The organism is Thalassospira sp. MBR-102, from assembly GCF_040549275.1.
Taxonomy (GTDB): Bacteria; Pseudomonadota; Alphaproteobacteria; order Rhodospirillales; family Thalassospiraceae; genus Thalassospira; species Thalassospira xiamenensis.
Genome location: NZ_JBEPTC010000014.1, coordinates 1 through 115,343, shown reverse-complemented (window position 1 = coordinate 115,343; position 115,343 = coordinate 1). Strand labels below are relative to the sequence as shown.

Sequence of the window (115,343 nt, the reverse complement as noted above, 5' to 3'; positions counted from 1 at the left end):
TGTTCAGCACGATCTCGCTTTGCATTGCCTTGGTCGGGATTTCTTGGCGGGCCGCCGAACTGGCGCGTGCTGATCTGCAAACCGAAATCCGCGAAAAGGCCGAAATCGAAGCCCGGGTTCTTGGCGAAAAAATCGAAAATGCCCTGCGGCTCGGCATTCCGCTCCGCGAGATTGTCGGCTTCGAAGCCGTCGTCTATCAGCTTCGCGATGGCGACCCCGATCTGGTTTTTGCCGCCATCACCGACATGGGGGGCGACATCCTGCATGCGGGCGGCCTGCCATCGGATGAAATCGCCACCGCCCTAACGGCCCCGTCGGGCAACGATACCACCTATATCGTGACCCGCCTCAACCTGCCCCGCGCCGAAGGGCATGACGATATAGAGGTGGTCCTTGGTCATGCCCGTGCCGCCCTGATGCGCCCGGTTACTGACAACCTTTATGACATTGCGATCATTTTCATCGTAACCCTCGCCCTGTCATTTGAACTGATGTTGCTGGTGTTAACCGTCAATGTCGCCCTGCCAGTAAGGGTTGCGCGCAAGGTTCTGGGCAATGTGCGCGACCGCAAATTCACCCTGCTGCATGGCCAAAGCACCCATGACGAAATCGGCCAGTTCATGGAACGCATCAATTCCCTGATCAACACCACCGCCAAAAAGGTCGGCACACATCCCCAACGCGAACGGGAGGTAAAGCTGATCGGGGTTCGCATGCTGGCCTTCATGTTTGTCCTGGCCGAAGAACTGGCCCGTCCGATCATGCCGGCCTTCTTTAGCCAGGTCACATCCCATAGCATCGACGGGCAGCTTGGCGCAGGCGTGGTCATGGCGGTGCATCTTCTGATGGTTGCCCTTGCCATGCCGATCTGCAGCCTGTTTCAGGAACAGGTCGGGTCACTGCGCATGTATCTGTGTGGTGCGTTTCTGGCGACACTTGGTCTGATCGGCACCGCCTTTGCCGTTGGCATCTGGGATCTTGTCCTGTGGCGCGCATTATCGGGGATCGGTTACGCCACCACCTTTGTCGCCTGTCAATCCTATGTCCTTGATGCCACCAATGACAGCAACCGCACACAGGGAACCGCCATGATGGTCAGCGGCATCATGCTGGCTGATATCTGCGGCCCGGCGATTGGCGGGATTGTTGCTGGCCATTTCGGCCCGGATATGACCTTTATCGCCGGTGCGACCATTGCGTTTCTGGCCGTCCTTCTGGCCTTCTTCCTGATGGATAATATGGTGCGTGGCAAAACCCCACCGCCGGTCCCGACCAGGGCCGCCCTTCGTGCCATGCTCGGCAATCGCCGTTTGCAGGTGCTGATCCTGTTTGCCGCCATTCCCGCCAAACTGATCCTTAGCGGCTTTTTATATTACCTGACCCCGATGATCTTGCTGCAATCGGGTGCGACCACGGCTGAAACCGGGCGGGTGATCATGCTTTACGGGCTGGTCGCGATCCTGACCGGCTGGGCGGCGGCAAAATGGACCGACAAAAGCCAGAACGAAACCCGCGCGGTCGGCATTGGCGGTGGTTTGACCGCCGCCGGATTGTTGCTGGCGGGCTGGCTTCCCGAATATGCCCTGTTTGCGGTTGCCGTCGCCTTGCTAGGCCTCGCACAGGCAACCTCAATCCCGGCACAGCTTTCCGCCAGCCTGAAACTCAGCAAGGATTTCACCAAGGATCACGGCACCGGCCCGGTCCTTGCGGTGCTGCGCCTGGCCGAACGTCTGGGTGGGGCGGCCGGTCCGTTGCTGGCCGCCGGTCTGACCCTTCTGGTCGGAACAACGCACGCGGTTCTGATTTTCGGGGTCTTTGCCGCCGTTTCGGTTCTGTGCTTTGAACTTCTGATCGGTCATGTTCCCCCAGAACAAAAGAGCGAACAAAAGAGCGAACAAAAAGCACAAGGAGGGACGAAATGACATTCCCTCGTCTCCCGGCTTTTCGTCTGCTTGGCATTCTTGCGGTCTTGATCGTCGCACTCAGCACGACGTTAATGCCAACGGCATATGCGCAATCATCAAAGGCCCCGCTTAAAATCGCCATGATCCTTTGGCGGGGTGAAACCAATGTCGAACAGGGATTTCGCGCCTATTTCGACGAAAACAACATCCCCGTCGATCTGACCATTCATGACGTTGCGCGTGATCTGTCGCGCGTGCCCGCCATCATCGATCAGATCCGCAAAGACCCGCCCGATCTGGTTTACACATGGGGCACCGGGATCACATCTTCTGTCGTCGGCAAATATGATGCCGTCGATCCGGCGAAAAACATCACCGATCTTCCGGTGGTCTATGTGATGGTTTCATCGCCTTGGAAAACCGGTATTGCCGCGCCTGCGGGCCAAAGCCGCCCCAATGTCACCGGGGCAACCCACATCGCCCCGCTTGCCGCCCAGATCAATGCCATCCGCGCCTATCGCCCGATGGATAAACTCGGCGTGGTCTATAACAGCCGCGAAGACAATTCCGTTTCCAACGTCGCCGATCTGACCGAACTGGGCCGCGAAATGGGGTTTGACGTTCTGGCCGCCCCCCTTGGCACTGACGGCGAACCATCCGCCGATGACATCGCCCCCGCCGTTGCCGAACTGGCGCGCAAGGGGGCCGATATCCTGTATATCGGGCCGGATAACTTCATCGGCAATTATCGCGATACCCTGACCGATGCCGGTTTTGCCAACAGGCTTGCCGCCTTTAGCGCGACCGAACTTGAAGTCCGCGACGGTCACGCCATGCTGGGCCTTGTCAGCCGCTATGAACTTGTCGGCCGTCTCGCCGCCAGCAAAGTCGAACAAATTCTGATCGGTGGCATATCACCCGCCGATATCCCGGTCGAAACGCTTGACCGGTTTTCCTATCTGATCCGGCTGTCATCGGCGCGCAAACTGAAACTCTATCCGCCGCTGTCGCTGCTGGATTACGCGGAGGTCATCGAATGACCCAACTGACCCGGCTTGGTCCATCCCATCTTCCCGCCATCATCGCCCTGCATCACAAGGTGATCTCGGACCTGCCGCCGGGCAATGCCGCCACCGAAACCGATCAGTTCTTTGCCGATCATCTGGATGCCTGCGGGCAAATCTTTGGGGCCTTTGACGGGGACCGTCTGATGGCCTATTGCGTGCTAGGGCTACCGCGCGAAACCGATCCGAATTTCGGCACCGACCATCACCTTCCCCCCGATCAGCTGGGCAAGGTCGCCCATATCGACGGGGTCGCGGTTGATCCGCAATGGCGCGGACAGGGGTGGCAACGCCGGATGGTCGAACACCGCATCGAAATCGCCCGGAAATGCGGGCGCACCATCGCACTCAGCACCGTCGCCCCAACCAATTTCCCAAGCCTGATCAGCACGGTCTCAACCGGCCTTGCCATTCATGGATTGATCGCGAAATTTGGCGGGAACCGTTTTCTGCTGCGCCGGGATATCGGCCCCGATCAGGATGCAAAATTCCCGTCCGCACCCGATCGCGCAATCTGGTGCGCCAGTGACGATCTTACGACCTGCCGGAAATTGCTCGATGACGGGTTGATCGGCCTGTTTTGCCAATCATCACCCCATGGCACGGCGCCGCGCATCGGCTGGGTTCCGGCCATACCCGCTTAATAACGCGGCTTATTGCTGATAACTGTAATTCCATTTGCTCGGCCCTTTCGGGTCGGCCTGCTGATAATAGGGTTGCCAGTCGCAGGCATGCGCATCGGTTTCCCAATAACATGCCGCCCCCTTATGGAACGGCAGGAAATTGCCCTTTTCATACATATCGTCGGCAACCACGCTTCGGAATGTCGGATACATTTCCTTCATCCGGTCGATATTTTCATGAACGATCCGCGTGATCCAGTACACCACATACGGATCGGCCGGTTCATAGGCGATAAGCGACGCCTTGAACCCATAGGATGCAATCGCTTCTTCCTGCGCACTATATGTCTTTGCTGGCAAAACCTGATTAAAGAAATACTGGTTTGCCCGCACCATCTCATCGGTCAAGGGGCCGCCCATGCCGACAACCCGCGCCCCGCAGCCAAGCGTATCTTCAATCAGCGTCGCCGGATGCCCGATCCACAGACCGAACGCATCAATATAATTCTCGCAGATGCCAAGTTCGTTATAATCCTGCGCAACATTGTAAACGGTATCAAGATCCTCAAGCGTGATATCGTACCGCGACAGAAGCTCAAGCCACAATTCCCGCGATGCCGACCCTTCCGGCCCGATATTGATCCGTTTGCCGCGCAGATCGCCAACCGATTCAATGCCGGAATCATTGCGCACCACCAGCAACCCCATTTCATCATGCAGCGACATCACCGACCGCGCACCGGGGATCGGCGCAATGCCTTTCTGCGCCTCCCAGTTATTGTTCGACTGCACAATGGCAAGCTGCACCCGTCCTTCCTTCATCAGACGGATATTGCTGCCGACACCCTGGGATCGCAACGGCACGCAATGCACGCGATGGCGCTCAAAGGTACGGCTCATCATCTCGCAAATCTGGGCTGCAACCTTGAAATAAACGCCACTCGTGCTGCCGCTGTAAATCGCCGCGTAATAGGATCGTTCTGTCTGGCCATCACCGGCGATAACATCGACATTGCTTAACGCCGCCAGACTTTCCGGATCGGTCGCCCGGCGGCGGTACTGCGACAACGGAATGGCATCGGGCTTGTAAATCAGGCCGTTGATCAGATCGGGATTGGATTTTGCCGGATCGATTATGGCATCGTCATATGTGTCGACATCGATACTCGGCAAAACATCAACCGGCGACATATCGGCATTTGCATCCTCGGCAACGGTACCGTTTCCCTGCGCATGGGCACCAATGGCACCCGCTGACAACAGCATCGCCAGCATACCGGTCGCAATCATTCTCATGCCGATCTCAAAACGCAAAACCGTCCACTCATCGTTTGTGATGAACCAATCCTCGCATCCCAACGGCCATCCTAAAGGATCGCCCGGAAGCCCGTCGAGAGCGAAGATGAATTAATACCCTTATTCTCAGCGATTTAACACAATCGTCTTCACCGCGATCCTCACCGATCGTCGATATTCAGATTGTGTTTGACGCAACATCATACGCCCCTCATAAACCAGAAGATCATATAACAGAAAACCGGACCACGGCCAGATTTCGGAGAAATCGATGACGTCCATCATCGCCCTTGATCCCGGGCGCAACGATATTTATCAGGCTTTCGACCTGATATCCTCCTGGCCGGAATACCGCCAAAGCCCCCTGATCCGCGCCACCGGTCTTGCCCGCGAACTCGGTCTTGGCACTGTATGGATCAAGGATGAAAGCAAACGGTTCGGTCTGGGCGGGGTCAAGGCACTTGGTGCCCCCTATGGCCTGAAACAGCAGCTTTTGAAACGCGGCCTGACACCCGGAAGCCCGCAGTGCGCGGGCTATACCGCCGTTGCTGCAACCGATGGCAATCACGGCCTTGCCGTGGCATGGGCGGCCCAAAAATTCGGCTGTCATGCGCGGATCTATGTCGGAACCGAGGTCGATCAGGCCCGCATTGCCCGCATCACCGATAACGGGGCTGAAATCGTCCGGATCGACGGCACCTATGACGATGCGGTCCTTGCCGCCGAAAATGCCGCACAATCGCCCGACGTGCTTCTGATCACCGATACCGATTATGGCCATGAACTCGACGTTACCCGCGATATCATGGCGGGTTATGCGGTTCTCGGCATCGAATGCGCCCGCCAGCTTCGGGCTGAAAACATCACCCCCGATCATGTCTTCCTGCAATGCGGGGTCGGCGGCATGGCGGCAGGTTGCGCCATCGGGATCTGGCATGAAAGCGGTCAAAAACCGAATGTCTGCACGGTGGAGGCCACAAACGCCGCCTGCATTCAGCAAAGCCTTGCAACCGGCGAACTGACATCGGTTCCGGGCAAGCTCCTGACCCGCATGATCGGACTGTCCTGTGGCAAACCGAGTCTCCCGGCGTTTGAAATCCTGCGCGAAGTATCCACCCACAGCATCGCGATTGATGATGACGTGGCGCTTCTGGTCCAAAACACGCTTTCCGCCGGGATCAATGGCGACGCCCCGCTTGAAACATGGGATACCGGCATTGCAGGCATCGCCGGGCTTTGGCATGTGGCAAAAAACAACGATCTTCGTGCCCGTTTTGGCCTGAATGCCCAAAGCAACGTGCTCGTGATCAACAGCGAAGGCCCCATTCCACTGCCATACCGCGCAAATATCTGAATTCTTTCGACGCGAAAAAGGCTTTCGGTTATGCCCCCAACTGGACAGCGACTGGACAGCCCTGCCGGGCATCGGTACAGTCGCGCCAGACCGTGCAAATGCCCACGTCGGGTTCTATGGGGACTGCAAACAGATGAAATTGCTCGAACTGTTGTCTTGGGGGGATAACAGACTGATGGCCCGGCTTGCCTTTGCCGGTGCGCTATCGGGTGCGGGCAGTGCGGTCCTGCTGGGTCTGGTCAATACCGCCGCCGAAGGCATTGCCGATAACGGTGTCGATCAGGTCGACTGGCTTCTGGCCGGCGGCTTCATCGCCCTTGCCGTGGTCTATTTCCTGGCCGAAGTTTTCCTTCTTGCCAACATCTCGACCCAGATCGAACAGGGCATCGACAAGGTCCGGCGAAAACTGCTGGGTCAGATCGCCCATGCCGACTTTGCCCGGCTTGAAACCTTTGGTCAGGCCCGCCTGTTTGACAGCATCACCCAAAGCACTCAGGTCATTTCGCAAAACTCGCACATGATCGGCATGTCGTTCCGATCCCTTCTGCTGGTGGTTGCGGTGATGATCTATGTCTTCTGGCTGTCCACGCTGGCCTTTTTCCTGATCGTGCTGGTGATCGGGGCCGGGATTGTCATTTATCTGCAGATGGGCAAACAGCTCGGCATGTGGTTTGGCAAACTCCATCTCGCCGAAACCAGCCTTTTTGGCAAGGTCGCCGATCTGTTTTCGGGCATCCGCGAAGTTCGCATGTGGTCATCGCGCAGCAGCACCCTTTTCAATGCCTTTTCGGAAAACTCGCTGACAAAGGAACAGATCACGGCGGAAACCCACAGCCTGATGTTCCGTCAGATGATCATGGGCATGACCGCCTTTTATGTCCTGCTGGCGGTGATCGTCTTTATCGTGCCGGTCTATACCGATAATTTCGGCTCCACGGTCTCCAAGGTCAGCACCGCAGTCCTGTTCATGATTGGCCCGATCAGCACCGTGGTGCAGGCAATGGCGGTTCTGGGGGCGGCCGAACAGGCCGCCGCGCGCATGGTAACCCTGTCACAGGATCTGGACGAAATTGCCGAACCGATTGACGAAAACGGCACAAAGCTGCCCGATACATTTTCAAACATCGCGTTTGATGATGTTTGCTTTACCTATCCCAACCGCGACCCGCGCCACGGCTTTGTTCTTGGCCCGATCAGCCTTTCGGTAAAAAAGGGCGAACTGATTTTCATCACCGGCGGCAACGGGGCGGGCAAATCCACCCTGATCAAGCTTCTGACAGCCCTTTATCGCCCGGTATCGGGTGCCATCCGGTTTGACGATATCCAGCTTGGCGCGCAAAATATCGCGTCCTTCCGCGATAAAATCGCCACCGTGTTTTCCGATTTCCACCTGTTTTCCGAACTGCACGGATCGGCCGAAATTGACCCCGAAGAAGCAAATTACTGGCTCAACCTGTTTGAACTGTCCCATGTGACGGGTATTCGCGACGGCAAATTTGTTTCCATCGCCCTGTCTGCCGGGCAACGCAAACGTCTTGGCCTGATCACCGCCATTCTCGAACATCGCCCGATCCTTGTTCTTGATGAATGGGCCGCTGATCAGGACCCCTATTTCCGTAAAAAATTCTATTACGAAATCCTGCCACAGATCAAAGCACGCGGCATAACCATCATCGCCGTCACCCATGACGATCATTATTTCGACGCTGCCGACCGCCGCCTGCATCTCGAAGCCGGCACCCTGCACGAACTTGACCGCAACGACCCGCGTGGAAGGATCTGATCATGCTGCTTATTGATCTTCTGCGATCCCGAACCCGCATCGATCTGCGCCATGCCGTGGGCCTGCTGTCGCTGGCATCAATTGCCACCACCATGGTGCTGATCATCGTCAATCTGGCCGCCGAACAGGCCGAAGATGGTGTAGCCAGCATGCGCTATCTCGGCATGATGGCTCTGTCGCTGATCGGCTATATCTGGGCCCAGAAAAAATCCAGCGACATGATCGCCGCCGAGGTGGAACACATCCTCCATCAACTCCGCCTCAGCCTGTTTGATCGCGTGCGAAAAGCCGCCCCCGATACGCTGGCCAAGGTCGGACAGGGTGCGGTTCAAACCGCCCTCACCCAGGAAATGCAAACCGTATCGGCCGCCCTGCCCCTGATGCTGAATGGTGTGCAGCAGGTGGTCCTGATCATCTGTGTCGCGGCCTATCTCGCATGGCTGTCGACCTTCGCCTTCGTGATGATTTCCGTTCTGGCCGTTGTGGTTTCAACCATCCATCTGCAACGCATGCGCAAAATCAACACCGCCACCCGTGACGCGATTGACGATGAAAACCTGCTTTTTGGCGGCCTGACCGATCTGTTGCATGGCTTCAAGGAAGTCAAAATGAACAGCCGGCGTCGCGACGCGCTGCTCGGCGCACTCAATGACCGCTCCATCCGGGCACGCGACACCAAATCCGTGGTCAAGGCCCAATGGTCGCGTGAATTCGCCCTGATCCAGTTGGCCTTCTACGGGATGATGGCGGCAATGGTATTCATCGTTCCGATCTTCACATCGGACTATCACGACGTTGCCGTGCAAACCACGACCGCGGCCCTGTTCATGATCGGCCCGATCGGGGCTGTGGTTGCCTCTGTCCCCAGCTTCACCGATTCCGATGTGGCGCTCCGCAAGATCAACGATATCGATCACCAGCTCGAAGACGCCCTTGACGCCCAACATGCGAACGAGGCCACAAACGGCACCTCATCGCCCGAAACTCTTGATAAATTGCGCGGTGCCCTTGGCAATATCGCCGAAATCAGCCTGCGCGACGTTCGTTTCGCCTATCCCGGCACGACGGATAGCCCCGGCTTTGCCGTCGGTCCGATCAATGCCACCTTCAAAAAGGGCGAAATCACCTTTATCACCGGCGGCAATGGCGCAGGCAAATCAACCATCATCGCCGTTCTGACCGGCCTTCGCCCGGCGGCAGGCGGTTCGATCATGGTCAATGATTGCCCGCTTCCGACCGACGCCTTGCAGCTTTATCGCGATCATTTCGCGACCGTGCTGTCGGACTATCATCTGTTTCGCGAACTTTACGGCATTGATGAGATCGACCCAAAACGGGTTGAAACGCTGCTCAAACAGATGGAAATCGATGACAAGGTCGAAATTGATGACAACGCCTTTTCAACGACGTCACTGTCACAGGGGCAACGCAAACGCCTTGCCCTGATCGCGGCCCTGCTTGAAGAAAAGCCTGTTCTTGTCCTTGATGAATGGGCCGCCGATCAGGACCCGCATTTCCGCTCGGTCTTCTATGAGAAAATCCTGCCATCCTTACGCAAACAGGGCAAGATCATCATCTGTGTCACCCATGATGACCGCTGGTTTGACGCGGCCGATACGATCTATCACGTCCGCGACGGCGAATTTGTCGACGGGCGCAAAACCATTACCGCCTGATCCGTCACACTACCGTCAGCGCATCCCTGACCACGCGAACGATCTCATCCCCGCCATCGCGCAGGAAAAAATGCCCGCCGGGCAAAACATGCTTGGCAAAATCACCCGTGGTCGCCGCCGCCCAGTCATCCAGTTCATCCGGTACCGGGTTCGGATCATCCGCCCCGCCAAAGGCGGTAATCGGGCAGGACAGTTTGGGCAATCCGGTCGAAACCGCGGTTTCCGACAATCTGAAATCCGCCCGAAGCCCCGGCTCGAACAGGGCGCGATATTCCGCATTTTCCAGAATTTCGGTGGGCGTCCCGCCATAATTGGCAATCCCCCGCCAGAACTCATCTGATGACAGATGATGTAACGGTGCGCGATGCCCCGCCACATTCGGCCCGCGCCGTGCCGCAACAAACAGATGAACCGGCACTGCCATCCCCGCCTGTTGCAGATGACACGCCAGATGATGGGAAATCAGCGCCCCCATCGAATACCCGAAAAACGCAAATGGCCGATCCATAACCGGCTTTAACCCATCGGCCACCGCCGCAACCATCGCCGAAAGATCATCAATCACCGGATCGCCAAACCGCTGTTCGCGCCCCGGCAGATTGACCGGCACCAAATCGATGTCATCGGGGAATTGTGTCAGCCACGGCCGATAGGACAACGCCCCGCCCCCAGCAAACGGAAAACAGAACAGCCGCATCCGAGCCCCCGCCGTGATATTCTGACCGACCCAGACATTTTGCGTCATGTTTCTTTCTGCCCCAATTGCCGACATGCTTTACCTGTCGCAATAATATCGCGCAAATTCAAGCAGCTAAAATCCGGCCCTGTCAAACCCGTGCCAGCGCGCCGGAGAATCCATCGATGGATTCAATCGCGATCAATGTGGCGCGTGCCTGCATCACCGGGTCGGTTTCGCCCGTCGCCTTGAAGGCTGCCTCGTAATCGCACCAGCCCTGATAAAAATCCCGGCCATCCGCATCCCCGTCAAACAGCCAGCGTGACAGGGCGTCGATATCACGGCTCGGGTCGCGATATTCGATATCGATGCCGATCATGGCATCCGGGTCTTTGGCAATCGCCACCGCCACAAGATCGCGGCTGTGGCTGATACTCGCACAATAGATCACACCATCGATGATTAAACCGGGCCGCCCCGAGCCTTGCCGCACGGTTTCATATGTCCCATCCCCGGCGATATCCGGCCAGATATAATGTCCAAGATCGCCCAGCATCTGCCACGCGCGGGCCGAACTTTGGCGGCGTTTTTCCGTGCGGTCGCCCTTCAGATCATCGACCTGCTGCCAGCACCATAAAACGTTGCCCCCAAACGCGGTCTTGACATCGATGATTGCGTTTTTTTTCATGTATCTGGCAAGTTTTGGTTGTTTTGTTGGCGACGGGTTCATTAAATCAGGGACGTCTGCCCGGCTCGGGCAATAAAAAACGCGATAATTGATCCGATCAACCGGATCAATCTGATAATATCAATAAAAGGCAGGTTGGATATGCGCAGTTTGAAATTTGCAGTCGTCGGTTTGCTGGCACTTGTTGTTGCCGCGTGCCGCACCGCCCCCGTTCAGAATGTCAGCAGTCAGCCCTTCCCGGCTGATGCGTCAAAACTCAGCATGGCACAGATCGAAGAAAGCATCATCAAGGCCGCAGGCGAACGTGAATGGATCGTTCAACGCAAGGCCGAAGGTGAACTGATCGCCACCTATTCCCCACGCAACCATCTGGCCAAGGTTGAAATCGATTTTGACCAGTCCGAATTTTCCATTTCCTATGTCGACAGCACCAATCTGAACTATGATGGCACGTCGATCCATTATAATTACAATCGCTGGGTCAATAATCTGCGACAGGATATCTTGCGCGAAGTCTCGGCAAAGGCCGTACTCGCGAACTAGGTTTGGATATGAGTTTGCTGCACGCCAGAATTTCGCACTGGGCTTTCTGGGAAGACCGCGATGATCGAGCGGTCCTGAAATCCGGAACAGCCGGGCATACCGAAATCCCGCATACCGCAATCCCGATTGACGATATGACCGGTGCCAATCTGGCGCGCAGCCTCAAACCCGCCTGGCGGCGGCGTCTGGACCTCTATGGTCGCGCCGCCGCCGAAGTGCTCGACCATACCATCCGTGATGGCGATAATCCGCATATCGTTTTTGCCTCCCGCCACGGCAATATTGATCGCACGCTGAAACTCCTCCATCAGGTCGCGACAAACGAAACCCTCTCCCCCGCCGATTTCAGCATGTCGGTGCATAACGCGCTGGTCGGGGTTGCCTCGATCAACTGGTCGATCACCCAAAGCCACACCGCGATTTCGGCTGGCAATGACAGCCTGATCGCGGCCCTGACCGAAACATTATGCCAGCTCACCAGCGAAGATGGCCCCGTCATCCTGTGCTATGTCGATCTGCCGCTGCCCGACATTTACCACGACGAAGACCCGGACGACATTTCCGGCACCGCCCTTGCCATCCGCTTTGACCAGCCAACGAAACCGGACGGCAAAATGTTCTGGTTCGATCCGATCCCCGATCATGATCCCGCCCCCATGCCACACCGCCAGGCACGCGCCATCGCCGCCTGCCTTGGCACCTCGTCAAAAACCGGGTTGAACCTGCCGGGGAAATCCGGCGGCTGGGCCATGCAACCGCATGACTGATAAACACAGCAGGCCGACACGGTCGTCAAAGGGCTTTAATTGGTATTGGCGGCTGCTGGCGACCGGCTTTGCCTTTTCATCCTTTGGGCTGGGCGGGCTTTTGCTGGCCATCACCATTTTCCCCGCCATGATGATCATCCTGCGCGACCGCGCCAAACGCCGCCGCTATGCGCAGTTTGTCATCTGCCGCGGTTTTCGCCTTTTCACATGGATGCTTGATGTCACCGGTGTGGCGGTTGCCGAAACCGAAAATATCGAACGCCTTCGATCCGCACGTGGTGCGCTGATCATCGCCAATCATCCGACATTGCTCGATGTCGTGATGATCCTGGCCCAGATGGATCGCTGCCAGTGTGTCGTCAAACACGAACTGTTTCGCAATCCGTTCATGGCCGGTGTGGTACGTGCGGCTGGTTTCATTCGCAATAATGACGATCCCGAAAACCTGATATCGCAGGCGCGCGATCATCTGGCAAACGGTGCCTGCATCCTGATTTTCCCCGAAGGAACCCGCACACCCAGCCGCCGCAAACTGGGCCAATTACAACGCGGGGTAGCGAATATCGCGATAGAAACACAAGTCGACTTGATTCCTGTGGTTGTGCACTGTAATCACGATACCCTGAAAAAGGGGGTACCGTGGTATCGCATTCCGCCGTCGAAAATCCGTTTTCGCCTCGTAGTCGATGCACCGCTATCATTTGGGGACATTGCTGATCCGACGTTAAGCCGCGCTAAACAGGCGCGTTTGCTGACCCGGATCATCAAGGATTATTATCTGGACAGACTGACGCATGACTTCGCTGGAAACTGAGCTTAAAGCCTTCATTATCGAGACGCTCAATCTCGAAGACATAAGTGTCGAGGATATCGACAGCGAAGAAGCCCTGTTTGTCGATGGGCTCGGCCTTGATTCCATCGATGCCCTTGAACTTGGCGTTGCGATCCAGAAAAAATATGATGTCCGGATCGATGCCAAGAACGAAGATGTGAAAACCCATTTTGCATCGGTACGCAATCTGGCGAAATTCATTCAGGCTTCGGGCAAGGAGGGGTAATCATGCACAGTCGCCAGGACGTCTATCAACAGCTTCACGATTACCTTGTCGAACTTTTCGAAGTCCCGTCCGAGGATATCACCCCTGACGCCCGCCTGTTCGAAGACCTTGACCTCGACAGCATCGATGCCGTCGACCTGATCGTCAAATTCCAGGAAATCACCGGCAAGAAAATCCCGGCCATGGAATTCCGGTCTGTGCGCACCGTCGATGACGTCGTCGAGAAGATCCATGACCTGGTCAGTTCCTAAACGGATCGCGGCCCTTCTGCTTGGCGTACTGGGTGTTACCTATCCGGTTCTGGTCTATTTCGGACTGTCGGCATTTTCGCCGCAATTCATCCTGATCGGCCTTTTGATCGTGGTGCTTTTGCGTGCCGTGACATTTGCGGTGCAAAAACGTTATGGGCCTGCCGGTCTTGCGGTTCTGGTCGCGGGTATCGTTGCCGCGGGTGGTCTGGCAAGCGAACTTCTCGCCATCCGCTTTTATCCGGTAATTGTCAGCCTGACGATGGGGGCGGTTTTTACCGTCACGCTCTTTACCGACCGACCGATGGTCGAACGCCTCGCCCGGCTGAAAATGCCCGATCTTGACGACTATTCGATTGCCTACACGCGCAAACTGACCAAAGTCTGGATCGGATTTTTCGCGGTCAACGCGATGATTGCCACATGGACGGCACTTTATGCGAGCATGGAAATATGGACGCTTTATAATGGGTTTCTGTCCTATCTGCTGATTGGCATTCTGTTTATCGGCGAATGGCCGGTCCGCCGCATTCTGCGCGCCCGCCATGACCGCAAGATCAAAGAGTCCTGATGACCGGCTTTATCGAAAAACTGCATGATCCGCAAAACGCCGATACCGCCCTTTGCATCGAAGGCGACCGGCTTTTTTGCGTTGGTGATCTGCGTTCCGATATCGACCGTCTTTGCCCCACCCTATCCGCATCTTCGCGCATCGCCATCCATTGCCAGTCGGCCCGTCTGTTCCTGATCGCGATCACCGCCGCATGGCGCGCGGGCGCCACCGTGATTTTCCCCGCGACGGATCGGCCAGCCTATCTTGATGGCATTGTCGATCAGTTCGATCTCTATCTCGACGATACTGCAATCCTTGCAAAGCTCGCCAAAGGCAACGACGCGACGCTGTCAACCACACTGCCCGCCGCATCCGATTGTCGGGCTGTGTTCTTTACCTCCGGCTCGACCGGGGATGCCAAACCCATCGCCAAGACCCTCGCCCTGATCGAAGCCGAAATAACCATACAGGAACCGCTGTGGCAGCCGCACATCCCCAAAGGCGCACGCATTGTCGGGCTGGTATCCCATCAACATATCTATGGCCTGATTTTCCGCATCGTCTGGCCGGTGATCACGAGCCGTGTCTTTACCGCCGATCCCGCCCCCTATTGGGAAATGATGCAGGGCGATATCGGGGCGGGCGATGTCCTGATCACAAGCCCCGCACATCTTAAAAACCTGCATCCCGATCTGGCAGATGTGCCGCGCCCGTCCCTGATCTTTTCATCGGGTGGCCCGCTTGACCTTGCCGCCGCATCCGAAACCACTGCGATGCTCGGCACCTGCCCGACAGAAATTTACGGAAGCACCGAAACCGGCGGTATCGCCCATCGCCAGCAGACCGGCGACAACTGTCCGTGGCATCCCTTGCCCGGTGTCGACATTGGTCTGAATGACGCCGGATGCCTTCGCGTGCGCGCCGCCCACATCGCGGGCGATGACTGGTATCAGACCGAAGACATCGCAAAGATCGATAACACAACCGGCACCTTTACCCTGCATGGCCGGGCCGACCGGGTGGTCAAGGTCGAAGGCAAACGCATTTCGCTGGGCGCTGTCGAACGCCATCTGCGTCAAAGCAATCTGGTCGAAGACGCCATTGCGCTGATCCCCGATGATAATGACCGTCGCCTTGGCGTGGTGGCCGTGCTGTCGCCTGCGGGCCGCGATATGCTGGCCGATATCGGGCGGTTTCGCATGGGGCGCCAACTCCGGCGTGAAATCGCCAAATTCGAAGACGACGCTGCTTTGCCGCAACGTTGGCGCTTTGTCGATCGGTTACCATCCGACAGTCAGGGCAAACGCCCGCTTCATTTGCTGCGTGCGCTTTTTGCCGATATGGAACCTGTGACACCTGAAATCGTTATACAAAATCGCGATGATGACCGCGTCAATCTGGCGCTGCACCTGCCCAAGGATCTGCTTTATTTCCGGGGCCATTTCCCCGGCATGCCGATCCTGCCCGGTGTGGTCCAATTGCATTGGGCGGCGGATCAGGCCGCAACGCTTTTTGATGTCCCGGTCACCATCGGCGAGGTGACACAACTGAAATATCGCAAACCGATTGCACCGGGGTCAAAACTGATGCTTGAACTTGATTGCGACCGGGAAAACAGAAAAATCAAATTCCGCTATCATTCCGACGCCGAAGGCGATCACAGCTCCGGTATTCTGAAATGGCGCGAGGCCCCCTCATGAAAATCTGTGCCGTCATACCGACCCATAATCACCATGACGTCCTGGCTGACGTTGTGGCGCGCATCCGCGCATATGATCTGCCGGTGATCATCATTGATGACGGGTCAAACACGCAAACACACGATGTTGTCGCCGCCCTGCACGATCCCGAAAACGGCATCACCTGCATGCATCTGGATGAAAATGGCGGCAAGGGTGTGGCGGTAATGACCGGCCTTGCCATGGCCGAACGCGCCGGTTTCACCCACGCCATTCAGGTCGATGCCGATGGGCAGCATAACCTTGACCGGATCAAGGAAATGATCCGCATCGCACAAGAAGACCCAACGGCGCTTGTCACCGGCCTTCCGGTCTATGATGACAGCATCCCGCAAAAACGCCGTATCGGGCGCTGGATTTCCCATGTCTGGGTCTGGATCGAAACATTGTCGACCCACATCCGCGACAGCATGTGCGGCTTTCGCGTCTATCCCGTCTCCGAAAGCCTCGCGGTCTGGCGCGAAGAAGGCTGCGGCCATAAAATGGATTTCGACACCGAACTGATGGTACGCCTGTACTGGCGCGGTGTTCCGGTCCATCACGTCCCGACCGAAGTCACCTACCCCGAAAACAACACGTCTAACTTCCGCATGTGGAAGGACAATGTCCTGATAAGCTGGATGCACACCCGGCTGTTCTTTGGCATGCTGGCCCGCCTGCCGGGATTTATTGCGCGTGGTGGCCATTTCGGGCAGAAACACCGCACTGGTATTGATCCCGAAAAACATCCCGAAACCATCGGAGCCCCCGCCAAACACTGGTCGGAAATTGACGAACGCGGCATTTACTGGGGCATCCGGTTCCTCGGCGCGGTTTATCGTTATGGCGGGCGTCGGCTGTGTCTGGTGGTGATGTTTCCGGTCATCACTTATTTCTTTGCCACCGGCCGGGTCGCGCGCCGCGCATCGCAGGATTTCCTGTCGCGCGTTGCCGCCATCACCGGCCAACCCAAACCGGGCCTGCGTGACAGTTTTCGCCATTTCATGAATTTCGGCGAAAGTGCACTGGATAAAATCGCCGCATGGTCGGGCGAAATGAAGATTGATGATCTTGATCTGCCCAACCACGCCGACAGCCTGTTTGCCTATATCCCGCGCGATCAGGCCGTCATCCTGTTCGTGTCCCATTTCGGCAATATCGAACTGGTGCGTGCGATTGCCAGCCGCGACCGCGATTTTCGCGTCAATGTGCTGCTGCATCAAAAAAACGCCGCCCGCTTTGGCCGCGTCTTGCAAAAATTCGCCCCGCAAAGCCAGGTCGATCTGATCGAAGTCACCGATATCGGCCCCGATACCGCGATGCTGCTGCGTGAAAAGGTCGAACGCGGCGAATGGGTCGTCATTGCAGCGGACCGCGTTGCCATTGGCGCACGCGATAAATCGGTGCGCGTCCCGTTTCTGGGTGATCCGGCTCCCTTCCCGCAGGGGCCGTTTGTTCTGGCCCATCTGCTGCAATGCCCGGTCTATATGGTTGCGGCATGGCGCAATGGGAAACGCTTTGAAATCGTCTGGGAAAAACTGGCCGATCAAATCACCCTGCCGCGCGCCAACCGGATCGGTAAAATCACCGAATATGCCGGGCAATATGCCAACTGGCTTGAAAAGCTTGTTGTTACAAAACCGCTGCAATGGTTCAATTTCTATGACTTCTGGGCGAAGAAAAAGGACGACAATGAATAACAGCCGCACCACTGTGCAGTTTGGCGATGAAAACCTGCGCATCGAAGATATCGTTGCCCTTGCCGAACAACGTGCCCTGCCCGTCCTGTCATCCGACCCGGAATTCACCACCCGCATTAAGGCCGGGGCCGATTTCCTTGATCGGGAATTGCGCGATCACGGCCATATTTACGGGGTCACCACCGGCTATGGTGATTCCGTTTCGCGCCGCGTCCCGCCCGAACTGGTCGCCGAACTCCCGCTTCATCTCAGCCGGTTTCACGGTTGCGGCCTTGGCGATATTCTCAAGCCCGATCAGGCGCGCGCTGTCCTTGCGGTCCGGCTTGCATCCCTTTGCACCGGCTATTCCGGTGTCAGCCTTGATCTTCTGCGCCAGCTTGCAGGTCTTCTCGAACACGACATCACACCCCTGATCCCCGAAGAAGGATCGGTCGGCGCCAGCGGCGATCTGACCCCGCTTTCCTACGTGGCCGCCGCCCTGATCGGCGAACGCGACGTGCTGTATCGCGGCCAGAAAATGACCGCATTGGATGCCCTTGCCACCTCCGGGTTAACGCCGTTAACGCTCCGCCCCAAGGAAGCCCTGGCGATCATGAATGGCACGTCGGTCATGACCGCCATGATGTGTCAGGCATTCGTGCGTGCGGATTACCTCTGCCGCCTGACCGCGCGCATCACAGCACTTGCCTCTATCGGGTTGCTGGGCAATCCCGCCCATTTTGACAAACGCCTGTTTGCCGCCAAACCCCATCCGGGGCAGGCCCGCATCGCCGCCTTTATCGAGGATGACCTTGCCGATCTCGGCACCAATTATGCCCCGGCCCGGTTGCAGGATCGTTATTCGCTGCGCTGTGCGCCGCATGTCATCGGCGTTCTGGCCGACATGATGCCGACCTTCCGCGCAACGCTTGAAACCGAACTCAATAGCGCCAATGACAACCCGCTGATCGATGTCGAAGGCGAAACCATCCTGCATGGCGGTCATTTTTATGGCGGGCATGTTGCCTTTGTCGCCGATGGCATGAAAACCCTGATCGCCAATCTCGCCGATCTGATGGATCGGCAAATGGCGCTTCTGGTCGATACCAAATTCAATCATGGTCTGCCATCGAACCTGTCGGGATCGGATGCGGATCGCGCCTCGATCAATCATGGGCTGAAGGCCGTGCAGATCGGCGTTTCCGCCTGGACGGCAGAGGCATTAAAAAACACCATGCCCGCCAGCGTCTTTTCGCGCTCGACCGAATGCCACAATCAGGACAAGGTCAGCATGGGAACGATTGCCGCGCGTGATTGCCTGCGCATCCTGCAACTGACCGAACAGGTCGCGGCTGCCAACCTTATCGCCGTCAAACAGGCGATCACGCTGCGCCTTAAAAACGGTGACATCAAACCCGAACAACTTGGCAGCGACATCACAACCTTCCTGGATGCGCTTGGCACCGACATCCCCTTCATCGCCGAAGATCAGCCGCTCGAAGCAACCCTTCGCCTTCTGATCGACCGCATTCAATCGCGCCACTGGGCGCTTTATGGCGGGGATCTGGCATCATGATCAGCGCATCGGTCAGTGAAACCATCCAGTTCTATCACCTTGATCCGATGAATGTCGTCTGGCACGGCAATTACGTGCAGTTCTTTGAAAATGCCCGCTGCGCGCTGCTGGATCAGATCGACTACAATTATCCGCAAATGGATGCGTCGGGCTATGTCTGGCCGGTGGTGGATATGCGGGTCAAATATGTCCGCCCCTGTACCTTCGGCCAAAACATTACGATCACCGCGACGCTCCGCGAATATGAAAACCGGCTTAAAATCGACTACCTCATCAGCGACACCAAAACCGGTCAAAAACTGACCAAGGGCTTCACCATTCAGGTCGCGGTCGAAAAATCCAGCGGCGAAATGCTCTATCGCAGCCCCGATTTCTTCATCGCAAAGATGGAGGCCCTTGTTTGATCCCGATCCGCCGCCTGATCGCATCCGTCGCCCTGCTGACTGCCAGCATGACCGGCACCGCACGGGCGGATGATATTCCGGCCCCGGCCAACATCGGCACCGAACAATATCTCGGCGGCTCCTTCACCATGGACCGCCATCTTGACGGCTTTGAAAAACCGCTCACCTCGAACGGCGATTTCGTCCTGTCCCCGGCACGCGGGCTGGTCTGGCGCACGTTGCAACCCTTCCCCGGCACCACGATCCTTGATGATCACGGCATCACCCGGATCGATGATCAGGGCAACCGCGATGAACTCGCCCGCGGCGATCAGTTCCGCCAGTTTGTCGAACTGATTTCAGCCGTTCTTGCCGGAAACTGGCAACCGCTGGAGCAGCGTTTTGACATCACCAGGGACACAACCGAACAGGGCGCATGGCAGGTCATCCTGACGCCCAAGGACGGAAGCAATATCGCCCAACAGATCAGTAAAATCACCGCCGCCGGTACTGATTTTGTCGAAGCCGTCCGACTGGAAAAACCGACCGGCGACCATGATGCCATCACTCTTGCCGATCAGGCATTGCAAAGCCTGCCGCTGCCGCCCGAATTTGCCGCCCTTCTGACCGGCGCGGATCAGTAATGGCATTGCGCGCAACCCTCTGGGCCCTGTGCCTGATCGCGATGGCGGTTTTTGCCACTTGGCAATTGCGCGGCGGCCATACCGGGATCGATGCCGATATCCTGTCCCTGATCGGGCAGGAAAATGCCGCCCCAAACGGCCCGCAAACTGACATCGCCACCGTCCGTCATCTGCTGGCAAATGATGGTCGGCAGGCGATCTTCATGCTCTCGCATTCTGACCGCGACACACTTGAAACCGCCGCCACTGATTTCGCAGGCCGGATCGCGGCCCTTGATGGCACGCAAACCATCACCCTTCCCGGTCACAACGACAATCGCTTCGCCGATCTGATGGCGCTTTATGGCCCTCATGCCAACAGCCTGCTATCCCCGTCTGATCGCGAAAAGCTGGCAAATGGCAACGCCGAAGCGCTCTATCGCCGTGCGCTTCAGAACCTCTATTCCCCGGCAACAACGCTCAGCAGCCAGTCGCTAAAACAGGACCCGTTCGCCCTTCTGCCCACCTTCCTGTCCGACCTTGCCGCAAAGCTCGGCACCGGTAACGAGATCATCACCCGCGACGGGCAATTTTACCTGCCGGTGATGGCAAGCCTGTCACCCGATCTGCGCAGCTCCGGCAATGATCAACGCTGGGTCACCGGGGCCAACACCGCCCTGCAATCCATCACCGATGCCACGCCCGGCCTGAGTACCGCCAAAACCGGCCAGATTTTCTTTGCCGTGGCAGAAGCCATCCGCGCCCAAGCTGATGTGCAACGCATCGCGATCATCGCGACCATCGGCATCCTTGTGATGATCGGGCTGGTGTTCTACTCGCCCATCCCGCTTTTCGGTGCCCTTCTGGTCGTCGGCAGCGGCCTTTTGGCAGGCCTTGCCGCCGTGGTGGTGATCTTCCCCGCCATCCATGCGATTGCGCTGGTGTTTGGCGCGACCATGATCGGCATTTCGGTCGATTATGCCCTGCATTACCTTGTGCTGCGCTCTGCCGCTGGATCACCCACGGACCGACTGCACAAAATCCGACCGGGGCTAAGCCTTGGCCTTCTGACATCCGTGATCGGCTTTGGCGCGCTGTCACTCAGCCCCACCCAATTGCTATCCCAGATCGCGGTTTATTCGGTTGCCGGTCTGGTCGCTGCCTATTGTTCGGTGCTGTTCCTGCTGCCCCTGATCCCGGCCCGCGATGTCCGGCCATCCTCGCCGATCCGCAAACTGCATGACGGGTTGCAAACCGTCCTTGGCAAAACATTTGCCCCGATCCGCGTGCGGCTGATCGCAAGTGCCGCGATCATCATCACCCTTGCCCTTGCGGCCTTCGTGATCCCCGGCAATAACGATATCCGCCAGTTCGGTCACGGCAATGACGCCCTGATAGCGGATGCCGGAAACATTGCAGATATCCTCGGCCTTGGCGGCAGCCCCGTCTTCATCCGCATTGATAGCGACGATCCCCAGGCCCGCCTTGAAACCGGCGAAGCAATCCGCGATGCCCTGACACCGCTGATCGCCGATAACCGCCTTGGCGGCATGATCGGCCTGTCCGATCTGATCCCGTCCATCACCCGGCAAACCGAAAACCGCGATCTGGTCGCGACCGGCCTTTATGATCGCTTTGGCGCGGCCCTGTCCAATCAGTTACCGGTCAACATCACCGCGCCGGACATGGATGCCGGTTACCTTGTCCCCGATGAAGACGCGGCAAAGACATTGCCCGAAATCGCCCGCCTGCATTCCGGCGGATCGGACATCATCCGGCTTCGCAACGCCACCGATATTGACGCCATCAGCACCGCCCTTGGCGATATCGAAAACGTCAGTCTGATCAACCCGCCCACCGCGATCAGCAACCAGTTTGCCACCTACCGCCTGTGGGCATGGATTGCCTTGGGCGGTGCGCTTTGTGTCGCCGCCATCCTTGCTGTTTTGCGTTACGGGCTTCGCACCGGCATCTGCGTTTTTGCCGCCCCCGCCGGGGCGATCCTGTTTGCGGTGCTGGGCGGTTATGCCTTTGGCATCGCCCAAAGCTTCTTTACCACCATGGCGCTGTTTCTGGTCTTTGCCATCGGGGCGGATTACGTTCTGTTTCTGGCCGAAAGCCGCAACGGCCCCCATGATGACGACACGCGCCTTGCGGTGTTGCTGTCGCTGATCAGCAGCGTGCTTGCCTTTGGCCTTCTCGCCACATCATCCGTGCCGCTGGTGCGTGATATCGGATCGGTGATTGCCATCGGCCTGATCGGGGCATGGTTCCTGGCCTTCTGGATGACCGCACCAACAAAAAACAATAACGCGCAAACCCAAAAACAGCGGGGGCAAAAACAGTGAGACCCGATTGCGATATCGCCGTCATCGGTGCCGGGCCTGCCGGATCGGTCATTGCCAAATTCCTGCATGATGCCGGCATGGCCGTTACCGTACTCGAAGCCGAAACCTTCCCGCGCTTCGTGATCGGCGAAAGCCTGTTGCCCAACTGCATGAATGTGCTGGAACGCGCCGGGCTTCTGGATGCTGTGACCGATGCCGGGTTCCAGTTTAAAAACGGTGCCGTCTTCGAATGCGGCCCCCAATATATGTCGATTGATTTCCGCCAGAATTTCGAACCATCCGATTGCTGGGGCACGACGTTTCAGGTCAAGCGCGCCCGCTTTGATCAGATTCTGGCAGGTGAGACCGCGCGCGCCGGGGTCGACATCCGCTTTGGCCACCGCGTCACATCCGCAACGCTTTCCGATGGCGATTGCCGCCTCGGCTTCACCGATGCCAATGGCAATCCGGGTGAACTACGGGCCGGGTTCGTGGTGGATGCCAGCGGCTATGGCCGGGTCCTTCCCCGGATGCTCGGCCTTGCCCGCCCCGGCAAGTCGATTGAACGCCGTGCCCTCTTCACCCATATGCGCGATCACATCACCGATCCCGGCTATGACCGTGAAAAAATCCTGATCACGGTGCATCCGACCCGTCATGAAATCTGGTACTGGCTGATCCCGTTTTCCGATGGCACCGCATCCATCGGCGCGATTTATCCCGATAATGATCCGGCCTTTGCCGGCATGTCGGATCAGGACATTTTCAATCAGCTGATCCATGATACACGCCTTGATTCGCTGCTTGCCAATGCAGAACCGATCCGTGACCTCAATTCCATCGCCGGGTATAGCGCGCAGTCGGAAAAACTTTTTGGCGATGGTTATGTCCTGCTTGGCAATTCGGCGGGCTTCCTTGATCCGGTGTTTTCATCGGGTGTCACCATTGCCATGCATTCCGCCGAACTGGCCGCCAAGGCACTGATCGCGCGCCATAATGGCAAGGCCGTTGACTGGACCATGGATTTCGCCGAACCACTGTCAAAGGGGGTCGATACGTTCCGATCCTATGTCGACGCATGGTATGATGGACGGTTACAGACGATTATTTTCAATCAGCCCGATGACGATTCACAACTGAAACGTATGGTCGTTTCGATCCTTGCAGGTTATGCATGGAATATGGAAAACCCGCTGGTCGCCAAAACCGAACGCTACATTGAGATGTTGCACGATCTATGCGCTCCGTCGTCGTAAAAACCCTTGTCGCTGGCATGCTTGCCACGGGCCTGAGCGCCTGTGAAACAATGAACATGCCCGATCTGACAATGCCCGACCTTTCCATGCCGGACGTCTTCACATCAACACCGGCGCAAACCGTGATGCTTGACGAGGGCTATGAATTCACCCTGCCCGAACAGCCATGGACCGATGATGACGCCATCGACGTCACCCAGCAGGTCACCGCAAACTGGAAAAACACCAGCAGCAACGAAACCGAAACCGGCACCTTTCAGGCCCGCATCACCCTTGAACGCGATCACGTCCGCATCGTCATGATCGATGATCTGGGCCGTCGCGCGATTGATATCGACTGGTCGACCGATGCCCTGTCGGTTCAAACCGCCGACTGGCTGCCCGCAACACTTGATGCACGCCGTATGCTGGCCGATATCGTCATGGTCTATTGGCCGCTCGATGTCGTGCGCGATGCCCTGCCCCGCGATCTGTCGATCCGCGAAACCATGGGGGAACGCACGCTTCGCATCGATAGCAACGGCCGCTTCTATGCCCGGATCGAACGCCCGGTACGCGATGTCTGGCAGGGTTTTGCCAAAATCCGCAACGAACGTTTCGGCTATGTCATCACGATCCAGTCAAAACACACAGGATCGTCATCATGACGCTGGGCTCGCTGTATCTCTCCGCCCTTGGCATCGTATCCGCCCTTGGCACCGGGATCGATGAAACCCGTGCAACCCTGTTTGGCGACCGCCCGGCGGATATGATCGCGCGCGACGGTTTCCTGCCCGACCGCGCCACGATCCTTGGCACTGTCGTCACCGATCCGGCCCCTCTGCCCGAAAACCTTGCCCGTCACGATACCCGCAACAACCGCCTGCTTTTGGCCGCAACCCGGCAGATCGAAACCGACATCACCGATCTGATTGCCGATATTGGTCGCGCCCGCATTGGCGTCATCATCGGCACCAGCACATCGGGCATCGAAGAAGGCACAACCGATTACGAAGCCGCCCTTGATGGCGGGGCCTTCCCCGAAACATTCCTGTATAGCCATCAGGAAATCGGATCACCCGCTGATTTCCTGCGCGACGCCTTTGATCTTGGCGGACCATCTTATGCGATTTCAACCGCCTGCTCGTCCAGTGCCAAGGGTTTTGCCGCCGGGGCGCGCCTGATCAATACCGGGCTGTGTGATGCGGTTCTGGTCGGCGGCGTCGATAGCCTCTGCCGTCTGACCGTGCGCGGCTTTGATGCCCTGCAATCGGTTTCAAACGGCCTTTGTAATCCCATGAGCCTTAACCGCGACGGCATCAATATCGGCGAAGGGGCCGCACTTTTCATCCTCCGTCGTGATGCGGGCGACATCGAATTGCTCGGCGTCGGTGAAAGCTCCGACGCCCATCACCCCAACGCCCCGCATCCCGATGGCCGGGGGGCCGCCATGGCAATGCAAAACGCGCTTTCCAATGCCAAACTCAAACCATCCGACATCGCCTATATCAATCTGCACGGCACCGCGACCCCGCTGAATGACGGCATGGAAGCCCGTGCCGTTTGTGATGTTCTGGGCGCCAACGTCCCGGCAAGCTCCACGAAGCCCATGACCGGTCATACGCTGGGTGCTGCGGGCGCCATCGAAGCCGCCATGCTCTGGCTTTCGCTTTGCGATGCCGCCCAAGGAGCACCCCTGCCGCGTCATATCTGGGACGGCGTAGCTGATCCCGACATCCCCGACATCAATCTGGTGGCCGCGCCGGCCACGAAATTGCCCCCTTCGGATCGCTTGGCGATGATGAGCAACTCGTTTGCCTTTGGCGGCAGCAACGTCTCGGTCATTCTGGGCCGGGGCTGGAACCGGGGGAACCGCACATGAATGCGTCTGTAAAACCCGCCTTCCCACCCGTCGAAACACTGGTGCCGCACGCGGCCCCGATGCTTCTGATCGACCGCATTCTCGCCGCCGATGCCGAAAGCCTGACGGCAGAGGTCCGCATCACCAAAAACAGCCTGTTCTTCACCCCCACGCATGGCGTCCCCGCCTATGTCGGGATCGAATATATCGCCCAGTCGGTGGCGGCCTATAGCGGCTGGCGCGCCCAGTCTGCCGCCCCCGGCACAGCACCCAAAATCGGCTACCTGCTCGGCACGCGCAAAATGACCATGGCATGCGATGGCTTTGCCGATGGCGATGTGCTTGTCATCCATGTGAAAAACATTTTCGAAGACGGCGAAATGGGTGTGTTTGACGGCGAAGTCCGCAAGGGCACCGAAACCCTTGTGACCGCGCGCATCAATGTCTATCAGCCAAATGACGCCGCATCCGAAACCCCAACCAGCAACCAAGAAACAACAAAGCCATGACAGAAACCATTCTGGTAACAGGTGCAAGCAAGGGGATCGGTGCCGCCACCGCGCGCCGTCTTGCAAGGGACGGTTTTGATATCGTCGTCCATTATCATTCCGATCAAACCGGTGCTGAAGCCGTCCGTGATGATATCATCGCCCTTGGCCGCACGGCCCGTCTGATCCGGTTCGATATCGCCGACCGCGACGCAACGCGCACCGCAATCGAGGCCGACATTGCCGATCATGGCGCGCCCTATGGCGTGATCCTCAATGCCGGGCTGACCCGCGATGGACCTTTCCCGGCGCTCGAAGACGACGATTGGGACAGCGTTCTGCACACCAATCTCGATGGCTTTTACAATGTGATCAAACCGCTGATCATGCCGATCATTCAACGGCGCAAGGGCGGGCGTATCGTGGCGCTCACCTCCATCGCCGGGATCGCTGGCAATCGCGGGCAGGTGAATTATGCCGCGTCAAAGGCCGGGATCATCGGCGCGGTCAAATCGCTTGCCCTTGAACTCGCCAAACGCAAAATCACCGTCAATGCCGTCGCCCCCGGTGTGATCGAAACCCAGATGACCGGCGACCTGCCCGCGGACGAGGTCAAGGCCATGATCCCGATGCGCCGCTATGGCACAACGGACGAGGTCGCGGGCACCATCGCGTTTCTGTGCAGTTCCGATGCGTCCTACATCACACGCCAGGTCATCAGTGTGAATGGGGGCATGTTATGAGCAACACATCCACCACCCGCCGCGTGGTCATCACCGGCATGGCGGGCATCACCGCCCTTGGTGATAACTGGGAAACCATTTCATCGCGCATGGCCGCGGGCGAAACCGGCATCCGGCGCATGGATGACTGGGATGGCAAATATGATCTGCGCACCCGCCTGGCAGCCCCCGTGCAGGATTTCACGCTCAAGGGCAAATTCAGCCGCAAACAGCTTCGCAGCATGGGCCGTGTTGCCCAGATGTCGGTCGATGCCACCGACAAGGCACTCGAAATGGCGGGGCTTCGTGATGATACCGCCATCCTCCAGGGCGGGCGTCTTGGCATTGCCTATGGCTCGTCATTTGGCAGCACCCCGCCCGTTCTCGGCTTTACCCGCCTGATGGAACATGGCGACAGCAACGCCATCACCGCCACCAGCTACATCCAGATGATGAGCCACACGGCGGCCGTCAATATCGGCGTGCTCTATGGCATTTCCGGGCGCATCATCCCGACCTCGACCGCCTGCACATCGGGCAGCATGGGGATCGGTTATGCCTACGAGGCAATCAAATTCGGCATGCAGGATCTGATGATCGCCGGCGGGGCGGAGGAACTCTGCCCCACCATGGTCGCCGTATTCGATACCCTGTTTGCCACCAGTACCAGTAACGACGCCCCGGAACTCTCCCCGCGTCCCTATGATGCAAGGCGCGATGGTCTGGTAATCGGCGAAGGGGCCGGAACACTTATTCTGGAAGAATACGAACACGCCAAGGCCCGCGGGGCGACCATCTATGGCGAAATCGTCGGCTTCGCCAGCAATTCGGACGGCGCACACATCACGCAGCCCGCGGCGGACAAAATGGAAGTCGCCCTTCGTAAATCGCTTGAAACTGCCGGGCTGTCATCATCGGATATCGATATCGTCAATGGCCACGGCACGGCGACCGATCACGGCGACCTTGCCGAAAGCAAGGCGACCCGTGCGGTGTTTGATCGCGCCATTCCGATGCACACGCTCAAGGGCCATTTCGGTCACAGCCTTGGCGCATGTGGTGCCATCGAGGCGTGGCTTGGCCTTGAAATGATGCGCGAAGGCAAATTTGTCGCCACCGCCAATCTTGAACAGGTCGATCCGGAATGCGCCGAACTTGATTACATCTATGGCGACGCCAGACGCCTTTCGGCGGAACATATGATGAGCAACAATTTCGCCTTTGGCGGCATCAACACATCCCTGATCTTCCGGCAAATCTGAAACTGCCTGCGTGAAAGCATAAGAATTTACTTTGATTACGCAATTGCAGCCACGACATGAATGTCGCCCACCTCATGCTCTACGGCATGAGGTTTGACAATGATCTCGATGTCCTGATTAAGGCTGGTGAGGCAATCAAGCATCTTTCCAACCGCAACGCTTCGAAAGTTACCTTTCAACATGCGGCTTACATCAGCCTGATTCATGCCAATGATATCACCTAGCTGAGCTTGGGTTAGGCTGCGGCTCTTCTGAATGGCAATTATTTTTCTTACCAGCTCAGCTTTGGTTGCCATCTCTTTTGCCGTCTTGGAATCATGGAGGCTGTTATAAACAGACCCTTTGGTAATTTCGATTTCCATGTAACGCCTCCTGATTACTGATTCTTCAACTTGCTCTTTAATATTTTAAGCCTGTCTTTTACGAGATTTATGTCCTTTTGCGGCGTTGCAATTCCAGATTTTGATTTCTTCTGAAAAGCATGGAGCACATAAACAACATCTCCAATCTGGACAGCATAAATTACTCTGTAAGTATCTGAGTTGTAATCATCAACCAACTCCCAAACACCACCACCAACACCTTTAAGCGGTTTGGCAATTTGTGGTGTTTCCCCGCACTGAACCGTATCAAGGGCAAATCCCATAACGTCCTGGACATCATCGGGGAATTTATCAAAATCCTTTTTGCTTGAACCAACCCAAGCCAAATCCGCTCGCCCAGACATTATGGTAAATATCCCATAAAACAACAAGAGAAAATTCGGAAGATCTGAATTTACCGCCCCAACAAAAACCCCGGCATCTGCCGGGGTTTTGCGTTTCAGGCCGCATTTCTATCCGCCGGGATCGATGCCGTCGCCTCGATCTCGATCAATGCTTCGTCTTCGACAAGGGCACTGACCACCACCATCGTCATCGCCGGGAAATTCTTGCCAAGCACGCGGCGATAGGCCTCGCCGACCTCGCGCTGTTTGGCAAGATATTCCTTCTTGTCGACCACATACCATGTCAGCCGCGTCAAATGCTCCGGCCCGCCACCGGCGGCCTCCAGCACATCGACAATATTGCGCAGCGCCTGTTCCATCTGACCGACGAAATCCTTGGCGACAAAGACCTGATCAGCGTTCCAGCCAATCTGCCCGCCGATATAAAGCGGCACCCCGTCGGCCAGCACGCCATTTGCGTAACCCTTGGGCGGTTTCCATCCGTCTGGCTGAATGATTTTATGCATCTTTTTCTACCATTTCATTGATTTCGTTGTCGATTTTGGCACGCAAATCATCGGGCCACGGCACCGATTTACCGGCACCCCTTCTGGTAAACACCAGCGTCGCTGTCATCGAAAGGCGTTGCTCATCGCCACAGACAGCCGTGATTTCAAGATCAAGGCTTGATCGCCCCAACCGTTTCGGCACCAGCCGAAATTCAAGCATCTCGCCAAGGCGGCTTGGCGCGGTAAAGCTGATCTGAAGCCCCGCGGTCGGCACCGCCACCTCGTCAACCCCATGCATCTGCGCAAAGCTGAACCTGATCCGGTCCTCGAACCATTCTTCGACCGTCGCATTGATCATTTCGAAATAGCGCGGATAAAAAACGATCCCCGCCGGGTCGCAATGCTGAAACAGGACTTTCTGGGCATAGGTGAACATTGTCATCTCACACCCCCAGATACCGGTCGGCAAGTTCATCACTCAGATCACCAACCGCCCCGGTCCACGCGGTAACGCCCTTTTCGACCACCACATAACGGTCCGCCACACCGGATAATTCCTTCAATGACTTATCGACGACAAGGATCGAAAGACCCGATTGCTTCAACCGGTTGATCGCAGCCCAGATTTCCTGCCGCACCACCGGCGCCAGTCCCTCGGTCGCCTCATCAAGGATCAAAAGCCGTGGGTTGGTCATCAATGCGCGCCCGATGGCTAGCATCTGCTGCTCCCCGCCCGAAAGCGTCATCGCCTTCTGATCGCGCCGCTCGGCAAGCCGTGGGAACAGGTCCGCCACCCGGTCAAAATCCCATTCACCGGCCCGCGCCGCCGCCATCAGGTTTTCCATCACGCTTAACCGGGCAAAGCACCGCCGCCCTTCGGGCACAAGCCCGATGCCAAGCCGGGCCGCCTTGTGCGATGGCAGTTTCGCAAGGTCGGTATCGGCAAAGCGGACCTCACCATCCCGGTGGCTCATCATCCGGCAGATGGTCTTGATCGTCGTGGTCTTGCCCATGCCGTTGCGCCCCATAAGCGCAACCGCCTCGCCCTCGTTCACGATCAGATCGACACCAAACAATGCCTGCGACGCACCATAAAAGGCGGTGATGCCAGATACTTCCAGAAGTGCGCTCATGATCAGGCTTCCTCCCCCAAGTACGCCCGCTTGACGTCCTCATTGCCACGAATATCGTCAACCGTGCCGGTCGCAATCACCCGCCCATAGACCAGAACCGAAATCCGGTCGGCCAGCGCAAAAACCGCGTCCATATCATGCTCCACCAGCAGGATCGGCGCTTCTGCCCGCAATCCGTCAAGGAACCCGGTCAACCGTTTGGACCCTTCCGGCCCCATGCCTGCCATCGGCTCGTCGAGCAAAAAGGCACGCGGCTTAAGTGCTAACGCAACCGCCATTTCAAGCTGCCTGCGTTCGCCGTGCGATATGTCGGCGGCCCGCATCTGCGCCCGGTCGGCAAGACCAACCCGCTCCAATTGCGCCATCGCCGGTTCCAGAAGCGACGCATCGCTTAAAACCGGCTTGAAAAACCGGAAGATTTTCCCGCTGACCGATTGCTGCGCCAGAACGACGTTCTGAAGCACAGAGAATTCCGGCATCAGGGACGACACCTGAAATGTCCGCGCCAACCCCATGCGGGACCGTTCCACCGCATCCAGATCGCCGATATCACGCCCGGCAAAGCGGATGTCGCCGCTGTCAGATTTGATCTCGCCCGCGATCTGCTTGATCAGGGTGGATTTCCCCGCCCCGTTCGGCCCGATCAGGGCATGGATTTCACCGGGCATAAGGTCCAGCGACACATTGTCACTGGCCAGCAACGCGCCGAACTGCTTGGTGACATTGGATAGTGAAAGAATGGCTTCAGGCATGTTTGCGCTCCCCCGCCAGAAGACCGATCAGGCCACCGCGTGCAAACAGCACCACCACCAGCAACAGAATACCCAGCGGCAATTGCCAGTATTCAAACATGCCGCCCAGAAGATGTTCCAGAATGATGTAAAGTGCCGCCCCCGCGACCGGACCAAACAGCCGCCCGACCCCGCCAAGAATGACAAACACCATGATTTCTCCCGACATATGCCATGACAGCATCGATGGGCTGACAAACCGGTTCAGATCGGCATAAAGCGCACCGGCCCATGCGGTAATCATCGCTGAAATCACAAACGCCACCAGACGCACGCGGAACGGCGCAATACCAATCGCCATCATGCGTTGGCTGTTTTGCCGCGCCCCATGCAGGGCCAAACCAAACCGCGACCGGATCAGCACGGCTGAAAACGCAATCGCAACACCCAGCATCGCCGCGCACAGCCCAAAGAAGCTGATCGGATCAAGCGTGTTCAAACCCGGAAAGCTGTTGCGCACATAGATCGAAAGCCCGTCTTCCCCACCATAGGCCGGCCAGGAAATCGCGAAATAATAGATCATCTGCGCAAAGGCCAGCGTGATCATGATGAAATAGACCCCGCTGGTCCGAAGCGTGATCGCCCCGATCAGAAGCGCCACCAAAGCCGATGCGATCAATGCCACGATCCAGATGACAATCATCTGTGTCGTACCGTTGATTTCAAAGGGTGCCGTCATGATCGGCTCGTAATTCAGCGCATGGCTGGCAAGGATCCCGGCGGCATAGCCCCCGATCCCGAAAAATGCCGCATGACCAAATGACACAAGCCCGCCAAAGCCAAGCGCGATATTAAGCCCGACCCCCGCCATGCCAAGGATCGCAACCTTGGTCGCAAGGGTAATGATAAACGGCTCCCCCATGATCTGTGCGATCACCGGCACCGCAATCAGCAACGCCGCCAGAACGATATTAAGGATGGTTTCGCGGTTCATGCTCATATCAGGCTTCCGTCCCGAACAAACCGCTTGGCCGCAGGAAAAGCACCAGCGCCATAACGATATAAATCAGCATCGATGCAAGTGCGGACCCAATCGCCGTCGCACTTGCCGGATCGAAAAACGCCTCGAACCCGATGGGCAGCAAAAACCGCCCCATCGTGTCGGTAAAGCCGACCAGTAACGACCCGACAAGCGCGCCTTTGATCGACCCGATCCCGCCAATCACGATCACAACGAATGCCAAAATCAAAACCGGTTCGCCCATGCCAACCTGTACCGATTGCGTCGTGCCGACAAACGCCCCCGCCAGCCCGGCCAACGCCGCGCCCAGCGCAAAAACAACCGTATAAAGCCGGTCGATATTGATCCCCAATGCGGCGATCATTTCACGGTCGGCTTCACCGGCACGAATGCGCGTGCCAAGTCGCGTCTTGCCAATCAGGGTAAAAAGACCCGCCGCCACGATCAGACCGGCGACAATAATCGCCAGCCGGAAAATCGGATATTCCGATCCACCGGGCATCGTTACCGTGCCCGAAAGGGCTTCGGGGACATTTAAAAACAGCGGGAAGGAGCCGAAAATCCACCGGGTTCCTTCGGAAAAAATAAGAATAAGCGCAAATGTCGCCAGCACCTGATCAAGGTGATCACGTTTATAAAGCCTGCGGATCACCAGCATTTCAACCAGCGCCCCCGCAAGGGCGGCCGCCATCAAACTCGCCACAAGCCCCAGCCAGAATGAACCGGTCCATGCCGCAACGGCCGCGCACGCAAACGCGCCCACCATATAAAGCGACCCGTGCGCCAGATTGATCAGCCCCATGACACCAAAAACAAGCGTCAGACCCGATGCCATCAGAAACAGCATGACCCCCGACTGAAGGCCGTTCAGAAGCTGTTCCAGAAATAAAGAAAACATAAAGGAAAACTCCGTCACAAGATGGCGGGCATCAGCCCCGGAAACCGGGCACCAATGCCCGCCGAACTTGCCAGTCTATGAAACAGACTTCGTCGTTACATCGCACATTCCGATGCATAGGCATCGGCATGATCGATAAGCGCTGTGCCAATGATCTTGTTGGTCAGAACGTCGCCTTCCTTCACCACTTCACGGACATAGATGTCCTGGATCGGATGCTGGTTCGGACCAAAGATGAATTTGCCACGGACGGAATTAAAGTCCGCTGCACGCAGCGCATCACGGAAGGCGTCGGCATCCTTGACGTCTGCCTTGCCCATTGCCGACAGCAACAGATTGGCGGTATCAAAGCCATATGACGCATAGATCGACGGCAGGCGGCCATATTCCGCCTGGAAGGTTTCGACAAACGCCTTGTTGGTGTCGTTGTCGATATCCTTGGACCAGTTGGCGGTGTTTTTGATGCCAATCGCCGCATCGCCAATCGCGCCAAGAATCCCCTGATCAAGCGAGAATGCCGGACCGATCAACGGAATATCCACACCCGACTGGGCATACTGTTTCATGAACGCAATGCCCATGCCGCCCGGCAGGAAGAAGAACACGCTATCCGCACCCGATGCACGGATCTGCGCGATTTCGGCGGCATAGTCGGTCTGGCCAAGCTTGGTGTAAACCTCGCCCGATACATCACCCAGATAGAAACGCTTGAAACCGGCGATGGAATCCTTGCCCGCCGGATAGTTCGGCGCCATCACAAAGGTTTTCTCGTAACCGGCACTGGTCGCATAACCGCCTGCGGCTTCATGCAGATTGTCGTTCTGATACGAAACGCTGAAATAATTCTTGTTGCAGCCCTTGCCCGCCAATTGCGACGGTGCGGCATTGACCGAAAGATAGAACTTGTCCTGTGCCACCGCCGACGGCACCACCGCCATTGCCAGGTTCGACCAGATAATACCGGTCAGGACATCGACCTTCTCGCTCTGGATCATTTTATCGGCCAGCTGAACCGCGATATCGGGTTTCTGCTGATCGTCTTCGATCACAACCGTCAGGTCCGGGTTATTGGCCTGTTTGACCGCCAGCATGAAACCATCGCGCGCATCGATGCCAAGCCCCGCACCGCCACCCGAAAGGGTCGTGATCATGCCAACCTTGACCGGCTCGGCCTGTGCCGCCCCCGCCATCAAAAGCGCAGCCAAAGCTGCGATTGTCGTCTTAGTGCCCTTCATCAAAGCCTCCGTGTTTATATGTTTTTATCTACTCAGCAACATCGGCATTCCGTGACTTTCTTGTTTTTTGTCACGGACTTATCGACCTGATGCCTGCCCCTGATTTTGCAGTGTTCCATCAGGCCCGTCCATCCTCAAAGCGTGGTTCGCACCCGCCAGAGTTCCGGAAACAGTTCAACTTCCAGCATTTTTTTAAGGTAACTCACCCCGCCGGTCCCCCCGGTCCCGCGTTTGAAGCCAATGACGCGCTCCACCGTGGTCACATGGTTGAACCGCCAACGCCGGAAATAATCCTCAAAATCCACCAGCTTCTCGGCCAGCTCATAAAGCGGCCAATGCTTTTCAGGCGCGCTGTAAACCCGATACCACGCCGCAATCACCTCGTCATGTGCCTCATATGGCGCGCTGACATCACGCGATAAAACCGCATCGGGCACCGCAATCCCCTCGCGCGCCAAAAGCGCCAGCGCCTCGTCATAAAGGCTGGGTGTTGCCAGTTCGGCGTTGAGCATTTCGGTAATGTCGTCGCGGTGCGCATGCGGGCGCAACATCGCATGGTTCCGATTGCCTAACATAAACTCGATCTGGCGATACTGGTATGACTGGAAGCCCGACGACGGACCCAGCGCATCGCGAAACGTCGTATAGTCGCTTGGCGTCATGGTCCGCAAAACGTCCCATGCATTGTTCAATTGCTCGAATATCCGTGATACCCGTGCGAGCATCTTGAATGCCGGTTGCAGACGCCCTTCGCGGATGGCATCACGTGCGGCGGTAATTTCCCGGATCGCAAGCTTCATCCACAATTCGGATGTTTGATGCTGAATGATAAACAGCAATTCATCCTGCGCATCGGTCAATGGATGCTGCGCTGTTAATACCGCATCAAGCGCCAGATAATCGCCATACGACATCTGATCGGAAAAATCGGTGCGCGCACCCTCGGTGCTGGGGTCATAGGGCTGGTTCATCGGGCAGCCGGTATTTTTGGCTTTATCGCTCATGTTACGGCATTCCTTTTGTGGAATTCCGGCTTGTCCCACGCGCGGGTTTCCATGATTTCGGCCAGAATTCTGACCGCGCCATCGACATCGTTGTTATCGATATAAAGCGGGGTAAAGCCGAACCGGATGATATCGGGTGCCCTGAAATCACCAATCACGCCGCGCGCGATAAGCGCCTGCATCACCGCATAACCATCATCAAACTTGAAAGATACCTGCGATCCGCGCTTGTTGGCATCCCGCGGGCTTGCCAGTTCCAGCATCGGGCAGCTTGCCTCGACCCCGGCAATGAACTGGTCGCAAAGCTCAATGCTGCGCGCCCGGATATCGGCCATCTCGACCCCGTCCCACGCCTTCATCGCCTCTTCCAGAACCGTCATCTGAATGACCGGCGGGGTGCCAACCCGCATCCGCGAAACATCCGGGGCCGGGCTGTATTCAAGGTCAAAGGCAAACGGGGCCGCATGGCCCAACCATCCCGACAATGCCGGGCGCACGGTCTTCGCATGATCGGGCCGGACATAAATAAATGCCGGCGCACCGGGGCCACCGTTAAGGTATTTATAGGTACAACCGACCGCAAAATCGGCCTCGCATCCCGCAAGATCGACCGGAACCGCCCCCGCCGAATGCGCCAGGTCCCAGATCACAATCGCCCCCGCCTCATGCGCGAGCTTCGTGATCCGCTTCATGTCATACATCCGCCCGGTGCGATAATCGACATGGGTTAACATCAGAACCGCCAAGTCCTCGTTGATCAGGCTTTCGACATCTTCCGGGTTTGGCGTCTTAAGAACATGGCCCTTATCAAGGCTTTTGATCAGTCCATCGGCGATATAAAGGTCGGTCGGGAAATTGCCATTGTCGGAAACCACCACCTTGCGATCCGGCTTCATTTCAAGCGCGCTGGCAAGTGCCTGATAAACCTTGATCGACAAAGTATCGCCCATCACCACCGTGCCCGGTGCCGCCCCGATCAGACGCGCGACCAGATCGCCAACGCGTTTGGGCTGCTCCATCCACCGGGCATCGTTCCAGCCGCGAATAAGCATCTCGCCCCATTCATCACTGATCATGGATTTGGCGCGAGCGGCCGCGGTTTTCGGCATCGCACCCAATGAATTCCCGTCAAGGTAAATTACCCCGTCAGGGATATGGAACAAGGCTTTGGTGGCGGCAAAGTCAATCATGCAGACATTTCCTGTTTCAGGCGGAATCGCTGGATTTTTCCAGTCGCGGTTTTGGGTAGTGCCTCGATAAACAATATCGAACGCGGATATTTATAAGGGGCAATCGTCGCCTTGACATGATCCTGCAAAAGCTTCGCCATTTCGGGTGACGGATTGGCATTCGGGGTCAATACCACATGCGCCTGCACGATATAACCGCGTTCCTCGTCAGCAGCCGCCACCACCGCACATTCCGCCACATCCGGGTGTGCCAGCAACGCCGCCTCGACCTCGGGCCCGGCAATGTTGTAACCGGACGAGACGATCATATCGTCATTACGCGCGGCAAAATGGAAATAGCCGTCACTATCGACAAAAAACGCATCCCCCGTCAGGTTCCAGCCATCGCGCACATAACCCAATTGCCGATCATCGGCCAGATACCGGCACCCGGTCGGCCCGCGCACCGCAAGCTTGCCAATCGTGCCCACCGGCAATTCGTTCATTTCATCATCAACGATCCTGGCTTCATATCCGCCAACGGGGCGTCCGGTGCAGGCCGGATGACTGTCGCCAAACCGGTTGGAAATAAAGATATGCAGCATCTCGGTCGCACCAATCCCGTCCAGCATCGGCTTGCCGGTCTTTTCCATCCATGCCTTGTACACGGGTGCTGGCAATGTTTCCCCCGCCGAAACGGCGGCGCGCAGCGACGATAAATCCGCCCCGTCTTCCATCGCGGCCAGCATCGCCCGATATGCCGTCGGTGCGGTAAAGCACACGGTTGCCTTATAGGTTTCGATGATTTCGATCATGTTGGGCGGTGATGCCTTTTCAAGCAATGTCGCGGTCGCCCCGAACCGAAGTGGAAAAACCGCCAACCCGCCAAGCCCGAAGGTAAAGGCAAGCGGCGGCGATCCGACAAACACGTCATCGGGCGTCACATTCAGGACTTCCTTGGCATAGCCATCGGCAATGATCAGAAGATCACGATGGAAATGCATCGTGGCCTTGGGCTCCCCCGTCGTGCCCGATGTAAAGCCCAGCAACGCCACATCATCGCGCCCGGTCTTGACCGCCTCATATTTCACCGATTTGGTCAGCGCAATGCGATCAAGCTCCGCGTCATGATTGGCCGTACCGTCAAAGCCGATGACCTTTTTAAGGAATTTGCTGTCCTTCGCACACGCCACCAGCTCGTCCATCAGCCGCGTATCGCAAAGGGCAAATTCGATCTCGGCCTTATCAACGATCTGCGCCAGTTCACCGGCGCGCAGCATCGGCATGGTATTGACGACAACCGCGCCTGCCTTGGTCGCCGCCAGCCAGCAGGCCACCATCGCCGGATTATTGGCTGACCGGATCAAAACCCGGTTGCCGGGCTTGACCCCATAATCCTCGGCCAGCGCATGAGCAATGCGGTTGGTCCAGTCGGATAATTCCTTGTATGTCCGCTGGCGGCCATTGCCGATCAGGGCGGTATTATCGCCAAATCCCTGTTCGACCATCCGGTCGGTCAGCTCGACCCCGGCATTGAGATATTCGGGATACTGAAATTTCTCGAGGTTAAAGACCGGCCAACTTTCGACCGGTGGCAGATTGTCCCTTGCGAACGTATCGCTATGTGCGGTCGGACCCAGAACGTGCGACATGGTTAAGCCCCTGATACAGCTATTTTTGTGCCAGCGTTTGCCGTGCAATGATTATTTTTTGGACGTCTGACGCGCCTTCATAAATCCGAAGGGCGCGAATTTCCCTATACAGCGTTTCAACGATGTGACCAGAACGCACACCATCGCCGCCATGTATTTGTACCGCCTTGTCGATGACGGTTTGGGCATGATCGGTTGAATAAAGTTTTGCCATCGCGGCCTCGCGCGAAACCCGCGATGCCCCGCTATCCTTAAGCCACGCGGCGCGATAAACCAGAAGCGCACTGGCATCGACATCAAGTGCCATGTCGGCCACATGCCCCTGCACCATCTGCAAATCAAAAAGCGGCGCACCAAACAATTCGCGGGACTGAACGCGACTGATGGTTTCGTCCAACGCACGACGGGCAAAGCCCAATGCGGCGGCGGCAACGGTCGACCGGAACACGTCCAGAACCGACATCGCGATCTTGAACCCTTCACCCGGAAGGCCAATCAGCGCGGTTGCCGGAATACGGCAATCATCAAATTTCAACCGCGCCAATGGATGCGGCGCAATGGTTTCCAGCCGTTCGGCAATCGAAAGCCCCGCTGTGTCGGCGGGCACCAGAAACGCCGAAAGCCCCTTGGCCCCCGGTGCCTCGCCAGTACGGGCAAACACGCAGTAAAAATCGGCAATCCCGCCATTGGAAATCCAGGTTTTCTCGCCATTCAGCACGAAATGGCCGCCATCGGATCGCGCATCAAGCGCGATATTGGCAACATCCGATCCCGATTGCGGTTCGGTCAGGGCAAAGGCCGCAATCGCCTTGCCGGACCGCACTTTCGGCAGGATTTCCGCACGCTGCGCTCTGGTGCCAAACAGCGAAATCGCCCCGCTGCCAAGCCCCTGCATGGCAAAGGCAAAATCGGCCAGCCCGTCATACCGCGCCAATGTCTCGCGGATCAGGCAAAGCGACCGGACGTCAAGCTTCGCCCCGTCAATGTCGGGATCAATCGCGGCATGCTTCAGCCACCCGCCATCATTAAGCCGCGCCACCAGATCGCGGCACGCCCCATCGACATCATGATGATCGATACCGTCAAGATTGGCCGCCGCCCACGCATCAAGCCGTGCGGCAAGGTCGCGGTGCCGGTCTTCGAAAAACGGCCAGTCAAGATAGGACGTATCAGCCATCAGTTCCCCTCGAACACCGGTTTTTCCTTGGCGACAAATGCCTTATAGGCGCGATTGAAATCCTCGGTCTGCATGCAGATCGCCTGCGCCTGCGCTTCGGCCTCAATCGCCTGTTCGATCCCCATATTCCATTCCTGCGCCAGCATGGTTTTCGTCATCATGTGACCGAAATTCGGGCCTTCGGAAATCCGGGTCGCAAGCGCAATCGCCTCGGCCTCCAGAACATCCCCCTCGACCAGCCGGTTATAGAAGCCCCAACGCTCTCCCTCATCGGCACTCATCGACCGCCCGGTATATAAAAGTTCCGCCGCCCGGCCCTGCCCGATGATACGCGGCAGGATCGCACATGCCCCCATGTCACACCCCGCAAGCCCGACACGGGTAAACAGAAACGCGGTTTTTGATACCGGGGTCGCAATGCGCAAATCGGATGCCATGGCAATGATCGCCCCGGCACCAACGCAAATGCCATCGACTGCTGCAATCACCGGCTTGCCACAGCCAATGATCGCCTTGACCAGATCGCCGGTCATGCGGGTAAATTCCAGAAGCCCCTTCATGTCCTTGTCGATCAGCGGGCCGATAATGTCATGCACATCCCCGCCCGAACAGAAATTGCCCCCGTTCGATCCAAACACCACCGCCTTGATATCATCGGCATAAACCAGATCCCGGAACGTATCGCGAAGCTCGGCATAGCTCTCAAACGTTAGCGGGTTTTTGCGTTCCGGCCGATCCAGCGAAATGACCGCAACATCGCCTTCCATGCGCCAGTTGAAATGCTTTGGCGTGATGTTTGCCATCTTAGTCATGGTGCGCCTCGTTATGATGATAAACAGTCCGAAGGATACGGATCAGGGCATCGGCATCATGGGCCGACAGATCGGAAAACAGCTCGGAGACCCAGCCTTCATGCACAAGGGCCCGCTCGGCAAAGTCCTTTTCGCCCGCTTCCGTCAGGCGCACGATGGATGCCCGACGATCATTTTCAACCGGCACCCGGACCAGCATCCCCTCGGTGACAAGCCGGTCAACAATCCCGGTGACATTGCCGTTTGATACCATCAACGCACTTGAAAGCTCGCTCATGCGCATGCCATCGCGGGACCGGTAAAGGGCTGCCATCACGTCAAAACGCGGCAGGGTGGAGCCGAATTCAAGGCGCATCTTCTCGCGAAGTTCGCCCTCGATCTTGCGCGACACTTTCAGGATTTGCAGCCACGCCCGAAGGCGCGCCTTTGAGATATCCGATGTTTCATTGTGCGGCATATCGGGGTCGCGGACTGTTTTATCCATATTCATATCTCTCCTCCCGATACCGAAATCGCCTGCCCGGTGATCGATGCGGCCTGGCTGCTTGCCAGCCACATGACGGTCTCGGCGACTTCTTCGGGCTGGATCAACCGGTTCTGCGGATTGATCTTCGCAAGGCTTGCGCGTGCGTCTTCCGTGCTCATGCCGGTTTTCGCAACGATATTGGCAACCGATTGTTCAAGCATCGGCGTTTCCATGAAACCGGGGCACACCGCATTGACCGTGATCGGCGTTGATGCCAGCTCGGTCGCAAGGCTTTTGACAAGCCCGATGACCGCATGTTTCGCCGCGCAATAGGCGGTGACATAGGCATAACCCTTAAGCCCCGCCGTCGATGCAATCGAAATCAACCGCCCCGGTTTGGCGCGACCCATCACATTCAATCCCTCGCGGAACGTCAAAAACGTCCCGGTCAGGTTCACATCCATCGTGCGTTTCCACAGATCAATGGATGTTTTGCCAAATGGCGCGCTTTCGGCCATGCCGGCATTGGCAATCACCAGATCGGGCCCGCCGATCACATCGCAAAATGTGCCAAACATCGCACGGACCGATGCCTCGTCCGTCACATCGGCGGGAATGGCGGTAATATTGGGATGTTTTGCCACCTCGGCCAGCATCTCAGGCCTGCGGCCTGATACCGCGACCTTGACCCCGGCATCGGCCAGCATACGGGCCATCACGGCCCCCACACCCGTCCCGCCGCCGGTAATCAATGCTGTGCTGATGGCAAGGTTTCCCATGGGTTACACCTTCCCGGTCATGACGTCGGACCGTTCCGCCAGACGCCACATCTGATCACGCCCGGCATGGTACGGTTCCGGCCAGTTTTCCGTCCGGTTGCCAAGCGTTGCCGCCGCATGCAGCGTCCAGTACGGATCGGCCAGATGCGGCCGCGCAAGGCAGACAAGGTCCGCCCGTCCCGCCATCAGGATCGAATTGACGTGATCGGGTTCGTAAATATTGCCAACCGCCATGGTCGCCATATGTGCCTCGTTGCGGATCCGGTCGGAAAACGGCGTCTGGAACATGCGGCCATAAACGGGGCGTGCGGCCTTGGTCGTCTGACCGGCGGACACGTCACAGATATCAACATCATGGGCCTGCAACATCCGGGCAATCTCGACCGCTTCTTCCGGTGTCACGCCCTCATCCCCGACCCAGTCATTGGCCGAAATACGCACCGATAGCGGCTTGTGCGCCGGCCATGCGGCCCGCACCGCATCAATCACTTCCAACGGATAACGCATCCGGTTTTCAAGCGACCCGCCATATTCATCATCGCGCGTATTGCTGACCGGGCTGATGAAGGATGACAGAAGGTATCCGTGGGCTGCATGGACCTCGATCATGTCAAAGCCCGCCCGGTCCGCCATTTCGGCGGCGGCCACGAACTGATCGCGCACCCTATCCATATCATCGCGCGTCATCGGTTTTGGCGTCTGGTTGCGATCCGACCACGCAATGTCGGATGCCGATAATAACGGCCAGTTACCCGATTTCAGCGGCGCATCCATTTCTTCCCAACCCAACTGGGTCGAACCCTTGCGCCCGGAATGACCAATCTGCGCACAGATTTTGGCATCCGTTTCGGAATGGACGAAATCAACAATCCGTTTCCATGCCGCTTCGTGCGACGGCTCGTAAAAACCGGGGCAACCCGGCGTGATACGTCCCGTGTCGGACACACAGGTCATTTCGGTATAAACCAGCCCCGCACCACCCTTGGCGCGTTCGGCATAATGCACCAGATGCCAGTCGGTCGGGCAGCCATCCACCGCCTTGTACTGCGCCATCGGCGACACCACGATGCGGTTCTTAAGCTTCATGTCACGCAATGTAAACGGCACGAACATCGGATGACGGACTTCGTCATTCGCCGGATCATTTGCAACTATGCCCGCCTTGCGCTGGAACCATCCTTCGGCATCTTTCAGCCACTTGGCATCGCGCAGTCTAAGGTTCTCATGGCTGATGCGCTGCGACCGGGTCAGAAGCGAATAGGTGAACTGCACCGGATCGAAATGGAAATACCGTTCGATCTCCTCGAACCATTCCATCGAATTGCGCGCCGCTGATTGCAGGCGCAAAACCTCCAACCGGCGTTCGTCTTCATATTTGGCAAAGGCGGACGGCAAATCGGCCTCGGAATGCAGATAATTGGCAAGCCCGATGGCACTTTCAAGCGCCAGCTTGGTGCCCGATCCGATGGAAAAATGCGCGGTCGCCGCCGCATCCCCCATCAGCACGATATTTTCATGCGACCATGTTTTGCAAAGTACGCGCGGGAAGCTTAACCACGCCGACCCGCGCACATGATTAGCATTGCTGATAAGCGCATGACCACCAAGGTGATCCTTGAAGATTTCCTCGCAGGTGGCGATGGATTCTTCCTTAGTCATATCGCCAAAACCATAGGCATCCCAGGTTTCTTGCGAACATTCGACGATGAAGGTCGCGGTCTTGTCATCAAACTGATAGGCGTGCGCCCAGACCCAGCCCTTCTCGGTTTCCTCGAAAATGAATGTAAAGGCATCATCAAATTTCTGATGCGTGCCCAGCCAGACAAACTTGCATTTCCGGGTATCGATATCGGGCTGGAAGGTGCCTGCAAATTCACTGCGGGTTTTGGAATTAAGCCCGTCGGATGCGACGACAAGGTCAAATTCCCTAGCATAATGCGCGGCACTTTCCGCCTCGGTCTCAAACCGTAAATCAACACCCAATTCACGGGCCCGCTGCTGCAACAGGATCAAAAGCTGCTTGCGCCCGATGCCGCAAAAACCATGTCCGGTCGATACGGTTTTTTCACCGCGATACAGAACCGCGACATCATCCCAGTATGAAAAATGCCCCCGGATCGCCTCGGCACTCTTGGCATCGTTTTCCGCAAGGTTATTAAGCGTCTCGTCGGACAACACAACGCCCCAGCCAAACGTGTCGTCTGGCTTGTTGCGCTCAAACACCACGACCTCATGGCCGGGATCGCGCAATTTCATCGAAATCGCAAAATAAAGCCCCGCAGGACCGCCACCCAAACAAGCTATTCTCACCTGATTTTCCCTTCTTGATATGGGGGTCTTTGCCCCGGTTGTTTTGGGAAACTCCAAAAACGGTACGCTCGCCCGGCATTTATTTCAAGCATAAAATATTTGGGTTTGAAATATCTGGATTTTCCCCTAGAATCCTCGAAACAGGGCCCCAAAACAGGGCGATGTGGAAGCAGGAAAAAACAGGGGAAAAGCATTGCATTCCGCGGCAATATCCGCAGAGTCCCTCGCGATCCCCGTGATAAAACCGCATCATCAAAGATGACGTCAGACAAGGAAGGCATTCACCATGATCACCAACTGGGACGACGCATACGCCAATGGCGATTACATCAAGGGTGCGGCGGAATTTCCCGGCATGTGGGCCAAACTGGCAGCAGCCTTCCGCGATGAAATGGTGGCCTCAGGCCGGGCGGAACTGGATGTGGCCTATGGCAATGCCGAGCGTGAAAAATACGACCTGTTCCTGCCCGAAGGCAGCCCGAAGGGCACGGTCGTTTTCGTGCATGGCGGCTATTGGAAGGCATTTGATAAATCGACATGGTCGCATCTGGCACGCGGGGCTATTGCGCGCGGCTGGGCGGTCTGTCTGCCAAGCTATATTTTGGCCCCCGACGCCCGCCTGTCGGACATCACCCGCCAGATCGGGGCGGCGATTGATCATGTTGCCAACCGCATTGCAGGCCCCATTCATCTCACCGGTCATTCGGCGGGCGGCCATCTGGTCAGCCGGATGAATTGCGTCTCCTCACCCCTGTCAGCGGCCACACAGGCACGCATCAAAAACACGGTATCCATCAGCGGCCTGCACGATCTGCGCCCGCTTCTGAAAACCGCGATGAATGATGTGCTGAAACTCGACGAAGCCGAAGCAATCGCCGAAAGTGCCGCACTGACCCGCCCGCATCTGCCATGCTCCATCACCTGCTGGGTCGGCGCGGATGAACGGCCGGAATTTGTCCGCCAGAACGATCTTCTTGCCAATATCTGGACCGGGCTTGGTGCGTCGACCCGCGCGGTCGAGGCCCCCGGCAAACACCATTTCGACGTCATCGCCGATCTGGCCGATCCGGATTCCGATCTGGTCGCCTGCCTGCTGCATCCGATTGAGCCGGAGGACGCATAATGTCCACAATATCACCCGTCAGCCTCTCAACCGAAAACGACATCGCGATCATCACGATTGATCACCCGCCGATCAACGCCACCAGCCATGCGGTCCGTCTGGGAATCTGGGATGCGCTCGATCAGGTCAACCGCGATGATGCCATCCGGGCCGCGATCCTGATCTGCGCCGGATCAACCTTTATCGCCGGGGCCGATGTCACCGAATTTGGCAAACCGCCGCTGGACCCGATCCTGCCCGATCTGATCCTCAAACTCGAACAATCGACCAAGCCGCTGATTGCCACCCTTCACGGCAATGCGCTTGGCGGCGGGCTTGAGATCGCGCTGGGCTGTCATTACCGCATCGCAACGGCAACGGCCAAACTCGGCCTGCCCGAGGTTAATCTTGGCCTGATCCCCGGTGCCGGTGGCACCGTGCGCCTGCCCCGCCTGATCGCGGCTGAAAACGCGATTGCCATGATCACCGGTGGCAAACCGGTCACGGCCACCACCGCCCATGATTACGGCCTGATCGACGAAATTGCGGATATCGGAAATGGCGATTTGCGGACTGCGGCAATCGCCTTGGCCGAACGGATCAAAAACGATCCCTGCCCGGCCGCCCTGATTGACCGCGCCCCGGTCAATGCCCCGGATGCCGATGCTTGGGATGCAATCCTTGCCGGGATCGGCAAAAAGGCCCGTGGGCAGGATGCCCCGGTGATTGCCGCCCAAACCATCCGGGCCGCCGTGACCGGCGATGCCAAAACCGCGCTTGGTCTTGAACGCGAAAACTTCGTTCGCCTTCGCGACAGCGACCAGTCAAAGGCGCTGCGTCATATTTTCTTTGCCGAACGATCCGTTGCCAAGCTTCCCGAACTGGCCGGCGTCGATCCCCGCCCCATTGCCGAAATCGGCGTCATTGGCGGCGGCATCATGGGGGCCGGGATTGCCACCGCCGCCCTTCTGGCCGGCTATGCCGTGGTGATGATCGAACGCGATGACGATGCCTGTGAACGCGGCATTGCCAATGTCCGCCATCATCTCGGCGGGTCGCTCAAACGCGGCATCATCACCCAGTCCCGCCATGATCAGCTTCTGGGCGATCTCGTCAGCAGCACGGATTACGCCGCCCTCGCCGATTGCGATCTGGTGATCGAAGCCGTGTTCGAGGACATGGCCGTCAAGCATGACGTGTTTGCCAAACTCTCCGCCCATTGCAAATCCGATGCGGTGCTGGCATCCAATACCTCCTATCTCGACATCGATGCGATTGCGACTGCCTGCACCCATCCCGAACGGGTGATCGGCCTGCATTTCTTCTCCCCGGCGCATGTGATGAAATTGCTCGAAGTCGTCCGCACCCGGTTGGCCAGCCCCGCAACACTCGCAACTGCCCTTGCCTTCGCCAGACGGCTTGGCAAGATCGCGGTCCCTTGTGGGGGGTGTGATGGCTTCATCGGCAACCGGATCATGTCGGCCTATCGCAAACATTGCGAATACATGCTCGAAGACGGATCTCTCCCGTCCGACATTGACCGCGCCATGACCAATTTCGGCTTCCCCATGGGCCTGTTTGCCATGCAGGACATGGCAGGCCTTGAAATATCATGGGCCACCCGCAAACGCCTGGCCCCCACCCGTGACCCGAATGAACGCTATGTCGCGCTTGGGGATTACCTCTGTGAAATGGGCCGTTTCGGGCGCAAAAATGGCCTTGGGTGGTATCGCTATGATGAACATGGCAAAGCATCCCCTGATCCTGTTATCGATGAATTGGTGATCGCTGAATCGGCGAAAAAGGGCATCAAACGCCGCCCGTTTTCCGATGCCGAAATCATCGAAACCATCCTGTCTGCCATGCAGGCAGAAGGCGAAAAAATCCTGGCCGAGGGCATCGCGCATAGCCCGGACGCCATCGATGTCGTGATGGTCAATGGCTACGGCTTCCCCCGCCACAAGGGCGGGCCGATGCACCTAAAAAAGACCGCCTGAAGACCCGAAATCCGGGGCTTTCACCGCCCCGGAAAGGTGCCCGAACCCGGCCCTTCTCCACCATCACCCCGACCCGCGCAGCGGCACAAACTTGGCACAAACCGGGCGCAACTCGGGCATAAAGCCCCCAAATGACGCTCAACTGGCGCTCAAACAGCCCGCAAACCGGGCACAACTCTCCCGCTTGGCCACTTTTGACTGCTTTTGACTGCCGTTTGCCCCCCCATTTGACCGCCAGCAAAACGGCCAAAATCGCCGCCCGTGGCCATAATACCGACCCGACGAGCCGCCAATCTGGCTCCCGCCGCACACCACATTCCGCCAAAACAAAAACGCCCGCCGGGAAATTCCCGACGGGCGCAATTCTGGTGTTGACTTGGTTCTTGTATCAAATCGAAAGGAACAAATCAAGAACTTTTTTTAACAAGGTCGGCAATTTTTTTCGCTTACCCGACCAGAACTTCCTTGCCACTCGAAAGCGATTCAAGCGCCGCATCGGCCAGAAGCAACGCTTTCAGGCCATCCGCACCACTCGGGTAATTGCCGGTTTTACCCGCCACCACATCACAGAAAGTCGTCAGTTCAATCCGATAGGCATCGGCATAACGCGACATGAAGAAATCCATCAATGGTTCGGCGGTATAGCCCGCCCCGTTCGCCACCGTCACCGACGTGGTGCGATGGTTTCCGGCCTCGACCAGGCCTTTTGAGCCATGCACTTCGATGCGCTGGTCATAGCCATATGTCGCACGGCGCGAATTGGTGATCACCGCCATCCGGCCGCTTTTGGTCCGAAGTGTGGCCGCCGCACTATCGACATCACCGGTCGCCTTGATTGCCGGATCGGTCAGGACCGCACCGGTGGCATAGACCGACACGATTTCTTCGCCCAGAAGGAAGCGCGCCATATCAAGGTCATGGATCATCATATCGCGGAACAGCCCGCCCGACCGCTTGATATAATCAACCGGCGGCGCGGACGGATCACGCGACGTGATCTGCACCATTTCGACATCGCCAATCGCGCCCGCGTCAATTTCGGCCCGAAGGCGGGCAAAACTGGGGTCAAAACGGCGGTTGAAGCCCACCATCAGGACCGCACCGGTTTCCTCGACCACCTTCAGGCAATCACGCACCCGCCCGGCATCCAGATCAACCGGCTTTTCACAGAAAATCGCCTTGCCCGCACGCGCGGCCAGTTCGATCTGATCGGCATGAAGGTCGGTTGGGGTGGCAATGATAACGGCGTGAATATTGCCATCCGCCATGATTTCCTCGACCGTCGCACGGGTCGCCCCGGTCAGGGCAATCGCGTTTTCCGCCGCGGCATCGACCGGGTCGAAAACCTTGGCGATTTTGGCATTTGGCAGGGCCTGAACGGCTTTGGCGTGGGTGATGCCGATACGGCCAGCACCAAGAAGTCCGATATTAAGCATGTTTGACATCCTGAAAGGACAAATGTTGCGAAGACGGGAATACGGAAAACGGGTTTATTTGCTGTCGCGCTGGAAAATCCAGTCATGATCGGGATGGTTCTGGAACCGCCATTTGCGCATCGGCCCGGCCATGACATTCAGGTAATACATCTCATAGCCATAAGGGCTGCCGCACGGGTGATGCCCCTTGGGCACCAGCACCACATCGCCATCCGAAACCGCCATGGTTTCGTCAAGCTCCCCATCCTCGGTAAACACCCGCTGGAAACCAAAGCCCTGCCTGGGGTTAAGCCGGTGATAATAGGTTTCCTCAAGGTATGTCATGTCGGGATAATTATCCTCGTCATGGCGGTGCGGCGGATAGCTTGACCAGTTGCCGGACGGCGTGAAGACCTCGGTCACAAGCAGACTATCGGCAATATCCTTTTCCTCCATCGCAATCGGATGGATGTACCGGGTATTGGCGCCCTTGCCGCGCTCGACCAGCTCGATATCGCTGATCACGCGGGCCGGGTAATTGCCCTTGCCCGGTGCGGTACAGACCGCCAGAACACAATCAGTCGTGGCCTTGGCTGTCCAGTTGGCATCATTGGGCGCATAGACACAGGCTGGCGGGATACGTTCAAACACGCTCATGCGTTTGCCCAGTTCCCCGAAATTCTGATCGCCCACCGCGATTTCGGCCTTGCCTTCGACAAGGACCAAAATCACTTCGCGGTCGCCCGTCGCCTCGGCCGCCGTTTCACCCGCTTTCAGGTGATAAAGCCCGAACCCGACATAGCCCCAATTGGCACTTTGGGCGGTAATGTCATGGACTTTTCCGGTGGTCCCCGACGGTTTTCTCAGCAGATCGGCCATCAGGCTTCTCCCTTATCCAGTCCGGTTTTCTGCGCCATCGCGCGCAGGGCCTTAAGCCCCATCGACTGATATTTGAACGGATTGCGCACAACCGGGTCCTGTTCGGCCTCGATCACCAGCCAGCCGGAATAATCATGCTCGGCCGCGATTTTCAGAACCGGTTCAAAATCAACAATCCCGTCTTCATCACCGGGCACGGTAAACACGCCGCGACGCACCCCTTCAAGGAAGCTCAGATGCTGATTGCGGACCTGCTCGGCGATTTTCGGGCGCACGTTTTTGCAATGGATATGGGCGACGCGTCCCATATAACGGCTTGCCAGTTCTTCGGGATTTGCCCCGCCAAACCATGCGTGTCCGGTATCCAGCAACAGGTGCGTTTTCGGGCCGGTATGGGCCATGAAGGCATGAATTTCATCGGCCGTTTCAACAATCGTGCCCATATGGTGGTGATACACCAATGTCACACCCTGATCGGCGCAATAGGCGGCAATCGCCTCAACATCCGCGCCAAATTTCGCCCATTTATCCGCTGGCAAAACCGGGCTATCAGACAGGGCGGCATTATCATTGCCATGGATCGCATTGCTGGTTTCACACACGATGCACACCTTGCATCCCATGGCTTTCAGCAAATCCAGATGCGGCTGGATCGCCTTTTTCTCGTCCTCGACCGAATGGGTCAGAAGATTAAGCGAATGCCAGCCAGACACGAATTTAAGCCCGTTGGGGTCAAGCTTGGCCTTGAGTGCCGCCGGTTCGGTCGGCATCTTGTGGCCTTTTTCAATCCCGTCAAAACCGATTTCGCCTGCTTCGGACAAACAGGTTTCAAGGCTGATTTCAGCACCCAGCGTCTGATCATCGTCATTGGACCAGGCAATCGGGTTGGTACCGTAAAGGATCATTTTCTTAATCTCCGGGGCGCTGTTGTTTAAGCGCAGCTTCGTAATTTTTGCGGGCTTCGTTCACCGTTGGCCGAACCGAAACTTCCGGCACGGCAACATCCCACCAATGACCACCGGCGTCGGTGCTTGGCAGGGGATCGGTATCAATGACAATGGCGTATGACCGGTCTGCCTTGCGCGCACGTTCCATCGCCGCTTCCAGTTCGCTGATCGACGATACCTTTTCGGCAATCGCCCCCATCGATCCGGCATGGGCGGTGAAATCAATCTCGGATGGCACCACATGGCGCGCGGTATCCAGAAGGTTGTTGAAACTTTCCCCACCGGTCGCCATCTGCAGCCGGTTGATACAGCCATAACCACGGTTATCAAGGATCACGGTGATGATCTTGTGGCCCAGCATCACACTGGTCGCCAGTTCGGAATTCATCATCATGTATGACCCGTCACCGACCATCACCACGACCTCGCGATCCGGCTGTGCCATCTTGACCCCAAGCCCACCGGCAATTTCATATCCCATGCAGGAAAAGCCGTATTCAACGTGATAACCGTTGGGTTTTGCCGCCTTCCAAAGCTTGTGCAGCTCGCCGGGCAGACCACCCGCCGCGCAGACGACAATCGCATCGTCATCCACACTGCGCTGAACCGCACCAATGACCTGCGCATCGGTCGGAAGGGCATTGCCCGTCGGCGTTGCCGTCACCTTGTCCACCGCCGCAATCCAATCGGATTTAAGCCCGGCATCAATCGCCGGTGCCTGGTAATCGCCCAGCATGTTGCCAATTTCGGCAAGGGTGATTTTGGCATCCCCCGTCACCGCAATCGCATTATGTTTGGCCGCGTCATAGGCCGCGACATTGATCGACAGAATGCGCCGATCCGGATGCTTGAAAAGCGCCCAGCTTCCGGTGGTGAAATCCTGCAACCGTGTCCCGACCGCAATGATCAGATCGGCATTTTCGGCAATCGCATTGGCACTGCTTGCCCCCGTGACACCAATGGAACCAAGGTTAAGATCATCATCCCACGGCATGGCGGATTTACCCGCCTGCGTTTCCCCGACCGGGATATTGTGGCGATGGGCGAACTCGGCCAGGGCATCGCAGGCACCTGCATAATGCACTCCGCCACCGGCAATGATCATCGGCTGCTTGGCCGCCCTGATCGCCGCCACCGCCGCGTCAAGCTGATCCAGATCGGCGCGCGGACGCTGGGTTTTCCAGATTTTGGTCTCAAAGAAACTTTCGGGCCAGTCAAAGGCTTCTGCCTGCACATCCTGACAGAATGCCAATGTCACCGGGCCGCAATCAGCCGGATCGGTCAGGGTCGCCATCGCACGTGGCAGGGCGGTCAAAAGCTGCTCGGCGCGCATGATGCGATCAAAATAACGGCTGACCGGCTTGAAACAATCATTGGCCGAAATCGTGCCATCGCCGAAATCCTCGACCTGCTGCAACACCGGGTCGGGGGCGCGATTGGCAAACACATCGCCGGGCACAAACAGGACCGGCAGGCGGTTGACATGCGCCAATGCCGCGGCCGTCACCATATTGGTCGCACCCGGCCCGATCGATGTCGTGACCGTCATGGCACGTTTGCGGTTCGATGCCTTGGCGTACGCAATGGCGGCATGGGCCATGCCCTGCTCGTTATGGCCGCGCCAGGTCGGGAAATCATCCCCGATGCCGTGCAATGCCTCGCCCATTCCGGCGACATTGCCATGACCAAAAATCGCCCAGCACCCGCCGAAAAACGGCACACCGTCTTCGTTCTGCTGTTTGCTTAAATACCGCACCATGGCTTGGGCGGCGGTTAATCGAACGGTTTTCATGCCGCTCCTCCCGATTTTTTGCGCGCTGCGTCCCATGTGGTGCAAAGCGCGCGATATTTTTCCGCCATCTGTGCAACGGCTGTTTGATCGTCAATGTTACCCGCAAGCCAGTCGCGCGCAACCCCGGCAAAGATCGTCCGCCCAACGGCAAAGCCCCTGACCATGTCATGCTTGGCCGCAACCTCGAAACTTGCCACCAGCTCGGCTTCCGGCGCTTCAAGACCCAGAACGACGATGCCCCGGCAATAAGGATCATGGCGTGCAATCATGTCACAGGCATGACGCCATGCCGCGTCCGATTTCATCGGTTCCAGCTTCCACCAATCGGGATAAACCCCGATTTCATAGAACCGCTCGATGATTTTTGCCGTCGTCTGATCATCACAGGCCGCAACCTTTGACGGGATGATTTCCAAAAGGAATTCCAACCGGTTGGCCCGTGCCCCATCCGCCAGCCGCTTGATGGTTTCTTCCTGATCTTCCTTCATCGCCGCGTCATCATCGGGATGATAGAAACACAGCACCTTGACGACATGCTCGACCGGCCATTCGGCAAGCTTGCTACCGATATCCGGGCCAATTTCCAACCGCAACGGACGCGATCCCGGCAATTCAACCGGCCGCCCGATCCAAAGCCCGGTGCCCGCCGCGGCATAAAGCGCATCGCGCCCCAGTCGCGGTTCGCACAAAATCCCATAACCCGGCTTATCACCCGCCACATCGCGCACCGAACGCAGGCAAAGCTCCTTGAACGGCCCGATCCGATCACGCGAAACCCCAACCTCATCGGCCAGGTCTTCAAGCTGCATGCGGTGATCAAATGCAAAAACCCGCATTTCCGGCCAGTCACCCATCCGGTTGGTCGACCAATGGATCTGCTCCAGCTCCGCATCATGACGCAGCGACGGGTTCTTGATCCCCCGCTCAAAGAAGAACTGCAATTCTTCCCAGCTCGGATAGGCCGGCGTACAGCCATGACGCGACACGGCAAACGCGCCGCACGCATTGGCATATTTAAGCGACGTTTCCCAGTCCTGATCCGTCAGCCACCCCTTAAGCAGACCCGACATAAACCCGTCGCCAGCGCCCAAAACGTTAAACACCTCGACCGGGAAACCGGGGCCGGAAATCCCATCATCAAGGCTTGCACCGATCTTGCCGGTAAAGGCAACCGCCCCCATCGGCCCGCGTTTGCACACCAGTGTCGCGTTCGACGTAACCCGCACATTTTCAAGCGCCTCAAGCGTATCGGTCGTGCCACCGGCAATGTGAAATTCTTCCTCGGTCCCGACGATCAGGTCAAACAGATGCAGGGTTGCTTGCAGTTCCTTGGTCACCTTGTCCGATGCAATGAAGCGGTTTTCACCGTCCCCATGCCCCGACAATCCCCAAAGATTGGGCCGGTAATCAATATCAAGGGCCGTTTTGGCCCCGTTTTCCCGCGCCAGTTTCAATGCCTTCAGCACGGCCGCCCGGGTGCGCGGATGCGATAAATGCGTCCCCGTGACGGTGACGCACCGCGCATCGGCAATGAATTCGGGATCAATATCATCCTCGCACAGCGCCATATCGGCACAGTTTTCCCGATAGAAAATCAACGGAAACTGTTCCTGATCACGCACGCCCAGAAGGACAAGGGCCGTCAGACGTTCCGGATCGGTGACAACACCACGGACATCGACACCCTCGGCAATCAACTGTTCGCGGATGAAACGGCCCATATGCTCGTCCCCGACCCGCGTGATCAGAGCCGATTTCAGGCCAAGCCTTGCGGTGCCACACGCCATATTGGTCGGTGATCCGCCGATATATTTGTTAAAGGATGCCATATCCTCAAGGCGGCCACCGATCTGCGCGCCATAAAGATCGACCGACGATCTTCCGATGGTAATGACATCAAGCTTTTTCATCAGATCGTCCCCCCAAGCGACCCTTCTAGCTCGGCCAGTTCCTGACCGCCCGCCATCAGATCCTGCAATTCTTCGGGTTTGATATCACCGCGCTTTGCCGTGCCATGTGTCTGTCCACGGTTCAAAACCGTGAAACGGTCACCAACCGCCATCGCATGGCGCACATTATGGGTAATGAAAATCACCCCGATGCCCGATTTGCGCACCCTGTCGATGGTCGCAAGGACATTGGATGTTTGCCGCACGCCAAGGGCGGATGTCGGTTCATCAAGAATAAGGACCTTGGCCCCGAAATAGACCGCGCGCGCAATCGCCACCGTCTGCCGCTCGCCCCCCGAAAGGGTGCCGACGGCCTGTTCCGGCTCGCGCAGATTAATCCCCATGCGCGCCATTTCGTTCAGCGTGACGGAATTGGCATGATCGAAATCGATCCATTTGAACGGGCCGAAACTTTTGCGCGGTTCACGCCCCATCCAGAAATTGCGCGTCACCGACATCAACGGGATCATCGCCAGATCCTGATAAACCGTGGCAATCCCGGCTTCCATGGCATCACGCGGGCTATCGAATGTGATTTCCCTGCCGCTGACCTTCATCGTGCCCTTGGTCGGTTTATGGACCCCCGACATGGTTTTGATAAAGGTCGACTTGCCCGCCCCGTTATCGCCCAGAAGACAATGACACTCGCCTTCCATCACATCGAACGACACCCCGCCCAGCGCGATCACCGGACCAAAATGCTTTTCGATATTGTTCATTTCAATCAATGGCGTGCTCATCACCGTTCTCCCGTGATCATGCGGCGGATATAGGTGTTCATGATGACGGCAAGGATCAGGATACCGCCCAAGAACACACGGAACAGCGAACTTTCAGCCCCGGCAAAAAACAGCCCCTGCTGAACCACACCGAAAATCAGCGCGCCAAGTGCTGCCCCGATGACCGATCCATATCCCCCGGTCAGAAGCGCCCCGCCAATCACCACACAGATAATCGCTTCAAATTCTTTCAAAAGTCCGCGGTCTGCTGCGGCAGAACCGAATTCCATCACCTGACAGGTGGCGAAAACCGTGGCACAGAACGCGGTAAACATGAACATCAGGATTTTGACCCGATTGACCGGAACGCCAACATAACGTGCGGCTTGCGCATCCCCGCCGGATGCAAAAATCCAGTTACCAAACCGGGTTTTGGTCAAAAGCCAGTGCCCGAAAATCACCAGCACCACCGCCCAGACCACCAGCATCGGCAGGCCTTCAACAACCGGCTGCCCCTCGCGCGAACCGCGCGTAAAGGTATCAAGCAAGCCAAGATCAGCAAACCACTGGAACAGGTCCTTGAAAATCACGCCGCCAAACAGAAATGCCAGCGGATCACCCTCTGCGGCTTCCTTGACCCCGCCAATAATCGTCTGGCGCGTGGTCAGGATGGATAACCAGATCGTCAAACCGCGCAGGATATAAAGAAATGCAAGGGTGACGATAAAGCTCGGCAACCCGGTCTTGATCACAAGGAACCCGTTTAACGCGCCAAGCCCGACACAAATGACAAAGGCCGCAATGATCGACAGCCACACCGGCCATCCCAGATGGACCGACAGGATGGCAATCACCACCCCGGCAAAACCGATCATCGATCCGACCGACAGATCAAATTCGCCGGCAATCATCAAAAGGCAGGCACCAACCGCAATAATGGCAAACTGCGCAGAAACCACGCCCCAGTTCTGCACCCCTTCGGGCGAGAACATGCCGCTATCGCCCGCGATCATGAAGAAGAAAACAAAGACCAGGATCGTGCCGCAAATAGCACCCAGTTCCGGTCGGATCATGGCACGTCGAAGGGTTGAGACTTGCTTGAGCCGCTCGTCCGTCATGACATCACTCTTTTATCTGGCAGGTGAGTTTTGCCAGGGGGCGGCACGCTGCCCACCCCCTGACGGGAGGAATGCTTAACGGAATTCGCCAGCGTATTTTTCAACAAGCGCGATATTGTCCTTGGTGATGAAACCGGGACCGGAATTGATGTTGCCGGACGGCAGAACACCATATCGTGCATAGTTGGTCAGGATAACGACCGGCAGATACCCCTGAAGGTAAGGCTGCTGATCAATGGCGAAATTGATCTCGCCCTTTTTGATCGCTTCGGCGATTTCGCTGGAAAGATCGAACGTGCCAAACATGATCTGACCGGCAAGACCGGCATCACGAACGGCGGCCAGGGTCGGATGGGCCGAATTCGGGCCAAGGGTCAGGATCGCATCGACATCCTTGTTGGTATTCAGATAGGCCGCGACCTTGTTCTTCACTTCCGACGGATCCATGCCGCTATCGATCATCTGGCTGCCAAGCTCGACGCCAAGCGCATCGGCAAAGCCACGGCAACGCTCAACCGATGCCGGGTTGGTGATGTAATGGTTCACACAGACAAATGATTTCGCACCGGCGGCTGCGGCACGTTTGCCCGCCCCGAAACCGGCATCATATTCCGGCTGACCAACATGCATCAGCGCGCCAAGCTCGGCGGACTGTTCAACGGTGCCGGAATTGATTGTGATCACCGGAATACCGCGATCAACCGCATCCATGATCGGGCCTTTAAGCACGTTGAAATCAGCGATGGTGACAATGATGCCATCCGGGTTGGTGGCCGCTGCCTGCTCGACAATACGGGCCATATCGGCCAGATCGCCGGTCGGCGGGTTGCGGTAATCAACCGTGACTTCCATCTGGTCGCCTGCGACCTTGATGGCATTCTTGATGGTGTTCCACCAGCTGTCCGAGTCCGGTGCATGGCTGATCAGAACGAATTTTTCGTCTTCTGCCGAAGCAGTCCCGGTAAATCCGGCAAAGGCAATGGCAGCGGCCGCAATTGCGGTCAAAGTCTTCTTCATCGTTAGCCTCCCTAGTGGCTTTGAAACGGGGCCGCATTTTGCGCCCCGATGCGTCGACTGAATGTTCAGTGAACGGTCCGGCCTGTGATTTCTTAAGGCGTCACTTTTTACCGGGCCTCGCTTCGGGGTCAGGTACCCCGAATTCGATGAATGGAATTTTTATTCCATTTTCATTTTGATGCAACAAATTTTTTCTATTCGCTTGCCCGATCCCGTTTTGCCCCAATCGCAACCGCCAACGAAATCGCCAGCGAAAGCGTGGCCGACAGCGCCCTGAACGCACCAACATCGACTTCGGACACCGCAAGGGTCAGGGCGTCAATCCGCCGAAGCGGACTTGTCATCGTATCGGTAATCGCGACAACCGGGTTGCCGAGTCCCCGTGCATAGGCCGCCAGATCAATGGTTTCCTGCGAATAGGGCGCAAAGGTAATGGCAATCATCACATCGCCCTTGCGAATGGCATGACGCGGGTTAAGCTTCCCCACCCCGTCATGCAAAACCGCCGGGATGTCCATCTTTTCAAACGCATAGGATAAATAACTCGCCACCGGGAATGCCCGCCGGAAGCCGACAATATGGATCATCGGGGCCGCGGCCAGCACATTGACCGCTTCCTCAAGCAATCCGGCATCAATCGACGACGCCAGATTTTCAAGCGACAGCCGCCCGGCCTCGACAAACTCCGCCAAAAGCGCACTGGGGCTATCGGCCCCGCTTGCCCGAAGATTTTCCAATCGCGTCGCGTAATCGGGCCATTTCTGGGCATAGGTTTCGCGAAACATTTTCTGCATTTCGGAAAAACCCGAAAAGCCCAGCAACTGGCAAAACCGCATGAAGGCGGATGGTTGCACCCCTGCCCCGGCGGACAGTTCGGCCACGGTTGAAACCGCAATACGGTCTGTATTCTGGGCGACAAATTCGGCGCATTGCCTCAATCTCTTGGGCATTGCCTCCGATATTTCAGCCAGCCGATGATTGAATTCTTCAAGCGAGACCGGCGCGGTTTGTTCCGTCATGGCGTACGGGTTTCCTGTTTTTGTTTTTGCTTGACGCTGGATGCATTCCATGATCATCCATTTTATAGAATAAAAATTCTATTTTGATACAGACAGGGAGTCCAGCGAAATGGCATCCATCGGTATTGGCCTTATCGGCACCGGTTTCATGGGCAAGGCGCATGCGCTTGCATTTGGCGCGGTTCGCGCCGTGATGGGCGATGTCCCTGATGTCCGTCTTGAACTGCTCTGTGATACCCCGGCGGACAAGGCCCAAACCATGGCCGATCAGTTCGGCTTTGCGCGTGCCACCGATGACTGGAAGGCCCTGATTGCCGATCCGGCGGTCGATATCGTGTCGATCACCACCCCCAATATGCTGCATTTTGACATGGCGCTGGCCGCAATTGCGGCGGGCAAGCATGTCTATTGCGAAAAGCCGCTGGCCCTGACGCTTGATCAGGCGCGTGCGATGCGCGATGCGGCGCGCAAGGCCGGGGTGAAAACCATGGTCGGCTATAATTACATCAAAAACCCCGCCTTTACCCATGCCTGCAAACTGGTGCGCGAGGGTGCGATTGGCGACATTGTGCATTTTCGCGGCTGGGTGGACGAGGATTATCAGGCCAACCCCGAACTCCCCTGGACCTGGCGCAGCACGATTGCCGATGCTGGTTTGGGCGCACTTGGCGATCTGGGATGTCATCTGGTTTCGATGACCTATGGCCTTGTTGGCCCAATCGACAGTCTGATTGCCGATATGCAGACGGTCCATGAAACCCGCCCGCTGGCCGATGGGGCGGGTCGGGCAAAGGTCGAAAACGAAGATACTGCAACCGCCCTTGTCCGCTTTGCCAATGGCGCACAGGGCAGCATTTCAACCTCCCGCTCCGCCTGGGGCCGCAAAAACCGGCTGGCATGGGAAGTCCACGGGACAAAGGGCATGCTGTGCTTTGATCAGGAACGGCTGAACGAATTGCAGCTTTACCGCAACGAAGGCCCGACCGCCAAACAGGGCTTCACCACCATCCTGACCGGCCCGGAACATCCGCCTTATGGCAATTTCTGTCCGGCACCGGGCCATCAGCTTGGCTTTAACGACCTCAAGGTGATCGAAGCCGCCGCCCTTCTGCGCGCCATCCGCGACAATCACGCTGCCTATCCGGGCTTTGACGATGCGTTTGAATTCGAAAAGGTCATCCACGCGGTTGCCCTGTCGGCCCGCGAAGAACGGCGTGTAAAAATCGACGACCTTTAACGCACGGCATTATCGGAAGGGCTCAAGCGTCCGACTTATGTTCGGGCTTGCCCTTCCACTTGGCAAAAAGCACCAATATCCCCGCCCTCTGCTGTGCTTTTGATTTTGCAGGCATGGTTTCCATCCTTCTTTGGTGTGTTTCACACCCCAAACGGTCGGCGCTTCCCAAAGATGCCCTCTAAACAGCCAAGCAACATGCGCAAGACAGGCTGCAATTTGACCGTCAATACGCCACCGATAATGAAAAGGCCGGAACAGCATTTCTGCTATTCCGGCCTTCATCATTCAGGAGCCGACGGGAGGTCTCGGCTCCCTCAGTGAACCAGCGGCAATTCCTTGCGGTCGCCCTCAAGCGTCCATTCCATTGGATTAAGAGCACGGCCCTCGGCCGATACGACGCCGTTTTGATGGAACAACACCGCGCCATATTGCGCATCTTCGATACGATATGTGCCATCGGTATCAACATGAACATCAAGCGCATGGCTATTGGCAAATTTCGCCAAATCACCGGCATGTCCCAGTCGAACAACCCATATCCCATCACGCCCCGCAAGACGCAATTCATGCCCGGCCGACCCGCCCGTTTGCACAAGCTCCAAAGGTCCCGACGCCGATATAAGCAACGCACCCTCGCCCGAACGTGCCGACGCCCGATATCCATCGACATGCCATTCATCAAACGCCAATGTCGGGAACCATGCATGGGTAAAATCAGGTTGCGGTGCCACACCTTCAAACCGGACAATCGCCAGATCACGATATTGCTGAACGCGTGGAACACTTGCCGATCCGCCCCAGAAGGACGGGCGACCAAAACCGGATTGAACAATTTCGCCGGGATGGTTGATGAATATCTGTGCGCCCGGTTCGCGACCGATCCGCGCCTGAAGAAGCGTTTCCTGATATCCCCAGTCCCGCCAACGATAAAGGGCGGCACTTCCCATCGCGGTTTCACTGGTTTTGTAATGATACAATCGGCAAAACGCATTTTCGCCCTGCCAGAAAGTCCATTCCTGCGCGGTATCGCGTTTTTCCCAGCAGGCAAGATCGGCAAGATCGGGCAATTCAAGCCCATGATCACGCAACGCCAAAGCCATCTGGGCCAGGCAATTCACATGCGCCCCAAACTGCCCTTTGCCCCACAACAATCTGGCAAGACCGTTCAGTTCCAAAGTATCGGCGACGCAAAGTGAATGCTCGTAACTTCGGCCCTGCGCCCCGGTAATGACGCCGTGATGCGCCGAATTGGCAATCATGGTGATCAGTCGGGTAATGGCCCCAGATGCCCGTTTCCGAATGACTTCGTCGGGTGCAAGCGCAAACAGGGCCGCCAGCCCTTTAAGATCAATCGGGAAATAGGTTCCGGAATTGAATTCCGCCATTTCGGCCGCTTCGAAATGATCGAACCACGCCATCAGGCGCTCATAACCGGCCTGTTTCTGTGCGGTGCCATTCCGATCTGCGCGCCGGAAATGTGACTGCGGCAACAGGTTCCCTGCCAGATAGGCAGAAGTATGGAACAACAATGCATGGTTTTCCGAGAAATACCACTGAACATCGTTGCCCGGCTCATCCATCCAGTAACGGAATTCAAGAATAGCGGCATCGATACGCGCGACCAAAGATGCAGGGAGCCGATCCGCAAACACAATGCGCGTCCACAAAAGCGGAACCAGCGCAAAATCAGCACAGTCATAACACTGCTCGATCCCCGGCAAAGCCGTGTTGATGATTGCCTCGGCACGCGCCAACGCCACCTCATCCCCGACGGCCGCACAGGCAAGTGCGGTTTCGGTATCGGTTTCACCGTTCTTTGCAATCCATGCAAGGCTTTCGGCAATGCGCGTCTCAAGGTTTTCCGGTGCTGGCCCGGTTACAGAACGCCAACTGACTTCCGCACCAAGCCGCGCTTCGGATGCAAAATCGCCGCACTGGAACGCAAATCCGAAATACCGGTAATCTGCCGGAAAATCGTTCGACGATGCCAGACGCACGCGATCTGCCCCCGCGGGGATTTCAAACGTCACATCATCATGATCATGCGACATGAAATGACCGGCAACCCTGACCCGGCCGCGAACCTTGTCCGGAAACGGCACCGGCATGACAAGCCAGATATCATCACTGTCATAGAATTTACGATCAAGATGCATGGCATCAACAGCCGCCTCGACCGCAGATACGGCCTCAGGTTCCGCCGGAAAACAATTCCCCGCCTCTGCCTTCGGGCCGTCAATCCAGACAAGCGCAATACGGATAACCGCATCGCGCTCGCACAGATCTTCAAACTGGACGGCAACCTCGTTGTGGCCCTGTTTCAGATCGGCTTCAAACTCGACCTCGTCCATGGCGTTGCGGGTCGCGGGCGAAAGCCACGCAACCGCCCGCCCGTTCACATACACGCGCGCGGCCCCACAAATACCCAATCGCAACCGCGCAGGGCCTGCATCCATGGCATTGATCGCCGTTCTCGCCCAACCCTGAATATGGGTTGCCCGGAACCAGAACCCCGAAAGATCAAGAAACGGTGACCCGCCTGGCAAAATGTTACGCGCCATATGCCAATCGGGGAACGGCAGTTCGGCAATTTCTTTGCCACGACGTTCGGCAATATAGGCGGTCCGGCAGGGATAGGTATGCGGGATGAAATTCTTTTCCTTTGTCAGGAAAAAGGTTGAATCCATCTCGCCTTCCATCGGCATATCCGCCACATCATATGCCCGTTCTTCAAGCGACGTGACCTGCCAATAAGGAACGGATGCTCCGGATTTAAGCAGCATGACTTAACGCAGCTCCTTAATGGCAACCGGCGAAACATCGGTATATTCCTGATTTTCCCCGGTCATGCCCCACACAAAACCATACGGCCCGGTACCGGCCCCCATATGAATGGACCAGGCCGGCGACAGGACGACATCGCCATTTGCCACAACCAGATGGCGGGTATTATCCGGGCGCCCCATGAAATGCATAACCCGGTCTTCATCCGACAAATCGAAATAGCAATAGGCCTCCATGCGGCGCTCATGCAGGTGCGGCGGCATGGTGTTCCAGACCGAACCCTTCGCCGGATCGGTAATGCCCATCAGCAACAGACAGGATGGCGCGACCTCTGGATGAATATACATCGCCAGGGAACGGCGATTGCTTTTCTCGGCATCCCCCATCTCAAGGATTTTCGATTCCGCGCGCGTGATCAGACGCGTCGGCACTGAATGCCCCGCCGGGACCGAATTCATATAAAAACGTGCCGGGCTTTTGGCGTCATCACTGCCCAGCGAAACGGTTTCAGCACCACGGCCGATATAAAGAACATCGCGGTTTGCAAGCTCATAGCGCGTTCCGTCCACCTCGATCCAGCCCGCACCGCCAAGGTTTGCAATGCCCATTTCGCGCGCATCAAAGAACAGGTTCGTCCCGACATCTTTGCCATCGCCAAAGCCAAGCGCCTTTTCCCCCGGAACGGCACCACCAACAATCATCCGATCAAAATGAGTATACGCAAAGCTGATCTGACCCGGCACAAAGAGACGCTCGACCATAAAATTCTCGCGCAACTGGGTCGTATTCATTCCATCGATCTGATCGGGACCGGCACCATAGCGTTGTTCCATAGCCACGGGATATCTCCTAAGGATGTTCCTGCACGTTCAGCCACCGTTTGGATCGGTGACGCACTTTATAAATTCGCAGAAGCAGGAAGCTGGCTTCCTGTTCCGCACAGGAAAAAACATCACACCAAGAAATTTTTCGTGCAATATGTAAATAAATTCCACAAACTGATGAGAATCAGGAAAGGGAAAAACATGGCAGTTAGCGGACGCACGAAGATAAGCGACATCGCCTCGCGTCTTGGGGTTTCTACGGCAACCGTATCACGCGCCCTAAGCGGCAATGGCTATGTCCGCGAACATCTCGCCTCCAGAATCCGGGCTGCGGCCATTGAAATGAACTACGCCGTTTCAAGCACCACTGCCGGGCAAAAGGTTCTGATTGTTTCCTCGCAAGAGGCCATGATCGATTTCAAACGCAGCCAGTTCACCATGTATGTTCTCGAAGGGGTTCGCGAACGCGCCGAAAGCCGGGACATCCGCATAGAATCTTACATCTATCAGCCCAATCAACGCTTCGAAGACCTCTACAACGCGGCACAGGCCCCGGATTTGATCGGTCTTTTGCTTGTTTCCGTCGATGATGCGACACTCGATTATGTGCGCGCCTCGGATATGCCTGCCGTCCTGGTCAATGGTGACGATCCGGAAATGCAGCTAAGCTCGGTCACGCCGTGCAATCGATCGGCGGCCTCCTTGGCGACCAAACATCTTATCAATCAAGGACACCGCCATATCCTGTTTCTCAATCGCCCCGGCAGGCGCACGATTCAGCGCCGCTTCGAAGGATGGCGCGACGCCATGGCCGAACATTACAATCCCGACTATGTGATTGATATCGACGACTGGACCGCCGAAGCCGCAAGCCAGCGCATTATCGAGGTCATCGATAGCAACCTTTCTTTCAGCGCCATTGTCGCTGCTGGCGATATCCTGGCTGTCGGCGCTGTTTCCGCCCTGCAAGCCAAGGGCTACAACGTCCCGAAAGATGTTTCTGTGGTCGGCATTGATGGCCTGCCCCAAGGCCAATACATGTCACCCGCGCTGACATCGGTCAAAATTCCGATGCAGACAGTCGGCGCGCTGTCGCTGGATCTGCTGATTGAAACCTGCCGACTGACCAATGCCGATATTGAAATGCCCGCACGCCGGATTGAACTGGCGTGCGAGCTCATTAACCGCGAAAGCGTCGGCCCGCCACCGGCCAAACTACGCTGACAGACATGATCGGCCAAACGTGATCAGGGCGCCACAAACCGCCCTATCGCGCAAGCCAGCCACCATCAACATTCAAAATGGCACCTGAAACATAGTCAGATGCGGGCGCTGCCAGATAAACCGCTGTTTCCGCGATATCATCAGGCCGTCCCCAACGCCCTGCCGGAATACGTTCCAGAATGGCCGCAGACCGATCAGGATCATCACGCAACGCCTGTGTATTGCTTGTCGCGATATAGCCCGGCGCAATCGCATTCACATTGATACCGCGTGCCGTCCATTCATTTGCCAGAATACGGGTCAAACCGGCCACACCATGCTTGGATGTGGTGTAGGACGGAACCCGAATGCCCCCCTGAAACGATAAAAGCGATGCGATATTCACAATCTTGCCCTGCCCGCCGCGCGCAAAGACCTCCTTGGCAAACGCCTGCGCGGTAAAGAACACCGCCTTGGCATTTACATCCATGACAGCGTCCCAGTCTTCTTCGGTAAAATCGATGCAATCGGCGCGGCGGATAATCCCCGCATTGTTGACCAGAATGTCGATATTAGCCCCTTCAAACAGGGCCGCACCCGCCATCGGATCAGCAAAATCAACAATGACCTCGCTTGCAACGCCCCCCGCATCACCGATCATTGCAACCGTTTCGCTACAGCTTCGCCGTCCGGCACAGACAACTTCCGCACCTGCGCGTGCCATGGCGACGGCAATAGCCTGCCCTATTCCGGCATTGGCACCGGTTACCAAAGCTTTTCGACCGCTCAGCGAGAACGCATTCATGATATAACTCCGCTTGGATAGGATTAGGTATGGGTGAACGTCACATCAGCCCAAGGAAACGTGGCAATGCCAACGTGATCCAGGGGACATAAGTGGTCAGAAGCAAGGCCGCCGATGTGGCAAAGAAGAACGGCAGGATCGGCCGCACCACCTGATCAATGCGCAGATTGGCAACCGCACACCCGACAAAAAGGACGCTCCCGACCGGTGGCGTCATCGATCCAACCCCAAGGTTAAAGATCATGATGATGCCCAAATGCACCGGATGAATGCCGATCTCGGTCGCAATCGGCAAAAAGATCGGGGTGAAAATCAACACTGCCGGCGTCAGATCCATGAAAAACCCGATGATCAGCAGACAGACATTCATCACCAGCAAAATCACAATGGGATTGTCAAAGGTCAGAATGGTCTCGGCAATGACATCGGGAATACCGGCAATCGTCATGACATAGGACATGATGCCCGATGCCGCGATCAGAAACAGGATCGAACAACTCGTAACCGCCGACGATTTCAAAGCTTCCAGATATTCCTGCAAGCTTGCCATCCGGTACATCAACGACAGAACAAATGAATACAGAACCGCAACCGCCGCACCTTCTGTCGCGGTAAACGCCCCGATCGCAATGCCACCAATGACCAGGATAATCATCAATAACGGCGGCAGCGCCTGCCATGTCACATGCAGAATTTCCGACCAGCCGACACTACCTTCGGTGCGATAACCGCGACGCATGGCAAAAAAGGTAATGACCATCATAACCGACAGCCCCATCAGGATGCCCGGAAGATACCCGCCAAGAAACAGGGCCGAGATCGACGTCCCGCCAGATACCAGCGAAAACAGGATTAACGGTCCGCTTGGCGGGATCAGAATACCGGTGGGCGCCGATGCAATATTCACCGCTGCCGAAAACGCGGGATCATACCCCTCTTTGCGCTGCAACGGCCCCATAACCCCACCAACGGCGGCCGCAGCAGCAATGGACGACCCGGAAATAGAGCCAAACAGCATATTGGCCAGCACATTGGTATGGGCCAATGCACCGGGCATACGTCCGCCCAGCAACTTCGCCAGATTGATCAGGCGGATTGCGATACCGCCCTTGTTCATGATGTTCCCCGCAAGCACAAAAAACGGGATGGCCAAAAGCGTAAAACTGTCGATGCCCGAAAACATCTTTTGGGCGCTGACGAAACTGATAACGCTTGATGGCAAATAGGCAAAGCCCGTCACAACCGACGAAACACCAATTGCAATCGAAATAGGCGTTCCAAGGGCAAGAAGGCCGAAAAACAGCGCAAACAGCACAATTGCCGCACCCGCAGGATCAAGCATGAAATCAACAAGGGCATCCATTTCAAACTGTCTCCTGCACTTCTTCAACCGGCGCCAGTTGGCCCAGACCGATCAGAATAATATTAAGGGCCTGCAACAGAATGATCAGGCCCGCCGACACCGGAACCGCAAGGTAAACCATCCCCATCGGAATCTGCATGATCGGCGAAAGCTGCGCCATTGCCGACATGCTCGCCCCCCAGCCACCGATCAGCATCGTAAAGCTGGCAAATGCGATGGAAATAACCCCGTTCAGCATCGCCAGCCCTTTGCGCCACCACATCGGCCCCAGAAAAACCAGCAGATCAAGCGACAGATGTTTACGGCTGCCAAAACAGTAAGCCGACCCCAGAAGCGCCATCCAGATCATCGTAAATCGAAGCGTTTCTTCCGTGAACAAGGCAGGCGTTGCCAGCACATAGCGGGTGAAAACCTGCCACAGCATCAGGACCACCATGCAGCACAACGTGATTGAAATAATCACCAGCAGCAGGCGCTCAATACCATGCTTGAGAGATTGCAACACTTCGCGTTTCCTCCGTCGAAGTTGCCTGGCGCAGACAGGCATTCTTTTTATTTCGATTATCCCCAGACCATGCGATGTGAAAACAATATCTGCAATCTGAAAATTATTTTCATAAACATTTCAGAACCGGGCTTACACGTTAAAGCAGGATGATGCAACCGGCGCTGCGCAGCCAAACTGCGCTCCATCACATTCAAAAGATTATCAAACCCGAACAAATCTCTGACCTCAAAGATATTGGCGCGCACTCTGTCCCAAACGTGAATGCCGACGCCCCTTTCGCGCGGTTTCCTCATGTTTGCTTGGCCGTCCGCGAATGAAAATTTATTACATATGGAAATTTTATTTTCACAATGACAGTTTTATCCACATGTCATCGATGAAATGCGGTGACATTTTCGTCACCGCCAATCGGGCGGAAAAAAATCCAAGGGAGGAAAACAATGAAATATCAGAAACTTGCCTTGACCTTAACTGCAATCGCGACTCTTGCGGTCGGCCAGGCAGAGGCCAAAACACGTTTGACTCTGGCCAATTCGCTGTCGGCGGACCACCCGACCAGCACCGCCCTGCAACAATTTGCTGATGAAGTCAAAGAACGTACAGACGGCGAAGTTACCATTCAGCTGTTCTTAAATGCGGTTCTGGGGTCCGAGCGCGAAGTCCTCGAACAGCTTCAGAACGGTGCGGTTGACATGACCCGTGTGAGCGCAGGCAACCTCGAAAACTTTGACCCGGTATTCAAGGCATTCACCCTGCCTTATATCTTCAAGGGCGAAGACCATTTCTATCGCGTCATGACCGGACCGGTCGCAGACGAGGTCTATAACGCCACAGAAGGCAGCGGCTTTGTCGGCCTGACCTTCTTCGACAGCGGCGCACGTTCGTTCTATACCACCGATAAACCGATCAATACGCCAGAAGATCTTGCAGGCCAGAAAATCCGGGTTCTGAACTCCAACAGCTCGATCCGCATGGTCGAAATGATGGGGGGCTCCCCGACACCGATGCCCTACGCCGAAATCTACACGGCCCTGCAAATGGGCGTGATTGATGGTGCGGAAAACAACGTCACGGCTTTGACCATCGGTCGTCACGGCGAAGTCGCCAAATTCTATTCGCAGGACGAACATCTTCGCATTCCGGATTTCCTCGTGATCTCCAACGCGGCGGCAGAAAAACTCACCGACGAACAGAACACCATCGTTAAGGAAGCTGCTCTTCACGCGACTGAATCCTTCCGTGCGCTTTGGGACCAGGCCGTCAAGGATTCGACCACCGAAGCAGAAAAGATGGGCGTGACCTTTGTCTCCCCGGATCAGGCCCCCTTCCGCGAAAAAGTCATGCCGCTGCTTGACGAGTATCGTAACGATCCGGATTTCGGCGGTCTCCTGACCCAGATCCTCGAAACCGAATAATTTTCCGCTCCGCGCCACCAAATTCCTTCAGAAAAAACAGCGAGACATAATAATGGGAACCGATACCGTCAGCCTTCACCACGAATTGAAAGAGAAAATCTCTCAGATAGTGACAGGCTTACGTAACCTGCGAGACGAAGGACAATTCAACGAGCCGAACCTTGATGGAACAGCCGGTGATTATGTCAGTTTCGATAGTTGGGAATGGCCACAGGGTGTCGGTCTGTACGGAATTGCGCAACTCTGGCTCCAGACCGGAGACGCAGAAGCGCGGAGAATTCTGGAAAATTGGTACGAAAAACAGCTTTCCCGGGGCCTGCCGCCCCAGAATGTGAACACGACAGCCCCCATGCTGGCCCTGTCCATTCTGTGGCAGCAGACCCGGGATTCTCGATGGGAACCTGTTCTTGACGATTGGGCAAACCGCCTGATCGCAGAAGCCCCGCGCACCACGTCCGGCGGGTTCCAGCACGATGTTTCAGACAAGATCAATAACGGCGAACTGTGGGACGATACCCTGTTCATGCTCGCCCTGTTTCTGGCATCCTACGGTCAGGCTTCCGGCCGAAAAGACCTGATCGACGAAGCCAAATTCCAGTTTCTGGTCCACACCCACTATCTTTGCGAACCCGAAACCGGCCTGTGGTTTCATGGCTGGACCTTCGATGGAAATCACAATTTCGCCCGCGCGCGCTGGGCGCGCGGCAATTCATGGATTTCGGCAGGAATACTCGATCTGATTGATCTTGCCGATCTTGATGTCGCCACACGCCGCTATCTGCTGTGGGTTGTCAAGGCACAGCTATCAAGCCTGATCGACTACCAGACCCAAAACGGCACATGGCACACACTGGTCGATGATCCAACTTCTTACGAGGAAATCTCGGCAACCTCTGCAATCGGCTATGCGCTGCTCAAAGGATATCGCCTGGGCCTTGGCCCCGAAAGCTGGAAAACGGCCGGTCAAAAGGCTCTGCATGCCGTGCTCGAAAACATCGACAGTAATGGCGTCGTGCAACAGGTTTCCTATGGCACCCGCATGGGACATGACCTTGAATTCTACAAGAACATCCCCCTGCACCCCACCGGCTATGGCCAATCCATGGCGCTTCTATGTCTCGTCGAAGCACTCAATCATATTGTCGAATAGAATTACGCTTCAATTAAAGCTTCGAAAGCCCCTGTCCGCATTGCGGCAGGGGCTCTTTTATAAGTTTTCAGCGAAGCCTATCGACCAAAATCGAACCAAAATCACGACAAGACAATGATCCGGCAAGGTCTGCTGTTCGCGTTTCCAGATTTTTCAGCATTTCGGCAATTGCCTTATCCAGCCGGTTTGCAGCCTGCTGCAAATCGCTGCGGCCAGCTTCTCCGCCCTTCCAATCCAGAAGCAAAACGGTCGACAGCAAAAGCGATACGGGGTTGGCGATATTCTTGCCTGCAATATCGGGGGCTGAACCATGCGATGCCTGCGCAATCGCATTTTCATCCCCGACATTGAGTGACCCGGAAAGCCCAAGCCCACCTGCCAGCTCCGCCGCCTCATTCGAAAGGATGTCACCAAACATGTTGGTCGTTACAATTACGTCAAACGCATCTGGCGTTCTGACCAGAAGTGATGCCATCGCATCAACATGTTCTTCGCGAACCGTAAGTCCGCCCTGCTCGGCTGCGGCTTTCTCTGCTTCGGATAAAAACAGACCGTCACTAAGCTTTAAAACATTGGCCTTGTGCACAATGGTCAAATGCCCGCGACGTTTGGCTGCAAGGCGCGCAGCAAATGCCGACACCCGATAACTTCCCTGGCGCGTCACCTTGCGCATCGCCAGCGCAAGATCAGGGGTTGGCATCACCTCGCCGGTGCCCGCATACATGGTGCGATCGGCATAAAAACCTTCTGTGTTCTCACGCACAATCACCAAATCCATGGCTCCAACAGCCGAAGTAAGCCCCTCAAACACCTTCGAAGGCCTTACATTGGCATACAGATCAAGATTGATGCGCAATGCCGCAGAAGGATTGATCCCACCCTGATCTGCCGGAGGATAATGCGCGGTATCAACCGGCCCCAGAATGGTCAGATCAGCCTTGCGGACACGCTCGATCAATTCCGGGGTAATGGTGGCACCGTACTTTTCCAACGATGCAAATCCGACGTCTTCGCTGCTAAATTTTAGCCCCAGCGAAAATGAACGGTCCAATGCCTCAAGCACATTGCGGGTGACAGCCGTAATTTCCGGTCCGATCCCGTCGCCCGGCAATAAAAGAACATCCACGACCCTAAACCTCCGTCAGAATATTTTCAGGAACAAGAACCCGACCTTCAAATAACCGGCGTGCGGTGCGGATCACCCCGCCGGAAATCACCGAAAGATTTGGCCCCGATCCTTCGATGGTAAGTTCCACTGCAATCATGCCACTTGGATGTTCAATCTGAATCCACTGTTGCGGCAAGGCCTTGAGACTGATCATACCATCAACGATGCTTCCAGAAAGTGATGCGCAACTGGCAACACAAATCGCACCGGTCACCGCATGGGTCGCATGGCAATTATGCGGCACAAAATAGCGCGATGTAATATCGCCACCTTTTGTCGGCTCTGACAGAATAGCCATTTTCGGCACGACCTTGCCGGTACAATCGCCAAGCCCCATCAGTTCCGATGCTTTGCGGCGCACGGCTTCCATCCGCGCAATCAGTTCTGCATTGCCGTCAAGCTGCGCCTTTGTTTCATTCCCCGTTATTCCAAGATCGCGGGCGCGAAACATCACCATCGGAACCGCCACATCAATACAGGTCACTTCAAGCCCGTCGATATAGTTGATCGGTTTCCCCGTTGGCAGGAGCCGACCGGTTTTGCTGCCCATGATATCCTTGAACCGCAATATCAGCGGGGACGCCGTCCCGGGCACGCCATCAATCGCCGCATCCCCGCTATAGGTCACCTTTCCGCCGGGTGTCGCGACCAGGACGTCAACCAATGCACCGACATTTTTATTGTAAATGCGCACCAGCGTTTGATCCCCTGTAACAGGCACCAAACCGGCCTCAATCGCAAACGGGGCAACTGCTGCGGTCATGTTCCCGCAATTCGGATTAACGTCAACCTCTGCCCTATCGATGGCGACCTGGGCAAACAGGAACTCGACATCTGCATCCGGTCGGCTGGACGGCGCAACAATGCATGATTTGCTGGTTAACGTATCGGCACCGCCAATTCCATCAATCTGACGTTTGTCTGGTGACCCCATCGCCGCAAGCAAAAGACGATCACGCGCCGCAATGTCTTCGGGCAAATCACTGGCCAAAAAGATCGGCCCTTTTGATGTCCCGCCGCGCATCATCACGCAGGGAACGGCATGTTGGTCATTCACAATCACGGTATTTTTCATGTCGATCACCCCAGCGGCCAGGGAAGTTCAATCAGGTCCTGAAGTATCCCGGCCGGGAAATCGAGAACCAGAGACCACGCAAGAACACAAAGCCCGCCAATCGCAAGCCCGGTTAAAAGCAACGTCCGAAGCCACGATGCCTTTGCCTTGACCCGAAGGAAGGCAATGAAGAACCCGGTAATCGCAATCAGGAACCCAAACACGGCGGTTGCGGCCACCATTCCGGCAACCCAAAGAACGTAGTGCCAAAGACCTGCGGTCGGCTTCACGTCCTGATGTTCAAGGTCAAATTCATGATCAAAATTGGCCGCATGGGACGGTGGCGATACAATCAATTGCCAGATCAAAATCGCCGAAACGACAAACATCACGACCGAAACCGCACCGGTAAAGACACTGCCAAGGAAGGAATGCTGCGTTGCATCCCAAATTCCGAACGCAAAGAACGCCAGAAGCACGCCCGCAAACAGGATTTGCGGCCAGCGTTTCGGATTGTGGGAATGACTGCTTTCTTCTTCTTCAACCGGATTTACCGGGTGTTTTCGCATCCCCATAAGAACGGAAATGACTGTCAGAGCCGCGATAATTACCACACCTGGGCGGGTCAAGAATTCCCAGTTGTAGAATTGCAGGGCCTGATAAAGGTAGGTTTCCGTGTTGGATGCGAGCACAAAACCAATCAGAAACGCCGGGCGAGGCCAGCCAAAACGTTTCATCAGAACACCAAGAACACCAAGCACCAACAAGGCGATCATATCGGAAAGGGAACGCGTCGCCTGAAACGCGGCAAAGCAGATCACCGTAATCATGAACGGCGCAAGGTAACCGTATTTGATTGTCGTCAGGCGGGAAACGAAAGGCGAAATCAGCAATGCACCACCAGCACCAACCACATTGGCAATCGCGAGAGACCAGATGATCGTGTAGGTGATATCAAGATCGCGCCCAACCATTGCAGGGCCGGCTTCAAGACCAATCAGGACCATACCGCCAAGGAAAACAGCCATGCTGCCCGATCCGGGAATACCAAACAGCAAGGTGGGAACGAGCCCGCCGCCCTCCTTGGCATTGTTTGCGCTTTCCGGTGCCAGAACACCGCGAATATCGCCCTTGCCGAATTGCGATTTGTCTTTTGCGGTCTGGACCACATGGCCGTAGGCGATCCAGTCGACAACACTTCCGCCAAGCCCGGGCAGGGCCCCGACAATACTGCCAAGACCGGCACAACGCAGGCACAACCATTTGTGACGGATCATATCCCGAACGCCGTCGCGCCACCCCAGACCAAGGGTGCCCTTATCAGAAATAGATCGATTTTGCCGGCACAGGTCGATGATTTCAGGGAACGCAAACATGCCCAGCCCGACAATGACGAGTGGCAGACCATCCATCAGATAAACAGAGTCAAAGCTCATGCGGAGTTCGCCGGTGGCCGGAGCCGCACCAAGTGCACCCAGCAGCAAGCCAAGGCCCGCAGCAATCACGCCTTTAGGCAGGCTTTTACCGGCAAGAACGCCGACCATCGACAGGCCAAGAACAGCGAGCATAAAGAGTTCGGCCGAACCAAATGCCAGGATCAGAGGCCGCGCGATCACGACAAAGCCGGTCAGGATAACAGCACCCACCAGTCCCCCGACCAAGGATGCCGAAAATGCAGCCCCCAGCGCACGGGCACCATGGCCTTTTTTAGCCAAAGGAAACCCATCAAGAACTGTTGCTTGTGATGCACTTGATCCCGGTATCCCCATCAAGACAGATGTAAAGGTATCCGAGGTCGGGATAACAGCAACAAGACCGATCAACATTGCAAGTGCCGAAATCTGGTCCATGCCATAAATGAAAGGTAACAGAAGAGACAGCCCGACAATTCCGCCCAGACCGGGCAGAATGCCAACAATCATGCCCATTCCAACCCCCAGCAAAAGATAGATCAGATGGGTTGGCTGCGCGAAATGAGACAGTGCCGTCATCATTGCATCAAGCATCAGGAAACTCCGTCAAAAGACAAAGTTCGCCCGTTCCCTTGAAACGACCAGACAGTCGCAGGGTGAAAAAAGCGGGGTGGACAAGGCCACCCCGATCAGGAAACGGGAGACTTCAGATTTTCAGTTAGAACTGAACCGAATATTTATCGGTCAACCATTTTTGCACCCACTCACGGGCTTCTTCTGGAACGTTCACAGCCATGCGGAAAATACGCTCTGCTGGCTCGCCAACGATCTGTTTGTATTCGCCAAGCGTTGCCTGTCGATCAGCAAGAAAGCTTTCATCTTCGGTTGCGGCCTGTGCCGCTTCACGATAGGCCTGCACGATTTCCTCAGGCGTATCTTTTGGCAGGAAGACCATTTTCTGAGCCGGGAAACCGGCAATGAAAAAGGCCTTGTAAGCATCCCAGGCGGGACCTGAAGGTTTTTCACCCTTCATCATCTCGTATGCTTCCGGGAAACTTGGCAGGTCGGGGAAGGAAGGATCGCGCACGATATTGCCGTCATCGTCGATCGCCCCCCACGAGAACAGCGGAACAGCGCTGCCGATATCAACAAGTGGTGTAACGTTGTTAATAAACGCCGACGAAGTCTGGTAATCGATGTTGACTTCGCCACGCTCAAACGCAAGACGACCGGCCCCGCGGCCTTTCATGCCAAACACGGCATCGACATCAAGTCCCAGCAGTTCAAACGCTAGCAACGGAACCAGATCAAGGGATGTCGCGCCCTGACTACCATAACGCAACTTGACGGTTTCAAGTGCTTTCATGTCAGCAGCCGACTTAAGACCAAGATCGGAATTCACATAAACAACACCACCCGTCGGCGAAGCCAAAACCACGCGCCAGTCACGCATTTCATATTGCACGCGTTTGTCGCGCAACAGATACGGAAACTGGGTTGAGCCGGAAGTTCCGATGGCGGTCAATCCATCAGGTTTGGCCCGGGCTTCAAACTGGTTCGCCCCCGAAGTCGAACCGCCGCCCGGAATGTTCTTGACGACAACGGTCGGGTTTCCCGGCAGAAAGACGCTGAAATACGGTGCCCAGAACCGGCCCCAGGTATCAGTCCCCCCACCTTCACCGAACGGAATAATCAGTTCGACACGATCCCCGGCAAAGTCGGCATCCTGTGCGGTTGCTGTACCGGCAAAGCCAAAAGCAATTGCCGCAGCCGCACAAGCGGTTTTGAATGATTGATTAACGGTTTTTCCCCATGACATTGGGCTTTCCCTCCATAACGGTTGTTTTCTCTCGAACGGAAGGAAGAAGCGCGTGACGCACAGACATGCATCAAGTGTCGATTTCCTCCCATTCAGGCTTTCGGCTGTTATTGTTCTTCTGACCGGTCGTTGCCGGGAGTGCCGTTTGCCTATGACGCAAAATCTAAACGAAAAAGCTGTCAGTTTGCTGTCTAGGGTCAAATTTTTCATTTTCGAAGTCGTTTTCGGTGTTATTTAGGCAGAATGCGTATCCTGATCGTAGAAGATAACCTTGTTCTGGCTGACAAAATCGCTGCTGCCCTGCGGCAGACCGATCATGCTGTCGATCTGGTTCATGATGGCGAAGATGCTCTTCGACTTGTTCTGCAAGAAACCTTCGATCTTCTGATTCTCGATTTGTCGCTTCCGGGACTGGACGGGATTGAAATTCTGAAAACCGTGCGCGCGCGCAAAATCAATTTGCCCGTCATGATCCTGACCGCACGCGGCAATCTGGATGAACGTGTCGCTGGTCTGGATGCCGGGGCAGACGATTATATGGTCAAACCGTTCGAGCTGTCGGAACTCGAAGCCCGTGCCCGCGCACTTTTACGACGCAATATCGGGCAGCGTAATCCCGCCATCACGGTTGGAAAACTGACATTCAATTCGGTGGACCGGTCCGTCACGATTGATGGACAGCCCGTTTCGCTAACACCGCGCGAACGTGGTGTGCTGGAAATCCTGCTGCTGAACGTAAGCCAAGTGATCAGCAAGGAAAAAATCGCCCTGCATCTGTTCGGTTTTGATGATGAGGCCAGCGTAAAATCCATCGAACTTTACATCAGTCGCCTGCGCAAAAAAATTGCATCAGGTGATGTCGAAGTCCGGACTATTCGCGGACTTGGCTATATGATTGACGAATGACCGAAAACGCTACCGCCATATCAACATCATTGCGCGCAAGGCTCCTGCGCTGGCTTTTGCTGCCTGGATTAATGCTGGCATTCGGGCTGCTGGCCAAAAACTATCTGACCGTTAGCGAAATGGCCAACCGTATTCAGGACCGGCTTCTGGTCGCCTTGGCGGTAACGATTTCCGAACACGCAATCAATTCGAGGGGCGATTTGCTATCGCGTGATATCGAGTTGCTGCTCGAGCAATTCACCCGCGAAAACACATATTACCGCGTACAGGGTCCGGACGGGGCGTTTGTGACGGGGGATTCTGGTCTGCCGCGACTGCCCGATGGTGTTACGCTGGAACCGGGTGTCCCCCATTTCTATAACGCACACTATCGTAACGAGGACGTACGCGCGGTAACCATGAAATATCTGGTTTCCAATCCGTCGTCGAACATCTATGGCTGGGTCACCATTGATGTCAGCCAGACCCGTCGTGAACGCGACAATCTGATTTATGACGAACTTCTGGGATCGACCACTGATTTTCTGGTTCTGATGTTTCTCGGCGGCGTTTTCGCGTGGATCGGCGTTTCACGCGGACTTGCCCCCTTAAGACGCCTTCAACAGGCAATCCGCCGCAGATCAACTGATGATTTGCGGCCAATTCGCCATGCCATGCCCAAGGAGGTCACCGAGGTCGTCAGATCTCTAAATGCACTTTTGGCACGTCTGGAAAGCTCAATCACGGCCAATCAGCGTTTCATCGCCGATGCATCACACCAGCTACGTACCCCGCTTGCGACAGTACAGGCCGAAGCCGAATGGGCTTTGCGCAATGCCAGCGACCAACAAGACCGTCAAGCTCTTGAACGTATCGTCAGTCAAACCCGTCAGACGGCCAGACTTGCCAACCAGCTTCTGAACCTCGCGCGGGTATCACCGGAAGGCCGAAAGGCTGTCCGCTACGAGAAGACCGACCTCTTGGCCCTTGCCGCCTCGGTGACATCCGGGATGGTTCGCTATGCGATCCGCCACGATATTGATCTTGGTTTCGACGATCAAAGCGAGGGCATGAACTGTGAAATTGAAACAGGAAACGAGGTTCTGCTTCAGGAAATGCTTGGCAACCTGATCGAGAATGCCATTTTATATGGCACTCCCGGCACGATTGTGACGGTTCGCGTCATTGGTCGCGGCGTTGCAGTAGGTCCGGTTCTGGAGGTTGAAGACAACGGCCCCGGTATCCAGGAAAAAGACCGCGATACGGTTCTGGAACGGTTCGTGCGCCTTGATGAGCAAAACGGGCAAGGATGTGGCCTTGGACTGGCTATTGTCAAAGAAGTTGCCAATGCACATCAGGCCGTTATGTCCCTTGAAGACGGCAAAGACGGTGTCGGCCTGAAGGTGCGGATTGCATTCCCGCGCTAACCGGTTCTATCTGTCTCGTTGCAGACAAAAGACCGGCACGTCGTGCGCCGGTCTTTTGTCTTTTGACGTTCAGGCCGCTTTCTTGTCCGAACAAACGCCGACCACCTGCTTGTGATCGTTCTTTTCGACCGCAAACACAATCAGCGCGATCAGGCGATAAAAACCATGCACAAACTTGCCATATGGCATGGACAGAAACAGCGTCATCACAACACCAAGATGGATGCTTAACATCACCCCGACATATTGCGTATCACGCACAAACATCAGGCAAAGTCCGGTCAGACTTGTCAAAAACAGCAGAACCAGAAAACTGACATCCATACCCTTGTTCGTTTTGCCTTTCGGGGCGGCATCTGCCCTGGCCTTCAGGATCAGCAGCCCCGCCGGCCCCACAATAAGACCAAGTCCTCCCAGAATGCCAAACAGTTTGGGCAGGCTCAAATACCCGTACGGTGCGGGAAGATCGAAGCCATAATGCAATACCGTGGCCGACGATGTGGCAGCAAAGCACAGCATGAAGCCCCAGAATGTCATCTGATGGAACCAACGCCTTGCCATGGAGGGCGTTTCGCTTGGATACGAGCATCCCTGCCCGTTACCCCCATCCAGATATTTCAGCGAAAGAGCATCTTTGATCCCCTGCATGACGCGGGGATAATCAAGCCTGAAAGGACTTGGCAAATTCATTGTCCGCCAGAATTTGACAATCGAAACCAGCAGCGCAAGCAGCACAAATCCACCGACCGCACCAAACATTGCGGCCAGGACATCATGCGAAATCACGCCGTAAAATGCGTTGTCGTGCGCTGAAAAGAAATCATCCCCGGTTAGAATGGCCGTTCCGCCCAGAAAAAGCGTGATCACAACGATTGACAGAAAACTGACCCAAAGACCGTTATTGGCAAACAGCTTGCCCATAAAGCCCGGCCACGCATAAACGCCGTAGTTTTCCTGCCTGAGCTCCGCCATCGCAGCCGGAACGTTAAGCTGAAATTCGTGTGGCGGCGCATATTGGCAATTGTGATAACAGGCCCCGCAGTTATGGCAAAGGTTTGCCAGATAATCGAGCGTATCGGAATTGAATTCCAGCCGCAGTTCCATCGCTTGGAAAACGGCGCAATGTCCCTCGCAATAACGGCAGGCATTGCAGATCGACATCAAGCGGGCGGCTTCGGCTGTTTTATCGGTTGAGCGCATAATCGGCAGCCTCCCTTCCTGCAATTCGTCCAAACACATTTCCAATCGTCATGCCAATCCCGGCAAGATATCCCTGGCCCAGAACGTTTCCGGCCATAATTTCACCCGCAGCAAAGATGTTCGGGCTTTCGGTCCCGTCGGCCATCTGCATCTGCGCCTTTTCGCTGACTTCCACCCCGAGATAGGTGAATGTGATGCCCGGCCGCAGGCAATAGGCGCTATAGGGGGGATGATCGAGGGTTCGCGCCCAGTTGGTCTTGTTCACCACAAGCCCGCTGGTATGAACCCCATCCAGTTCGGTATGATCAAATTTTCCCGGTTGAACCGCCGCGTTATAGTCGGCAACGGTTTTCTCAAGCGTCGCGGGATCCAGACCGATCTTTTGGGCCAATTCGCCAATCGTATCGGCGACCACGGCGGGGAAAACGGGGGGCATAAAGGCACCACGCGCCTTCTGGTCAATAATCACATGGGCCACCTGATCAGGTTGGTCCGCAACAAGACGGCCCCAGATCGCATATCGCTTTGGCCAGAAATCCTCGCCTTCATCATAAAATCGCTCGGCATTCCTGTTCACCACAATACCAAGCGACACGCAGTCAACCCGCGTGCAGATTCCGCCGTCAAACTTTGGCGCGCGCCCGTCAATTGCCACCGCATGGCACTGATTGGGTTCCCCGATCTGCCGGGCCCCGGCATCAAGCAGCATGCGCAGCAAATCACCACGATTATAGGGCGTCCCCCGGATCAGGAAATTTTCGGCAATGTCGCCCCATGCCTCTTTCAGCCACTCGATATTCGCTTCAAATCCGCCAGCTGCCGCAACGAACGCATTTGCCGAAATGGTGTGATCACCCACCTGAAGGCTTTTAAATCTTCCTTCCGAAATCTCTACGGACGTGACCATCGCATCGTAATGAACTTCAACGCCAAGCTTATCGGCATGCCGATAAAGGGCGTTTAACAGTTGCTTGCCCCCGCCCATGAAGAACGCATTCGTTCGGCCCAAATGCAGGGTTCCGCCAAGTGGCGGCTGAAACTGCACACCGCGCGCCTCAAGCCAGTCAACGGCTTCTGTCGATTGGCGCAGGGTCATGCGGGCGAGTGTTTCGTTGGTTTTCCCCTTGGTCACCCGCATCAGGTCATCCCAGTATTCCGCCTCGTCATAGGTGCCGCTCAAAACCGACAAGGGGCCAATATGCATGGGTCGCAAATTGCGGGTATGGCGGGTATTCCCGCCGCGATGGGTTCTGGGTGCCCCTTCCAGCAGACAGACGCGCGCGCCTTTTTCCGCAGCGACGATCGCGGCAATCAGCCCCGCCTGCCCGCCGCCCGCGACAAGGACATCATAATGATCGGATTCAGTTTTCACGGCGTCTCCACCTCTTTTCGTATTTTAATGGATACTCTTGTATACAATTGTCGCCAACCTTGAGATTTCAGCATGCTTGTGTCAAGTTAAAAACCAGACAGAACAAAGCAGGTGCCTTCTCATGAGCCCAGATTCCGCCGATCACCAGCCCCGCGGGGAAGTTGCCTATCAAAAGCTTCTGGCAGCCATCCAGCATGGCGAACTCAAGCCGGGGACCCGAATCCGCGAGGTGGAAGTTGCTGAAAGGTTTGGAATCAGCCGCACCCCGGTGCGCGATGCCATTCGGCGTCTGGAAAGTGATGGGCTGCTGATCCACATGCCGCGACACGGGGCCGTCATCAAGGAACTCGATCATCGCGAAGTGATCGAACTGTATGAAATTCGCGAAGTTTTGGAAGGAACAGCCGCCCGCTATGCCGCGCGCCACGCATCAGAGCTTGAAATCGCCGAACTGGAAGATCTCAATGAACTGATGCTGAAAAACGGGCAGGACCCGGTGAAAGTTGCAGAAGCAAACCGGCTGTTTCATCAGGCACTGTATAGAACGGCGAACAATCGCTATCTTATTGATGCACTTAATTCTTTATCGAATTCAATGGCGCTTCTGGGCGGTACGACGCTTCAATATGACGGCCGCCCCGAAAGTGCCTATCAGGAACATAAGAACATTATCGACAGCATCCGGTCCGGCAACGCCGATCAGGCCGATGCCGATGCAAGACATCACATCCGAAGCGCTCAAAGGCTGCGAATCAAGCTATTGCGTGAATAAGAGGCGATCGTTGCACGCTGTTGCAAGGTCACACAACGCGCAACAGATCCGCATAAACACCGTCAAGAGCGACCAGTTGGTCATGACGTCCCTGCTCTGCGATGCGTCCTGCTTTCATCACCACGATCTGGTCCGCATGGCGGATGGTGGACAGCCGGTGCGCGATGGTAATCGTTGTCCGGCCTTTCGACATGTGGTTCAACGCAGACGACATCGCGCGTTCCGTACGTGTATCAAGAGCACTGGTCGCCTCGTCCAGTAAAAGCACAGGCGGGTCGCGCAGGATGGTGCGAGCCAGCACCAAGCGCTGTTTCTCGCCACCGGAAAATCGGTATCCATCCTCACCAACCAGCGTATCATAGCCCATAGGCAGCGACGCGATATGGTCGTGAATCTGGGCAATCTTTGCCGCCGCAACCAGTTCGGCCTCGGTCGCGTCCGGTTTTGCGAAGCGCAGGTTCTCTGCCACAGAGGCATGGAACAGATAGGGCTCTTGCGGAACGACCCCCACCATTTCGGACAGCGATTGAAAACTGAGATCGCGCAGATCCACGCCATCAAACCGGATGACACCACTATCCAAATCGTAAAGCCGCGCCAGCAAGTATCCCAGTGTCGTCTTGCCCGAACCCGTCGGGCCGACTATCGCGACATTGCTGCCTGCGGGAATCATGAGGCTTATGTCATGCACAGCAGTCGGGCCATCCTCATGGTAGGCAAAACTGACATGCTCCAGCTCTACCTGACCGCGCATGTCCGAACGGCGAATTGTAACGGGTGCCGGTTTCTCGGTGATCTCAACCGGCATGTCCAGATACTCGAAAACCCGGGCAAACAATGCACGTGTTTTTCGTGTATCGCGGCCGATTTCCAACAATTGCTCGAAAGGCCACAATAGCTGTTCCTGTAACGCGATCATCGCAACCAGCGTACCGATGGTGGCAGGATTGTCTGTCTGCATCAGCAGCCCCCCCGCCAGCAACGTCATCGCCGGCAGGACAGCCAGCGCAAAGCTGATCAGGGACCACTGCCATTCACCGGCGGTATGTGACTTCACCTCAAGTTTCGCCAGGTCTCCCGATATCCGGGTGAACCGTTGTACAAGATGTGGTCCCCTTCCCATCGTGCGGGCAAGGATGACACCCGAGGCCGAAAGCGTTTCCTGCACCGCCACGGACATGTCGGCGGCGCGCGCCTGCTGCTGGTAAGTCAACGCTTCGCGCATACGGGCAACGCGGTTACTGATCAGGATCGTTCCCGGCACCACAAACAGAACAAAAAGTGCCAAACGCCAGTCAAGGATCACGATGGCAATGGCCGTCATGACAACCGCACTGAGCGAACGACCAAGTTCGTTGGCAGTTTCCGTTACCAACGATTGCAGTCCATCGATATCACTGGCGATGCGCGACTGAACCTCGCCCACACGCGTTCCGGTAAAGAACCGCAACGAAAGGCTTTGGAGATGGGCATAAAGCCGCACCCGCAAGGCATGCAGAACCGCCTGTCCGATACGTGACATGAGGATTACCTGATAGGCACCGACCGCCGCCGAAAGCAGGGCGACGATGACCATACCTCCCACCAGCCCGACAAGCAGTTTGATATCATTGGCGGGCAAAGCTTCGTCAATGATCGCCCGCAACAGGAACGGTCCCGCCAGACCGACCGCTGAGGACATGATCATAAGCAATATGACCGCTACGATCCGTTTCCGGTAAGGAATGAACAGCGACAATATACGCCGCATGGAAACATGCCGCGCCGCAAGGTCGGTATAGTCGTCGGAATAAGGAAGATGTTTGGACATTGGTACAATCAGACGAAAGGTAACACTTGGCACGGCAGCCGGATTTCGACGGCAAGACCAGGATGATCAGAAGGGAATATCGACGCATCGCCTCCATGCGCCCGGGCAATCGCCCTGACAATTGGCAAGCCCAGGCCGGAACCACCACCGCTACGCCCCCGTGAGTCGTCCGCACGCCAGAACCGCTCGAAGGCACGCGTGCGGCTTTCTTCAGGCAGGCCCGGTCCTGTATCCGTGCAACGGAAAAAGACATACTGTCCTGCCACACCGGTCTCGACATGCACCGTACTTTGCGGCGCGTAACGACAGCAATTTTCCAGAACCGCCACGAAAGCCTGCCTCAATCGCGCACGGTCAGCACTGACGACGGCGCTGGACAACTGGCGCATTACCGTGATCCCGGCCTTGCTGAAATGATCCTCAAGCGAGATGAGCGCCGCCTCGGCCTCCACCGCCAGATCAAGACGTGAATATTGCAGATCGAGCTGCCCTGCATTGCTCAGCGCCAGTGTCCGCAACTCCTCGACGATGGCCGACAGATCATCCACATGGTTAATCAGGCGACCATACAGTTCCGGACTGGGGGCGAAGGCACCATCCAGCAACCCCTGGAGCCGCCCACGCAGAATGGTCAAAGGCGTTCGCAATTCATGTGCAATGGCCGAGTTAGAATATTTCAACTCGGCCTCGGCACGTTGCAGTCGCCCTGCCATCTGATTGAAATCGTCAACCAGATCGCTCGCCTCGCCAAAATTGCCCCGGCTCAATGAGGCGCGCGCCGAAAAATCGCCATTCGCCACCTTGCGCGCAGCCGCGGCAACAGATTTCAAAGGATCCACAATCCGTCGTGCCAGAACCCACCCCAACAAAGAGGCGGTTAATATGCCGATCCCCAGAAGAAGGCCCAGCGTCACGATATCACCGGTGCGCAGGATGTCGTCGTCGGTGAAATCCGGATAAAGCCATTCATAAATGAAGAAGAAATACGCCGTTAACCCGAAATAAACGACGGTGAAAGCAAGCAATGTAAGCGAAATCATCGCACGAACGATGCGGGAATTCAGATTTCTAGCCATGCGTGTTGTCCAGTCGATAACCGACACCACGGACACCGACGAGCAAGCCATCCGCCCCGGCAGCAGCCAGTTTGCGCCGCAGATTGCTGACATGGCTGTCCACTGTCCGATCCAGCGCCTCACCCTCCGGCAGGCACGCATCGACCAGTTCCGAGCGCTCGAACACTCTGCCAATCCTCAAGGCCATATAAGCCAGAATACGAAATTCGGTTCTGGTAAGGCCGAGCACAACCGGTCCCGCCGCGCTTTCGACCTCTACCCGATAGGCCTGTGGATCAATGGTCAATGGTCCGACGCGCAACATTTGCCCGTCATCCCGGGCAATGGTTCGCCGCAAGACCGCCTTAACACGCGCCACAACCTCAAGCGGGTTGAACGGTTTAACGACATAATCGTCTGCACCAATACGTAGCGCCTGCAACTTGTCGAGATCCTCGGCAAGCGCCGTTACCATGATGACGGGCGTGTCACCACGTCGACGGATCGCCGCCAGCACTTCATAACCGTCCTGCCCCGGCAGCTTGATATCCAGCACCACAAGGTCGGGCCGCAAGCGCTGATGATGGGCAAGCCCGACCGTTCCATCACCAGCCGTAACAACCCGGAATCCTTCGCGTGACAGGTAAGTCCCGATGATTTCCGCAATCTCGGGCTCATCCTCAATGATGAGAATCAAGGCATTGTTCATGGACATGTTTTCGATCTTTGGCTTTTCACCCAAAAGGACTCATTTGATTGAGGCGCATCTCACCCCAGGTTATTCACAACCGATTGAAAGTATCATCATGCATCTGCCAGCAATGCCGGCATCGGAGTTCCGGGATAACACTCAACGATTACGGCTCCCGCGTCGAGAGCAGGTTAAGATTTTGTCGAGGTTTTGTGGAGATGTTCGGCAACAGGAACTCCAGTGTAACGGGCTCAAGAGGCGGTCCGATAATTTATCTGTATCAAAGAGCGCACTTCATCATTGTGCTGCCGCAACCTCTTCATCAGCGATTGCAGTACTTCCGCCAAGCGCGCGGTAAAGCATTGATTCATTGACAAACTGTGCGAGCCGCACATCGGCAAGAACCACTTCGGCAGAACGACGGCGTTCCTGCGCATCAAGCCAGATGCGCAGGGTGGTCGCACCAGCCCGATAACGTGTCTCGGTCAGTTTCTCGACTTCCAGCGCGGCCATATAGGCATTATCAAGTCGGCGTGACTGCTCGCCATAGCTGGCGCGCGCACCAAGCGCATTGGCCACATCGGCAAACGCGTTCAGCAAAGTTTTGCGAAATGCTGTGACGGCCTCTTCATAATGGGTCTCTGAAACCGCAATCGTCAAACTCATATCCTTCAGGTTAAGGAATGAGAGGACAGCACCTGCTCCCAGGGTTGCGACAGGGTTGGAGACGAAGGAAATCAGCTGATCGCTGCTGGTCCCTAACCCACCGGTAAGCGAGATCCCCGGATAGAAGCTGGTCCGCGTCGCGTCCACACTTTTCAACGTCCCCCGCAACCGCGCTTCTGCTGCACGAAGATCAGGACGGCGGGCAAGCAGATCGGCGGGCAGCCCTGCTGCAAGCTCCGGAAACTTCTTTCGCGGCAGGCTCTGCGGTTCTGGAACCGGGTTTGGCGCACCGTTCAAAAGGACCGTAAGCACATTACGCAGAACAAGGCGGGCCTGCTGCAACTCCGCTACTCGCGCAGCCTGAGTCTCGACAGCTTGTTCACTTTCTCTAAGTTCCAGATCGGAAACATCCCCGACTTCTGCCTGCTTCCGCACGAGATCCTGAATTTGCTCTACATAATCAAGGCTGTTTATAGCCGATGCAATCGACTCATTGGCATGGGCGATACGGAAATAGGTTTCGATCGTCATGCCGATGATTGCCAGGCGCGCCGCTTCGTAATCCTCGGCAGTTGCCTCCGCCTCGAAGCTTGTGCTGTCGCGCTGTGCCGCCAGTTTCCCCCACAAGTCGACTTCATAGGAAACGCCAATTGTTGCAGACGAAGATGCTGTCGAAGTCGCACTTCCTTCAAGAGGCCTGCTCTTCGAAGTGTTAAGAGTTCCGCTCAACTTCGGGAACAGGGCATTCGCCGCAAGGTCGGCTTGCAGGCGCGCTCTGCGCGCACGAACGGTCGCAGCGAAAATGTCGTTGTTGCGACTGACCACTTCGCTGATCAGGGTGGTAAGTCCGGAATCTCCGAATGCAATCCACCACTGATCTGCACTCGCATTCGCCGTATCTGCGGCAACCGAAGCAGACCATGTCGGTCCCTCCGGCAGATCAGGGCGCAGATAGTCTGTCGACGGGCTGGTGCAACCGGCAAGGACAACAAACAGGCAAGGAACAATCAATCTGACAAAAACCATGACTACTCTCTGGAAAGCGCAACGACCGGATCAAGCCGCGAGGCATTGCGTGCAGGCAGAAAACCGAAAACGAGGCCGATGAGAAGTGCGACCAGACAGGCGGAAAGGATGGCGTCGATCGAAATGATCATCGGGAATGAACTGCCCTGCCCCCCAAACGCAGCAGCCGCGCCAAGCGCCACTCCGACGCCAAGCAGAGATCCGGCAATGCAAATCGTGACAGCTTCAATCAGGAACTGAAGCATGATGTCGATACGCCGTGCGCCGACCGCCATGCGCAGGCCGATCTCGCGGGTACGCTCGGTGACGGAAACCAGCATGATGTTCATAACGCCGATCCCACCAACGATCAGCGAAATGACCGCGACCGAAGAAATCAGCAGCGTCATCGTCCGCGACGTCTTCTCCATGATCCGGCGCAACTGGTCACTGTTGAAGACAAAAAAGTCCTGTATACCGTGACGGCGTGTCATCAGACCGACAATCGCGCGTTCGGCAACAATCGTGTCAACATTGTCAGATATGCGAACGGTCAGCCCGGCAAGGCTCGTTGCCGCCCCAAGCAACCTGCCGGCCACAGCAGTATAGGGAAGGTATATTTGCAGGGTTTTGCCCGACATGCCGGAACGCTGGGCCACCGTGCCGATGATGACCACCGGCACGCGATCGATCATGATGATCTTGCCAAGCGGAGATTCACTACCCGGAAAAAGCGTAGTTGCGGCTCTGTCGTCTATCACGGCCTCCTGACGACGCTCGGCGATACTGTCGGCCGTGAAGCCGTTGCCCTGGACGATCTTGAGGCCGTTTACCCGAAAATAATCCTCACCGACACCGTCAACGTTGGCCGACATGGAAGTGCTGCCGAACCGAATGCGCGCACTCGTCGACACCAGCGGCGTAACGCTGTCGATATAGTTTTGCGCAGACAAAGCCTCGGCGTCGGACACAACCAGCGTCCTGATGCTGTCGGCGCGCTCGTCGTCCCAACCCTGCCCAGGATAAATGGAAAGTGTACTGGCACCAAGTTCGCTGATCTCGGCAAGGACCCGCTGGCGTGTCCCTTCGCCCAGACCGACGACTGAAACCACGGCAGCAATGCCAATGATGATCCCCAGCATGGTCAGGAATGTGCGGACCCGATGAGCCGCCATCGAGCGCAACGCCATGGGAAAAGCTTCTGCAAACCGTCGATGGAAACCTGCCAGCACGCCAACAGACCCGGAACGTGCAAAGGAAGGTAAGAGAGCACCAACCAGAGGTTCGCGGCATCGCTGGTCAGACAGAACCAGACCGTCACGGACTTCGATGATGCGATCAGCGTGGGCCGCGACCTCCATATCGTGGGTGACGATAATGACCGTATGGCCGTCCCGATGAAGCTCCTTGAGAATCTCAAGCACGGTTTCACCGCTTCTGCTGTCAAGCGCTCCGGTCGGCTCGTCGGCAAGGATGATACGCCCACCATTCATAAGCGCGCGAGCAATCGACACCCGCTGCTGCTGACCGCCGGAAAGCTGACCTGGACGGTGATCGACGCGCTCGCCAACGCCGAGACGCTCCAGAAGTGACCGGGCCCGCTCGCGCCGGGAGGCGGTATCAAGGCCTGCATAAACGGCTGGCATCGCGACATTGTCAGTCGAGTTGAGCGTGCCGAGCAAATGATAGCGTTGGAAGATGAAGCCGAAATGCTCCCTTCGCAACGCTGCCAGTTCGTCTGCGCTCAAACCGGCAACACTGCGCCCACCGACACGGTAATCGCCCGCAGTCGGCTGATCAAGGCAGCCAAGAATATTCATGAGCGTCGACTTGCCCGATCCGCTTGCGCCCACAATCGCGACAAGTTCACCACTGTCGATATGAAGATTGATCCCCGCAAGCGCGGAAATGGTCTCTTCGCCCGTCTGAAACAGCCGTGTGACGTTCTCTATTTCCAGTAAAGCGCTCACATCATCTCCATAGCGTTAGAGTCCGATGCCTGACCATCAGCCGGAATGACAACCTCCTCACCGACCTGCAGGCCATCGATCACTTGCGCCTTGATCCGGTCAGTCAGTCCTATTGTGACAAGGCGCTCCGAAATTTCGCCAGAAGAGGAGCGGACACTAAGGCGATAGCGACCGTTCTGATCGCGCTCGGTCAACGCTGACCATGGCACCAGCGGCACGTCCTCTGCCTGCCCCACCACAATGGTCACCAGAGTAGTCATCATGGGCCGCAGTCGGCCATCAGGATTGGGCGTTGTGAATATTCCGTTGAAATAAACAGCCTGTGTTGCCTGCCCTGCGGTTGTGGAGGCCGTCGTTGATTCTGTCGCGATTGATGTCGGGGCGGGCGCAATCTGCTCCAATCTGCCGACCGTCGGAAGATGGGTTTCGCCCATGATCGTGAAACGCACGATCTGGCCGGGTTTTACGCGGGTAATATCGGCTTCTGATATTCTTACCTTAACCTGCATGACGTTGAGCTCGGCCAGCACAATGATCGTCGGCACGGCCAGATTGGAGTTCAGTGTTTGGCCAGCCTTGGTAACGACCGCAACCACAACCCCATCCATCGGCGCGGTAACCTTCGTGTAGCCAAGGTTGGCTTTCGCGTTCTCGACCTCCACTGTGGCTTGGGCAATCTGCGCGTCCAACGCCTCGATATCAGCCGTCAGGACTTTGAACGCCGCCTCCGCCGTCTCAAGCTCGGCGACTGACGCCGCACGCTGACGGGCCATGCTCTTCTGTCTGTCATAGGCTTGCTCAGCCCGCCTGAGCTCAAAACCACGCGCCTTGCGCTGCGCCTTCACATTGGCAAGTGCCGCCTCTGCGATGCGCAGAGCATATGCCTGTGCCGTCGGGTCAATCTCGGCGATCAGATCCCCGGCCTTGATTTTCTGACCCAGTTCAACATGCAAGGTTTTCAACTGACCAGAAACCTGCGCACCGACACTGACGATCCGGGCAGGTTCGAGTTCACCATTGGCAAGAACCGTTTCCTCGATTGTGCCGAGCGAAACAAACTCGGTAAGCACGGATGCCTGCGGCTCTTCCTCAAGAACACCGCTGGCCGACGCCATTGCCACCAGCGCCACAGCAATTACGCCTGCGATGATCAGAGTTCGACCAATGCTATTTGACAGTTTCATTGTTGTTTTTACCAACCGACATTTATTGACCAGAAAAGAAGATCGTCGTTCAATCGGGTTCACTCTCGCCCCGAGACGACTGATCTCGATAGCCCCGCCATATCAGCCAGATGGTTAGCCGTGGGCGGGTCGTTTGCGAGTTTTGAAAAAATCCCCGTGAACATGATTGCTTTCTTCAAGCACCATCTCACGCCGCAATGAAAGTTGGGTGCAGGTTATGTGGAGATCGCGTGGACGCGCGCGTCTCCTCGCCCCGCGGCCCCGTAATCCAGGACCCAAATGACAAAACCCCGCCAATCGGCAGGGTTTTGTCATTTGGATGCGACGGCAGGCATCCAGTCCGGCGCTCCATACCTGGAACGACAAACAAATATTTTGCAATATTAATTACTTAAATGAAATCTGCTCAAATGATCGATCCGGACAATCCCTCTAGAAACTGATTTCCCGGATAAAGCCTGCGACTATCGCTTCATAAAGGCGGCGCGCCCAGCTCATGGGCTCGGCATCAATCTGTAGCCTGCCGCGCTGCATCATCGAAAAACCCTCGCCTGCCGGGGGACTTTCCCTATCTGTCGCAACGATCCCCTCCAGCTTGAAAACCGGATCATGCGGGGTGTATCGGCCATCCCTGTCCGCAGTCGCGGCAATTGTGCCGCCATGGGTGGATACAAGTGCCGGTGTCTCGATATAGGTGCTGTTGAACCGCTCGACAGTCTCGACCTCGATGTCAAGAACGGGTTGGGTAAACTGTTCCGGATAGAACCTTGCCGATGGCCGGTTGCCGATACGTGCAATATCGCGCTGGGAGACATAGGCGACAACTTCCCATGACGCCCGTTCGCTGGCACCGACAATCCGCGCAAGCTGGGTGCGCGGTGCAATCCAGTCGCCAACCCGGATGTCATCGGCCAGCTCGCGCACCATGCCGTCAATCGGCGCACGCAGGGTCAGAAGATCCTGCCGCGCTTCAAGGGCAACGATCCGCGCCGCCAGACGCCGCATTTCCTGAAGACGCGCGGCATAGTCGCCAAGATTATCCCGGCTCGCCTCGGTCTGCGCCAGCAATATCCGCGCCTCGGCAAGCTCCAGCTCCCGAATGCGGTGTTCGGCATCAAGTTCCGGCGCGCTCAGAATGGCAATCGTATCACCGGCCCGGACCCGGTCCCCTTTTTTCACCGCAAGTTCAGCAACCTGGCCTGCAACCGTGCTGATGATCTCCGCATCATTGCTGGCCTGAAGCACCGCATCTGCCGAAACACGCGATTGCCACGGCACGAATGTCAGAACGACCAGAACAGCCAACAGAAATCCCGTCACGACAAGCGACGGTGTGACTTTTGCGCTATGGCGGTCTTTCCACCAGTGTTTCATTTCATTTAAAACCGGAATGACGATGAACCATGCGATTTCGACCGCAAAAAGGATAATGCCAAGAACCTTGAAGAACAGGTGGTAAACCACCAGCGCAATGCCAAGAAACAGAAAGAAACGATAAATCCAGACCGCAATCGCAAAAACCGTCAGCATCCGCCGCTTTTTGCGTGGCATCGGTTCGGGGGCGGGATGCCCGAACCGGAAAAGCGTCTCGCGGATCGTCCATTTCGCCATGGCAAAGGACCGGTTTTGCAGATTGGCAATACCCAGAAAATCCGACAGCAGATAATAACCGTCAAACCGCATGAAAGGGCTTAGATTGATCAGAAGTGTTGTGATCCAGGTTGTCGTCGCCAGAAGGAACACCGCACTTTGCAACGGTCCGGGCGGCACAAGATGCCAGAAAAAAGTCGCCAGTAACGCAAGTGCGAGCTCAACCCGGATACCGGCCGCCGCAATACGCAGCCTTTTTTCCTTGCTGATGATCCGCCAGGCATCGGACGTATCGGTATAAAGCACCGGATACATCACCAGAAACGCCACCCCCATCGACGGCACCCGGCAGCCATAGCGCGCCGCACTATAGGCATGCCCGAATTCATGAAGGATTTTGGCAAGCGTAAGTGTCACCGCCATCCACACCACGCCCTGCCAGTTGGCAAACCCCATGAATGTCGACACAAACAGGTCCCATTGACGCAAGGTCAGGAAAATGCCGATCAACCCCAGGATCAGCACGCCAAGCTGAACCGCGCGCGATGCGATAATATCGGCAATCGGCTGGGTTTTGCGCAGGAAACTGTCTGGATGAACCAGCGGCACACGCACAAAAAGATAATTGTGGATCGCCCATTTCCAGAAGGGCGGTTTGCCGGCATTGGCAATGCGCGAAAACTCGGCCACGGTCTCGTTGCTGTCACGCTGCAAAAGTCCATTGCCATGCAGGAACTTTATCAGCCCCGTCAACGCGGCCTCGTCAACGCTCAGAACCGTATCGCGGCAAATGCGCTCGATGATTGCCTGCCTCTGGCGCAAAGGCCACCGGCGCAGCATTTCAAACGCGGCATAACCGATCCGGAAATACCGGTTGCGCACCGGATCATGGATCGTCCAGCACGGCGCACCATATTCATCGGTCCCGGCGGGCAGAAGTCTAAGATCCTCGCGCAGCGGCGGCACAACCAGCTCTTTTGCGTTCCCCTGCGGTGCGATTGCCATGGCAGATCAAAACCCGATCATCTGGCGCAATGCTGAAAGCGGACGGCGGAAAAGGAACAGCGCCAGCGGAACATGATCCCCCATGATTTTCGCCGATCCCTTCAACCCGATACGGGGAATGTCATCCGGGCTGTCAAACCGCGCCACCGCCTGATAGGCCAATATGCCTTCTGGCGTTTCCTTTGGCTGATAGGCGGCATATTCAAGCGTTGCGTCAATCGAACCAAGCGGATCAACATCCAGAAACAGCCGGACCTCCGCCCCCGATTGCAGGGCGATGGCATCGGAAACCGGAATGGAAATACCAAGCTCGGCGGCATCGGGGGCGGCAATTGCCATGACCTGCTCACCCGTCGAAACAGGCCGCCCGCGCCAGTCATTGGAATCACTGAAAATCGCAATACCCGATTGCGGTGCCCTGACCTCGATCTGCGAAAGCTGATAGCGGCTGAATTCGGCCTGTTCCTGACGCAATGCCAGACGCGTCTGCGAAAGCGCAACCTCGGCCCGGCCCTTGGCATCCCCGAATGCCTGCTGCGACGCACGGCGCAGTTCCGCCTCGGCGGTATCAACCGCGCGCAACGCTATCTCGTAATTTGCCTTGAATTCCGCACCTTCAAACGAAAACAGAAGATCGCCCTTTGTCACCGGTGCATTCGGACGAACACTGATTTCGCGAATAACCCCGGTGATCGGGGCGGCAATCATGACCGGATCGCGCGGCATGACCGTTGCCGGGGCAATAATGCTTTGCCGAACCGGGATCGCCAACACAAGAACAAGGCCGACGAAAACCCCGGCCAGAACGGCACGGCGTTTTTTCCCGGCCTCAAACAATCCGCCCCGCCTTTTGCGCGGGCGAAGCGCATTCCACGCATGGCCAAGCGCATCGGCCAGTTGTTCGACAAGAAGCAGTTCCCCGTCCTGCCATTCCGGGGCCCGGATCAGTAACAGAAGGCCAAGCGATGTGCCATCCGGGGCAAGAACAGGCTGAGACAGGATATTGTCCTGAAGAAACTCCCGCCAGTCCGCTTCGAAATCAGCACCATCCGATGCACGCGAAAATATCTTCTTCTGATCGGGGGCAATCTGCCGGTTGGCAAGCTTTTCGACGAACCGGATATAGGGGGCATTGCGGTCCACCGTCGGAACGTTTGAAACAGCCACCACCCGCAATTTCCCATCCAGCCCGTGCGAAAGCAACACCGCCTGCTGATAGGAAATCAGTCGGCGTGTTTCCGTAACGGCCACGAACTGAAGTGCCGTCATATCCCGGGCCTGACGAATAGATTTTTCGATGCCCAGCAAAATTGCGGATGCTGTAATGGTGCTCATTTTACCCGTCGGTTCTGGTCGCGTGCCGCTTCACCCTGTGCCGGAAACGCTCAGGATTCCGGTTCAAAAACAGCAACACCGCTCATGCCCGGCAACAGCTTCCCGGCATCGCCATTGATGGCTGCAAAGACTTTAACCGTCTGGCTGACCGGGTCAATATCAGCACCGATCCTTTCGGTGGTTGCCGCAATGACCGATCCCGTTTCCTCGATCCGCGCCTGAAAGCTCTGCCCCGTCGAAAGCCACGACAGCCAGCTTGACGGCACGATCAGTTCAAGCTCAAGATTGCCCGAACCGATGATTTCCATCAGTTCATCGGCAGGATTGGCAATCTGATAGGGCTGGCTCAGCCACTGGACCACAGCCCCGTCATAGGGTGCCGTGATCTTGCAGCGATCAAGATACACATCATGAAGCTGCAACTGCGCCAGTGTCCGCTCCTTTGCTGCTTGCGCCATGACAACATCAAGCTCGCCAACACTGCGCAATTCAAAAAGCCGCTGCTGGGATTTCAGTTGCGCATCGGCCTGGCGATAGTCGGCCGCCGCCGTTGCGCGTTGTGCCTTATAGGCCGCACAATCAAAAGAAATCAGCAAATCGCCCTGCTTGAACTTCTGGCCCGGACGGACCGTCATTTTATCAATTCTCGCGGCCAGTTCACCGGCAAGAACGGCGCGATCCTGTGTGGTCACCAGAACACGTGCTTGCAGTGGTTCCTGCGCATCTGCCAGAACCGGAAACAACAAAGCCGAAACCGCAAGCATGCAAAACATGCTTGCGGCAGACTTGAATGTGCGGCCCGGGGACTGAGCCCGATATCCGCGCAACGACGTCAGGCTAAAAAGCATCACTGAACAGCAGCCTGCTTCATTTCATTTTCTGATGCCGGATCGCCATCGTCTTCGGCAACGGTGACCGGTGCATCGTAATCCCCCCGGTTCCAGCGCGACAGAACATCGCCGACCGTCTGGGCAAGCGTATCGACAGAATCATCAGGAATATCGTTCGGGAACGGATCTGCCCCGATCGAGGCAAACAGACGGCCATAGGATGCCTGCATGTCGGCATAGGCCATGTCGCGTTGCAGATTGCTCAGCAACGCCCGGACATCGGCCCGGATGGCCTGCCCCTCGCCGACCGCATTGGCCGACTGGCTGGCATTGACGGTTTCCGATATCTGGTCCTGCACCGATGCGATCCGGTCGGTCAGTTCATAATCGCGCTTGGCAAAGGCAAACCGCAGTTGCGCGATATTGACCTGACTGATCACCGCCATGCTCAGCGCAAGACGCCGCACTTCCGAAAGTTCGATCTGGCTGTCGGCAAGGCGCATGTTTGCCGGTGCCTTGAACAGCTGCATCAGGTTCCACGAAAGATCAAGCGACCCCTCATACCAGTCGGAATTGACCTTGTAGCTGTCCGTGGTGTGATTGATCCCGGCGCTGAAATTAAGCCCCGGCACCATCTGCAGGATGGCGATCTTTGCGTCCTGCTGATTGATCCGCAACTGATAGGCTTCCGAACGCAGTTCCGAACGGTTTTTCAACGCCTCCAGCTCAAGTTCCTCGGCACTCATCGAAAGAACCGGCATTGAACCGGTTTCCGGTTCAACCGCGGCCGCAACCGTGAAGTCGCTATCGGGGTGAATGTTCATCAGAACGGCAAGTTCGGTGCGGGCTTCCACCAGTTGACGCTGACGGGTTTCAAGTTCGCGCAGGGTCAACAGAAGATCTTCCTGATAGGTCAGCGCATCAAGCGGCGCACCAACCCGTTCACGCACCTGCGTTTCCGAACGCGAAAGTGCCGTACGAACCTTTTCCAGGACCGGTTTGAATTGCACCAGCGCCCGTTCGGCTGCGGCTGCGCGCCAATAGGCACTGCGCGTATCATTGATCACGTTATGGATCACCTGGCGACGGCGTTCCTTGACGATAAGCGCCATGTCCGCCTGCTGATGGGCCCGCATATAGCCAATGGCAAAATCCAGCACATTCCAGCTTACCGTCAGGTCGCTATCGCGGATTTTCTTGTCCGAACTGGTGGATGTCGAGGTTTTGCTCTCGTTATAGGTCGAGTCTGACCGGCTGCGCTGTGTCCAGCCGGAACTGGCAACCACGTCGGGCAGAAGATTGACATTGGCAACGTCAAGCTGCCCCATCGCAACGGCTTCTTCCATCAGCTTGAGCCGGTGATCAAGGTTGTATTTAAGCGCACGCGCTATCGCTTCCTCAAGCGTCAGCGGCCCGGTGATCTTTTCCTGCTTTTCAAACAGGCGCTTCAGATCATTTTCAACCCGCGCATTATTTTCCGAAACCGTCAACGGTTCCGGCGCAACCGCACAGGCCGATAATACTGCCGCCGCAGTCAGCGCGACCGCCACATTCCGCCATTTTCGGAAAGTTCCGGGAAACTTCAAAGCACGATAAACCAAGACGGTATTCCCCCAAGTAAATTCAAACTCCCGCATCTCTGCCCGACAGATACGCGGCTATCCGATGCGTCATCCGGGTCTGTTGCGATTCTGTCCAAAACCGCAACATCCCTCTTTCCATCTCCATCCCGCCCGGGCTCTTCGAAACCGGTCGGGACATTCCCTCATTCCGGCGGTCAGACAGGGTCGACCGCCGGAAAATCATTACTCAAGTCATCAAGCAAATCATCACGCCGGAATACGATACGTGCCCAGAACCTGGTCAAGCAGCATCGTTTCCATTTCGGCAGCATCGCCAAAGGCTGCCAGTTGCGCGCTGAAATCGTCAAGTGCAGCGGCAAGCTCTGCCTCACCGTTACCATCGATCATGGCCTGATCACCGCCACCCTCGCCAGTCGGGGTTTCACCGTCGCCACCTTCGCCACCTTCGCCCCCCGGAGCCTCGCCCCCGGTTGAGGGCGCGCCCAGAATACCGTCATTGCCAACAGGTGTTCCGGTTCCCGCTTCGCCACCGACACCGCCGCCAAATCCGCCGCCGAAGCCGCCGCTGCCCAAACCACCACCAAGGCCACCACCTAGTCCGCCGCCACCAAGGCCACCGCCAGAGCCACCGCCCAAGCCGCCGCTGCCAAATCCGCCACCGGTCAAAGCAGCACCACCGCCGTTACCTCCCAGTCCGGTGGTAACACCCAGCCCGCTTCCGGCCTGATTGACGCTAAGCCCTGCCGAAACCGGCGTGCCGGTATTGTCGATCGGGCTGGTACTGCCCAACTGGCCCGTCACGGTGGTCCGGATCGGGCCGCCGGAGTTGAACTGCCCGCCAGAACCACTGGCATTCGATCCGCCGCTAAGCGCATTGCTGACCGGCGTTCCCGCATCTCCACCCGATCCCGGCGTTTGCAGGATCGGCGGGATCGTCACGACCGGTGCCGGTGGCGGCGCAGGCGGCGGAGGAGGCGGTGGCGGCGTTTCGGCCACCGGCTCTGTCACCCTTACCGTCACCGTGCTGGCCGTGCTGGTGTTTCCGCTGATATCGGTCAACGTCACACTTATTGTCCGGTTCCCAGCAGTCGGATTGCCCGAACTGTTCTCATAGGAAAGGGCGCGCACCAGTTCCTGGATATTTGTCAGATCTGCCGCGCCATTAAAGTTGATCCGCAGAGTATTGCCCGCGGCAATATTGTTTGCCAGTGTGCCGATCGTCGTTCCGTTGACACGCACGTTCGATCCGGCCGTCGTACCGTCAAGCGTAACAGTACCTGCGGTATCAATCTTGAGAATATCCTGCGAAGCAGTACCACCACCGGTGATGCTGACCGTAAGGTTACCGCCATTGTTAAAAGCACCGGCCGAGAAATCCGCATCCGATACGGTCGCATTCTGGCCGCCATCAAGCTTGACCGTCTGGCCGGTTGTATAGGCAATGCTGTCGCCTGAAAGGCCGCCGATGGCCGGGCGGGCGGAAACATTGACCGTGACCGTATCGGTGTCGGTATCCGTGCCGTCCGATGTCAGGACGGTAATCGTTTGCGAACCGGAAGCTGCCGCCGTAAACCGCAGATTGGCCAGCGTCGCATTGACATCGGCGACACTGCCGGAAATCTCGATGGAATTGGTGCCACCCCCGGTGATGCTCGCATTGCCGGTCGTGGTAAATGTTCCATGTCCACTGGGCACCGAAATTGTGGTGGTCACCGTCGCGCTATCGACATCCTCAACCGAAATGCCGGTGATCGCCTTTGCCTCGCCAACAACGGCGGTCTGTGCCCCCGGTACGGTATTGACCGGCGCATCATTGACGGCACCGACTGCAACCGTCGCCGCGATGGACGCACTTGCGGTGTCCGAACCACCATTGGTCGTACCGCCGCTATCGCTAATGCCGGTAAGGGTCACAACACGGCTCGATGTGCCGGGATTGTTACTGCTTGACGCATAGGTCATGCCATCGACCACGGTTTGCGCATCCGCCGCACTCAGGGTACCGCCGGTAATCGTGATGGTCGCAACACCGCCCGTAACCGAAACGTTATAGGTCAGTCCGTTGGTGGCAGTGGACCCGGTTCCATTGACAAGCGAGATCGCGGTACCGTCAAATGTGATGCTGTCGCTGGCTTCGGCATTGGTCACCGTAAAGGTCATGCCCGAAATCGTCTGACCGCTTTCACCCGTGCTGATCGTGACGCCAGAGAACAGATCAACCGCCGTCCCACCTTCGGTAAAGGTCGGAGTGCCACCAGTGGCCGAAACCGTCGGCGCATCATTCACACCCACCACATTGACCGTAACATCAGCCGGGGCGGAGGTAAAACCACCCGACGCATCGGTAACCGTCACCCGGACCGTCCGGGCCCCTGTCGTCGGATCATCCGTGCTGTTGTTGCTGTATTGAATGGCAGCCAGAAGGCTCGCAACCGCGGTCGGGGTGGCGGCGCTATTGAAACTGATCACCAGATCATTGCCGCCCTGACCATTGCTATCCACCGTGCCAATGGGCGTGCCATCGACACTGACCGTTGTTCCGACCAGCGTCACCCCGCCGATCTCACCAATTGCCAGAATGTCTTGCGCCGTATCGCCGCCATCGGTGATGCGAACGGTCAGATTGCCGCCATCAAAATTGGGATTGTCGCTATCGGCAACGGTCGCCGCCGTTCCGGCATCAATGGCAACCGCGCCGCCGCCTTCGGTATAGGTGACACTATCCCCATTCAGATTGCCGATCACCGGGGCAAAGACGATATCCACACTGCTGGTGGCAGCCGTGCTGTTGGTATCGCCATCATTGACAACAAAGCTGACCGTGCGCGTGCCCGTAACTGGCGATGCCTCACCATTGCTGAAGGTCACGGAACGCAGGGCCGCCTCCCACTGCGCAACTGTCGCCGTCTCGCCTGCCGATGTCAGGGTCAGAACACCGGTTCCGGCATTATAAGACCCGGTAATATTGCCAAATGCCGCATCGGAGGTAAAACCAAGTGTATCATCGGTGGCCAGACCGCCCGTAATCGACACGGTCGCCGAGGCAAGCGTGGTATCATCCACATCCGAGACCGTCAGACCGTTATTGATGACAATCCCGGTACCGCTTCCGGCCGAGAAATTGACGGTATTACCGCCATTGGCCAGTTCCGGTGCGTCATTCACCGCCGCCACCGTCACGGTGGCCGCAACATTCAGGGTCGTACTGTCAGTGCCACCATTTGCCGTGCCGCCACTATCGGTGATGCCGGTAAGGGTCACGACACGGTTCGATGTACCGGGATTATCACTGCTTGACGCATAGGTCATGCCATCGACCACGGTTTGCGCTTGCGCCGTACTCAGGGTGCCGCCGGTAATCGTGATGGTCGCAACACCCCCGGTGACCGAAACGTTATAGGTCAGTCCGTTGGTGGCAGTGGACCCGGTTCCGTTGACAAGCGAGATCGCCGTTCCATCAAATGTGATGCTGTCGCTGGCTTCGGCATTGGTCACCGTAAAGGTCATGCCAGAAATCGTCTGGCCGCTTTCAACCGTGCTGATCGCAACACCAGAGAACAGATCAACCGCCGTCCCGCCTTCGGTAAAGGTCGGGGTGCCACCGATGGCCGACGCCGTCGGCGCATCATTGACCGCCGCAACCGAAACGGTTTTGGTCGCGGTATTGGAATTGTCCGTCCCGTCATCCACCGTGATCGAAATCGTTCGGTTGGACGTGGAAGGATCGTCGGATGAATTGCCAAAGGTGATGGACCGGATCGCCGCCTGATAATTGGCCGCCGATGCCGAACCGCTCAGGGTCAAAACGCCGGTGCTAGCGTTGTAACTACCGGAAATCCCGTTCTGGTTGGTAAAGGCCAGAACATCCGACCCGTTCTGGAAATTGCCAGTAATAGCGATGGTGGCACCCGACATATTGGCGCTGTCCACATCCGACAGGGTAAAACTGCCATCAATGGCAACAGCCCCGGCACCCTCGGTAAAGGCGGTGGCCCCGCCCGATGCGGTTGCAACCGGCGCGTCATTCACCGCCGTTGCATCAAGCGTAATGGTGCCATCCGACGGGCCGGTATTTGCCGCATCACGAATACGGGTCGTGATCGTAACATCCTGATCCCAGTTCGCCGCGGGCGTAAACGCCACCGCCGCCAAGGCCGCATTAACATCCGCCACCGATCCGGTAACCGTCCAGACACCGGTACCCGCAGTATAACTGGAAGTCGCGGATCCGAATGTCCCTGTTGTCAGTGTACCCGCTGCAATATTGCCGACGGTCAGGGTTGCGGTAACCGTCTCGCCGCTGTCAACGTCGGTCACAACGATATCACCAAGCGCAACACTGCCGCCATCTTCGGTAAAGGGCACTGTCTGCGTCAGATTGGTCGCCGTCGGCGCATCATTCACCGCAGTAATGTCGATATTGCCATTACTGACGGTGGAATCGGTCGTACCATCATTGGCTTTGACGGTAAATGTTGCGGCATTGTCGCCCGCCGCGTTGGACGCGCCGGTATACTGAATATTGCTGGTGGTATCGAGCCATGTGTTGATATTGGCTGCCGTTCCCGTCAGTGTCAGCGTGCTGGTGCCCGATCCACCCACCGTGACACTGCCTGACGTGGTGGCGACAAATGTTCCGGCGGATGCCGCAACCGTCACCGTCAGACTGTCACCGTCAGTATCGGCAAAAGTAACGGCAGACAGATCGAAATTGCTGGCTGTGTCTTCGGTCACCGTCACGTCAGCCGGAACACCGGTGACGGTGGGGGCAGCATTTGAAGGCGCTGCGGTAACGTTATTGAATACAATATTATCCAAAAACGCAGCAAAACCAGTCGGGGCGCTCGACGTGATCTTGAGTGTGGTAATGCCGTCAAAACCACTGAAATTTACGTTTCCAAAGGCTTGGCCTGACAAGGTGTCACCCTGATCAGAAGTAAATGTAAATGTTGTACTATCATTAGCGGTGCCTGTATCCGCATCACCAATATAAAGCGAAGAAATATTAAACGTTTGACCACCCAGCAGACTGATCGTTATCTCTGATTCTAAAGCCAGCACATTATTATTACTGTCAACCGGCGTAATGATAGCCCCATAATAATTAGTCAAGCTCGTGTCTTTGCCGTCGATTACAATAGTGTACGAACCATTTACCTGACGAATATTACCATTACCGTCGTCTGACGTTCCATTCTCGAAATCAAACGTAACATCCGCCAGCACCCCGGCAAAATTGTTCATCGCCACCGATGAAAGCGGTGTGGTGGCTTCGATATCGCCAGTAATGATTTCAAGGTCCCAGTCACCGCCAAGGTCCGCCGCACCGGTCAGATCGTCGGATGCCGCAATATCCGCCCCCGTCAGGGTGGCAAGCGCATCAACAAAAGCCTGCCCCTCCCCGCCTTCGCCAACAAGGCAGCCATAAAGCAGGATATCCCCCTGCTCGCCCAGGGCGGCGGATATGACCGACAGCGCATCGGCATAGTCGGCAAGCGTATCTGTCGTCAGCGTATCCGTGCCGAGCTTGATCATCCCCGTATCGCCATGCGACAGGATATGGATGGCATCAATGCCGGTTTGCCCCTCAAGCGCCTGTGCAAGCTGCGCAATACCGCCTTTCGTGCCGTCAAGAAGGATGGTTTCCGTGCCCGGTGCCAGGTCGCTGATCAAATCCTGCCAACCGGCAACAGACGTATCGACCACCATGATGTCGCGGCGCGCGCCGGAATCCGCCCCGGTTGCAGCCGGAATATCGGTGCCGCCATATTCGCCCGCATCGTTGCCGCTCTCGGACGCGCCATCGTGGGATTGCTGTGCCTCGGCTTCGGCCTGTGCGTCACTGGCCGCATCCGCCGCCGTGGCGGCACCGGCCGCATCGAACATGAACCGGGGTTCAAGCGCCATCGGCGAAACAGAAGAAAAAGTCTCGGTTGACGGATTTTGTTTCGCCCGCCCTGTCGTGACGTTCCCTGTGGCGACATTCATGGCAGAGCCCCCCTGATACGCAGTCATGCCCAAATTCGGGCAGTATTAAGCCCGCAACATAGTATACCAAGATATAGTATCATTACTCGACCAATTGCAAGTCATAGTTGCGCTACTTTATTTGCAACCTCTATCGAAAGACGCCGATTCCATAAAGTTCTAATTACCGGATGTCAGAAATTGCCAGAATTGGACAATTTCCGTGCCAGATCCGCCGGGTTCACCCCGGCCTTTGTCGGGACAATCACGCTGGCGGCACTACCGCTGGTATCTTTCCAGAAATCCATATTTTCGAACTTGTGAAAAAGGTCCGGCGGCAGGATGGTTTTGCGCGCCCTGAACTCGACCTTGGGCCGGACACGATGCAGACCCTCAACACCCAGCGCCTCGTCAAACTCCGGCGCATCGTAATCAACATTGTCGAAATCGTGGTCATCATACCAGGGTTCGTCGATGAATTTGTATATCAGACGCAGGGTCTTTTCCGGCGACTTGGCCAGAATTTCATAATCAACCACCAGAAGATCCCCGGCCTGTTCGCCATAGAACGCCTCTTTAAGCGCCGTCCAAGGATACCCGACCAGCCGGTTGTGCCGTGCCAAGCTTTCCATGCGCGAATAGACCGTGGCACGCTCGCTGTCATTGCCAAAAAGACGGGTGTTTTCATAAGGGTTGCGACGAAACAGTCGTTCCAGACTATCAAGTATCCAGGGAACATCCCGCACGCAGGCAATGACTTTGCCCCCCGGAAACAGATCGGAAATCAGCGGCATTTTCGCAGACCACGACCGGTTGGTATCGAAAAAAACCTCTCGGTCACTGGTGATCCGGCAAAAGGTTTCGGCAACACTGCGCAGGATTTCGGGTCTCTGCTCCGGTGCCATCAAAAGCGAAACCTCATGGCCCGAGCTCATGATATCAAGATTGGCATTGATCAATGGTACCAACGCGCTTGACATCGCGGCATGAAACCGCGGGTTCTGCCGCAACAGGGCCGCCAGCAAGGTGGAACCGGATCGCGGAAGACCGGAAATAAAATGAAACTTTTCTGGTGTCATGAAGTCTCCCCCCCCAACAAGATCATTGAGGATCATTGTGAATCAGTGAATGGCTGAAATCATATACTTGCCCATAGCATGGCTTTACATGACCGGCACAGTCGTTTTCACAAAAAAAGCCTGCACCCGTCATCATTTAAAGTAAAAGGTCGGCTGCAATAAATAGTTGATGTGCAGCATGAAATCTGATCCTGTAATAGTGGATATCCTATACGAGTGCATAGATTTCGCAATGCCGGTGTGGGACCGGTATTTCGCTACATTTGGGGAGACGATCATGAAACCGAAAATCTCGGCCTGCCTTGCGGCCGGGCTGGCGATCATTGCCACAATGACGATACAACCCGACGAAGCCAAAGCCTGCAACGCAGAAGGCTATATCGGGAGCATATGCTGGACGGCCAACAATTTCTGTCCATACGGTTATCTCCGCGCAAACGGGGCAACCTATTCGGTCCATGAGTATCAGGCGCTTGCCGTCCTTTACCAGAACACCTATGGCGGGTCGTGGCAGCAAGGTACTTTTGCAGTCCCGAATCTGATGGGGCGCGAACCGGTGGGCACCGGCACGGGACCGGGGCTGACAACAAAAGAGGCCGGTTATCCTGTGAATGGGACTGAAGCCAGCCTCATTCCACCTCTGGCGCACAATCACGGCGTTGCCCTTTCCGCCGATTCCGGTATCAGCGTTGCGGTACAGACCCAGGGCGGAACCGAAAGAACGCCGGGCGGGAATGTACCTGCGGCACCGCTGGCACCAACGGCGCAAATGTATGCCAGCAGCACCAATGTCGCGATGGCCGATGGCAGTGTTTCGGCCAATATCGCCGGACAGGCCGTTGTCAGCGGAACAACGCCCTCATCACATCAGCCCCAGCCCATACCGGTACTTGGGCCGCAGCTTGTGATGACCGCCTGCGTGAATTATTACGGGAATTTCCCGGTCAATCCGAACTGAACCGGTTACGGTTTTGCAATCTCATATCAATGATCCTGCCCCGGGAGGGATAGATGTTCCGCTTGAACAAACGCGTCACAATTGCGGCCACGATGGCCACCATAGCGGCATTTTCGATGCCGGAAACCGCAAAGGCATCCTGCAGCAGCGAGCCCATGATAGGCGGCATATGCTGGATGGCGACGAATTTTTGCCCGGAGCAGTACTTGCCTGCCGACGGGCGTGTCTTGCCGATCCGCAGCTATCAGGCACTTTATTCACTGGTCCAGACGACCTATGGCGGCAACCAGACGACCGAGTTCCAGCTTCCTGATTTGCGGGGGCGCTCGGTAATAGCCGAAGGCTATTATTACAACGGTTCTGTTCAACGTGGTCAGAAACGCGGTGCATCAACCAGCACCATTAACGCCACCAATCTGATGTCGCATGATCACGTAATTGACCCGTCCACCTTTGTCCTTTCGGGGACGGTAAAAGCAAACAAGACCGCACCGGATGCCAACAGCCCGGCAGGGCGTTATCCGGCGCTGGTGACACCGTCTGCACTTGACGTCTATGGCAATGCCGGGCCTGTCGTCGATATGCAAAGCGGCATTGTTTCAGGCAGCCTGCAAGGCCAATCAGGCAATACGACAGAGGCAGGAAATGGTTCCCCGATAAATGTTACGGCTCCGCGACTTGGCCTCACGGCCTGTATCGCGGTTACGGGATACTATCCGCCACGGGACTAGGACCGTCTTTGCCCTGTATCGACAATCGGCATGACCGGTTGTCCGGAAAGGAAACAGAAATGAAAAATTTTGCAAGACTGGCATGCCGGACAGGCATTTTTGCGGCATTGACCACAATGACGACCTTGGGCTCGATACAATCATCTCGTGCGTCAGAATGCACACCGGACGGATATATCGGATCGGTATGCTGGACGGCTGTACGCTATTGCCCGGAAAATCATTTGCCCGCCGATGGACGGATATTACCGGTAAACGGAAACGAGCAACTGTATGCCCTGATCGGAACGACATTTGGTGGATCGGCGGTTCAATTCAATTTACCCGATCTGCGCGGCCGGACCATCGCAGGCACCGGCAACAGCCCGGATGCCAACGTCAATCCGGTGGCACTTGGTCAGATGCATGGCGCAGAAGCCGCAACCGTCACCGCCGCCAACCTGCCCCCTCATACCCATAGCTGGCAGTTTGGCACCGCACAGGTCACCGGAACCCTGCACGCCAAGGGGGCATTGGGAAGTACCGAAAACCCGGCTGGGGCAATGTTTGCGGAAAGAATAAATGGTGGTCCTCAGCCGTCAAGGACGCCGGTATATGCAACCTCGGCCAACGATACGTTGCATCCGGATTCAGTAACCCTGACCAGCAATCCGGCGACCAGCAGGACGAAGAATAATACCGGATATGATAACGTGAAAATCGCCTTGAGCCCGGCGCAACAACCCTTGCTGGCATGCATTGTGGTGCAGGGGATTTTTCCCGTAAATCCAAACTGAATGACGCGGATCTCCCGGATGACAAAGCTTATCCGGGAGCTTCCTAGGCCTCAGGTGAACAGGCCGATAACCAGCACAACCGGGTTATCGGCCCCTATCTGCCGGTACGCCAGCAGGTGGTTTTTACCTGACCTACTCACCGGACCGATAGTCTGGTTGGTCAACGCCCCCGGCACCCGGCACCCGGCACTCGACCTTCGGGCTCAGGCCTTTCCCCGCCAGAACCATGTCAGCGCAATCCGTGCCAACGACAGCCCACCACAGCCGATGACCGATGCGACGGCGGCGCTCTCCCCTCAAACCGGATTTCCAGCAACCGATGAAGCCCGGACGCACCTCGGGCGTCTGCCGACCTCCCCAGATGACGGCCTTCGGGTCCACGACCCGCTCCGGTCACTCCCGGCCACGGCGGCACTTCCGGCAACCGATGAAGCCCGGACGCACCTCGGGCGTCTGCCATCCTCGCCAGATGACGTCCTTCGGGTCCACGCCCCGCTCCGGTCACTCCCGGCCACGGCGGCATTTCCGGCAACCGATGAAGCCCGGACGCACCTCGGGCGTCTGCCGTCCTCGCCAGATGACGACCTTCGGGTCCACGCCCCGCTCCGGTCACTCCCGGCCACGGCGGCACTTCCGGCAACAGATGAAGCCCGGACGCACCTCGGGCGTCTGCCATCCTCGCCAGATGACGGCCTTCGGGTCCACGCCCCGCTCCGGTCACTCCCGGCCACGGCGACATTTCCGGCAACCGATGAAGCCCGGACGCACCTCGGGCGCAAGGCCCCCACCTGTCCACCAACGACGGGTCTTGGCCCGCTGCTGCCATTGCTGCCACTCCCGGCAGTTTCACCTTATCCCTTCCCCAAAAGACACACCTCTCCCGTCATGACAAATGATCGGGTTAGCCCCCTTAGTTCTCTTACTCCTCGGGCAAAATACCGCCGTAATGGCTCCGCCATCCGCCAGTCAATATCCTGCGGAATGCCCCGCCGCCCTGCCCGTGCCTATGTCCGCGTCTTTGCCGCTGCATCCTGATATCCTCTTTCATCCGGCCCCAAACGCAAAAACCCGCGAGGCACAAGGCCTCGCGGGTTTCGGTCCGGGTGCTTTTCTCCCGTTGACCTGTCTCTTATGCCACACACAAAAGAACAAATCAAGAACTTTTTTTTAAAAAAAGCACATACATATGTTAAATCGGGTTTCGCAGCAGCAAAAGCGGCACGACAAGCAACGCTGAACAGGCCGCAAGATCACCTAAATCGGATGTACTATATTTGCCTTCCTCATGCAGGACACTGATCGCCCCGATTGACTTGCCCATCGCAACCACCGGAACACTGAGGCAGGCAGAACAGCCCAGACTTTTAATCAGTTCATGATCTGGGAACGCCTCGCGCATGGCCGTTTCGTTTTTTCCAAACCATGGCGTCTGATCACGCAGAACGGTTTGCCCCCACTGTGTCGGTCCCATCTTCTTTTTTGCCGATGTCGGATATTTTTCCGGATTATTTGACCAGACGCGACGGCACATATCGTCGCCATTATCCCAGGCAAAGAACGTCATCAGACGGGGTTTAAACCGGCAATCATAAAGATCGGCTATCGCATCAAGTGATGCTTCGGGCTGGGCTTTCGCCGCATATGCCCCTGCCAGTCGAACAAGATCAATATCAGTCATAAAGAGTACTCGGCAACCAAAGGGCAATTTCAGGAAACCAGACAAGCAGGGCAATCGCGCCAAGCATCAGCAGGAAGAACGGGAACGCATATCTTGCCACCCGGCCAACAGACTGCCCTGTCAGGCTTTGCAGAATAAACAGATTGAAGCCAACGGGCGGTGTGATCTGGCCCAGTTCAACCGTCACAATCAGAAAAATGCCGAACCATACCGGATCAATCCCGGCCTGCATCGCCAGCGGCAATGTGATCGGCAAACTCATGACGATGATCGAAACACCATCAAGAAAAAGCCCGAGCACAAGATAGAACAGCGTCAGAACCACAATCAGCATCGAAGGGGACAACTGCCATTCACCGATAGTGCGCGCAATTTCACTTGGAATATGCAGATAGCCCATCGCGGTCGACAGAAAGGCTGCTGCAATCAGGATCGAACAGATCATTGCACTGCTGACCACGGCCCCAAGCAGGGTCCGCACCAACATCGCAACCGAAAACTGGCGCAGGCAGATGGTAATCACAATCGCACCGAACACACCAACAGCTGCGGCTTCCGACGGGGTCGCAATCCCGGAATAGATTGCTCCCAGTACAATCACCATCAGGGTGATAATCGGCAGCAGATCGATAATCGCCCCAATCAATTCCAAAGGCTTGAACCGTGCCTCTGCCTTTGGGGCAATGCCAGGTTTCAGCACGGCACGAAAGGCAATATAGCCAGAAAAGAGCGCAGCGATCATGATGCCTGGCAGAACACCGGCAGCAAACAGACGGCTGATCGAAACCTCGGCCAGGATGCCATAGACGATCATCACGATTGACGGAGGAATCAGCAATCCGAAGCTGCCAGCCCCGGCAAGCGAGCCCAGCGATAAAGATTGATCATAGCCACGACGCGAAAGTTCCGTTGTGGTGATTTTACCCACCGTGGCCGCCGTGGCAGCACTAGAGCCGCTAACTGCGGCAAACATGGTACAGCCCAGGACATTTGTATGAAGCAATCTTCCCGGCAACCAGTTCACAAATGGTGTCAGACCCCGAAATATCCGATCAGAAATATCGGTCCGGAAAATGATCTCCCCCATCCAGATGAACATCGGAATGGCGGCCAATTCCCAGGTCGAGGAGTATCGATAGACGATATTGGCAGCAATGGTACCGATGCGCGATATATCCATACCGGCAAGAAGGGCAAGTGACAAACCACTCACCGCCAGAAGCCCGACAAATATCCAGACCCCGAGCCCAAGGAACAAGAAAATCAGTGCAAGAACCAATCCCGCAGCAAGAAGTGCATCCATGATAAAACCCGTTTTTTTTAATTACAGTTTCAGCGCGCGAAACGACATGATTTCAAAGCGTTTCGGCATCTGATGCACGATCGGGGATTGCGATGAATTGTCTGATCAGAAGCGCGATCAACTGAAGAAACAGCAAACAGAGCCCGGCAAGAATGATCCCCTGAGGTATCCACATTGGCATTTCGGCAATACTGCTGCTGACGGTATTTCGGGCCCAGTCGCGCTCAACCCGGACCCACATGAAAGAAATCAGAAGCCAGGTCACACCAAGACCGACGACGCAGCTCAAAGCTTCAAGAAACTTGCGATGCCTGCCTGACACATGCCCAAGGAGCAATTCGACGCGAATGATGCTTCCCTCGCCCAACGCATAGGGCAACGCCAGAAAGGTTGCCGTTGCAACGCCATAACCAACCATTTCATCCATGATAAAGGTCGAACTGTCGAAAACCGTTCGCAGAACAATCTCAAAAAGAATGAACAATACCATTGCCACCAAGGTTATGGCGGCCAGGGCGGCCCCCAGCTTGGACAGGCTTTCGATGAATTTGACGACAGATTTCATGATACTATTCGCGTTGAGCGTACCGGGCACAGCATCACCATGCCCGATACCGGTTCAAAGATATCGCGCCCTACTGTGCAAGCAGCTCGTGATAGGTGTCCAACAGTGTCTGGGCATCGTCGCCCACGCGTTCTTTCCACTGCTCAACTTCCGGGGCGGCAGAAGATTTCAGCAGCGACAAAAGATCCGCCGAAACGCCGGTTGTAACGGTTACACCGTTTTCGGCAAGCTTGGCGTAGTTGGCCTTAACCCGGGAATCCAGAGCCTCCCAACCGAATGTTTCCGCCTTTTTTGCGGCATCAAGAACAGCTTTCTGACCTTCTTCACCAAGATCATCAAAGGCATCGCGGTTCATATGCGTGACCTGAAGCGGAAGCGCATAGTTTACTTCGGTAAAATCGGACAAATATTCCCAGAACTGCGACCCGGCACCGCCGTCAGCCGAGGTCAGAACAGCATCGATGCCATTGGTCGTCAGCTGCGGAACGATGTCGCCCCAGCTGAGCTGAACCGGTGACGCGCCCGCATTCTGGAGGGTCTTGGTACCAGGGGTGTCATAGGTCCGAATTTTCAGACCTTTAAGTGCGTCGGGTTTATCAATCGGCTTGTTGGCCCAAAAACCAGAAGCCGGCCAAGGTGCGGCATAGAGGAAAACCTGATTGTCCTCTTCGAGCGCCTTTTCATAAAAGGGCCGGGTTGCTTCATAAAGTTTGCGGGTATCTTCAATCGAGGTCGCAATGAATGGCAGCGACGAAACCAGGAAGATTGGATTGATCCCTGACCATGCGCCCGAGAAGGATGAAGCAAGCTGTACCGCACCATCCCCGACAGCGTCATAGTGATCGACCGATTTATAGCCCAATGCACCACCATGATGGACGGTGACACTTATGTCGCCATTGGTTTCTTCGCCAAGCGTTTTGGCAAAAAAATCTGCCGTCTGGGCGTGAATGGAGCTTACCGGATATTCGCTCGACATATCCAGGCTGGTTTCGGCATGAGCGCCGGTAACGCCGATCCCGAGCACGACCGCAAGGACCGGAAGGGTAACGTTCTTCATTGCACTTTCCTTTTTTTGAAATTCGGTGATCTTCGAACCGGACTTACAGGGAACCTGTATTTTTAAAAATGCGGCCACCCTTCATGATCAGTGGCATATGCACGCCCTGACGGGTCAGCAAGGACAGGTCGTCGAGCGGATTTCCGTCAACGACAATAATGTCGGCAAATGCGCCCGGCGCGATCACACCGATTTCCCCCTCCTTGCGCAACACCTTTGCTGCATCAATGGTAGCAGACCGGATGACATCCTTTGCAGGCAGGTAACGACCGCGCAGCAGGAATTCCTCGGACTGGTGGTCATGCATCTCGCCCAGAAGGTCTGAACCATACCCCATGACGACACCCGCCTTATGCAGATGGGTCAGGCATTCAAGACCAGCACCACGAACGTCTTCGATTTTGGCAACCGATTCCTCTGGCAAGCCAAACCGGGCACCTTCACGCGCCAGCAAGTCATAAGTGATATTTGTCGGGATCACGACGGCCCCCGCTTCGCGGATCAGCTTGGCCGTTTCGGGCTTCATCAGATTGGCATGTTCAATGGATTCAACACCGCACTCAAGCGCACGGCGAATGGCCTCGTCGGTATAGAGATGCCCCGAAACATAAAGCTGTGCATTCTTGGCTTCTTCAACCGCGGCCTTAAGCTCCTCGGTTGAGAAGGCCAAAATTGCAATCGGGTCGGTCGGAGAAGAAACACCACCATTTGCCATCACTTTAATGAAATCGGCCCCTCCCTTGATCTGTTCGCGCGCCGCACGGCGGACTTCATCAACGCCGTTCACGACCACGCCAAGCGAACCGATCTGATCTCTGTAATAGTCAACAGACCGCAGACTGTGGCGTCCGCGATAGTCGGTATGACCACCGGTCTGCGACAGGGCCTTGCCACAAATCACGAGACGCGGCGCAGGCAGACCATCCTGCTCAACCGCTTCGACCAAACCGTAATCAGCCCCCCCCAGATCGCGCACGGTCGTAAAACCGCGCATCAACATGCGTTCCATGATCTTTGCCGAACGCAGCGCGACCAAAGAGTTCGGAAGGTCCGCGTTTTTGCCAAGATTTGTGGTGGTTGCGATGACATGCACATGGCAGTCGATCAAGCCTGGCATCACAGTCTTGCCACGCACATCCATAACTTCTGCATCCGGCGATGTGGCATCGGCCGATACTTCACAAATGCGATCATTTTCAATCAGGATGTTGAGCGGCTCCGTCGGTTCGGCAATCGAGCCATCAACAATACGGGCATTTTTAATCAGTTTTAAGGTCATGATCTTTCTTCTCTGGTGGAGCAAGCGGAGATATCGATACCCAATCCGTTGGCAAACATCTGACGAAGCAGCTGGCGCCAGAAGGACAGGAGTTCATCGAAATATTCGGTATCTTTGCGGACAATGGTCTGTGCCACCATGCCGCGAAACAGGCACATTGTTGCGTTCAGGACGACTTCTGCCTGTCTTGGATCAGCATGGTATCGGCGCGAAATAATGGCCCAAATTTCGTTGAGAGAGCTATGAAAGCCTTGAACAACCGGTATGAGGCGCGTTTTGAAAAGCGCGTTGTGGCGCATTTCCGGTAGCCATTCCAAAGTTACATAAAACAGGCCGTCTGCCATCAAACGCCACAGATAATCAATAATCTCATCAACAGAAATATCCTTGTCTGCGTTCTGTTCAACATATCGGCGCGTGGTTTCGATGGCTTCCTTGAGCTGATATTCGACCGCCGCAACAACAACGTCTTCCTTCGTGGCATAGTGATGGGTCAAAGCGCCACGCGAGACATCGGCCTCTTTTGCAATTGCCGGGGTCGTCAATCGCGAATAGCCCTGCCACTGCAAAAGCCGAACCGTCGCCTCCATAATGCGTCGACGGGTTTCTGCACTTTTTTCAACTTGTGTGCGGACTGTCCGACCGGTCATCTCGCCATCCTGTTTCAGTATTGATCCTCAGGCCGTTGATGATAACAGATACATATAAAAACAGTATAGACTGTTTGTTTTATATTATGTGCACATTCCTGATGGAAGCCGTCCCAATCTCTAAAATATTTCCATCTCCCAGTTCATCGATACGCCAAAGTCGGCAACCAGAGAGACAAAATCGGGAACAACATCAGGATCAAAAGGGTAAGGAAATCCATGGCGATAAACCATCCGACACCCCGGAATACCTCGGGCAACGTTACAAGGTTCCCCAAAGCACCTTTGATCATATAAACGTTCAAGCCAACTGGCGGAGTTACCAACCCGATCTCCAGAAGCTTGATCAGGATGATCCCAAACCAAATCGGGTCCAGTCCGGCACTGCTTACCAGCGGTAAAATCAACGGCAGGGTCAGCAGCAGAAGCCCAATAGAGTCAATCAGCATCCCAAGCACGACATAGATGACTGTCACGGCAAGGAATATCCACCACGGTTCAGAACTGACACTGAGGATCGAGTCCGAGAAAGCGGCCGGAAGTCCACTTAATGCAAGAAAGCGCGTAAAGAACACAGACCCGATAAGAATGACAAAAATGCCCGTTGCGGCAACAATGGTATCGCGTAGGGAATTCTTGATCGCGTGCCACGTCAATGTTCCGCGAACGGCCGCAATGACAGCCGCGACCGACGCCCCGATTGCACCGGCCTCGGTCGGCGAAAATACGCCGGAAAATATTCCCCCAAGCACCGAGAAAATAAGAACAGGCAGCGGCCAAATCGTTTTCAGGGCAGCGCGTTTTTCTTCTTTCGTCGGGTTTATGACAACACTACCGGCAAGAGATGGCTTGAGCTTCACCCGCGCCATGATCATGCCCATGTAGACAAGGGCCGAAAGCACCCCCGGAATGAACCCGGCCATGAACAGCTGACCGACGGAAACCTTTGCATAAACGCCATAAAGGATCAAAAGGACACTTGGCGGGATAAGAGACCCCAGCGTTCCGGATGCTGCAATCGTACCGGTTGCAAGCCCCTTGTCATAATTGTTCCGAAGCATTTCCGGTACTGCGATGCGTGACATCGCAGATGCCGTCGCAACACTTGACCCCGCGGCCGCCGCAAAGAAGGCACATGCCCCGACACTTGCAATCGCAAGCCCACCGGGCAACTTTGCCAGATACAGCCGCAGCGCTTCAAACAACCCTTTGGTCATGTTGGTTGAGGAGCAAATAAACCCCATAAGCAGAAACATCGGCGCCGCCGTCAGTTCCCACTGACCGACATATTCGAACGGCGTTGCAGAAATCATACCCAAGGCGACGTTCACATTAAACATCGCCGCGATACCGCCGATCGAGACAAGACCAAGACTGATCCCGATTGGCACACGCAAAGCAATCATCGCGAGCGCAATAAGGGTCCCAATGATACCGATATCAAGATTACTCATTACTTCCCTCTTACAACGCGCGCCAGCGAGTTAAGGACTTCATCAGATTGCACAGCACCGCCAAAACACATCCGACAAAACCGATTGGCAGCGCCCATCGGCTCGGCCAGACGTAAAAGAGAAAGTTGGACATGATGGTTTCCGAGGACTTGGTCGCGCGAATGGCATCAAGCGTGCTCTGCCAGGCAAGAAGTCCAAAAAATGCAAGCCCCGCCAAACAAGCCAGAACATAAAGAAAGACCTGCGCAGACCTTGGCATTTGCTGAACAAACAGGTCGACACGGATGTGCTGGTTTTGAAGCTCGACATATCCGAACGCAAGAAAGATCGCGCAGACCATGTAATAGTAGGATACGACTTCGAGTGTTCCGGTTATGCCGTAATCCGAAATTGTCCGAAGCAAAACGTCGGCGGTCACATGAATCATCATGAGAACGACAAACACTGCAGACACCACAAGAAATGTGGTGTTAAGCCAAGATACAGCCCGGTAAAGAAAGTTGGACTGAACTGCGCCAGAACCTGAAATATCTTGATCAGGATTAAAGGACATGAATACCGCTCCGCTTCGTGCCGGAATTACATTTCAGGCTTGGCCGACGCTCCGGGAGACAAGGGACACACTGTCGTAGTGCCAGGTGCAAAGAGCGTCGGCCAAAGGCAAATGCCGCATCCTGATGGATCGGGCAAATGGGCCTATTTTATGCCGTAGGAAGCTGGATCGAGATCGCCATAGATTTCCTTGGCAGCGATCGCCGCGAGGGCATCGACATTACTGCGATCTGCATGTTCCAGCAGTCCCTCCCATTTTGCATAGGTGAACCGGAAATCGTCGATCAGATCCGCGCCGTCAGCGACACCATATTTTTGTTCGGCAATCGTATAAATCTCGCCCAACACTTTCTCGCGGAATTCTTCGACCGACGCCATCAGCTCTGGGGACGGCTGACTGACTTCATTGCCCTTCGCTTTTGCCTCTTCAAGTGCCGCTTCCGAGCGCGCAATGTAATTCACGGCCATGTTTGCCATGCTATAAGCCGTTGCATCCATAAGCTGCTTGCGTTGTGCTGAGGTCAGATCTGCCCAGAAACCGGCGTTAAAGCCCCATTCTGGACCAGTCCAATACATCCCGGTCGGCAGTTCGGTGGTATAAGGTGCAACTTCCCACAGAGAGCGGTCAATCAGGTCATTGGCGGCATTACTTGCGCAATCAAGTGTCCCCCGTTCAAGGCCGGTATACATTTCACTTGATGGAACGTTTACGGGAATCCCCCCAACTTCCTCGACCCATTTTGAGACACTCGATCCGGCAGTGCGGATACGCTTGCCCTTTATGTCTTCAAGGGTGCGAACCGGCTTGCTGCAAAAAAGGATATAAGGGGGCGTTGCATAGGCACCAAGATAAACAATGCCATTATCAGCCCATTCCTTAAGCTGAACTGCGTTGTGCATGCTGAAATCTGCAGCGGCAAAGATCGCTGTCAACGGATCAGAATAGTTAAAACCAAGTTCCTGAATGGCATTTGCCACAGGCAGCTCTGAAGGCGTATAGACCGCCGCGATGTTCGCGACATTGGCAATATTATCGCGCGCCCCCTGAAGGCTTGCGCGCGGCGCCAAAAGAACAGATCCGGTATAAACTTCAGGTGACAGATCGCCGCCCGAAATCTCGCGAACCTTTTCCGCCCATTCGACATAGCCGAATTTGCTGAGTGGATGTTCTGCATCATAAAACGAGTTGGCAATGAAGCTGGTTTCCGCATGTGCGGTGAAAGCGCCACCTGCTGCAAAAACAGCGGCAATTGCCGGAAGGATCAATTTTTTACCAAGCATCTAGGTCTCCATGTTCAGATCGTGACGGCCACTCTGGTCTGACGTGTCTTGCTACCGATTGCCGGATTAAGTCCGTTCGGCTTTGTTCTTGATAAAAACATACAGACTAGTCTGCTTGTAAATGTCAATATTTATAAATGGACTTGTGGGATCAAACCCGGTTGAAATAAGTTATGACGCAACAACGAAAGCAGGAGCGTTACGCCTTATGGCATTGAAAAATCAGGCATCAGAGCTCTCTGACGCGACAGAAAAAAAAAGTTCGCCCCGAAAACGTCGCACACAGGCAGAACGATCAAGTGATACGCGAAAACGCGTATGCCAAGCGACCCTCCAGGCTCTCATCGAGATCGGGTACGAGCGAATCTCGACTCAGGAAATTGCCACTCGGGCAAAGGTATCTCGCGGGGCGCTAACCCATCAGTTCCCCACCCGCAACGAGCTGATTGTTGCGGCCTTTGATTATCTGATGCGTTCATGGGAAAACGACTGGCCTTTTGATGACGCCCAAAACCGCCCGAGCATGAAAACCGACGAACTTATCGACGTTCTGTGGGAAAAACTGTTCGAACCCGACAAATACATGGCGGCACTCGAACTGATGCTGGCAGCTCGCCTTGACGATGATTTAGGCCGCGACCTGCGCAACACCATGGCGCGATGGACCACCAAGCGCGACAATATCATTGCTGAAATACTCGGCGTTTCTCAGGATTGCGAACGCACGCGCACCTTCATCCAGATCAATCTCTGCATGCTACGTGGGCTTGCGGTTCATAAAAGCTTCGACAATGAGCCGGATGTTGCCAAAAGAATGCTAAATCAATGGAAGGAAATCCTGCGTCATCTCGCAGAATCCGGAAAATTCCCAAATGATGCCTCCTGATGCCCCTCCCTGATGCAAAGTCACGACACTGACAATCCCAAGAAAAATCAAGTGTAAGACCAAGCGCGGAAAAAAGGTCACCCGAACCATGAAAGCCGATTTCTGCGAAAACAAAAACCATTTCACGGCCCGGGATGAAAGCTCAGATCATGCGATATCCACCGGCAGGACATCGGCGGGGATGTTCTGATAGCAGACCGGACGCAGGAAGCGACGGATCGACATGGTACCAACCGACGTCGCCCCGAAATTGGTCGATGCCGGGTATGGCCCGCCATGCACCATGGTGTCGCAAACCTCAACCCCGGTCGGGAAACCATTGGCCAGAATACGCCCCGC

98 protein-coding genes and 1 pseudogene (1 of these 99 running past the window's edge) are annotated in these 115,343 nt (G+C 56.3%); 37 read left to right on the top strand and 62 right to left on the bottom strand.

The window, feature by feature from the left end; translation table 11 throughout:
* The 3 genes in view from ABIE64_RS19905 to ABIE64_RS19895 are tightly spaced (each overlapping or abutting the next) and all read left to right on the top strand, a layout consistent with a single transcriptional unit that may run on beyond the window.
* Window positions 1-1,922, top strand: partial view of an MFS transporter gene (locus ABIE64_RS19905; RefSeq protein ID WP_354378364.1) — the 3' portion only. The gene continues 109 nt to the left of window position 1, outside the view; the window shows 1,922 of its 2,031 coding nt (coding positions 110-2,031); its start codon lies beyond the left edge, outside the window; the stop codon is at window positions 1,920-1,922.
* On the top strand, window positions 1,919-2,944 hold the full coding sequence (locus ABIE64_RS19900; protein ID WP_354378363.1) for an ABC transporter substrate-binding protein: 1,026 nt from the start codon (window positions 1,919-1,921) through the stop codon (window positions 2,942-2,944). Before ABIE64_RS19905 ends, ABIE64_RS19900 begins: the two co-directional genes overlap by 4 nt.
* A complete protein-coding gene (locus ABIE64_RS19895) occupies window positions 2,941-3,612 on the top strand; it encodes a GNAT family N-acetyltransferase (protein ID WP_354378362.1) in 672 nt (223 codons plus the stop codon). The genes ABIE64_RS19900 and ABIE64_RS19895 overlap by 4 nt, the downstream gene beginning before the upstream one ends.
* Window positions 3,613-3,621: 9 nt before the next feature.
* Here the strand turns inward: ABIE64_RS19895 and ABIE64_RS19890 are convergent, their stop codons facing one another.
* Complete coding sequence (locus ABIE64_RS19890; protein WP_354378361.1) at window positions 3,622-4,887, bottom strand: TAXI family TRAP transporter solute-binding subunit; 1,266 nt, start codon at window positions 4,885-4,887, stop codon at window positions 3,622-3,624.
* 271 nt (window positions 4,888-5,158) lie between these two features.
* Between ABIE64_RS19890 and ABIE64_RS19885 the strand changes: the two genes are divergently transcribed.
* The 3 genes from ABIE64_RS19885 (at window position 5,159) to ABIE64_RS19875 (ending at window position 9,700) form a co-directional block, all read left to right on the top strand.
* The gene (locus ABIE64_RS19885) at window positions 5,159-6,241 is read left to right on the top strand and encodes a diaminopropionate ammonia-lyase (protein WP_354378360.1); all 1,083 of its coding nucleotides are present in this window, start codon (window positions 5,159-5,161) and stop codon (window positions 6,239-6,241) included.
* A 133-nt stretch (window positions 6,242-6,374) separates the two neighbouring features.
* Window positions 6,375-8,024 carry a cyclic peptide export ABC transporter gene (locus tag ABIE64_RS19880; RefSeq protein ID WP_354378359.1) on the top strand — a complete coding sequence of 550 codons (1,650 nt, stop codon included), beginning with the start codon at window positions 6,375-6,377 and terminating at the stop codon, window positions 8,022-8,024.
* Window positions 8,025-8,026: 2 nt separating this feature from the next.
* Window positions 8,027-9,700, top strand: a complete 1,674-nt coding sequence (locus tag ABIE64_RS19875; RefSeq protein WP_354378358.1) for a cyclic peptide export ABC transporter — start codon at window positions 8,027-8,029, stop codon at window positions 9,698-9,700.
* A 4-nt stretch (window positions 9,701-9,704) separates the two neighbouring features.
* Here ABIE64_RS19875 and ABIE64_RS19870 read toward each other — a convergent pair whose 3' ends face one another.
* Together ABIE64_RS19870 and ABIE64_RS19865 are read right to left on the bottom strand one after the other, a co-directional pair.
* Window positions 9,705-10,445, bottom strand: coding sequence for a thioesterase II family protein (locus ABIE64_RS19870; RefSeq protein ID WP_354378357.1), 741 nt, complete (start codon window positions 10,443-10,445; stop codon window positions 9,705-9,707).
* Window positions 10,446-10,527: 82 nt separating this feature from the next.
* Window positions 10,528-11,064 carry a 4'-phosphopantetheinyl transferase family protein gene (locus tag ABIE64_RS19865; RefSeq protein ID WP_354378356.1) on the bottom strand — a complete coding sequence of 179 codons (537 nt, stop codon included), beginning with the start codon at window positions 11,062-11,064 and terminating at the stop codon, window positions 10,528-10,530.
* Between the two features lie 141 nt (window positions 11,065-11,205).
* Between ABIE64_RS19865 and ABIE64_RS19860 the strand changes: the two genes are divergently transcribed.
* The 18 genes from ABIE64_RS19860 to ABIE64_RS19775 are packed head-to-tail and all read left to right on the top strand — an operon-like array spanning window position 11,206 to window position 28,107.
* Window positions 11,206-11,607 carry a hypothetical protein gene (locus ABIE64_RS19860; protein WP_007090633.1) on the top strand — a complete coding sequence of 134 codons (402 nt, stop codon included), beginning with the start codon at window positions 11,206-11,208 and terminating at the stop codon, window positions 11,605-11,607.
* A gap of 8 nt (window positions 11,608-11,615) precedes the next feature.
* The gene (locus ABIE64_RS19855; protein WP_354378355.1) at window positions 11,616-12,374 is read left to right on the top strand and encodes a beta-ketoacyl synthase chain length factor; all 759 of its coding nucleotides are present in this window, start codon (window positions 11,616-11,618) and stop codon (window positions 12,372-12,374) included.
* Window positions 12,367-13,188 carry a lysophospholipid acyltransferase family protein gene (locus ABIE64_RS19850; protein WP_354378354.1) on the top strand — a complete coding sequence of 274 codons (822 nt, stop codon included), beginning with the start codon at window positions 12,367-12,369 and terminating at the stop codon, window positions 13,186-13,188. The genes ABIE64_RS19855 and ABIE64_RS19850 overlap by 8 nt, the downstream gene beginning before the upstream one ends.
* The gene (locus ABIE64_RS19845) at window positions 13,169-13,432 is read left to right on the top strand and encodes a phosphopantetheine-binding protein (protein ID WP_007090636.1); all 264 of its coding nucleotides are present in this window, start codon (window positions 13,169-13,171) and stop codon (window positions 13,430-13,432) included. The genes ABIE64_RS19850 and ABIE64_RS19845 overlap by 20 nt, the downstream gene beginning before the upstream one ends.
* Window positions 13,433-13,434: 2 nt before the next feature.
* A complete protein-coding gene (locus tag ABIE64_RS19840; protein ID WP_037992713.1) occupies window positions 13,435-13,683 on the top strand; it encodes an acyl carrier protein in 249 nt (82 codons plus the stop codon).
* Entirely contained in the window at window positions 13,664-14,251 is a 588-nt protein-coding gene (locus tag ABIE64_RS19835) for a COG4648 family protein (protein WP_037992715.1), read from the top strand. The genes ABIE64_RS19840 and ABIE64_RS19835 overlap by 20 nt, the downstream gene beginning before the upstream one ends.
* Window positions 14,251-15,933 (top strand): ApeI family dehydratase, encoded by a 1,683-nt coding sequence (locus tag ABIE64_RS19830; RefSeq protein ID WP_354378353.1) that lies wholly within the window; start codon window positions 14,251-14,253, stop codon window positions 15,931-15,933. The genes ABIE64_RS19835 and ABIE64_RS19830 overlap by 1 nt, the downstream gene beginning before the upstream one ends.
* Entirely contained in the window at window positions 15,930-17,651 is a 1,722-nt protein-coding gene (locus tag ABIE64_RS19825; RefSeq protein ID WP_354378352.1) for a glycosyltransferase family 2 protein, read from the top strand. Before ABIE64_RS19830 ends, ABIE64_RS19825 begins: the two co-directional genes overlap by 4 nt.
* Window positions 17,644-19,206 carry an HAL/PAL/TAL family ammonia-lyase gene (locus tag ABIE64_RS19820; RefSeq protein WP_354378351.1) on the top strand — a complete coding sequence of 521 codons (1,563 nt, stop codon included), beginning with the start codon at window positions 17,644-17,646 and terminating at the stop codon, window positions 19,204-19,206. The genes ABIE64_RS19825 and ABIE64_RS19820 overlap by 8 nt, the downstream gene beginning before the upstream one ends.
* The gene (locus tag ABIE64_RS19815; protein ID WP_063094820.1) at window positions 19,203-19,610 is read left to right on the top strand and encodes an acyl-CoA thioesterase; all 408 of its coding nucleotides are present in this window, start codon (window positions 19,203-19,205) and stop codon (window positions 19,608-19,610) included. The genes ABIE64_RS19820 and ABIE64_RS19815 overlap by 4 nt, the downstream gene beginning before the upstream one ends.
* Window positions 19,607-20,233 carry a LolA family protein gene (locus ABIE64_RS19810; protein ID WP_354378350.1) on the top strand — a complete coding sequence of 209 codons (627 nt, stop codon included), beginning with the start codon at window positions 19,607-19,609 and terminating at the stop codon, window positions 20,231-20,233. The genes ABIE64_RS19815 and ABIE64_RS19810 overlap by 4 nt, the downstream gene beginning before the upstream one ends.
* Window positions 20,233-22,560 (top strand): MMPL family transporter, encoded by a 2,328-nt coding sequence (locus ABIE64_RS19805; protein WP_354378349.1) that lies wholly within the window; start codon window positions 20,233-20,235, stop codon window positions 22,558-22,560. The genes ABIE64_RS19810 and ABIE64_RS19805 overlap by 1 nt, the downstream gene beginning before the upstream one ends.
* On the top strand, window positions 22,557-23,795 hold the full coding sequence (locus ABIE64_RS19800; RefSeq protein ID WP_354378348.1) for an NAD(P)/FAD-dependent oxidoreductase: 1,239 nt from the start codon (window positions 22,557-22,559) through the stop codon (window positions 23,793-23,795). The genes ABIE64_RS19805 and ABIE64_RS19800 overlap by 4 nt, the downstream gene beginning before the upstream one ends.
* A gap of 56 nt (window positions 23,796-23,851) precedes the next feature.
* Window positions 23,852-24,442, top strand: a complete 591-nt coding sequence (locus ABIE64_RS19795; RefSeq protein WP_354378347.1) for a DUF3261 domain-containing protein — start codon at window positions 23,852-23,854, stop codon at window positions 24,440-24,442.
* The gene (locus ABIE64_RS19790) at window positions 24,439-25,656 is read left to right on the top strand and encodes a beta-ketoacyl-[acyl-carrier-protein] synthase family protein (RefSeq protein ID WP_354378346.1); all 1,218 of its coding nucleotides are present in this window, start codon (window positions 24,439-24,441) and stop codon (window positions 25,654-25,656) included. The genes ABIE64_RS19795 and ABIE64_RS19790 overlap by 4 nt, the downstream gene beginning before the upstream one ends.
* Entirely contained in the window at window positions 25,653-26,144 is a 492-nt protein-coding gene (locus ABIE64_RS19785; RefSeq protein ID WP_354378345.1) for a hotdog family protein, read from the top strand. The genes ABIE64_RS19790 and ABIE64_RS19785 overlap by 4 nt, the downstream gene beginning before the upstream one ends.
* The gene (gene fabG, locus ABIE64_RS19780; protein WP_354378344.1) at window positions 26,141-26,866 is read left to right on the top strand and encodes a 3-oxoacyl-ACP reductase FabG; all 726 of its coding nucleotides are present in this window, start codon (window positions 26,141-26,143) and stop codon (window positions 26,864-26,866) included. Before ABIE64_RS19785 ends, fabG begins: the two co-directional genes overlap by 4 nt.
* Window positions 26,863-28,107, top strand: coding sequence for a beta-ketoacyl-ACP synthase (locus ABIE64_RS19775; protein WP_354378343.1), 1,245 nt, complete (start codon window positions 26,863-26,865; stop codon window positions 28,105-28,107). Before fabG ends, ABIE64_RS19775 begins: the two co-directional genes overlap by 4 nt.
* A gap of 35 nt (window positions 28,108-28,142) precedes the next feature.
* Here ABIE64_RS19775 and ABIE64_RS19770 read toward each other — a convergent pair whose 3' ends face one another.
* The 17 genes from ABIE64_RS19770 to ABIE64_RS19690 all read right to left on the bottom strand — a co-directional run bounded on the left by ABIE64_RS19770 (window position 28,143) and on the right by ABIE64_RS19690 (window position 43,709).
* A complete protein-coding gene (locus ABIE64_RS19770; RefSeq protein WP_354378342.1) occupies window positions 28,143-28,469 on the bottom strand; it encodes a helix-turn-helix transcriptional regulator in 327 nt (108 codons plus the stop codon).
* 14 nt (window positions 28,470-28,483) lie between these two features.
* Window positions 28,484-28,834, bottom strand: a complete 351-nt coding sequence (locus ABIE64_RS19765) for a type II toxin-antitoxin system RelE/ParE family toxin (RefSeq protein ID WP_354378341.1) — start codon at window positions 28,832-28,834, stop codon at window positions 28,484-28,486.
* Between the two features lie 95 nt (window positions 28,835-28,929).
* The gene (locus ABIE64_RS19760) at window positions 28,930-29,340 is read right to left on the bottom strand and encodes a RidA family protein (protein ID WP_037992735.1); all 411 of its coding nucleotides are present in this window, start codon (window positions 29,338-29,340) and stop codon (window positions 28,930-28,932) included.
* Window positions 29,333-29,764 carry an acyl-CoA thioesterase gene (locus ABIE64_RS19755; RefSeq protein WP_354378340.1) on the bottom strand — a complete coding sequence of 144 codons (432 nt, stop codon included), beginning with the start codon at window positions 29,762-29,764 and terminating at the stop codon, window positions 29,333-29,335. Before ABIE64_RS19755 ends, ABIE64_RS19760 begins: the two co-directional genes overlap by 8 nt.
* A gap of 1 nt (window position 29,765) precedes the next feature.
* Window positions 29,766-30,455, bottom strand: a complete 690-nt coding sequence (locus tag ABIE64_RS19750) for an ABC transporter ATP-binding protein (RefSeq protein ID WP_007090653.1) — start codon at window positions 30,453-30,455, stop codon at window positions 29,766-29,768.
* Window positions 30,456-30,457: 2 nt separating this feature from the next.
* Complete coding sequence (locus ABIE64_RS19745; protein WP_085645983.1) at window positions 30,458-31,207, bottom strand: ABC transporter ATP-binding protein; 750 nt, start codon at window positions 31,205-31,207, stop codon at window positions 30,458-30,460.
* Window positions 31,200-32,186 carry a branched-chain amino acid ABC transporter permease gene (locus ABIE64_RS19740; protein WP_071240661.1) on the bottom strand — a complete coding sequence of 329 codons (987 nt, stop codon included), beginning with the start codon at window positions 32,184-32,186 and terminating at the stop codon, window positions 31,200-31,202. Before ABIE64_RS19740 ends, ABIE64_RS19745 begins: the two co-directional genes overlap by 8 nt.
* 1 nt (window position 32,187) lies before the next feature.
* Window positions 32,188-33,105 (bottom strand): branched-chain amino acid ABC transporter permease, encoded by a 918-nt coding sequence (locus ABIE64_RS19735; RefSeq protein WP_354378339.1) that lies wholly within the window; start codon window positions 33,103-33,105, stop codon window positions 32,188-32,190.
* A gap of 95 nt (window positions 33,106-33,200) precedes the next feature.
* The gene (locus ABIE64_RS19730; protein ID WP_062953518.1) at window positions 33,201-34,340 is read right to left on the bottom strand and encodes an ABC transporter substrate-binding protein; all 1,140 of its coding nucleotides are present in this window, start codon (window positions 34,338-34,340) and stop codon (window positions 33,201-33,203) included.
* Window positions 34,341-34,474: 134 nt separating this feature from the next.
* On the bottom strand, window positions 34,475-35,344 hold the full coding sequence (gene kynA, locus ABIE64_RS19725; protein WP_354378338.1) for a tryptophan 2,3-dioxygenase: 870 nt from the start codon (window positions 35,342-35,344) through the stop codon (window positions 34,475-34,477).
* Window positions 35,341-36,534, bottom strand: coding sequence for a kynureninase (gene kynU, locus ABIE64_RS19720; protein WP_354378337.1), 1,194 nt, complete (start codon window positions 36,532-36,534; stop codon window positions 35,341-35,343). The genes kynA and kynU overlap by 4 nt, the downstream gene beginning before the upstream one ends.
* Window positions 36,531-38,165 carry an AMP-binding protein gene (locus tag ABIE64_RS19715; protein WP_354378336.1) on the bottom strand — a complete coding sequence of 545 codons (1,635 nt, stop codon included), beginning with the start codon at window positions 38,163-38,165 and terminating at the stop codon, window positions 36,531-36,533. Before ABIE64_RS19715 ends, kynU begins: the two co-directional genes overlap by 4 nt.
* 19 nt (window positions 38,166-38,184) lie before the next feature.
* Window positions 38,185-39,342 carry an acyl-CoA dehydrogenase family protein gene (locus ABIE64_RS19710; protein ID WP_354378335.1) on the bottom strand — a complete coding sequence of 386 codons (1,158 nt, stop codon included), beginning with the start codon at window positions 39,340-39,342 and terminating at the stop codon, window positions 38,185-38,187.
* Window positions 39,342-40,154, bottom strand: coding sequence for an enoyl-CoA hydratase family protein (locus ABIE64_RS19705; RefSeq protein WP_082832698.1), 813 nt, complete (start codon window positions 40,152-40,154; stop codon window positions 39,342-39,344). Before ABIE64_RS19705 ends, ABIE64_RS19710 begins: the two co-directional genes overlap by 1 nt.
* On the bottom strand, window positions 40,147-40,638 hold the full coding sequence (locus tag ABIE64_RS19700; RefSeq protein WP_240478889.1) for a MarR family winged helix-turn-helix transcriptional regulator: 492 nt from the start codon (window positions 40,636-40,638) through the stop codon (window positions 40,147-40,149). The genes ABIE64_RS19705 and ABIE64_RS19700 overlap by 8 nt, the downstream gene beginning before the upstream one ends.
* A gap of 2 nt (window positions 40,639-40,640) precedes the next feature.
* Entirely contained in the window at window positions 40,641-41,399 is a 759-nt protein-coding gene (locus tag ABIE64_RS19695) for an SDR family NAD(P)-dependent oxidoreductase (protein WP_354378334.1), read from the bottom strand.
* Window positions 41,400-41,402: 3 nt separating this feature from the next.
* Entirely contained in the window at window positions 41,403-43,709 is a 2,307-nt protein-coding gene (locus ABIE64_RS19690) for a bifunctional salicylyl-CoA 5-hydroxylase/oxidoreductase (protein WP_354378333.1), read from the bottom strand.
* A 286-nt stretch (window positions 43,710-43,995) separates the two neighbouring features.
* On the opposite strand from ABIE64_RS19690, the gene ABIE64_RS19685 reads away from it, so the two are divergent.
* The gene (locus ABIE64_RS19685) at window positions 43,996-44,832 is read left to right on the top strand and encodes a hormone-sensitive lipase (RefSeq protein WP_354378332.1); all 837 of its coding nucleotides are present in this window, start codon (window positions 43,996-43,998) and stop codon (window positions 44,830-44,832) included.
* Window positions 44,832-46,808, top strand: a complete 1,977-nt coding sequence (locus ABIE64_RS19680) for a 3-hydroxyacyl-CoA dehydrogenase NAD-binding domain-containing protein (RefSeq protein ID WP_354378331.1) — start codon at window positions 44,832-44,834, stop codon at window positions 46,806-46,808. The genes ABIE64_RS19685 and ABIE64_RS19680 overlap by 1 nt, the downstream gene beginning before the upstream one ends.
* A gap of 446 nt (window positions 46,809-47,254) precedes the next feature.
* On the opposite strand, the gene iolG is transcribed toward ABIE64_RS19680, so the two are convergent.
* The 9 genes from iolG to ABIE64_RS19635 all read right to left on the bottom strand — a co-directional run bounded on the left by iolG (window position 47,255) and on the right by ABIE64_RS19635 (window position 57,663).
* A complete protein-coding gene (gene iolG / locus ABIE64_RS19675; protein WP_354378330.1) occupies window positions 47,255-48,244 on the bottom strand; it encodes an inositol 2-dehydrogenase in 990 nt (329 codons plus the stop codon).
* A 54-nt stretch (window positions 48,245-48,298) separates the two neighbouring features.
* Window positions 48,299-49,102: a 5-deoxy-glucuronate isomerase gene (gene iolB / locus ABIE64_RS19670; RefSeq protein WP_354378329.1), complete on the bottom strand. Its 804-nt coding sequence runs from the start codon at window positions 49,100-49,102 to the stop codon at window positions 48,299-48,301.
* Complete coding sequence (iolE, locus tag ABIE64_RS19665; RefSeq protein WP_354378328.1) at window positions 49,102-50,007, bottom strand: myo-inosose-2 dehydratase; 906 nt, start codon at window positions 50,005-50,007, stop codon at window positions 49,102-49,104. The genes iolB and iolE overlap by 1 nt, the downstream gene beginning before the upstream one ends.
* A gap of 4 nt (window positions 50,008-50,011) precedes the next feature.
* A complete protein-coding gene (iolD, locus tag ABIE64_RS19660; protein WP_354378327.1) occupies window positions 50,012-51,841 on the bottom strand; it encodes a 3D-(3,5/4)-trihydroxycyclohexane-1,2-dione acylhydrolase (decyclizing) in 1,830 nt (609 codons plus the stop codon).
* Window positions 51,838-53,751, bottom strand: coding sequence for a bifunctional 5-dehydro-2-deoxygluconokinase/5-dehydro-2-deoxyphosphogluconate aldolase (locus ABIE64_RS19655; protein WP_354378326.1), 1,914 nt, complete (start codon window positions 53,749-53,751; stop codon window positions 51,838-51,840). The genes iolD and ABIE64_RS19655 overlap by 4 nt, the downstream gene beginning before the upstream one ends.
* Window positions 53,751-54,530 (bottom strand): ATP-binding cassette domain-containing protein, encoded by a 780-nt coding sequence (locus ABIE64_RS19650; RefSeq protein ID WP_341364305.1) that lies wholly within the window; start codon window positions 54,528-54,530, stop codon window positions 53,751-53,753. Before ABIE64_RS19650 ends, ABIE64_RS19655 begins: the two co-directional genes overlap by 1 nt.
* A complete protein-coding gene (locus ABIE64_RS19645) occupies window positions 54,530-55,627 on the bottom strand; it encodes an ABC transporter permease (RefSeq protein ID WP_007090674.1) in 1,098 nt (365 codons plus the stop codon). The genes ABIE64_RS19650 and ABIE64_RS19645 overlap by 1 nt, the downstream gene beginning before the upstream one ends.
* Window positions 55,628-55,702: 75 nt before the next feature.
* The gene (locus ABIE64_RS19640; RefSeq protein ID WP_063095535.1) at window positions 55,703-56,644 is read right to left on the bottom strand and encodes a sugar ABC transporter substrate-binding protein; all 942 of its coding nucleotides are present in this window, start codon (window positions 56,642-56,644) and stop codon (window positions 55,703-55,705) included.
* A gap of 194 nt (window positions 56,645-56,838) precedes the next feature.
* Window positions 56,839-57,663, bottom strand: coding sequence for a MurR/RpiR family transcriptional regulator (locus ABIE64_RS19635; RefSeq protein ID WP_063095533.1), 825 nt, complete (start codon window positions 57,661-57,663; stop codon window positions 56,839-56,841).
* A gap of 109 nt (window positions 57,664-57,772) precedes the next feature.
* Here ABIE64_RS19635 and ABIE64_RS19630 point away from each other — a divergent pair, with 109 nt between their 5' ends.
* The gene (locus ABIE64_RS19630) at window positions 57,773-58,900 is read left to right on the top strand and encodes a Gfo/Idh/MocA family protein (RefSeq protein ID WP_354378325.1); all 1,128 of its coding nucleotides are present in this window, start codon (window positions 57,773-57,775) and stop codon (window positions 58,898-58,900) included.
* A gap of 314 nt (window positions 58,901-59,214) precedes the next feature.
* On the opposite strand, the gene ABIE64_RS19625 is transcribed toward ABIE64_RS19630, so the two are convergent.
* On the bottom strand, window positions 59,215-61,683 hold the full coding sequence (locus tag ABIE64_RS19625) for a hypothetical protein (RefSeq protein ID WP_354378324.1): 2,469 nt from the start codon (window positions 61,681-61,683) through the stop codon (window positions 59,215-59,217).
* 3 nt (window positions 61,684-61,686) lie between these two features.
* Entirely contained in the window at window positions 61,687-62,517 is an 831-nt protein-coding gene (gene kduI, locus ABIE64_RS19620) for a 5-dehydro-4-deoxy-D-glucuronate isomerase (protein ID WP_037992780.1), read from the bottom strand.
* A 192-nt stretch (window positions 62,518-62,709) separates the two neighbouring features.
* Here kduI and ABIE64_RS19615 point away from each other — a divergent pair, with 192 nt between their 5' ends.
* Entirely contained in the window at window positions 62,710-63,732 is a 1,023-nt protein-coding gene (locus tag ABIE64_RS19615) for a LacI family DNA-binding transcriptional regulator (RefSeq protein ID WP_354378323.1), read from the top strand.
* 43 nt (window positions 63,733-63,775) lie between these two features.
* Here the strand turns inward: ABIE64_RS19615 and kduD are convergent, their stop codons facing one another.
* From kduD to ABIE64_RS19600, 3 genes are read right to left on the bottom strand one after another with little or no spacing between them, the layout of a single operon-like run.
* Window positions 63,776-64,516, bottom strand: a complete 741-nt coding sequence (kduD, locus tag ABIE64_RS19610; protein ID WP_354378322.1) for a 2-dehydro-3-deoxy-D-gluconate 5-dehydrogenase KduD — start codon at window positions 64,514-64,516, stop codon at window positions 63,776-63,778.
* 40 nt (window positions 64,517-64,556) lie between these two features.
* Entirely contained in the window at window positions 64,557-65,879 is a 1,323-nt protein-coding gene (locus ABIE64_RS19605) for a TRAP transporter large permease (RefSeq protein WP_223305176.1), read from the bottom strand.
* Window position 65,880: 1 nt separating this feature from the next.
* Window positions 65,881-66,384: a TRAP transporter small permease gene (locus tag ABIE64_RS19600; protein ID WP_167443449.1), complete on the bottom strand. Its 504-nt coding sequence runs from the start codon at window positions 66,382-66,384 to the stop codon at window positions 65,881-65,883.
* A gap of 443 nt (window positions 66,385-66,827) precedes the next feature.
* Here ABIE64_RS19600 and ABIE64_RS19595 point away from each other — a divergent pair, with 443 nt between their 5' ends.
* Both ABIE64_RS19595 and bglB read left to right on the top strand, forming a co-directional pair.
* Window positions 66,828-67,802 carry a TRAP transporter substrate-binding protein gene (locus tag ABIE64_RS19595; RefSeq protein ID WP_354378321.1) on the top strand — a complete coding sequence of 325 codons (975 nt, stop codon included), beginning with the start codon at window positions 66,828-66,830 and terminating at the stop codon, window positions 67,800-67,802.
* Window positions 67,803-67,854: 52 nt separating this feature from the next.
* The gene (gene bglB, locus ABIE64_RS19590) at window positions 67,855-68,952 is read left to right on the top strand and encodes a beta-galactosidase BglB (RefSeq protein WP_354378320.1); all 1,098 of its coding nucleotides are present in this window, start codon (window positions 67,855-67,857) and stop codon (window positions 68,950-68,952) included.
* A gap of 67 nt (window positions 68,953-69,019) precedes the next feature.
* Here bglB and ABIE64_RS19585 read toward each other — a convergent pair whose 3' ends face one another.
* From ABIE64_RS19585 to ABIE64_RS19570, 4 genes are all read right to left on the bottom strand, one after another.
* Window positions 69,020-70,078, bottom strand: coding sequence for an isocitrate/isopropylmalate dehydrogenase family protein (locus ABIE64_RS19585; RefSeq protein ID WP_354378319.1), 1,059 nt, complete (start codon window positions 70,076-70,078; stop codon window positions 69,020-69,022).
* Window positions 70,079-70,082: 4 nt separating this feature from the next.
* Window positions 70,083-71,195: a 4-oxalomesaconate tautomerase gene (locus ABIE64_RS19580; RefSeq protein ID WP_062948466.1), complete on the bottom strand. Its 1,113-nt coding sequence runs from the start codon at window positions 71,193-71,195 to the stop codon at window positions 70,083-70,085.
* A gap of 5 nt (window positions 71,196-71,200) precedes the next feature.
* Entirely contained in the window at window positions 71,201-73,180 is a 1,980-nt protein-coding gene (locus ABIE64_RS19575; protein WP_354378318.1) for a tripartite tricarboxylate transporter permease, read from the bottom strand.
* 124 nt (window positions 73,181-73,304) lie between these two features.
* Window positions 73,305-74,405 (bottom strand): Bug family tripartite tricarboxylate transporter substrate binding protein, encoded by a 1,101-nt coding sequence (locus ABIE64_RS19570; RefSeq protein WP_354378317.1) that lies wholly within the window; start codon window positions 74,403-74,405, stop codon window positions 73,305-73,307.
* Between the two features lie 243 nt (window positions 74,406-74,648).
* Between ABIE64_RS19570 and ABIE64_RS19565 the strand changes: the two genes are divergently transcribed.
* Both ABIE64_RS19565 and ABIE64_RS19560 read left to right on the top strand, forming a co-directional pair.
* Entirely contained in the window at window positions 74,649-75,311 is a 663-nt protein-coding gene (locus ABIE64_RS19565; RefSeq protein ID WP_062947915.1) for a response regulator transcription factor, read from the top strand.
* Window positions 75,308-76,717, top strand: coding sequence for a sensor histidine kinase (locus tag ABIE64_RS19560; RefSeq protein WP_354378316.1), 1,410 nt, complete (start codon window positions 75,308-75,310; stop codon window positions 76,715-76,717). Before ABIE64_RS19565 ends, ABIE64_RS19560 begins: the two co-directional genes overlap by 4 nt.
* Before the next feature lie 69 nt (window positions 76,718-76,786).
* Here ABIE64_RS19560 and tcuB read toward each other — a convergent pair whose 3' ends face one another.
* Together tcuB and tcuA are read right to left on the bottom strand one after the other, a co-directional pair.
* The gene (gene tcuB / locus ABIE64_RS19555; RefSeq protein WP_354378315.1) at window positions 76,787-77,917 is read right to left on the bottom strand and encodes a tricarballylate utilization 4Fe-4S protein TcuB; all 1,131 of its coding nucleotides are present in this window, start codon (window positions 77,915-77,917) and stop codon (window positions 76,787-76,789) included.
* Window positions 77,901-79,289, bottom strand: coding sequence for an FAD-dependent tricarballylate dehydrogenase TcuA (tcuA, locus tag ABIE64_RS19550; RefSeq protein WP_063095511.1), 1,389 nt, complete (start codon window positions 79,287-79,289; stop codon window positions 77,901-77,903). Before tcuA ends, tcuB begins: the two co-directional genes overlap by 17 nt.
* A 121-nt stretch (window positions 79,290-79,410) precedes the next feature.
* Between tcuA and ABIE64_RS19545 the strand changes: the two genes are divergently transcribed.
* On the top strand, window positions 79,411-80,061 hold the full coding sequence (locus tag ABIE64_RS19545) for a GntR family transcriptional regulator (RefSeq protein ID WP_062959122.1): 651 nt from the start codon (window positions 79,411-79,413) through the stop codon (window positions 80,059-80,061).
* Window positions 80,062-80,089: 28 nt separating this feature from the next.
* Here ABIE64_RS19545 and ABIE64_RS19540 read toward each other — a convergent pair whose 3' ends face one another.
* The 12 genes from ABIE64_RS19540 to ABIE64_RS19485 all read right to left on the bottom strand — a co-directional run bounded on the left by ABIE64_RS19540 (window position 80,090) and on the right by ABIE64_RS19485 (window position 101,831).
* Window positions 80,090-81,871 carry an ABC transporter ATP-binding protein gene (locus tag ABIE64_RS19540; protein ID WP_354378314.1) on the bottom strand — a complete coding sequence of 594 codons (1,782 nt, stop codon included), beginning with the start codon at window positions 81,869-81,871 and terminating at the stop codon, window positions 80,090-80,092.
* An 8-nt stretch (window positions 81,872-81,879) separates the two neighbouring features.
* Window positions 81,880-82,947: an ATP-binding protein gene (locus tag ABIE64_RS19535; protein ID WP_354378313.1), complete on the bottom strand. Its 1,068-nt coding sequence runs from the start codon at window positions 82,945-82,947 to the stop codon at window positions 81,880-81,882.
* Window positions 82,940-83,635, bottom strand: coding sequence for a response regulator (locus ABIE64_RS19530; protein ID WP_354378312.1), 696 nt, complete (start codon window positions 83,633-83,635; stop codon window positions 82,940-82,942). The genes ABIE64_RS19535 and ABIE64_RS19530 overlap by 8 nt, the downstream gene beginning before the upstream one ends.
* A 279-nt stretch (window positions 83,636-83,914) precedes the next feature.
* Window positions 83,915-85,309 (bottom strand): efflux transporter outer membrane subunit, encoded by a 1,395-nt coding sequence (locus tag ABIE64_RS19525; protein ID WP_354378311.1) that lies wholly within the window; start codon window positions 85,307-85,309, stop codon window positions 83,915-83,917.
* A 2-nt stretch (window positions 85,310-85,311) separates the two neighbouring features.
* A complete protein-coding gene (locus ABIE64_RS19520) occupies window positions 85,312-87,258 on the bottom strand; it encodes a MacB family efflux pump subunit (RefSeq protein ID WP_354378310.1) in 1,947 nt (648 codons plus the stop codon).
* Entirely contained in the window at window positions 87,255-88,442 is a 1,188-nt protein-coding gene (locus tag ABIE64_RS19515; RefSeq protein WP_037992806.1) for an efflux RND transporter periplasmic adaptor subunit, read from the bottom strand. Before ABIE64_RS19515 ends, ABIE64_RS19520 begins: the two co-directional genes overlap by 4 nt.
* Before the next feature lie 432 nt (window positions 88,443-88,874).
* Entirely contained in the window at window positions 88,875-91,037 is a 2,163-nt protein-coding gene (locus tag ABIE64_RS19510) for an HlyD family efflux transporter periplasmic adaptor subunit (protein ID WP_354378309.1), read from the bottom strand.
* Between the two features lie 6 nt (window positions 91,038-91,043).
* The gene (locus ABIE64_RS19505) at window positions 91,044-92,372 is read right to left on the bottom strand and encodes an efflux RND transporter periplasmic adaptor subunit (protein WP_354378308.1); all 1,329 of its coding nucleotides are present in this window, start codon (window positions 92,370-92,372) and stop codon (window positions 91,044-91,046) included.
* Window positions 92,373-92,422: 50 nt separating this feature from the next.
* Window positions 92,423-93,136 carry an efflux RND transporter periplasmic adaptor subunit gene (locus ABIE64_RS19500; RefSeq protein ID WP_158526688.1) on the bottom strand — a complete coding sequence of 238 codons (714 nt, stop codon included), beginning with the start codon at window positions 93,134-93,136 and terminating at the stop codon, window positions 92,423-92,425.
* 83 nt (window positions 93,137-93,219) lie between these two features.
* Window positions 93,220-94,803 carry a TolC family protein gene (locus tag ABIE64_RS19495; RefSeq protein WP_354378307.1) on the bottom strand — a complete coding sequence of 528 codons (1,584 nt, stop codon included), beginning with the start codon at window positions 94,801-94,803 and terminating at the stop codon, window positions 93,220-93,222.
* 228 nt (window positions 94,804-95,031) lie between these two features.
* Complete coding sequence (locus tag ABIE64_RS19490; protein ID WP_354378306.1) at window positions 95,032-100,773, bottom strand: DUF4347 domain-containing protein; 5,742 nt, start codon at window positions 100,771-100,773, stop codon at window positions 95,032-95,034.
* Between the two features lie 173 nt (window positions 100,774-100,946).
* Window positions 100,947-101,831 carry a sulfotransferase family protein gene (locus ABIE64_RS19485; protein WP_354378305.1) on the bottom strand — a complete coding sequence of 295 codons (885 nt, stop codon included), beginning with the start codon at window positions 101,829-101,831 and terminating at the stop codon, window positions 100,947-100,949.
* A 277-nt stretch (window positions 101,832-102,108) separates the two neighbouring features.
* Between ABIE64_RS19485 and ABIE64_RS19480 the strand changes: the two genes are divergently transcribed.
* Genes ABIE64_RS19480 through ABIE64_RS19470 form a run of 3 tightly spaced genes read left to right on the top strand, consistent with a single transcriptional unit; the run spans window position 102,109 to window position 104,296 of the window.
* Window positions 102,109-102,789 carry a phage tail protein gene (locus ABIE64_RS19480; protein ID WP_354378304.1) on the top strand — a complete coding sequence of 227 codons (681 nt, stop codon included), beginning with the start codon at window positions 102,109-102,111 and terminating at the stop codon, window positions 102,787-102,789.
* Between the two features lie 53 nt (window positions 102,790-102,842).
* Window positions 102,843-103,520 (top strand): phage tail protein, encoded by a 678-nt coding sequence (locus ABIE64_RS19475; protein ID WP_354378303.1) that lies wholly within the window; start codon window positions 102,843-102,845, stop codon window positions 103,518-103,520.
* A gap of 59 nt (window positions 103,521-103,579) precedes the next feature.
* On the top strand, window positions 103,580-104,296 hold the full coding sequence (locus ABIE64_RS19470; RefSeq protein ID WP_354378302.1) for a phage tail protein: 717 nt from the start codon (window positions 103,580-103,582) through the stop codon (window positions 104,294-104,296).
* 1,189 nt (window positions 104,297-105,485) lie between these two features.
* Here ABIE64_RS19470 and ABIE64_RS19465 read toward each other — a convergent pair.
* The 9 genes from ABIE64_RS19465 to ABIE64_RS19425 all read right to left on the bottom strand — a co-directional run bounded on the left by ABIE64_RS19465 (window position 105,486) and on the right by ABIE64_RS19425 (window position 114,118).
* Window positions 105,486-105,974 carry a GAF domain-containing protein gene (locus ABIE64_RS19465; protein WP_063093978.1) on the bottom strand — a complete coding sequence of 163 codons (489 nt, stop codon included), beginning with the start codon at window positions 105,972-105,974 and terminating at the stop codon, window positions 105,486-105,488.
* Window positions 105,967-107,277, bottom strand: a complete 1,311-nt coding sequence (locus tag ABIE64_RS19460) for a TRAP transporter large permease (protein WP_354378301.1) — start codon at window positions 107,275-107,277, stop codon at window positions 105,967-105,969. Before ABIE64_RS19460 ends, ABIE64_RS19465 begins: the two co-directional genes overlap by 8 nt.
* A 52-nt stretch (window positions 107,278-107,329) precedes the next feature.
* Window positions 107,330-107,842, bottom strand: coding sequence for a TRAP transporter small permease subunit (locus tag ABIE64_RS19455; RefSeq protein WP_051682364.1), 513 nt, complete (start codon window positions 107,840-107,842; stop codon window positions 107,330-107,332).
* A 70-nt stretch (window positions 107,843-107,912) separates the two neighbouring features.
* Entirely contained in the window at window positions 107,913-108,902 is a 990-nt protein-coding gene (locus ABIE64_RS19450; protein WP_037991770.1) for a TRAP transporter substrate-binding protein, read from the bottom strand.
* A 43-nt stretch (window positions 108,903-108,945) separates the two neighbouring features.
* A complete protein-coding gene (locus ABIE64_RS19445; RefSeq protein ID WP_037991771.1) occupies window positions 108,946-110,181 on the bottom strand; it encodes a metal-dependent hydrolase family protein in 1,236 nt (411 codons plus the stop codon).
* Complete coding sequence (locus tag ABIE64_RS19440) at window positions 110,178-110,831, bottom strand: TetR/AcrR family transcriptional regulator (protein ID WP_063093974.1); 654 nt, start codon at window positions 110,829-110,831, stop codon at window positions 110,178-110,180. Before ABIE64_RS19440 ends, ABIE64_RS19445 begins: the two co-directional genes overlap by 4 nt.
* 143 nt (window positions 110,832-110,974) lie before the next feature.
* The gene (locus ABIE64_RS19435; protein ID WP_037991773.1) at window positions 110,975-112,285 is read right to left on the bottom strand and encodes a TRAP transporter large permease; all 1,311 of its coding nucleotides are present in this window, start codon (window positions 112,283-112,285) and stop codon (window positions 110,975-110,977) included.
* Window positions 112,286-112,295: 10 nt separating this feature from the next.
* Entirely contained in the window at window positions 112,296-112,703 is a 408-nt protein-coding gene (locus ABIE64_RS19430) for a TRAP transporter small permease (RefSeq protein ID WP_196871072.1), read from the bottom strand.
* 278 nt (window positions 112,704-112,981) lie between these two features.
* Window positions 112,982-114,118: a C4-dicarboxylate TRAP transporter substrate-binding protein gene (locus ABIE64_RS19425; RefSeq protein ID WP_063093972.1), complete on the bottom strand. Its 1,137-nt coding sequence runs from the start codon at window positions 114,116-114,118 to the stop codon at window positions 112,982-112,984.
* Between the two features lie 208 nt (window positions 114,119-114,326).
* Here ABIE64_RS19425 and ABIE64_RS19420 point away from each other — a divergent pair, with 208 nt between their 5' ends.
* Entirely contained in the window at window positions 114,327-115,004 is a 678-nt protein-coding gene (locus ABIE64_RS19420; protein ID WP_051682366.1) for a TetR/AcrR family transcriptional regulator, read from the top strand.
* A gap of 147 nt (window positions 115,005-115,151) precedes the next feature.
* Here ABIE64_RS19420 and ABIE64_RS19415 read toward each other — a convergent pair.
* A pseudogene (locus ABIE64_RS19415) lies at window positions 115,152-115,343 on the bottom strand (aldehyde dehydrogenase (NADP(+))); the annotation flags it as partial.

Coding starts and splice junctions, on each gene's coding strand:
- ABIE64_RS19645 (WP_007090674.1), bottom strand. CDS start 55,627: ATGACGGACGAGCGGCTCAAGCAAGTCTCAACCCTTCGACGTGCCATG.
- ABIE64_RS19615 (WP_354378323.1), top strand. CDS start 62,710: ATGGCAGTTAGCGGACGCACGAAGATAAGCGACATCGCCTCGCGTCTT.
- ABIE64_RS19760 (WP_037992735.1), bottom strand. CDS start 29,340: ATGCATAAAATCATTCAGCCAGACGGATGGAAACCGCCCAAGGGTTAC.
- ABIE64_RS19525 (WP_354378311.1), bottom strand. CDS start 85,309: ATGGTTTTTGTCAGATTGATTGTTCCTTGCCTGTTTGTTGTCCTTGCC.
- ABIE64_RS19605 (WP_223305176.1), bottom strand. CDS start 65,879: ATGGATGCCCTTGTTGATTTCATGCTTGATCCTGCGGGTGCGGCAATT.
- ABIE64_RS19875 (WP_354378358.1), top strand. CDS start 8,027: ATGCTGCTTATTGATCTTCTGCGATCCCGAACCCGCATCGATCTGCGC.
- ABIE64_RS19680 (WP_354378331.1), top strand. CDS start 44,832: ATGTCCACAATATCACCCGTCAGCCTCTCAACCGAAAACGACATCGCG.
- ABIE64_RS19730 (WP_062953518.1), bottom strand. CDS start 34,340: ATGAAGGGCACTAAGACGACAATCGCAGCTTTGGCTGCGCTTTTGATG.
- ABIE64_RS19805 (WP_354378349.1), top strand. CDS start 20,233: ATGGCATTGCGCGCAACCCTCTGGGCCCTGTGCCTGATCGCGATGGCG.
- ABIE64_RS19765 (WP_354378341.1), bottom strand. CDS start 28,834: ATGTCTGGGCGAGCGGATTTGGCTTGGGTTGGTTCAAGCAAAAAGGAT.
- ABIE64_RS19880 (WP_354378359.1), top strand. CDS start 6,375: ATGAAATTGCTCGAACTGTTGTCTTGGGGGGATAACAGACTGATGGCC.
- ABIE64_RS19785 (WP_354378345.1), top strand. CDS start 25,653: ATGAATGCGTCTGTAAAACCCGCCTTCCCACCCGTCGAAACACTGGTG.
- ABIE64_RS19700 (WP_240478889.1), bottom strand. CDS start 40,638: ATGGATAAAACAGTCCGCGACCCCGATATGCCGCACAATGAAACATCG.
- ABIE64_RS19715 (WP_354378336.1), bottom strand. CDS start 38,165: ATGTCGCACGTTCTGGGTCCGACCGCACATAGCGATACGTTCGCAAGG.
- ABIE64_RS19750 (WP_007090653.1), bottom strand. CDS start 30,455: ATGAGCGCACTTCTGGAAGTATCTGGCATCACCGCCTTTTATGGTGCG.
- ABIE64_RS19650 (WP_341364305.1), bottom strand. CDS start 54,530: ATGAGCACGCCATTGATTGAAATGAACAATATCGAAAAGCATTTTGGT.
- ABIE64_RS19460 (WP_354378301.1), bottom strand. CDS start 107,277: ATGGATGCACTTCTTGCTGCGGGATTGGTTCTTGCACTGATTTTCTTG.
- ABIE64_RS19595 (WP_354378321.1), top strand. CDS start 66,828: ATGAAATATCAGAAACTTGCCTTGACCTTAACTGCAATCGCGACTCTT.
- ABIE64_RS19545 (WP_062959122.1), top strand. CDS start 79,411: ATGAGCCCAGATTCCGCCGATCACCAGCCCCGCGGGGAAGTTGCCTAT.
- iolE (WP_354378328.1), bottom strand. CDS start 50,007: ATGATCCTTTACGGTACCAACCCGATTGCCTGGTCCAATGACGATGAT.
- ABIE64_RS19775 (WP_354378343.1), top strand. CDS start 26,863: ATGAGCAACACATCCACCACCCGCCGCGTGGTCATCACCGGCATGGCG.
- ABIE64_RS19475 (WP_354378303.1), top strand. CDS start 102,843: ATGTTCCGCTTGAACAAACGCGTCACAATTGCGGCCACGATGGCCACC.
- kynU (WP_354378337.1), bottom strand. CDS start 36,534: ATGATTGACTTTGCCGCCACCAAAGCCTTGTTCCATATCCCTGACGGG.
- ABIE64_RS19510 (WP_354378309.1), bottom strand. CDS start 91,037: ATGGCAATCGCACCGCAGGGGAACGCAAAAGAGCTGGTTGTGCCGCCG.
- ABIE64_RS19855 (WP_354378355.1), top strand. CDS start 11,616: ATGAGTTTGCTGCACGCCAGAATTTCGCACTGGGCTTTCTGGGAAGAC.
- ABIE64_RS19655 (WP_354378326.1), bottom strand. CDS start 53,751: ATGAAAAAGCTTGATGTCATTACCATCGGAAGATCGTCGGTCGATCTT.
- tcuB (WP_354378315.1), bottom strand. CDS start 77,917: ATGCGCTCAACCGATAAAACAGCCGAAGCCGCCCGCTTGATGTCGATC.
- ABIE64_RS19755 (WP_354378340.1), bottom strand. CDS start 29,764: ATGACAATGTTCACCTATGCCCAGAAAGTCCTGTTTCAGCATTGCGAC.
- ABIE64_RS19825 (WP_354378352.1), top strand. CDS start 15,930: ATGAAAATCTGTGCCGTCATACCGACCCATAATCACCATGACGTCCTG.
- kduD (WP_354378322.1), bottom strand. CDS start 64,516: ATGAATGCGTTCTCGCTGAGCGGTCGAAAAGCTTTGGTAACCGGTGCC.
- bglB (WP_354378320.1), top strand. CDS start 67,855: ATGGGAACCGATACCGTCAGCCTTCACCACGAATTGAAAGAGAAAATC.
- ABIE64_RS19540 (WP_354378314.1), bottom strand. CDS start 81,871: ATGTCCAAACATCTTCCTTATTCCGACGACTATACCGACCTTGCGGCG.
- ABIE64_RS19870 (WP_354378357.1), bottom strand. CDS start 10,445: ATGACGCAAAATGTCTGGGTCGGTCAGAATATCACGGCGGGGGCTCGG.
- ABIE64_RS19565 (WP_062947915.1), top strand. CDS start 74,649: ATGCGTATCCTGATCGTAGAAGATAACCTTGTTCTGGCTGACAAAATC.
- ABIE64_RS19420 (WP_051682366.1), top strand. CDS start 114,327: ATGGCATTGAAAAATCAGGCATCAGAGCTCTCTGACGCGACAGAAAAA.
- ABIE64_RS19865 (WP_354378356.1), bottom strand. CDS start 11,064: ATGAAAAAAAACGCAATCATCGATGTCAAGACCGCGTTTGGGGGCAAC.
- ABIE64_RS19795 (WP_354378347.1), top strand. CDS start 23,852: ATGCCCGATCTGACAATGCCCGACCTTTCCATGCCGGACGTCTTCACA.
- ABIE64_RS19735 (WP_354378339.1), bottom strand. CDS start 33,105: ATGTTTTCTTTATTTCTGGAACAGCTTCTGAACGGCCTTCAGTCGGGG.
- ABIE64_RS19505 (WP_354378308.1), bottom strand. CDS start 92,372: ATGAGCACCATTACAGCATCCGCAATTTTGCTGGGCATCGAAAAATCT.
- ABIE64_RS19485 (WP_354378305.1), bottom strand. CDS start 101,831: ATGACACCAGAAAAGTTTCATTTTATTTCCGGTCTTCCGCGATCCGGT.
- ABIE64_RS19580 (WP_062948466.1), bottom strand. CDS start 71,195: ATGAAAAATACCGTGATTGTGAATGACCAACATGCCGTTCCCTGCGTG.
- ABIE64_RS19895 (WP_354378362.1), top strand. CDS start 2,941: ATGACCCAACTGACCCGGCTTGGTCCATCCCATCTTCCCGCCATCATC.
- ABIE64_RS19515 (WP_037992806.1), bottom strand. CDS start 88,442: ATGAAACTGTCAAATAGCATTGGTCGAACTCTGATCATCGCAGGCGTA.
- ABIE64_RS19440 (WP_063093974.1), bottom strand. CDS start 110,831: ATGACCGGTCGGACAGTCCGCACACAAGTTGAAAAAAGTGCAGAAACC.
- ABIE64_RS19900 (WP_354378363.1), top strand. CDS start 1,919: ATGACATTCCCTCGTCTCCCGGCTTTTCGTCTGCTTGGCATTCTTGCG.
- ABIE64_RS19770 (WP_354378342.1), bottom strand. CDS start 28,469: ATGGAAATCGAAATTACCAAAGGGTCTGTTTATAACAGCCTCCATGAT.
- ABIE64_RS19535 (WP_354378313.1), bottom strand. CDS start 82,947: ATGGCTAGAAATCTGAATTCCCGCATCGTTCGTGCGATGATTTCGCTT.
- ABIE64_RS19630 (WP_354378325.1), top strand. CDS start 57,773: ATGGCATCCATCGGTATTGGCCTTATCGGCACCGGTTTCATGGGCAAG.
- ABIE64_RS19745 (WP_085645983.1), bottom strand. CDS start 31,207: ATGCCTGAAGCCATTCTTTCACTATCCAATGTCACCAAGCAGTTCGGC.
- kynA (WP_354378338.1), bottom strand. CDS start 35,344: ATGAGCGATAAAGCCAAAAATACCGGCTGCCCGATGAACCAGCCCTAT.
- ABIE64_RS19490 (WP_354378306.1), bottom strand. CDS start 100,773: ATGAATGTCGCCACAGGGAACGTCACGACAGGGCGGGCGAAACAAAAT.
- ABIE64_RS19450 (WP_037991770.1), bottom strand. CDS start 108,902: ATGAAGAACGTTACCCTTCCGGTCCTTGCGGTCGTGCTCGGGATCGGC.
- iolD (WP_354378327.1), bottom strand. CDS start 51,841: ATGAAAACCGTTCGATTAACCGCCGCCCAAGCCATGGTGCGGTATTTA.
- ABIE64_RS19845 (WP_007090636.1), top strand. CDS start 13,169: ATGACTTCGCTGGAAACTGAGCTTAAAGCCTTCATTATCGAGACGCTC.
- ABIE64_RS19710 (WP_354378335.1), bottom strand. CDS start 39,342: ATGGCTGATACGTCCTATCTTGACTGGCCGTTTTTCGAAGACCGGCAC.
- fabG (WP_354378344.1), top strand. CDS start 26,141: ATGACAGAAACCATTCTGGTAACAGGTGCAAGCAAGGGGATCGGTGCC.
- ABIE64_RS19445 (WP_037991771.1), bottom strand. CDS start 110,181: ATGACCTTAAAACTGATTAAAAATGCCCGTATTGTTGATGGCTCGATT.
- ABIE64_RS19480 (WP_354378304.1), top strand. CDS start 102,109: ATGAAACCGAAAATCTCGGCCTGCCTTGCGGCCGGGCTGGCGATCATT.
- ABIE64_RS19530 (WP_354378312.1), bottom strand. CDS start 83,635: ATGAACAATGCCTTGATTCTCATCATTGAGGATGAGCCCGAGATTGCG.
- ABIE64_RS19560 (WP_354378316.1), top strand. CDS start 75,308: ATGACCGAAAACGCTACCGCCATATCAACATCATTGCGCGCAAGGCTC.
- ABIE64_RS19625 (WP_354378324.1), bottom strand. CDS start 61,683: ATGCTGCTTAAATCCGGAGCATCCGTTCCTTATTGGCAGGTCACGTCG.
- ABIE64_RS19570 (WP_354378317.1), bottom strand. CDS start 74,405: ATGTCATGGGGAAAAACCGTTAATCAATCATTCAAAACCGCTTGTGCG.
- ABIE64_RS19500 (WP_158526688.1), bottom strand. CDS start 93,136: ATGCTTGCGGTTTCGGCTTTGTTGTTTCCGGTTCTGGCAGATGCGCAG.
- ABIE64_RS19425 (WP_063093972.1), bottom strand. CDS start 114,118: ATGCTTGGTAAAAAATTGATCCTTCCGGCAATTGCCGCTGTTTTTGCA.
- ABIE64_RS19830 (WP_354378353.1), top strand. CDS start 14,251: ATGACCGGCTTTATCGAAAAACTGCATGATCCGCAAAACGCCGATACC.
- iolG (WP_354378330.1), bottom strand. CDS start 48,244: ATGCTTAATATCGGACTTCTTGGTGCTGGCCGTATCGGCATCACCCAC.
- ABIE64_RS19470 (WP_354378302.1), top strand. CDS start 103,580: ATGAAAAATTTTGCAAGACTGGCATGCCGGACAGGCATTTTTGCGGCA.
- ABIE64_RS19840 (WP_037992713.1), top strand. CDS start 13,435: ATGCACAGTCGCCAGGACGTCTATCAACAGCTTCACGATTACCTTGTC.
- ABIE64_RS19890 (WP_354378361.1), bottom strand. CDS start 4,887: ATGAGAATGATTGCGACCGGTATGCTGGCGATGCTGTTGTCAGCGGGT.
- iolB (WP_354378329.1), bottom strand. CDS start 49,102: ATGGCCGATCTGCTGAGAAAACCGTCGGGGACCACCGGAAAAGTCCAT.
- ABIE64_RS19820 (WP_354378351.1), top strand. CDS start 17,644: ATGAATAACAGCCGCACCACTGTGCAGTTTGGCGATGAAAACCTGCGC.
- ABIE64_RS19435 (WP_037991773.1), bottom strand. CDS start 112,285: ATGAGTAATCTTGATATCGGTATCATTGGGACCCTTATTGCGCTCGCG.
- ABIE64_RS19455 (WP_051682364.1), bottom strand. CDS start 107,842: ATGAAATCTGTCGTCAAATTCATCGAAAGCCTGTCCAAGCTGGGGGCC.
- ABIE64_RS19635 (WP_063095533.1), bottom strand. CDS start 57,663: ATGACGGAACAAACCGCGCCGGTCTCGCTTGAAGAATTCAATCATCGG.
- ABIE64_RS19575 (WP_354378318.1), bottom strand. CDS start 73,180: ATGCTTGATGCAATGATGACGGCACTGTCTCATTTCGCGCAGCCAACC.
- ABIE64_RS19850 (WP_354378354.1), top strand. CDS start 12,367: ATGACTGATAAACACAGCAGGCCGACACGGTCGTCAAAGGGCTTTAAT.
- ABIE64_RS19815 (WP_063094820.1), top strand. CDS start 19,203: ATGATCAGCGCATCGGTCAGTGAAACCATCCAGTTCTATCACCTTGAT.
- ABIE64_RS19640 (WP_063095535.1), bottom strand. CDS start 56,644: ATGAAGAAGACTTTGACCGCAATTGCGGCCGCTGCCATTGCCTTTGCC.
- ABIE64_RS19465 (WP_063093978.1), bottom strand. CDS start 105,974: ATGACTGATATTGATCTTGTTCGACTGGCAGGGGCATATGCGGCGAAA.
- kduI (WP_037992780.1), bottom strand. CDS start 62,517: ATGGAACAACGCTATGGTGCCGGTCCCGATCAGATCGATGGAATGAAT.
- ABIE64_RS19835 (WP_037992715.1), top strand. CDS start 13,664: ATGACCTGGTCAGTTCCTAAACGGATCGCGGCCCTTCTGCTTGGCGTA.
- ABIE64_RS19705 (WP_082832698.1), bottom strand. CDS start 40,154: ATGACTAAGATGGCAAACATCACGCCAAAGCATTTCAACTGGCGCATG.
- ABIE64_RS19860 (WP_007090633.1), top strand. CDS start 11,206: ATGCGCAGTTTGAAATTTGCAGTCGTCGGTTTGCTGGCACTTGTTGTT.
- ABIE64_RS19695 (WP_354378334.1), bottom strand. CDS start 41,399: ATGGGAAACCTTGCCATCAGCACAGCATTGATTACCGGCGGCGGGACG.
- ABIE64_RS19885 (WP_354378360.1), top strand. CDS start 5,159: ATGACGTCCATCATCGCCCTTGATCCCGGGCGCAACGATATTTATCAG.
- ABIE64_RS19685 (WP_354378332.1), top strand. CDS start 43,996: ATGATCACCAACTGGGACGACGCATACGCCAATGGCGATTACATCAAG.
- ABIE64_RS19790 (WP_354378346.1), top strand. CDS start 24,439: ATGACGCTGGGCTCGCTGTATCTCTCCGCCCTTGGCATCGTATCCGCC.
- ABIE64_RS19740 (WP_071240661.1), bottom strand. CDS start 32,186: ATGAGCATGAACCGCGAAACCATCCTTAATATCGTTCTGGCGGCGTTG.